We start from the raw sequence: 112223 nt of genomic DNA, 5'->3' as shown, positions 1-112223 counted from the left end.
TCGGACTCGCGGCCGGGTTCGTGGTCTGGATGTATACGCTGCTGCTGCCCGCGATGGACCGCACGGCGCCGTGGCTTGCCAGCGGGCCGCTGGGCTTCAGCTGGCTGCAGCCGCAGGCGCTGTTCCATCTCAGCGGCTGGGACCCGGTGATGCACGGCACCTTCTGGTCCCTGCTGGTGAACGTCGCGTGCCTGATCTTTGTTTCGCTGCGTTTTCGTCCCAGCCTGGAAGAGCGGCTGCATGCGGCGATGTTCATCGATCCGTATGCGATCGACAGCAGCGGCGCCGGCGACTGGCGCGGGCGCGTGGCGATAGGCGACCTGCTGACCATCGCCGAACGCATCGTCGGCGAGCGCAGCAGCCAGCGGGCCTTCGACGATTACGCCGAGCGACGCGGTCGCCCCCTGCATCCGGGCGAGGCAGCCGATCGCGCACTGATCCAGTACACCGAACGATTGCTGGCATCGGCGGTGGGTGCGGCCAGCGCGCGCCGCATCCTGATGGGTGCGTTGTCGGGATCGGGCCTCGACATCGCCGAGGCGATGGCGCTGATGGATGAGGCATCGCAGGAGCTGCGTTTCAACCGCGAGCTGCTTTCCACCACGCTGGAGAATGTCTCGCAGGGCATCAGCGTGGTCGATGCCGGCATGCGACTGGTGGCGTGGAACCGTCGCTATCTCGAGCTGTTCGATTACCCCGACGGCATGGTCTATGTCGGCGTACCGGTGGCCGATCTTATCCGCTGGAACGCCGAACATCGCGAGTGCGGACCCGGTGAGGTGGAAGCCCACGTGGGCAAGCGCATCGGCCACATGCGCGCCGGATCACCCCACCTGTTCCAGCGCATCCGCCCCGACGGCAGCGTGATCGAGATGCGCGGTCGCGCCCTGCCTGGCGGCGGCTATGTCACCACCTACACCGATGTCACCGCGTACAAGCATGCCGAGCAGGCGCTGATGGAGGCGAACGAGACGCTGGAGCAGCGCGTCGAACAGCGCACGGCCGAACTCAGCGAAGCGCTCAGCGCCACCGCGAACGCACGGCGCGATGCCGAAGCGGCGAACGCATCGAAAACGCGCTTTCTTGCTGCCGCCAGCCATGACCTGTTGCAACCGCTGAATGCGGCACGGCTGTTCACGTCGGCGCTGCGACAGCACCCCGGCCTGGATGCCGAGGCCGGCCAGCTGGCCGAGCGTATCGATGCGTCGTTCCGCGCGGCGGAAGACCTGCTCGACGCCCTGCTTGATACCTCGCGCCTGGACGCGGGAAGCTATCGCGCCGACATCAGCAATTTCGCGCTGGCGGATCTGTTCGATTCCCTGCAGGCGCAGTTCGCGGTCATTGCCGAACAGCGCGGCCTGCGCCTGTGCGTGATGCCGACCCGGCTTGCCGTGCGCAGCGATCCGCAACTGCTGCGCCGCATCCTGCAGAACTTCATCTCCAACGCACTGCGCTATACGCGCTCGGGCGCCATCCTGCTCGGAGCCCGCCGCAGCGGGCAGGAAGTGCGCATCGAGGTCTGGGACACCGGGCCAGGCATCGCGCCGGAGCAACGCGCGCGCATCTTCGGCGAATTCCAGCGGCTGGACCGGCCATCGCCCTGGGGTGAGAAGGGCCTGGGGCTCGGCCTGTCGATCTGCGACCGCATCGCGGGCATCCTCGACCATCGCCTCGAGCTCGAATCGCGCGAAGGGCACGGCAGCCGCTTCGCCGTGCGGGTGCCGCGCGTCGAGACGGTGGTGCCGCGGCGTCGCACCGTGACGCATTCCATCTCCAACGAGCAGTTGCCGCTCACCGTGCTGTGCCTGGACAACGATGCAGCGATCCTCGACGGCATGCGGGCGTTGTTGCAGCGCTGGGGCGTCGACTGTCGCACCGCGCAGGACGTCGCCCAGGCCGAGCAGGAATTGCTGCGCGACCGGATCGACCTGATCCTCGCCGACTATCACCTCACCGACCAGCTCGATGGCCTGCAGGCACTGCAGCATCTGCGTTCGGTCGTTGGCGAACTGCCGCCGGTGGCGATGATCACCGCCGATGGCAGCAGCGAACTCAAGCAGCGTGCGCGCGTGCTGGGCTATCCGCTGCTGCACAAGCCGGTGCGGCCCGCGGCGTTGCGGGCCCTGCTGACGGCGCTGGTGCGGCGCCAGGCGCCGGCCTGAGCGGGGTCGTTCCGGTGCTCACCGGAACGCGGCGTCAGCCTTCTTCTTCCTCGGGCATCGGCGGCATCGTCTCCTGGTCAAGCGAGAGATGGCTCGCAGCCAGCGCGACCTGGGTGCGATTGTTCACGCCCAGCTTGCGCATGATCGCGGTCATGTGTGCCTTCACCGTCGCCTCCGACACGCCAAGGTCGTAGGCGATCTGCTTGTTGAGCAGGCCCTCGGCGATCATCGTCAGCACGCGGAATTGCTGCGGCGTCAGCGTCGCCACGCGTTCGGCCACCGCGGCCTCGTCGGGTTTCAGTTCCGCGCGGCCACCGACCAGCTGGTGCGGCAGCCACACGTCGCCGTCGAGTACACGGCGGATCGCCGTGATGATGTCCTCGCCCGGCGTGGACTTGGGAATATAGGCCGATGCACCGTGCGCCAGCGCGCGACGCGCCACTGGCGCATCTTCATGGCCGGAGACGACGATGGTCGGCAGGCCCGGGAACTGGCCGCGGATGTGCACCAGCGCCGAATACCCGCGGGCACCCGGCATGTGCAGGTCGAGCAGCAACAGGTCGGCGTCCGGATACTGCTCGATCAGCCCGAGCAGGCTGTACACGCTGTCGGCGCAATGCACGCTCGCCTCGGGCACGGCCGCGAGCACGGCGCGCTGCAGCGCGTCGCGAAACAGCGGATGGTCGTCGGCTATCAGTACGTCGGGCATGGGCTGGAAAATAGTGAAGAGAAGTGAGGAGCGAGAGGCGAACCGCAGCCCGCTCTCCCCTGCATTCCCGCGCCTCTCCGCGGACTCCTTGTCATTTGATCAGGCGTTCGTCGACCAGGTTCTTCACCACGCCCGGATCGGCCAGGGTGGAGATGTCGCCCAGCTGATCGGGAAGGTTCTCGCCGATCTTGCGCAGGATGCGGCGCATGATCTTGCCCGAGCGGGTCTTGGGCAGGCCCGGCGCCCACTGCAGGTAGTCCGGCGTGGCGATGGGACCGATCTCCTTGCGTACCCATGCGACCAGTTCCTTGCGCAGTTCGTCGGTGCCAACTTCACCGGCGATCAGCGTGACATACGCGTAGATGCCCTGGCCCTTGATCTCGTGCGGGCAGCCGACCACGGCCGCTTCGGCCACCTTGGGGTGCGATACCAGCGCGCTTTCCACTTCAGCGGTGCCGATGCGGTGACCGCTCACGTTGATCACGTCGTCGACGCGCCCGGTAATCCAGTAGTAGCCGTCTTCGTCCCGGCGCACGCCGTCGCCGGTGAAATAATTGCCCGGATAGGCGCTGAAGTAAGTGTCGATGAAACGCTGATGGTCGCCATACACGGTGCGCATCTGGCCCGGCCACGAATCGGCAATCACCAGGTTGCCTTCGGTGGCGCCCTTGAGTACCGCGCCACTGGCGTCCACCACCGCTGGAATGACGCCGAAGAACGGCAGCGTGGCCGAGCCCGGCTTGGTGGCGATGGCACCCGGCAGCGGCGTGATGAGGATGCCGCCGGTTTCGGTCTGCCACCAGGTGTCGACAATCGGGCAGCGCTCGTCGCCGACCACGCGGTAGTACCACTCCCAGGCTTCGGGATTGATCGGCTCGCCCACCGAGCCCAGTACGCGCAGCGATGCACGCGAGGCCTTCTTCACCGGGCCTTCGCCTTCGCGCATCAGCGCGCGGATGGCGGTGGGCGCGGTGTAGAACAGGCTGACCTTGTGCTTGTCCACCACGTTCCAGAAGCGACTGGTGTCGGGATAGTTCGGCACGCCGTCGAACATCAGCGTGGTCGCGCCGTTGGCCAGCGGACCGTACACCACGTAGCTATGACCGGTGACCCAGCCCACGTCGGCGGTGCACCAGTAGACGTCGTCTTCACGCAGGTCGAACACCAGCTCGTGCGTGTAGCTGGCGTACACCAGGTAACCGCCCGAGGTATGCAGCACGCCCTTGGGCTTGCCGGTGGAGCCGGAGGTATAAAGAATGAACAGCGGATGCTCCGCTTCCACCGGCGTCGGCGGGCAGTCGGCCGACTGCCCTTCCATCAGCGTGTGGTAGTAGCGGTCGCGCGGCGACTGCATCGGCACGGCGCTGCCGGTACGGCGCACCACGATCACGGTTTCCACGCTGTTGGTGCCCGGACGTTCCAGGGCAGCGTCCACGTTGGTCTTCAGCGGAATCTTCTTGCCGCCGCGCACGCCTTCGTCGGCGGTGACCACGACCTTGCAGGTCGAGTCGGCGATGCGGCCGGCCAGCGAATCCGGGGAGAAACCGCCGAACACCACCGAGTGGATGGCGCCGATGCGTGCGCAGGCCAGCATGGCCACCGCCGCCTCCGGGATCATCGGCATGTAGATGGCCACGCGATCGCCCTTGGCCACGCCCAGGTGCTTGAGCGTGTTGGCGAACTTGCACACTTCGGCGTGCAGTTCCCGATAGGTGATGCGGCGCGACTCGTTCGGATCATCACCCTCGAAGATGATGGCGGTCTTGTCGCCGCGCTCGGCCAGGTGACGATCCAGGCAATTGGCCGAAATATTCAGCTCGCCGTCCTCGTACCAGCGGATGTGCAGGTTGTTCGGGTCGTAGGAGACGTTCTTGATCCTCGTCGGCGCCTTGGTCCACTGCAGGCGCTGGCCGACCTTGCCCCAGAAACCCCCCGGATCCTTCACGGATTCGGCGTAAAGCCGCTCGTAGTCGTCCTTGCTGACACGGGCCTTGGCGGCGAACTCGGGCTTGACGGGGTAGAGCTTGGTCATCGTGGGGCTCCTGCGGCCGGCGCTCCGGCCGCCTCATCGGTGAAAACCGCTGCAGCACCCTTGCCGCGCGGTAGCGGTCGAGTTTAGCCGTTGGCTGGTGATCGGTACGTTGCCGTCGACTTTCGACTTTGGTCGAGGTTCGACCAATGGGGAATAGGCGTCCGCGATGCAGCATGGACATGCTCGGGTGGTCATCGACCTGGGGAGGCCTGCCATGACATCACCGAGTACCCAAGGACGCCGCGGAATGCTGGCGCTCAGCGTTGCCTGCGCGCTCGCCCTGCCGTTGGGAGCCCATGCGCAAAGCAGCACGAAGGGCAGCACCCGCGAACAGCAGCTCGAGCAGCGGGTCAATCAGCTGGAACAGCAACTGGCCGAACTCAAGGCCATGATCCAGGAACAGAAGGCGGCCACCTCGCAGGCGACCCAGACGGCCCAGGCCGCCCAGGCGACGGCGCAGGCAGCATCGACCAAGGTGGAAGCCGCGCCTGCGGCCAAGCCCGCCTTCAGTTCGGCACCAGGTGTTTCGGTGGCGTTGCACGGCTTCATCAGCGCCAGCGGCTTCGGGCAGGACAAGACCTTCACTTACGGCAATGGCCAGAACGCCGAGATTCCGGCCGTGCCAGCCAAGGCCAATTCCGGCGCGCTCAGTGGCGTGGACGTGCGCAACACGCGCTTCTGGCTCGACTTCACCGGCGCCAAGCTCAATGAGAACTGGAGCGGCAGCGGTCGCATCGAGATGGACTTCTTCGGCGGCTTCAACGGCACCGGTGCCTATGCGCAGCAGCAGCCGACGCCGCGCCTGCGCCAGGCCTATATGGACCTGGTCAACGCCAGCGGCGGCACCACCGTTCGCGTCGGGCAGGAATGGGATCTGTTGTTCCCGCTGGAAAACACGCCCACCTCGCTGTCGCACATCGCCTTCCCGCTCGGCTTCGGGTCCGGCCTCATCGGCTGGCGCTACCCGGGCGTGATCTGGATGCAGGATCTCAACCATGGCGCCGACGGTCCCAAGTGGCGACTGGACGTGGGTGCGTTCGAAGGCAGCTGGAACGGGCCGGGAAGCACGATCAACTACCTGACCGCGGGCAATGCGCACTTCCAGCCGCAGGTGGAAGCGAGGCTGCACGTGGCCGACAAGGACTGGCTCGCCTACTTCGTGGTGCATTACGCCAGCCTCGACATGAAAGGTGTCGGCAACACCGTGGCCAAGCCGATCAAGGACAGCATCAACAGCATCGGCTATGAGCTGAGCGGCCAATGGAAGCCGGGCCCGTGGACCTTCAAGGGCCTGATCTACAGCGGCAACGCGCTGGGCCAGGTGTTCGGCGCCATGTCGCAGTTCGGCGACATCAGCGAAACCGGCGGCTGGGTGCAGGGCAGTTACAACTTCACGCCGAAGTGGAGCGTCAACGCGTTCTACTCCATGGTCTCGCCGAACAAGGACGACGTGGTCCGCTGGGTGGCCACGACGCCAACCTCGAACGCCCTGCTCAAGGACCAGCAGGCTGCCCTGAGCCTGCAGTACGCGTCCGGCGCCTATGAATTCGGCGTCGAGTGGATCTACGACAAGCTGCGTTACCAGACCGGCCCCGAAGGAGAGCGCAAGAACATCAACGGCAACCAGGTCAGCCTCAACGGCCTGTACCGCTTTTGAAAACAAGGGCGACAGCGTCGGGGCGCTGTCGCCCGGGTGGTCGGGGGAAGGCCATGGAGGCCTCGAACCGATGGTGGAAAGAGCCATGGGTCGGTGCATCCGACCAGTAGCGCTGCGCCCTGAAGACCCTTCCCAACACACGACCTGACCGTTCAATTTCGAGGGAAACATCATGTCAACGACGGCAATCGACGCGCGCGGGGCGCTCGACACCAGCCACCGGCGCGTGATCCTGGCTTCCAGCCTGGGCACGGTGTTCGAGTGGTACGACTTCTATCTCTACGGATCGCTCGCCGCCCTGATCGGCAAGCATTTCTTCAGCGGACTCAATGAGACCAGCCAGTTCATCTTCGCGCTGCTGGCCTTTGCCGCGGGTTTCGCGGTGCGCCCGTTCGGGGCGATCGTGTTCGGCCGACTGGGCGACATGATCGGACGCAAGTACACCTTCCTCATCACCATCGTCATCATGGGTCTCTCGACCTTCCTGGTCGGCGTGCTGCCCGGTTATGACAGCATCGGCATGCTGGCACCGGTCGTGCTCATCGCGCTGCGCCTGTTGCAGGGCCTGGCCCTGGGTGGCGAATACGGCGGTGCGGCCACCTACGTGGCCGAGCATGCGCCGCAAGGCAAGCGCGGCCTGTACACCAGCTTCATCCAGATCACCGCGACGTTCGGCCTGTTCCTGTCGCTGCTGGTGATCCTGGGCACGCGCCTTGGCCTGGGCACCGAGACCTTCGACGCGTGGGGCTGGCGCATTCCGTTCCTGATCTCGTCGCTGCTGCTCATCGTGTCGGTGTACATCCGCCTGCAGCTGGCCGAGTCGCCGGTGTTCCAGCAGATGAAGGCCGAGGGCAAGCACTCCAAGGCGCCGCTGACCGAAGCGTTTGGCCGCTGGGGCAACCTCAAGCTGGTGATCCTCGCCCTGCTCGGCGCTACCGCCGGCCAGGCGGTCGTGTGGTACACGGGCCAGTTCTACGCGCTGTACTTCCTCACCCAGAGCCTGAAGATCGATGCCACCACGGCCAACCTGCTGATTGCAGCCGGGCTGGCCATCGGCACGCCGTTCTTCGTGTTCTTCGGCTGGCTGTCCGATCGCGTGGGCCGCAAGAGCATCGTGCTTGCCGGTTGCCTGCTGGCGGCACTCACCTACTTCCCGATCTTCAAGGGGCTTACCCACTTCGGCAATCCGGCCATCGAGCAGGCGGCGGCGACCTCGCCGGTGAAGGTAGTGGCCGACCCGAAGGCGTGCAGCTTCCAGTTCGATCCGGTGGGCAAGACCAAGTTCACCAGTTCGTGCGACGTAGCCAAGAGCGCGCTGGCGAAGAAGGGCATTCCCTATGCCAACGTGACGGCCGAGCCGGGCAGCGTGGCCGAGGTGAAGATCGGCGACACCATGATCAGCTCCTTCGAGGGCGGCGGCCTGGACAGCAAGGCCTTCGGCGACCAGAGCAAGGCCTTTGGCACCCAGCTGGGTGCGGCGCTCAAGACCGCCGGCTATCCGGAGAAGGCTGACCCCGCGCAGTCGAACTACGTGATGCTGGTGGTGCTGCTGGCGATTCTCGTGTTCTACGTGACCATGGTGTACGGGCCGATCGCGGCGTGGCTGGTGGAGATGTTCCCCACGCGCATCCGCTACACGTCGATGAGCCTGCCGTACCACATCGGCAACGGCTGGTTCGGCGGCTTCGTGCCGACCATCGGCTTCATGCTGGTCGCCTGGAAGGGCGATATCTACTACGGCCTCTGGTATCCGATCATCGTGGCGATCGGCACCTTCTTCATCGGCCTGCTGTTCCTGCGCGAAACCAAGGATGTCGATATCCGCGGCTGACCGCTCGGCTGGAGCATGGAAAGGCGCGGCGGGACATCGCCGCGCCTTTTTTTTTACCCGCGTCAGGCGCGTTTCACCACGCCAATGATCGCCAGCAGGATGATCGCGCCGATCAGTGCATACACGATGCTGGTGACCAGCGGACTGACCATGGTGAAGCTCAGGCCAAGCATGGGCAGCAGCCAACCGGCGAGGAACGCGCCGATGATGCCGACCACGATGTTGCCGATCAGTCCGAAGCCGAAGCCACGTACGATCAACCCGGCCAGCCATCCGGCGATGGCGCCCACCAGCAGGAATACCAACAAACCTGTTGCGGTCATCTTGCCCTCCTTCGGTTGATGAAACGGAAGCGGGACTGCCCCCGCAGCGGTGCGAGGCGGCGCCAGTATGGCGGCATCACGTGGCCGTGACGCAAGGGCGAGCGAAGCTGGCGCCGGCCATGCCGGCGGCGACGGCGGGCATCCATGGGAACCGCATCGCGGATCGAACGGCTTAAACGGCCCTACGATGGACGCGACCCGTCAGCCCGGCGCCAGAGGGAGATTGCCTGCATGCCCAGCATCGAACGGGGAAAGGCGCCACCCGGTCCACGCTTGCGGCGCCGCTGGCGGCACATGCTCGGCTGGACGGCCCTGCTGCTGGATCATCTCAAGCCGGTGCGCGTATCCCTGCTGGTGCTTGGCGTCGCGGTGGGCGTGGCGATGGGTGTCGACCAGGCCGCCGAACTTTTCCTGATAGCCCTGTGGACCGACCCCAGCGGCGGCCGCTATGTCGCACTGCTGGCGACCTGCGCACTCGCTGGCCTCTCGATCTGGTATGCCGCGCGCAACGCCTATCGCCTGCGCTACCCGCGCTGGCCCGCGCTGCAGGACGAACGCGCCGCGCCGTTGCGGGACTGGCTGCCGCGCCTGCTCGGTGCGGCCGTGCCGCTGCTGGTCTGCCTCGGTTATGTGCTGGCGCTGGCGGAGCTTCCGCACGGGCCGTGCGGCGTGACCGCGCACTGCGAGCAACGCAACTGGCGCGCGACGGGCCTGCTGCTGGAATCGGCAGCCTTGATCGTGTTCTTCATGACGCGTCGTCGCATGTGGTCCGCGCTGTCGCGCCGCGTCCCGGCGCTGGCGCCGCCCGCACCGCGGCCGTCGGACGAAAAGCGCGTGTGGCGCGTACGCGACCTGGGCCTGGTGCCATGCAGCTTCTATGGAGTGGTGGTGGCGCTCAACATCTTCGCCACCGGGCTGATTGCATGGAAGCCGGAGGCGCTCGATGGCATCGGTCCGCTCGCCATCCTGCTGATCGCCGCCGCCTTCCTCAGCTTCAGCGGCAGCCTGCTGTGCATGGCCGGCGACCGGCGTGGCGTGCCGCTGCTCAGCACGATGCTGTTGCTCAGCGCCACGCTGCACTGGCTGCACCTCAACGACAACCACAAGGTGCGCCAGTACCCGGTGATGAGCACGCACGAGCAACCCATGCCGCCGCTGGCCGATACCCGACCTGCTTTCGACGCGTATGCGGACGCATGGCTGGCGGATCGTTGCGCCAGTCGCGCGCCGTGTCCGGTGGTTTTGGTATCGGCCGAAGGCGGTGGCATACGCGGTGCGGCGTGGACGGCGCTGGTGCTTGCCCGCCTGACCGCGCTGGTCGATGCCGGCCAGTCCGTGCAGGGCGAGCCGCTGCTTGCACGCTATCTGTTCGCCGCCAGCGGCGTGTCGGGCGGCAGCCTCGGCCTGGCGACGTACGCGAGCCTGCTCGGCCAGCCTGCCGCGACGCTGGAACCTGGCGCGCAGGCCATGCTTGGCCATGATTTCCTGGCCCCCACGCTGGCCAACACCTTCTTCGTCGATTTCACCCAACGCTGGTTGCCGGGGGCATGGTTGAACGACCGCGCGCGTGCACTCACCCGCGCATGGGAGTCGGCCGCGCGCAGACAGGGCGTGACTGCCTTCGCGCAACCGTTCGCGGCACCCTACCGTTCGCCCGACGGCAAGGTGCTCACGACGACGCCGGCGTTGTTCCTCAACAGCACCACGGTCACCGAGGGACGCCGCTTCGTGCAGCATCCGTTCCAGCCCATCGCCACGCCGCAGCGCCAGCCGTGGACGGCCGGATTCGATGGTTCGGGCTGGCTCGATCCGCGCGTGCCGCTCAGCGAGGTCGTGCTCAACAGCGCGCGCTTCACCTATGTCAGCCCCGCCGGCACGCTGGAAAGCCGTGCGGCCAATCCACCGCTGCCCAACCGGCTCCAGCTGGTCGACGGCGGCTACTTCGAGAACTCCGGCACGACCACCTTGCTCGAGGTGATGCAGCTGCTGCGCGTTCGCGCGGCCCAGCGCGGCATCGCCCTGCGCTTCATCGTCATCCACATCAGCAACGATCCGCAGATGAGTGATTTCATCGACCGCCACGATGCATCGCACCCGTTGCCGCTGTATGCCGCGGCGTGTCCGGCCGCGCCAGGCCGCGTGCGCGACAGCGTGCGCGGCGAGGCAAGCGCGCCGCTGGCGGCGCTGCTCGACACGCGCGCGGCGCGCGGTGAGTACGCGCGCGTGCAACTGCTGCGGGCCCTGGCCACCGATGACGTCGATCCGGCACACGGCGATGTGCTCTGGCACTTTCGCCTGTGCCCGGGCGATTACCCGATTCCGTTGGGCTGGACCATTTCCGCGCCCGTCTTCACCGAGCTGGGCCGGCAGCTCGAACAGCACTACCCGCTCGCGCGCATGGCAGCGGAGCTTCGCCGGGAATTCGCGCCCCAGCCTCCCTAGCCAGGATGTCGCGGCAACTGAGACCTGGCCGGAGCACACTCGCGGCATGGCCGATGCCCCCTTTCCACCCAAGGCCCTGAAGGGCCGCGGCGCCGCTTCCAATCCGGAGGGGCGCTTCGAATCGATCCGTCACCACGCGGAGGACGACGGCTGGCAGAGCCTGCTGCTGGACGAGCAGGCACCGCGCCCGCGCACCGAAGTGACCGAGGAACACGCGCGCAGTGTCATCACCCGCAACGACTCGCCGGATATCCATTTCAGCCAGGCGCTCAATCCCTACCGGGGCTGCGAACACGGCTGCATCTACTGCTTCGCCAGGCCGTCGCACAGTTATCTCAACCTGTCGCCCGGGCTGGACTTCGAAACCAGGCTGCGCGCCAAGAGCAACCTCGCCGAAGTGCTGCGGCACGAACTGTCGCAGCCCGGTTACACCGTCAGCCCGATCAACATCGGCAGCAACACCGATCCCTATCAGCCGATCGAGCGGCGCTGGCGGCTGACGCGCGCCGCGCTGGAGCTGCTCGCCGAATGCCATCACCCGTGCACCATCGTCACCAAGAACGCGATGGTGGAACGCGACCTCGACATCCTCGTGCCGATGGCGCGCGAGAAGCTGGTGCAGGTGTTCGTGTCGGTCAGCACGCTCGACAACCATCTCGCCGCCAAGCTGGAACCGCGCGCCAGCGCGCCGCACCGGCGCATCAAGGCGCTGCGCACGCTGGCCGAGGCCGGCGTACCGGTAGGCGTGCTGGTGGCGCCGATCATTCCCGCGCTCAACGACGGCGACCTGGAGGCGGTGCTGGAACAGGCCGCCGATGCCGGCGCCAGCTGCGCGGGGTACACCACCTTGCGGCTGCCGTACGAGTTGAAGGCGCTGTTCCGCGAATGGCTGGCGCTGCACGTGCCGCAGCGCGCCGCGCACGTGATGAGCCTGGTGCAGCAGATGCACGGCGGCCGCGACTACGACAGCGATTTCGCCACGCGCATGCGCGGAAAGGGCGTGTTCGCCGACCTGATCCAGCGCCGCTTCGACCTGGCCTGCCGCAGGCATGGCTTTGGCCGGGCGCGCGAACTCTGGCTGGACACGACCCGCTTCGTACCACCGCGCAAGCCGTCGCCGCAAGGCGAATTGTTCTGACCCGATCTCGGCACCGACTGTGTAAAGCTTGGTGCAGCAGGCTTTACACATGGATATATTGCGCGATACTGGGTCCAGCCCAGACTGTCCGGAGTCGCCCGTTGCGACCTACCGGAGATATCCCATGAAGACCCGAAGCTTGTTGTTTACCGTCGCTGGCGCGTGCTTCGCCGCGACCGGCCTCGCCTACGCCGGACCGGCCATGCCTGAGATGGCTGGCATGGCCCAGGACGCACCGGCAGCGGCGCCGGTGGCCGCGCCCAAGTTGCAGGCTGCCATGCGATCGCTCTGGCACGGCCATGTGGTGGCCACGCGCGACTACGCGATGGCCGTGCACGCGCACGATGAGGCCAAGGCCAAGGCCGCCGCGGATGCCGTCGTCGCCAATGCCAAGCAGATCGCCAATGCCGTGGGCGGCTTCTATGGCAAGCCCGCCGGCGAGCAGACACTGCAATTGCTCGCCGGGCACTGGGGCGGTGTCAAGGCGCTGACCGACGCCAGCGCCGCCCACGACACGGCGGCGGCGCAGAAGGCCATGGCCGACCTCAACACCAATGTCACCGCCATCGCCAAGTTCTTCTCCGGCGCCAATCCCAATCTTCCCGAGAGCGCCGTGCAGGGCCTGTTTGCCGGCCATGTGGCGCATCACGCCAGCCAGATCCAGCAGATCATGAGCGGCGACAGCAAGGGTGAGCAGGAAACCTGGACCGCCATGCAGGCGCATATGAACACGATCGCCGACGCGCTGGCCGGTGGCATCGCCAAGCAGTTCCCGGACAAGGCGAGCTGACCGATGGGAGCGCTCGGCCAGCTCGGCAGCACGCAGCAGCGCCTTTTGCGCCAGCTGCTGATGGCCAGCGAAGGCGGCACGGTGGAGTCGTTGTGCGAGCAGTTGCACATCAGCCACAACGCCGTGCGCCAGCACCTGAGCGCCTTGATAGCACGCGACTACGTGGAACGCGCGCAGTCACGCCCCAGCGGCGGTCGGCCGGTGGCCTGCTACCGGCTGACCGAAGCTGGGCATGCCCTGTTCCCGCGCAACTACGGCACCATCGCGACGGCATTGCTGGCCCAGTTGGGTGAACGCCTTGGCGTCGCCGCGGTCGAGCAGCTCCTGCGCGACCTCGGTCACGGGCTGGGCAGCCGGGAAGTGGCGCCCGCGCCGGCCACGCCTCCGGAAGAGCTGGCGAGCGGCCTGGCCCGCAAGCTCGATGCGATGGGATATGAAGCCATCGCCGCGCGGCATGGCGACGAGTGGCAGGTCGAGGCCTTCAACTGCGTCTTCCACGCACTGGCCCGGCAGCACCCCCAGGTGTGCAAGTTCGACCTCGCCTACCTGGAAGCGGCCAGTGGGCGCCGCATCCACCACATGGAATGCATCGTGCGCGGCGGCCATGTGTGCCGCTTCCGCCTCGGCGCCTTGTTGTCGTCGCCGGAGCCGCCGGACGATCCGGCGGCCTGAACCAGCGCGAAAAAAAAGCCGCCGATGGATGCATCGGCGGCTTGGGTTGCGTACGCTGCCCCGGCGCTCAGTTCGTGGCCGGCAGGTACTTCTCGAACCACATCAGCGCACGCTGCAGCACATCGCGCTGGTGCGCCGGGTCGACGAAGTGGTGTCCCTCGTTCGGATACACCACCAGCGAGGTCGGCACGCCCTGCGCGCGCAGCGCATGCCAGTACTCGAACGACTGCGGCGCCGGGCATTCCGCGTCGCGGTCGCCCACCACGACCAGCGTGGGCGTCTTCACCTGCTTGATGAAGTTGATCGCCGAGCTCTTGGCGTAGACCTCGGGGTCGTCGTACACCGAGGCACCGAAGAACGGCAGCATCCACTGGTCGATCAGGTTCTGGCCGTAGTAGCTCTGCCAGTTGCTGATGCCTGCGCCGGCCACCACGGCGCGGAAGCGCTGTGTCTGCGTGGGCACGAACATGCTCATGAAGCCGCCGTAGCTCCAGCCGGTGAGGCCCAGGCGCTGGTCGTCGACGGGCAGCTTCTTCTCGATGGCGTCGATGCCGGCGAGGATGTCACGCAGGTCGCCGTGGCCGAAGTCCTTGCGGTTGGCCTGCACGTAGGCCTCGCCCTGGCCGAAGCTGCCGCGCGGGTTGGGCATGAACACGAAATAGCCCAGCGCCGAGAACGGCGAACCACCGAAGCCGACGCCCGGCCAGCGCGGAATCACCGCGCTCGACGGACCGCCGTGCACGGTCACGATCATCGGATAGCGCTTGTTCGGGTCGTAGTTGGCCGGATAGAGCAGCCAGCCCTGCACGTGGTGGCCTTCGTTGTCCCACTCGACCGACTCGGCCTTGCCCCAGCCGGGCTTGAGGCCGGCATTGAGCGAGGTCACTGCGGAAGGCGGGGTGTCGCCCAGCACGCCCGCATGCACTTCCGGCGCGGCGGTGTAGGAGCTCTGCACGAAGGCCACGCGCGTGTGGTCGGCGGACAAGGACAGCGCCATCTCCAGCGTGCCGTCGTCGATGGTGGCAGGCAGGGTGAACAGGGTCTTCTGCGGCGTGGCCCGCGTGTCGTCGACGGCATACTCCGCCACCTGGCTCTGGCCATTGCTGACCTGGGAGACCAGCAGCTGCCGGGGGCCGGTCCAGGCCAGCCAGCCGGGCGTGACCTTGGTCGCGGGCGTGAGATTCACCGGCTCGCCGCCGCTGGCGGCCACGGCGTAGATATCGCCACCGGTGGAACCCTGGTCACTCATCAGGCCGCCGATGAAGGCGAGGCGCTTGCCATCGGGTGACCAGCGCGGCACGGCGATCTGCAGGCCATGCAGCGAGCCCTTCACCGTCGACGGATCGAGCAGCGTCGTGCCGGTGGCGCCCGCGCGGGCGTCCTGCACGTAGAGCTTCGCCAGCCACCAGTTGTTGTCGCCCGGGGGCACGGCGCCGACGTAGGCGATGCGCGTGCTGTCGGGCGACCAGGTGAACTCATAGGCGTAGGTCTCGGCCGGCGTCAGCAGTTGCACGGCGCCGCCGGTGAGCTTGACCGCGGCCACGCGCTGTACCTCCAGGCCATCCACGCCAACCTCGCCGGCGGCAGGCTTGGCGGCGAACACCGCACTGGCGCGGCGCGTGCCGTTGGGCACGTAGAGGAAGCCGAGCGTATTGCCGTCCGGCGACCAGCCCAGGCTCTGCGCCACGCCGGTCAGCGCGGCGAGCCGCTTTGGCGCCGCCTTGGCCGACAGGTCGGCGAGCATCAGTTCCTTCTGCTTGCCGCCGGTGGCGCAATCGGAAAGGAAGGCCAGCTGGCGCGAATCCGGTGCCCAGGCCAGGTCGCTTTCGCTGCAGCTGCCGGGCTTGCTGCTGTCGATCGCATGCGCGTTGCTGCCATCGGCATTGGCCACTTCGATGTGGCCCTTGCCCTGCGTGCGCACCACCCACGCCAGCCGGCTGCCGTCGGGAGACAGCTGCACCATCTCGATCTGCCTCACCTTGCCCAGTTCGCCGAGCAGGCTTTCGATGCGCGGATCGACATGGGTCGGTTCGGCAAACACGGCGGGAGCAAACGCCGCTGCCATCAGGGGCAGCAGCAAGCGGGCGGGTCGGGCCATGGCGGGCGCCTTGTCACGGAGAAAACCAGCACGCTAGCAGGCCACTTACGGGCCTGCCAGCCAACTTCCGGCATTGGAGGGGCGTCGCTTAGTGCGCGACGACAGCCGGGGCGGCCTGTCGCGCCGCCTGGATGGCGGCGATCTTCGCCTTGATCGCGGGCATCGCCGCCAGCGCCGCGCGCTCGCCTTCCAGAATGGCCTGGTTCTTCTGCTCGAAGTCGGCCGCACCGATCTGGCCGACCTTGGGACGGATCACGATATCGGCGCGGGCCAGCTCCTGCTCGCCGAGCTTCTGGCCCATGATGCTGATCGACTGCCCGACGATGTTGACCATGCCGACCGGGTTGCTGCCGCTGGCCTTGGTCGAGATGTCCACCGCGATCACCACGTCCGCGCCCAGTTCGCGCGCAGCGTCCACCGGTACCGGGCTGACCACGCCACCATCGACGTAGTGCTTGCCGTTGATCTCGGCCGGCTCGAATACGCCCGGGATGCTGCTGGACGCACGCACCGCCTGGCCGGTATTGCCACGCACGAACACGGTGCGCTGGCCCGTCTCCAGCTGGGTGGAGACGACCGCGAACGGCAGCTCGAGCTTGTCCAGCGGGCGGTTCTTCACCAGCTGGTTGACGTAATCCTGCAGCTTCTGGCCCTGCACCACGCCGCCGGAGAACAGGCGCACGTCGCGGATGCGGCTTTCGTCCAGCGCGAACGCCTGTTCCTGCATCTGGAACGGATCCATGCCGCTGGCATACAGCGCGCCCACCACGCTGCCCGCGCTGGTGCCGGACACCACATCGGGGCGGATGCCATTGGCTTCCAGCATCTTGATCACGCCGATGTGGGCGAAGCCCTTGGCGGCCCCGCCGCCCAGGGCCAGCCCGATGCGCAGCTTCACCACCGGTGGCGGCAGCAGTGGCGCTGGCGGTGGCGTGGGCTTGGTGCTGCCGTGGCAGGCACACAGGGCCAGGCTGGCAAGCAGCGGGAGGAGGGAACGAAGGCGGCGGATGGACGTCATGTCGTTGGCGCAGGCGAAAGGGTGGGATGGCCGGCTGGCTGTTCCGTCAGCATGCCGGTAACTGGCGGGCGAGTGTACGGCGGCCAGCGGGCGGCGCGATGACTGTTCGCGGCGCCTGGTTGGGCGGCGCTCAGCTGCCGTAGAGCGTTTCGGCCCGCTGGAACATCACCCAGCTGGTGGCGATGTACTTGTCGCCACCGTGCGGGCGGTTGCCGCGGTGGGTATGGGTAAAGGCGGCCGGGGCGATCAGCAGGCTGCCGGTGCGCGGCGTGATCTTGCGCTGCTGGTAAAGGAATTCCGTCTCCCCTTCGGCGAAGCCGTCGTTGAGGTAGACGGTCCAGAGCAGGTGCCGGTGCAGCGTTTCGGCGCTCGCGTCGCGCGGGAACAGCTCGCAATGCCAGTACGGATAGCCGCCCGTGCCGGCGCGGTAGCGCTGCAGGTTGATCGCGCCCGGCTTGAACACCTGCCGGGCCAGCGTGCCCAGCGCGGCGTCGTCCATGGCCGCCACGTCCGCCTCGGCGAGCCGGCGCGGCTGGCCGCCCGGGTCGGGCAGCTTGAGCATCAGCGGCGCGATCAGCGTGTACGGGTAACGCCGCAGATAGGCGGTGAGCCCGGCCAGCATGGCCAGGTTCAGCGCCGTCTCGGCGTCACGCCAGGCCGGCTTGCCGCTGATGGTGATGTCGCCGCTGTCCTTCAGTTCGGGATAGACGCCTCCGCCCACCTGCCCGGGCGTGGCGTTGCCGCTGCTTTCGAAGCGCGCGATCAGCGCCGCGCATTGCGCAGCGTCGAGGGCGCGGTCGTAAACCTCGATGAAGTCCGCTGCCATGGAGACCCTGCGCCTGCGCTGTCGTCGGGGAACCGGGGCCACGGCGGCGCGCATGCGCGCCGGCGCGGCCGGTCCGGCGGGCTCACACGGCGGCGTCAGCCTCCACGTGGTAATGCGTCGCCACTTCCACTTCCTTCTTCGAACCGAGGAACACCGGCACGCGCTGGTGCAGGCCGGTCGGCTGCAGTCCCATGATGCGTTCGCGACCCGTGGTGGCCGCGCCGCCGGCCTGCTCGACGATGAAGGCCATCGGGTTGGCCTCGTACATCAGGCGCAGCTTGCCGCCCTTGGAGCGGATCTTGGCGTCGAGCGGATAGAAGAACACGCCGCCGCGGGTGATGATGCGATGCACGTCGGCCACCATCGAGGCGACCCAGCGCATGTTGAAGTCCTTGGCGCGCGGGCCATCCTTGCCGGCCAGCAGTTCGCCGATGTAGCGCTGCATGGGCGCTTCCCAGTGGCGCTGGTTGGACATGTTGATGGCGAACTCGGCCGTCTCTTCCGGAATGCGGATGTCGCGCCGGCTGAGGATGAAGCTGCCCACTTCGCGGTCCAGCGTGAACTCGTGCGTGCCGTGGCCGAAGGTCAGCACCATCACGGTCGCCGGGCCGTACACCACGTAACCGGCGGCCAGCTGGGTGGTGCCCGGCTGCAGAAAGTGCTCGGCCCTGGGCTCGGTGACGCCGTCGGGACAGCGCAGGATCGAGAAGATCGTGCCGACCGAGATGTTCACGTCGATGTTGGAGCTGCCATCCAGGGGATCGAACAGCAGCAGGTGATGGCCCTTCGGGTACATGTCGGGAATCGGCTGCGGATCTTCCATCTCCTCGGACGCGCAGGCGGCGAGCTGGCCGCCCCAGGCATTCGCTTCCAGCAGGATCTCGTTGGAGATCACGTCCAGCTTCTTCTGCGCCTCGCCCTGGATGTTGCCGGTGCCGGCCTCGCCCAGCACGCCACCCAGGGCGCCCTTGTTGGTGGCCACGGCGATGCGCTTGCAGGCGCGGGCGACCACCTCGATCAACAGGGAAAGCTCGGCATTCACATAGCCGGCGCGGCGTTCCTCGATCAGGAACTGGATCAGCGAGATGGACTTCATGGCAAACCCGCAAGCAAAGGGGTGCCTATTGTCCCGGCTGGCGGCAAACCGCGCCAGCGGGCCCTGAGCGGTGATTCAGCGCCGGGCTACTGACAACACGTTGGCAGCAGAGGGTGGCCACACTGGCCACCATCACAAGGAGGGATGCTCATGCGCGATACGGTGTATTTCCTGGCGTTCGATGGCTTTGCGGACTGGCATGCGGCGCAGGCCCTGTGCGAGATCCGCCGCCCGGGCGAATGGCGGTTGCAGACAGTGGGGTTCTCGCGGCAGCCGGTGCTGTCCATGGGCGGCCTGCGGGTGCTGCCGGAACTGACCCTGGCCGAGCTGGAGCTGAAGCGTGCCGCCCTGCTGATCGTGCCCGGCGGCTACCTGTGGGAGCGCGGGCAGGGTGACGAGGCGGTGGATGCGGCGCGCCGCGTGCACGCGGCCGGTGCGCCGGTCGCGGCCGTCGACAGCGGTGTGCTGGTGCTGGCCCGGGCCGGCCTGCTGGATGCCTGCCGTCATACCGGCAGCTGGCCCGGCCACATCGGCGCCCACGTGCCCGGCTATGCCGGCGCCGAGCAGTTCGACGCCACCGTGCTGGCGGTCAGCGACGGTGGCGTGATTACCGCCAGCCAGCTGGGCGGCGTGGAGTTTGCGCGCGAGGTGATTCGCACGCTTGACCTCTACAGCCCCAGCGATCGCGAGCACTGGTACCGCATGTTCAAGCACGCGCTGCCGCCGCCGTGGTGCGCGGGCGAAGTCTCGGCCGCCGCCGCGGCTGCATGAGGAGGACGTCATGGCACTGTCGATCGGAAAGATCCTGATGGCCTACCGGCCGCTGTACCTGCGCGGCCTGCTGATGGATGGCCAGTACAAGTTGCCGGCGCAGCCGACGCCGCCGGTGGCCGCGAAGCCGGCGCAAGCCAGCACCGAAGTGGTCGCCGAGCGCATGCCGGCGGCTGCTCACAAACCCCTGCAGGGCGCGGCGACATGAGCACCGAACGCGTCATCTTCTACCACGCGCCCAACAGCCGCTCCGGCGGCACGCGCGCCCTGCTCGAGGAGCTGGGGGTCCGTTACGACCTCCGCGTGCTCGACTTCAGGCGCAACGAACAGCGCCAGGCGGGCTACACGGAAGTGAATTCGATGGGCAAGGTACCGGCCATCTGGCACAACGGCGGCCTGGTCACCGAGCAGCCGGCAGTGTTCCTGTACCTGGCCGACCTGTACCCGGAGAAGGGGCTGGCGCCACCCGTCGGCGATGCGCTGCGCGGACCGTACTTGCGCTGGATGGTGTTCTACGGTTCGTGTTTCGAGCCTGCGCTGGTGGATCGCTCGATGAAACGCGACCCCGTGCAGCCTTCGACCTGTCCTTATGGCGACTGGGACACCATGTTCACCACGCTGGTGGCCCAGCTCGAACGCGGCCCGTACATGCTGGGCGAACGCTTCAGTGCGCTCGATGTGTTGTGGGGCTGCGCCTTGCGCTGGACCACGATGTTCAAGCTGGTGCCGGAGCTGCCGGTGATCACCGCCTATGTCGAGCGCATCGCCGCGCGGCCGGCGATGCAGCGTGCCGCGGCGCTGGATGCCGAACTCGCCGCCACGCAGGCGGCATGACGCCGATGACCGCGACGGACTTGCCCGCCGGTGATCGCCGCCCTGACGGTGTTCACCGGGGTGGCGGGCAGCGGGGTACCGCCCACCATGTCATTCCCCAAACGTGACTCCCGGCGCTGGCTGTCGCCCCGCCGCTCGGCCATCATGCGCCGATGCGTCGCGCCGATCGGCTGTTCCTCATCATCCACGCCCTGCGGGGGCGTCGTACCGCACTGCAGGCCCGGCAGCTGGCGGGCACGCTGGGTGTCTCGCTGCGCACCGTCTACCGTGACGTGGCCGACCTGCAGCTCTCCGGCGTGCCGATCGAAGGCGAGGCCGGCGTGGGTTACCTGTTGCGCAAGGGTTCGGACATCCCACCGCTGATGTTTACCGCCGACGAGCTCGAATCGCTGGTGGTCGGCACGCGCTTCGTGCGTGCCTTCGCCGGGCAGAAGCTGGCGGAAAGCGCACAAGCCGCCTTGCTGAAGATCGAAGCGGTGCTGCCGCCGGAGTTGCGCGAACGTGCGGGCCGCACGCGCATCTACGCGCCGATCTGGCGCGACCAGAGCAAGAGCGACCTGGCGGCGCAGATCGATCGGCTCAATGCCGCCATCACCGACCACCAGGTGCTGCGCCTGGACTACAGCGACGAGGCTGGCCGCGCCAGCACGCGCGAGGTCGAACCGCTGTGCCTGGCGTTCTGGGGCGGCGCGTGGACGCTGGGGACCTGGTGCCGGCTGCGCGTGGGTTTCCGCAACTTCCGTCCCGACCGCATCGCCAGCTGCACCATTACCGGCGAGCGCTTCGGCGAAGTGGAGGGGCGCAACCTCGACGCCTACCTGCAGGCCATGCGCGGTTACTACGAAGGCATGGAAGGCTGAGTGCCTTGCTCCTTCTCCCCGCCGGGGAGAGGGAGCAAGAGCGGCGAATCGGCTACGCTCAGCCCCGCCACCCGTGCCGGAGTGATCGATGTCGCCGACTGGTGTCCCCTCCGAATCCGCCGCCTCGCCCGCGTGGCACCTGGACCTCGTGGCAGGCCTTGCCATTGCCGGCCTGCTGCTGCCCGAGGCGGTCGCCTATTCGGGCATTGCGGGATTGCCGCCGCAGGCCGGCGTGATCGCGCTGTTCGTCGGGCTGGCCACCTATGGGCTGCTGGGCCGCAGCCGTTACGCCATCGTCTCGGCGACATCCTCGTCTGCCGCCGTGCTGGCGGCCGGCACCCTGGCGCTCGCGGGTGGCGACAACGCAATGCGGGCCGCGGTCGGTGCCATGCTGGTGCTGCTGGCCGGCCTGTGTTTCCTGATCGCCGGTCTCGCGCGGCTGGGTGGCCTGTCGCACCTGATCGCGCGGCCGGTGCTGCGCGGCTACACGTTCGGGCTGGCCTGCGTGATCGCACTCAAGCAGCTGCCGCACCTGCTGGGCGTGCCGGAGGTGCACGGCGATTTCGTGCCGGCCCTGCTGGTGCAACTGGTCGCCGTGTTCGCGCAGGTGAAGCCGGCGGCCCTGGCTACCGGCGTGCTGGCGCTGGTGCTGCTGTTTGCCTGCGAACGCGTGCGCCGCTTGCCGGGCAGCCTGCTGGCCATCGCGCTCGGAGTGGCCGCGTCGGCCTGGCTGGCGGCGCGAGGCGTGGTGTTGACCGGGCCCATCCAGCTGGCGCTTTCACTCGGCTGGCCCCGCTGGCCGGAGCCCGGGCAATGGCTGCCCAGCATCGAACTGGCCGCTGCCTTGCTGCTCATCCTCTATGCCGAGTCGTACAGCTCGATCCGGGGCTTCGCGCTCAAGCATGGCGATGCGGTCGCGCCCAACCGCGACCTGCTCGTGCTCGGCGTGGCCAATGTGCTCGCCGGTGCCTTGCAGGGCATGCCGGTGGGCGCCGGCTATTCGGGGACCTCGGCCAACGAGGCTGCCGGAGCCCGCTCGCGCCTTGCGGGCCTGATCGCGGCCGCCAGCGTGTTGCTGCTGGTGGTGCTGGCCTTGCGCTGGATCGAACGCATTCCCCAGCCCGTGCTGGCGGCCATCGTGATCCACGCGGTGAGCAAGTCGCTGCGCCTGTCGACCTTCGCGCCCTACCTGCGCTGGCACCGGGACCGGCTGGTGGCCCTGGCCGCCGTGCTGGGCGTGCTGTCGCTGGGCATTCTCAATGGCTTGCTGGTCGCCATCGCCTTCAGCCTGATCATGCTGTTGCGCCAGCTCGCGACGCCGCGGCTGAGCGTGCTCGGTCGCCTGGCCGACGGCCACGACTTTGTCGATGTGGCGCGGCACCCGGGCGCGGTGCCCGTGACGGGCATGCTGATCGTGCGCCCGGAGGAACCGCTGTTCTTCGCCAACGCCGAAGCCGTGCTGGCGCAGGCACGCCAGCGCATCGACGCGGATCACGCGCTGCGCCGCGTGGTCCTCAGCCTGGAAGAGTCGCCCGACCTCGATGGCACCGCACTCGAGTCCCTGGGCGATTTCGCGGCCTGGCTCGGTGCTCGTGGGATCGAGTTGCGCGTGGCACGATTAAAGGACGCCGCGCGCGACGCCCTGTCGCGCATGGCGCTGCCCCAGCTTCCGCCACAGGCGCTGGAAGACTGGAGCGTGGAGGATGCCGTGTTGGCGCCATCGCTCCGCTCTTCTTCTTCGGTCAAGGGAACCCCGCAGTGAACAAACCTCTACGCATGACCTGGCTGGCCGCGGCCGCCCTCGCAGTGACCGCGCCGGCCTGGGCAGAGCAGAACGCCGATGCCCGCTTCCGGCAGATCTACGAGCAGGAGTGGGCGTGGCGTAACGGGCAGTCGGGCATCAGCACCTCCGGCGAAGCGCAGCCCAACGGCGCGCGGCTGGACAACGTCGACGCCGCCACCCAGCAGCATCGCCTCGACTACTGGCAGAAGGTGCTGGCCAGCCTCGACACGCTTGATCCGAAGCAGCTGGCGCCGGAAGAGCAGGTCAACTACGCGATCTACCGGGCGCAGATCCGCAACCTGCTCGCCGTGCAGCAGTTCAAGCAGTGGCAGATGCCGTTCAACAGCGACTCGGCGTTCTGGAGCGACCTGGGCTATGTGCTCGAAGCCGATAACCTGCGCACGCCGGAGGACTACCACCGCTATCTCGATCGCCTCGGCCAGGTGCCGTCCTACTTCCAGCAGCAGATCGCCAACATGCGCGATGGCCTGGCGCGAGGCTTCACGGTGCCGCGCGAGGTGCTCAAGGGCCGCGATGTCTCCATCGCTGCCGTGGCCGGGCTGAAGGACCCTACGCAGAGCAGCTTCTACAAGCCGTTCGAGAAAATGCCGTCGTCGATCGCGCCCGCGGAGGCGGCGAAGATGCGCAGCGAAGCGAAGCAGGTCATCGCCGGCAAGGTGATTCCGGCCTACGGCAACCTGCTTGCGTTCTTCCACAACGAATACGTGCCCAGGTCCCGCACCACGCTGGCGGCCGAAGCCATGCCCGACGGCAAGGCGTGGTATCGCCAGCAGATCATCGAATACACCACGCTGGACCTCAGCCCGGATGCGATCCATCAGGTCGGCCTGGACCAGGTGGCGAAGATCCACGCCGAGATGGTCAAGACCATGCAGGAAACCGGGTTCAAGGGTGACTTCGCCCAGTTCCTGCACTTCCTGCGCACCGACCCGCAGTTCTACGCCAAGACGCCCGACGAGCTGCTGATGCGCAGCGCCTGGGTAGCCAAGCAGGTCGACGGCCAGCTCGCCAAGGAATTCGGCCGCCTGCCGCGCCAGCGCTTTGCCATCGTGCCGGTGCCGGCCGATATCGCGCCTTACTACACCTCCGGTCGCGGCGGCGCGTCGAGCTACCTGGTCAACACCTATGACTTGCCCTCGCGCCCGCTGTACAACGTCGCCGCGCTGACCCTGCACGAGTCCGCACCCGGTCATTCGCTGCAGCTGGCGCTGGCGGGGGAACAGAAGGGCCAGCCGGCGTTCCGCCGCGAGGGCTACATCTCCGCGTTCGGCGAAGGCTGGGGCCTGTATTCGGAATATCTCGGCAACGAGATGGGCATCTACAAGACCCCGTACGACCGCTTCGGCTATCTCACCTACCAGATGTGGCGCGCCTGCCGCCTGGTGGTGGACACCGGCATCCATCACCTGGGCTGGACGCGTCAGCAGGCCATCGACTACATGACGCAGAACACCGCGCTGTCCGATCGCGAGATCGCCAACGAAGTGGACCGTTACATCAGCTGGCCGGGCCAGGCGCTGTCCTACGAACTGGGTTACCTGAAGATGCTGGAGCTGCGCCAGAAGGCGGAGCAGGCACTGGGCCCGAAGTTCGACATCCGCCACTTCCACGACACCATCCTGCAACTGGGATCGGTACCGCTGCCGGTGCTGGAACAGCGCATCGACCGCTTCATTGCCGACGGTGGCCCGGCGCCCGATTTCGGCTGCGATTGCGCCAGGGACAGCAGGAAGGTGCCGTAAGGGTGTGGTTTCCCGTTCTCTCCGGAGAGAGAGGGGCTAACCCAGGATCCATCGAAGGAGCCCTTCTCCCGAGGGGAGAGGGGCTAAAGCAAGGCTCATCGAAGGATCCCTTCTCCCATCGGGAGAAGGTGCCTGCCCCACAGGGACTCCCTTTGGTCGCAGGCGGATGAGGGTTCGGGCGGAGCGCGGAATACAAACCCCGCGCAAGCCCCGCACCCTCACCCCAACCCCTCTCCCGAGGGGAGAGGGGCTAACCCTGGATCCATCGAAGGATCCCTTCTCCCATCGGGAGAAGGTGCCGGCCCCACAGGGACTCCCTTTGGTCGCAGGCGGATGAGGGTTCGGGCGGAGCGCGAGATACAAACCCCGCGCAAGCCCCGCACCCTCACCCCAACCCCTCTCCCGAGGGGAGAGGGGCTAACCCTGGATCCATCGAAGGATCCCTTCTCCCATCGGGAGAAGGTGCCGGCCCCACAGGGACTCCCTTTGGTCGCAGGCGGATGAGGGTTCGGGCAGAGCGCGGAATACAAACCCCGCGCAAACCCCGCACCCTCACCCCAACCCCTCTCCCGAGGGGAGAGGGGCTAAGGCGCCTCTGCCTTCCCCGTCTCCGCAAACCGCTGCAAACGCTGCAGCTGCTGCATCAGCACTTCATTGACGCCGGGCGCGACCTTGTCCAGTCCGCTGCTGCTGGCGCCGTTGACCAGATAGTCGAGTTGCAATGTGGCGCCGCCCGCGGCGGGCTTGATGGTGAAAGTCAGCACGCCCTGCACAGCCATGGCCTGTAGCGGGCCGAGCGCCGTATCCAGGCGCAGCCGATGGCCTGGCGCCGCCATCAGTACGCGTCCATGCGCCACGCTCTGGTTGGCCCAGCGTTCGCAGAAGCAACCGCCGGCCTCGGCCTGGATGCTCAGGTGCGTGGCGTCGCCCGAATAGGTGTGGTCGCTGCTCCACCAGTGCCCGATGTCGACGATCGCGGCATACAGCCGGTCCGGCGCCACCCGCACCGTGCGGCTGTCCTGCAGCAGCAGGTGGTCGGCGGCGGCTTCCTTCACTTCTGCCCTGGCAGCGGTGCAGGGTAATGCCATCAGGCAGAACAACACGATGACGCTGGCGCGCATGGCGAATCTCCCCGGGAGTCCCGTCGAGTATGCGACGCGGCGCGGGGCCGGGACATCGGCCGGGCGGTGGATGGGCTGCAGCCGCACCGGTCAGCCGGGGTGGCGAAACATTCACCAGTAAAGTAGAATCACAAACGACTTCACTGGGAGAGTTTCGCCATGGCCGCTCATCTCCAGCCTGAAAGCATTCCCGCCGCCGACCTCGGCGGCCCCGCGCTGCGGGCGTTCTTCAGCCTCGCCGAACGCTGGAACCTGCGCATTGCCGACCAGCGCCGCCTGCTGGGCGACCCGCCGGAATCGACCTTCTACAAGTGGAAGCGCCTGCAGGCCGGCACCCTGGGCCGCGACACCCTCGAGCGCATCAGTTACCTGCTGGGCATCTTCAAGGATCTGCAGATCCTGTTTCCCGATCCGCAGCAGGCCGACGGCTGGATCCACCGCGCCAACCAGTCGCCGCTGTTCGGCGGCCAGTCCGCGCTGCAGCGCATGCTGTCGGGCAACGTGGCCGACCTCTACGTGGTGCGCCAGTACCTGGATGCGCAGCGCGGCTGACCCGGGCCTCGCCCGCGGGCGGTGATCGCCGACTGAGGGACGCGTCGCAGCCGGCGACACGTCGACTTTGCATACTCACTGCTCCGGCAGATTGCCTGAGAACCGCCCTGTCATGGCCGACAACCCTCCGCTCAAACGCATCCGCTGGAGCCAGGCGTTTCGTATCGTTCCCAGCCGCTTTCCACCCGTCGGCGTGTTCGATCGCATCGCCGAACCGCAGGACCTGGAGGCGCTGTACGCCATCGAGGCCATGACCAACCCGCGCCTGCGCGACGAAGTGGGCGAACTGCGCCTGGTACCGCCGGCGCGGCGCATCAGTGGCCCCGGCAGCACGCCCGTGATGGCGGCCTTTACCCATCTCAACCCGGAAGGAAGCCGGTTCTCCGATGGCAGCTGGGGCGTGTTCTACGCGGCGCACAGCGTGGCCACCGCAGTCGAGGAAACGGTGTACCACCGCGAGCGCTTCCTTGCCGCCACTGCCGAACCCGCCTGCGACATCGAGATGCGCTGCTACCGCACCAGCATCCAGGCACGGCTGCACGACCTGCGCGGCGGCTGGAAAGCCGTGCACGACCCGAACAGCTATGCCGCTGGCATCGCCCTGGCGCGACGGCTGCGCGCCGAAGGATCGGACGGCATCGTGTACGACAGCGTGCGCCACCAGGGTGGCGAATGTGCCGCCGTGTTCTATCCCGACCGCGTGGCGCCCTGCGTCCAGGCGCAGCACCTGATGTATCGCTGGGACGGCAAACGCATCGCGCAGGTGCTGACCGTCGACGAGTGGAAACGCGCGTAGCAGGCAAAACAAAGGCCCTTCTTTCGAAGGGCCTTGCGGCTTCCATGCCGGCCGGGCTCCCCCTTTCAGAACCGATAGCCGACGCTGGCGCCGAACACCACCGGATCGATCTTGGCCTTGCCGATCCTGTCACCGTTGACCTTCACATCGCTCTCGATGTCGGCCCAGCGCACATCGACGGTGGCCAGCCAGTTGTCGCTGATCTTCATGTCGAAGCCCGCACGTACGGCGCCGCCCCAGCTGTTGGCGATGCTCACGCGCTGGCCGTAAAGCGCACCGGTGCCATGGGTGTCGAAGAAGTTGGTGTAGTTCACGCCCACGCCCAGGAACGGCGACAAGGCGGCGTCGGGCATGAAGTGGTAGTTGACGCCCAACGTCGGCGGCAATTGCCGGGTGCGCGCCACCGTGCCCAGCCCGGCGAGACTGACGTCATGCTGGAACGGCCACGCACCCAGCACGTCGACGCCCCAGTTCGGGGTGAACATGTACTCGAGGTCGATCGTCGGTCGCGTGCTGCTGCTCACGTCCGCGCCTGCGCCGGCGAGAGTGCCGTTGTTGTCCTTGGGGGCAACCACGGCGCCACCAATGCGCACGACCCACGAGTCGTTGCCTTCGGCATGGACGGTGGAAACGGCAAACGCGCCAAGGGTGGCGGCAAAGGCGAAAGGGAGCAGGCTTTTCATGAGGTCGTTCCGTTCGTTTCGGTGGGAATGACGTCATGGTCGTTAGGAAGTCGTTGCCTGCGCCTGACCTAGATCAGATCGTCGTACGGCATTCGGACGCAGGCGGCGAGGTCCAGAAACGGAACGGCCCGCCAAGGGGCGGGCCGCGCTGCCAGGGGAATGGCCTTATCGACGCTCAGGTATCGGCGTTGGTCGCCCAGCCCTCGCGATTGCCGCGGGTGAATACGCGGTCGCTGTCCAGCACGTCGCCCGCCGCATGGGCCGGCTGCTCGCGCAGCTTCGCGTAGATCGGCGTGAAGTCGGGGCGGGTGGCTTCGAACAGCTTCTCGAAGCTGTCGATGACGAAGTAGGTCTGCTGGTAGGTGTCGATGCGGTAGCGCGTGCTCATGACGCGCTCGAGGCCGAAACCGATCCGGTTGGGCGAGGGCGAATCGAGCGAATAGATCGACTCGCCCTTGGAGCTGACGATGCCGGCGCCATAGATGCGCAGGCCGTCCGCCGTGTTGATCAGGCCGAATTCCACCGTGTACCAGTACAGGCGCGTGAGGTTCATCAGGGCTTCGGGGCCGATGGCGAACGCCTTCATGCCGCCGCGGCCGTAGGCCTGCATGTAGTCGGCGAAGACCGGATTGAGCAGCAGGGGCACATGGCCGAACAGGTCATGGAACAGGTCGGGCTCGCTGAGATAGTCGAGCTGGTCCGGCTTGCGGATCCACCAGCTCACCGGGAAACGGCGATGGGCCAGGTGGTCGAAGAACACCTCGTCTGGCAGCAGGCCTTCCACGGCGACCAGCTCCCAGCCGGTGGTGGCGCCCAGCACCTTGTTCAGGTCGGCGAACCTGGGGATGCCTCCGTCGCCCAGGCCGAAGCGCTCCACACCCTCGAGGAATTCCCGGCAGGCGCGGCCAGGCAGCAGCTCGCGCTGGCGCTTGTACAGCGTGTCCCAGACCTCATGGTCGGTGCGGGTGTAGTTGGCCCAGGGCTGCTCCACCACGCCGGTGGCATACACGGGCACGTAGCCCCGGTCGGTCTGCTGGTGTTCGACGCGGCGTGGCGTGGTGTTCATGGAGGGCTCCGGACGGCGCAGGCCATCATTGAGGGACTGACGGCACAGCATATGGCCGATGCGGCGCACGATGATTGTTTAGTTGCTCACCAAAGCGATGTTTGCGCAATAATCAGCCCGTCACTGGAACAAAAGTGGAGTTTTATTGCCGTGGCCACCCTGGATCGCACCGACCTGCGCATTCTCGCCGTGTTGCAGGGCGAGGGGCGCATCACCAATGCCGAGCTGGCCGAGCGCGTGAGCCTGTCGCCCTCCGCCTGCCTGCGTCGCCTGCAGCGGCTGGAGTCCGAGGGCATTCTCACCGGCTACACCGCCCAGGTGGACCCGCAGGCCGTCGGCCTGGGCCTGCAGGCCTTCGTCCGCGTGCAGCTGAGCAAGCACGAAAGCGCCGCGGTGGAGCGGTTCGTGGAGCTGGTGAACGGCTGGGACGAAGTGGTGGCGTGCTACGCGCTCACCGGCGACATGGACTATCTGATGCACGTCTATGTCGCTGACCTGCAGGACTTTTCGCGCTTTCTCCTCGACCGGTTGCTGAACGCCACCGGCGTGGCCGACGTCAATTCCAGCTTCGTCCTCCGTACAGTCAAGCGCTCGGCTGCTTTGCCCCTGACCCAGCTGGAACGCTGAGAGTCTCCATACCGGGGCGCAGGGCGCACGACTAACGCTAAACTAACCCGACTGATGAACACCCACACCGTTTCCGCCCCGGACCGCCGCGACCTGTTGCGTCCCCTACGATATGCCTGGCGAGTGCCATTGCTGCTGCTGCACGTGGTGCTGGGTGTGCTGCTGTGCTCGCTGATCCTGACCTGGAACCGGCATGCGGTCATGCAGGACGGCCGCGAGCCCTTTGCGCACCGCACCATCCGCTGGTGGTCGACGGCGCTGCTGCGCATCTTCGGCCTGCGTTCGGTGCGGGTGGGCAAGCCGCTCGCCGATCCGGTGCTGTTCGTCGCCAATCACACCTCCTGGCTCGACATCGAACTGCTGCACAGCCAGCGCGCCGCCTGTTTCGTGGCCAAGGCCGAAATCGCCAACTGGCCCCTGGTCGGCTGGCTGGCGGCCAGCGGCGGCACCATCTTCCATCGTCGCGGCAGCAACCATTCGCTGGCCGCGGTGATGCAGGTGATGGTGGAGCGGATGCGTGCCGGCCGCTCCGTGGCGGTATTCCCGGAAGGCGGCACCGGCCACAACGGCGTGCTGCGCGTGTTCCATGCGCGCATCTTCCAGGCCGGCCTGGACGCCGAAGTGCCGGTACAGCCCGTGGCGCTGCGCTTTGCGCGCGATGGCCGTCGCGTCATCGACGCCGGTTTCCGCGAGCACGAGAATTTCATGCAGAACTTCCTGCGCCTGCTCGGCGATGCGCCGCTCGATGCCGAGGTCCATTTCCTCGAGCCCGTGCCGGCTACGCCCGAGGCGCGCCGCCGCATGGCCGAACTGGCGCGCGAGCGCATCGCGCTGGCGCTCGAAGACAAGCCCATCCACGACAGCCGCGCATGATGCTACCGAAGGGAAAGGATTTCCTGCCGCCGTGGCCGCTTCGCAGTGGCCACATCCAGACCATGCTTTCGTCGAGCGGCGTGCGCCGTCTCCTGCTGCCCAAGGCCGCGCAGACCGTGATGCACGGCGCCGAGCCGGTCACGGTCGAATGCGGTGACGGCGTGCGCCTTACCGGCGCCTACACCGCGCAGCGGACACAGCCGGCGCCGCGCGGCCTGGCTGTGTTGTTCCACGGCTGGGAAGGCAGTGTCGACTCCACCTATGTGTTGCAGACCGGCAGCCGCCTGCTCGCCGATGGCTGGGATGTGTTCCGCCTCAATTTCCGCGACCACGGCGACAGCCATCACCTCAACGAGGCGCTGTTCCATTCCTGCCGCATCGATGAAGTGGTCAACGCCTTGTGCGACATCGCGCAGCGATACCCCGCACGGCCGATGGCGGTCGCGGGCTTCTCGCTGGGCGGCAATTTCGCCTTGCGCGCGGCGTTGCGCGCGCCGGCGGCGGGATTGCCGCTGAGTTACGCGCTGGCGGTGTGCCCGATCATCGATCCCAGCGAAGGCCTGTTCTCGCTGGAAGAAGCGGCGCCCTGGTTCTACCAGGCGTACTTCATGCACAAATGGCGCCGTTCGCTGCAGGCGAAGCAGGCGGCGTTCCCGCACCGCGAATACTTCGAACTGTCCGAACTCAAGCAGAACCTGCGCGGGCTGACCGCATCGCTGGTGTCGCGCCACACCGACTTCGGTTCGCTCGAGGCGTATCTGGACGGCTATTCGGTGGCCGGCCGCGCGCTCGAGGACCTGCACGTGCCGGCCACGATCCTCACCGCGCGCGACGATCCCGTGATTCCCGTGGACGCGTTCGAGAAGCTCGAGCTGCCGTCCAACGTCGAGCTCGATATCTCGGAATTCGGCGGCCACTGCGGCTTCATCCGCGGCTGGGACATGACCAGTTTCACCGACGACTACATCGCCGCGCGCTTCAATGCGGTGGCGGCGGACTGAGCGGGACGCGCGCCCTCACGTCCTGCTCACGGAGTGTCGTTGACAGCCAGCCGGGCGACGCTGACGATGCACGCGTTGCGATGCGCACCCGGGCATCGCTCGCCAGGCGCATTCCGCGCACGCGCATGAGGAACGGTCATGACCAGCCTTGCCAGGGGAACCTTCGAAGTAACGATGGCGCCGCAGCCCGCGCAGGAAGGCGTGGGCGACCCCAGCGTGGGGCGCATGGCGATCGACAAGCAGTTTCGCGGTGACCTGGAGGGCACCGGCAGGGGCCAGATGCTGGCGGTGGGTACCGCCATCGACGGCTCGGCCGGCTATGTCGCCATGGAGCGGGTCACCGGCAGCCTGCACGGTCGCCGGGGCAGCTTCGCGCTGCAGCACTCCGGCAGCATGCATCGCGGCACGCCCCAGCTCTCGATCACGGTCGTGCCCGATTCGGGCACCGACGAGCTGGCCGGCATCGCCGGCAAGCTGCAGATCATCATCGCCCACGGCACGCATTCGTACGACTTCAGTTACACCTTGCCCGACGTGCCCTGAGTGTTCGCCACGAGGCCTGCGCCCGATATACGCTGTTGCTTCCCCATCACGGAGTGCCGCCCATGCGCCGCCTGATGATCGCCCTGCTTGGTTTGCTGTTGACGTCGGCGGTGAACGCCGCGCCGCAGCTGGACAAGCTCGCCCTGCCCAGGGGATTCCACGTGGCGGTCTATGCGGATGACGTGCCGAATGCGCGCGAAATCACCCTTGGCGCGAAGGGAACCGTGTTCGTCGGCTCCAACAGCGCCGGCAAGGTCTACGCGCTGAGCGACAGCAAGGGCGATGGGCACGCCGACAAGGTGCGCGTGATCGCCAGCGGGCTGCAATTGCCGGTCGGCGTCGCGTTCAAGAACGGCGACCTGTACATCTCCGCGGTCAGCAAGATCCTCGTGCTGCGCGATATCGAGAACCACCTCGATGACCCGCCCGCGCCGCAGGTGGTCTACGACAAGTTTCCCACCGAGACGCACCACGGCTGGAAGTTCATCGCCTTTGGCCCCGATGGCAAGCTCTACGTGCCGATCGGCGCGCCGTGCAACATCTGTGACAAGGGCAGGGACTACGCCAAGATCACGCGCATGAACGCCGACGGCAGCGGGCTCGAGGATGTCGCCTACGGCATCCGCAACACGGTCGGTTTCGACTGGCAGCCCGGCACGCGCCAGCTGTGGTTTACCGATAACGGCCGCGACCTGCTCGGCGACGACATGCCGAGCGATGAGCTCAACAAAGTGACACGCACGGGCGAGCACTTCGGTTTTCCCTACTGCCACCAGGGCGACACGCCCGACCCGGAGTTCGGCAAGGGCAAGAGCTGCAAGGACTACACCCCGCCCGTGCTGAAGCTGGGCGCCCATGTGGCGTCGCTGGGCATGCGCTTTTACGAGGGGAAGCAGTTTCCGTCCAGCTACAAGGGCGCCATCGTGATCGCCGAGCACGGCTCGTGGAATCGCACGAAGAAGTCCGGCTACCGGGTGATGACGGTGCGCCTGGATGGCAACAAGGTCGTGTCCTATGAACCCTTGCTCGACGGCTTCGAGCAGGACGAGAAGGCCTGGGGCCGACCGGCCGACGTGCAGCCCTTGCCCGATGGCAGCCTGCTGGTGAGCGATGATCTTGCCGGCGCGGTCTATCGTGTCACCTACCGCAATCCATGATATCGCGCGGCCGCGGTGCCGCCGCCTGACCCATTCAAGCCAACGTTCCAGGAGAACCGCCTTGCAGCTGCGCAGTGACAATTTCAAACACGGCGATCCGATTCCGTCACCGCTTGCGTTTGGCAAACCGGGGGCGCCGCTCGCGCTGTCGGACAACCTGAGCCCGCACCTGGCGTGGAAGGATGCGCCGCTGGCCACGCGTTCGTTCGTGCTTACCTGCATGGATTCCGATGTGCCGAGCAAGCCCGATGACGTCAACCAGGCAGGACGCACCGTGCCGGCCGACCTGCCGCGCGTCGAGTTCGTGCACTGGCTGATGGCGAACATTCCGGTGGAGTGCGGCGAACTGGCCGAGGGCTCGTGCAGCGAAGGCATCGTGCCGCACGGCAAGCGGGCTCCGTATGGCCCGCCGGGCAGCGTGCAGGGCATCAACGACTACACCGGCTGGTTCGCCGGCGACCCGGACATGCGCGGCGAATACCTCGGCTACGACGGCCCGTGCCCGCCGTGGAACGACTCGCTGGTGCACCACTACCATTTCCGCATCTGCGCGCTGGACGTGGAGAATCTCCGGCTCGCCGACGGCTTTACCGTTGCCGAGCTGCGCGCGGCGATGGACGGCCATGTGCTGGCCGAGGCCGAACTGATGGGCACCTATAACCTCAACCCGGCGTTGGCCTGAACGATCCGCAAGGAAGGGTGAACGGAAACCAACGTGGGGGAGGCGTCAGCCAATCTTCACGCGCGCAAGGCGCGGGCTATGGGTGAATGGTGGCGGGGTGACGAGCTGCCCCGTCACGAGGAACACACCATGCTCCACTACGCCCTGGTATTTCTGGTCATCGCCATCATTGCGGCCCTGTTCGGGTTCACTGGCATTGCCGGGACGGCTGCAGGCATCGCGAAGATCCTGTTCATCATCTTCCTGATCCTCGCCGTGATCGCCTTTTTCCGACGCGCCAGCTGAGTTGCGGCGCGCCGGGAACGCAACACCCCGGCGCGCGCCAGGTTCGCTGCATTCGGTACATTGATCCCTCGTCCCAACGGAGAACGTCATGAACAAGCAGGTCCCGGCGCATGAGGAAAATAGTGCTGCCGATCGCATCGAGGAGCGCGCCGAGCGCGTCAAGCAGGCCGCCTCCAGCGCCGTGGCAAGCACCAAGGAAGCCGTCGAGCGCGCCGCCGACCATGTCGAGGAAGGCCTCCACCGCGCCACCGACAAGGCGGCCGAAGCGGCTACGCGGGCCAATGCCAAGGCCTCCGAGTACCGCGAGCGCGGACGCGAGGCCTACGACGACGCCGTCGATCGCGCCGACGAATGGCTGGAACGCGCACGCGAATACGTGCGTGAGAAGCCCGTGCAGTCCGTCGCGATTGCCCTTGGCGCCGGCTGGCTGTTAGGCCGCATACTTCGTCGCTGACAGACCAAGGCGACGAGGACAGCGGATGGACCAGACCGGACGCGACGACGCGCCCGCTTCGCCCGAACCGACACCGGCATCGCCTCCGCCGCCCGGGCTGCTGGACGATTTCGGTCGCCTCGGCCGCGCCTTCCAGAAACTGTTTGGCGCCCAGCTCAGCCTGCTGGCGGCGGAACTCGGGCTCGCGCGCAGCGCGGTCCACTGGCTGCTGGCTGCGGGACTGGTCGCCACCATCGCGGGCGTGGGCCTGGGCCTGACCCTGCTGGGCCTGACCGGCTGGCTGCTGGCGCAATGGTTCAATTCGTGGACCTGGGCACTGGTGGTGCTGGCACTGCTGGAGCTGGGTGTCCTGGGCGGGGCGATCCTGCTGTTCCGTCGCTGCATGCACTGGATGAGCCTGCCGGCGACGCGGGGCGAGTGGAATGCGATGATGCGTGACGTACTGCGTCGTCCCGAGCCGCGGGACGAAACCCGCCCGGAGGACGTGCCGTGAGCATCTTCAAGCAGCTTCATGCCGTTCGCGTGGCGCAGGCCCGTTCGCGTGATGCGCGCCACGAGCTGGCGGTGCCGGCCCAGGCCCTGTTGTCGCGCGGCGTGCGCCATCCGCTGACCACGGTGGGCGTGGCAGGCGGCGCGGGCTTCATCCTCGGACAACTCAATGTGCATCCGCTGCGCGTGCCCGGCCTCGGCGCATTGCTGGGCGGCACGGCCGCCGAAGTCGTGGGCCAGGCCATGCGGCTGGTGGCCGACTTTGCGCAAGGCGGCGTCGATCCGTCATGAACCAGCCCGTGACGCCCGAAACGCCCGCCACTTCGGGTGACGCGGCGGGCACGCCGATACCTGCGGTACCCATGCTGTCGTACCGCGAACCGCGCCTGGTCGCACACCGCCTGCAGCGTGCACGCAGCGCGCGTCGCCACCTGCGCGGCATCCGCATTGCCTTGAACCTGATGCTGGCGCTGGCGCTGCTCTACACGGTGACCCTGACCAAGGCGCTGCTGATTCCGCTGGTGCTGGCCGCGTTCCTGGGCCTGGCGCTCAATCCCATCGTCGCCAGTGGTGCGCGTCTCGGCCTGCCGCGCTGGCTCTGCGCCAGCGTGCTGATGATCGCCCTGATCGTCGGCATCGGCGCCGGCATCGGCATGCTTACGCAGCCGGCGCTGGGCTGGTTCCACGAAGCGCCGGCGGTGATCCGCAGTTTCGTGCCCAAGCTCAAGATGATCACGCAACCACTGGAGGCGGCCAGCCGTGCCACGCAGAGCCTGGTGGCCGGGCAGGGCGCACGCGCGCCGGCCCCGACGCAGTCCGCGCTGGCCTTCAATGCCTGGGACGTGGTGGCGACGACGCCCAAGGTATTGGCGGCGATCCTCACCGTCGTGCTGCTCGTGTTCTTCTTCCTGGTCTATGGCGACCACTTGTTGCGACGGCTGGTGGAGGCGGCGCCCAGCTTCAGTTACAAGCGACACGCCGTTGCGGTGGTGCGCAGCATCCAGACCGAGGTGTCGCGCTACATCCTCACCACCACGCTGATCAATTTTTCGCTGGGTGCGGTGACGGCCGGCATGCTGTGGCTCTACCACATGCCCGATCCGCTGCTGTGGGGTGCGGTCGCCATGCTGGCCAACTTCATTCCCTATGTGGGCGCGATCACCACCACCACCGTGCTCGCCCTGGTCGGGCTGATGAACTTCAACGATGCCGGTCCCGCCCTGCTGCCCGCGCTGACGTTCGCAGGCATCACCGCGTTCGAGGGCAACCTGGTGACGCCGATGATCCAGGGCCGGCGCATGCGCCTGAGTCCGATCGCCATCCTGCTGTGGCTGCTGATCTGGGGCTGGCTGTGGGGCATTCCCGGCGCGCTGCTGGCCGTGCCCATGCTCACCAGCGTCAAGCTGGTATGCGAGCGCGTGCGCGGCTGGCGCTGGTTTGCGCTGATGGTGCAGCGCTGATCGCCGCCCGGTGACCGTATAAGCGGAAGCCGCGCCGGGACTCATGGCGAGCGGGTTCCGGTCGCGCGCGCCTTGCGACGATGCCTGGCTCGCCTTACGCTTTTGCCCCGGTGGACACGCCGTCCATCGACAGGGGGCTACATGGCAATACGGCATTACCTGCTCGCCGCACTCGCGGCGCTGGCACTGAGTGGCTGTGGCATCAAGCGCACCAATATCCCGGATACCGCGTCGATGCCGCAGGGTTCCGGCGTCATGGTGGCGCGTGTCGTCTTTGTCCAACGCAACGCAGCCGGTGACGAACCCGCCCCTGCGCTCACTGCGATCAAGACGACCAACCTCACCGTTGCATCGCTGATCCTGGATCTGCATCCGGGGGAAAACTTCACGGTGATGAGCTTGCCCGCCGGCAACTACACCTGGCGCGGCCTCTACGTGGGCCGGCGAAATTCCGAATTCAGGAATCGCCTGCCCTTCGAGATCCAGGCCGGCAAGATCAACTATGTGGGTGACATCGTGGTGACGCTCGACTGGAACGACCTGACACGCTACGGCATGCGCGTACGCAGCAACCTGGCGGCCTCGGAAACGTATGTGCACGAGGTCTACCCGCAACTGTCCGGGCACTACCCGATGGTGGCGAGCCTCACCGAGGACGACCGCTGACGCGGGATGCCCGTGCCCCGCAGTCGCACCACGTCACCAGTCGATGCGTTGCCGGTCGCGGAAAAAGCCGCCGGTGATCGCGGGTCGTGTGGGCAAGGTGGCCGCCCACACGATGCCGGCCGCGCCATCGGCCACGGGCCGGCCGCCATGGCCGCCCATGTCGGTGGCGACCCAGCCGGGACATACCGCGTTGACCAGGATGCCGCTGCCACTCAGTTCGGACGCCAACATGCGGGTATGGCTGTTGAGCGCGGCCTTGGAGACGCGATAGGCGGGGCAGCTGGCGCCTTCGCTGTCCATGGCACCGCAACCACTGGAAACATTGACGATGCGGCCGTAGCCGTGGAGCTGCATCAGCGGCAGCATCGTCTCGCTCAGTTGCCAGGCACCGAGCAGGTTGGTTTCCAGCGCCTGCCGGACGAGGTCCATGTCCACTGACGAGGCCTGGTTGTCCACGTCGAAATACGCGCCGGCGTTGTTGACCAAAACATCCAGCCGCCCGAATTCGCCTTCGATGCGCGCCGCCAGCTCGCGCACGTCGTTGGTCGAGGTCACGTCCAGCGCCACCGGCACCACAGCGCCACCTTCGCGACGCAGGCTGCGCGCCGCCTTCTCGCCGGCCAGGGCGTTGCGCGCGCCCAGCAGCACCGTCATGCCGAGGGCGGCAAGCTGCCGCGCGACTTCGAAGCCCAGGCCGCGATTGGCGCCGCTGACCAGGGCGATCCGCTGGGCCAGCGCCGGCTCGGCGGCGGTGGCCCGACGCCGGCCTGGCCTGAGCGGAAAGGCCACAGCGTTCATGGAGCGGCGGCCAGCTGGTCGCAACGTTCGCTGGCGCAGGCCTGCCAGCCACCACCCAGCGCCTTGTACACCGACACGGCGCGCAGGTTGATCGACGCCCGCGCATCGGCCAGCGAGTCTTCCGCTTCAAGCTGCGTGCGTTCGGCATCCAGCAACTGCAGGAAGTCGGCGGCACCTTCGTTGTAGCGGATACGGGCAAGATCGGCGGCCCGGCGGCTGTTGGTCACCTGGTCCTGCAGCTTGAGCACGCGCTCGCGCTGCAGGTTGTAACCCACGATGGCGTTGTCCACGTCTTCCACGGCCTGCAGCACCGAACGCTGGTAGCTGGCCAGCGCCGCGTCGGCACGAGCCTCGCTTGCCTTCACGTTGGATCGCACCCGCTGCACGTTGAGACCCGACCAGGTGATGCTCGGCGCGATGGACCACGCGCGCGATTGGGCACCGCCGAAATCGTTGCTGCGACCGGACAGGAAACCCAGGAAACCGCCGAGCTGGATGTGCGGGTAGTAGTCCGCCTTCGCCACCCCGATGCGCGCATTGGCGGCAGCGAGTTCGCGTTCGGCCACGCGCACGTCCGGGCGTCGCTTGAGCACGTCACCGGCATTGCCGATGTCCAGCGCCACGTCGATTGGCTTGAAGCCCTTCGGCGAGAGGTCGATGTCCAGCTCACCCGGACGTTCGCCCAGCAGCACGGCAAGGCGCGAGGTGTCGTTCTGCGCCAGCGTCTGCAGGGTCGGCAGCTGGGCTTCCACGAACTTCAGCCGCGCGGTGGCGCTCGCCACGTCCTGCTCGGAGCCGGTGCCGATGTCCGAGCGCGCGTGGATGAGCCGCAGCGATTCGCGCTGGTTCTCGATATCGCGATTGGCCACGTCGATGCGCAGCTGCACGCCACGCAGGTCGAAGTAGTTGCGCGCCACCTCGGCGAACAGGGTCACCTGCGCATCCTGCAGTGACGCCTCGCTGGCGCCGGCTTCCGCACCGGCCGCTTCGACCGAGCGGCGTACACCGCCGAACAGGTCGATCTCCCAGCTGGCGTCGAAGCCCGCCTGGTAGCTGGTGACGGTGGTGCGCTGGTCGGTGAAGCCCGGTTGCTGCCCACGGCTGCGCGAATAGTTCGCCACGGTCTCCACGTCCGGTATCTGCTGCGATTTCGCCACGCCGAGCAGCGCACGCGATTCGCGCAGGCGGGCATAGGCGATCTTCAGGTCGGGGCTGTTGGCGGCGGCGCGCTGGATCAGTGCTTCCAGCGTGGGATCGTTGAACTGCTTCCACCACTGCGCCTGGAAGGTTTGCGTCGATTCCTGCGCAGTGACGCCCTGCACGACCACCGGCTTTTCCTGCGGCGCGTGATAGTCGGGACCCACGCTCACGCAACCGGACAGCATGATGGCGGCGGCCATGGCGGCGACTTTCCTGGCTGCATGGCGGCGGGATACGGGCTCGCAGGCACAGCCATCAGCGATGGCGAAATCCATGTGGCCCACGCCCGATGCGAGGGTGTCGCTGGAGCGGCCCCTCACCCCGGCCCTCTCCCCGGCGGGGAGAGGGAGAAGTGTGGTCTTGAGGTTCTTCAAGAACGACATATCAATGCTCCTCGATAACGTTGCCGGCCTGCGCCAGGCGCGCGGCCTTGCGGGCGCGGCGGCGTTCGCCCATGCGCTCGCCCCAGCCGCGCACCAGCACATAGAACAGCGGTGTGAAGATCAGGCCGAAGAAGGTGACGCCCAGCATGCCGGCGAACACCGCCACGCCCATCGCGTGGCGCATCTCCGCGCCGGCGCCGTGCGAGGTCACCAGCGGCACCACGCCCATGATGAAAGCGAACGAGGTCATCAGGATCGGGCGCAGTCGCAGTCGCGCGGCTTCCAGCACGGCCTGCACGCGGTCCATGCCTTCGAGGATCTGCGCCTCGCGGGCGAACTCCACGATCAGGATTGCGTTCTTGCACGCCAGGCCCACCAGCACGATCAAACCGATCTGGGTGAAGATGTTGTTGTCGCCACCGGACGCCCACACGCCCGAGATGGCGGACAGCAGCACCATCGGCACGATCAGGATCACCGCCAGCGGCAGCAACAGGCTTTCGTACAGCGAGGCCAGCACCAGGAACACCAGCAGCACGCACAACGGGAACACCAGCACCGCGGTATTGCCGGCGAGGATCTGCTGGTAGGTCAGCTCGGTCCACTCGAAGGTCATGCCATTGGGCAGGTTGTCCTTCGCCAGCTTCTCGATCGCGGCCTGTGCCTGGCCACTGCTGAAGCCCGGTGCCGGGCCGCCGTTGATCTCGGCGGTCGGATAGCCGTTGTAGTGCTGCACGCGATCCGGGCCCACGGTCTGCTTGACCGTAAGGAACGAACCCAGCGGCACCATCTCGCCGGTCGAACTGCGCGTCTTGAGCCCGAGGATGTCCTGCGGCTCATGGCGGAAGCCCGGCTCGGCGGACACGTTCACCTGGTAGGTGCGGCCGAAGCGGTTGAAGTCATTGACGTAGAGCGAGCCAAGGTAGGCCTGCATGGTCTGGTAGACGTCGGCCAGGTCCACGCCTTCGGCCTTGGCCTTCTCGCGGTCCACGTCGGCATCGATCTGCGGCACGCTCACCTGGTAACTGGAGAACAGGCCGGCCAGCGTCGGCACCTTGGTACTGGCCTGAACCAGGTTCTGCGTCTGCTTGTACAACTCCTCGAAGCCGGCGTCGGAACGGTCTTCCACTTGCAGGCGGAAGCCACCGATCGTGCCCAGGCCATTCACCGGCGGCGGCGGGAAGATCGCGATATAGGCGTCCTGGATGCCGGCGTACTTCTGTTGCAGGGCGGCGGTGATCGCACCGGCCGACAGCGACGAATCGCGACGCTGGTCGAACGGCTTCAGCGTCACGAACACGATGCCTGAGTTGGTGCTGTTGGTGAAGCCGTTGATCGACAGGCCCGGGAACGCCACCGCACTTTCCACGCCCGGCTGCTTGAGCGCGATGTCGCTCATGCGGCGGATCACGTCTTCCGAACGATCCAGCGAAGCGGCATCCGGCAGCTGCGCGAACGACACCAGGTACTGCTTGTCCTGCGGCGGCACGAAACCGGTCGGCACGTGGGCGAAGCCGAACAGGCCCAGCAACACGAGGCCACCATAGACGACGAGCGCAATGGAGCCCGAACGCAGGATGCGCTTCACCCCACCCACGTAACGGTTCGCACTGCTGACAAACAGGCGGTTGAACGGGCGGAACAGCCAGCCGAACGTACGGTCGATGAGCAGGCTCAGCTTGTCCTTCGGTGCATCGCGGTCCTTGAGCAGCAGCGCGGCAAGCGCCGGGCTCAGGGTCAGCGAATTGAAGGCCGAGATCACCGTGGAGATGGCGATGGTCAGCGCGAACTGGCGATAGAACTGGCCAGTGAGGCCGCTGATGAAGGCCGCCGGCACGAACACCGCGCACAGCACCAGCGCCGTGGCCACGATGGGCCCGGTCACTTCGTTCATCGCCTTGCGCGTCGCTTCCTTGGGCGACAAGCCATGCTCGATATGTCGCTCGACGTTCTCCACCACCACGATGGCGTCGTCCACCACGATGCCGATGGCCAGCACCAGGCCGAACAGCGACAGCGCGTTGAGCGAGAAGCCGGCGAGCAACATCACCGCGAAGGTGCCGATCAGCGACACCGGCACGGCCACCAGCGGGATGATCGACGCGCGCCAGGTCTGCAGGAACAGGATCACCACCAGCACCACCAGGGCAATGGCTTCGAACAAGGTATGCACCACCGCTTCGATCGAGCCACGCACGAAGACCGTGGGGTCGTACACGATCTGGTAGTCCACGCCCTGCGGGAAGTCCTTCTTCAGGTCCACCATCAGCGCGCGGACTTCATCGGAAATCTGGATGGCGTTGGAACCCGGGCGCTGGAAGATCGGAAGCGCCACGGCCGGCTGGTTGTTGAGCAGGCTGCGCAGCGCGTAGTTGTTGGAACCCAGTTCGACGCGTGCCACATCACGCAGGTGCGTGAACGAACCATCGGCGTCCTTGCGCACGATGATGTTGAGGAAGTCTTCCTCGGTGATCAGTCGGCCCTGCGTGTTGATATTGAGCTGGAAGGCGGAGTTGGTCGGGCCCGGCGGCGCATTCAGCGCACCGGCCGCCACCGTGATGTTCTGCTCCTGGATCGCATGCACCACGTCGCCCGTGGTGAGCTGGCGCGAGGCCAGTCGCTGCGGATCTAGCCACACGCGCATGCTGTATTCGCCGGCGCCGAAGATCTGCACGTCGCCGACGCCATCGAGACGGGCGAGCTGGTCCTTGATGTGCAGGCGCGCATAGTTCGACAGGTACAGCATGTCGTAGCGCTGGTCGGGCGAGATCAGGTGCACCACCATGGTGAGGTCGGGCGAGCTCTTCTGCGTGGTCACGCCCAGTCGCTGCACTTCCTCCGGCAGGCGCGGCTGCGCTTGCGCGACGCGGTTCTGCACCTGCACCTGGGCGTTGTCCAGATCCGTGCCCAGCGCAAAGGTGACGGTCAACGTCATCGCGCCGTCGCTGGTGGACTGCGAGCTGGTGTAGAGCATGCCTTCCACGCCGTTGATCTGCTCTTCCAGCGGCGTGGCGACGGTTTCGGCGATCACCTTGGGGTTGGCGCCGGGATAGGAGGCACGCACCACCACGGTGGGCGGCACGACCTCGGGGTATTCGCTGATCGGCAGCTTGAACAGCGCGATGCTGCCCGCGATGAGGATCAGCACGGAGAGGACGCCAGCCAGGATCGGCCTGTCCACGAAGTATTGGGCGAGTTTCATTGCATTCGTCCTGGTTGCTCGTAGGCACCATTCCCGCCCGGGGCGGGGACTTTCGGCGCTCTGTTCGCGATGTGCGGAAACAAGGCGACCCTGGCCCCCGGCTCAACGCAGAGAGGGCGCTCACACTTGCGACTTGATTTCCTGAGTCGTCATCCCTGCGTTCGCAGGAATGACGAGCCAAAGAGTTACGGCTTCTGCGCCGCCTTGTTCCCGCTGGCGCCACCCGCCATCGCCAGCTGCTTGTTCGGATCCAGACTGCGCGTTTCCATCGCCACCTTGCTCGGGTTCACTTCCACGCCCGGGCGCACGTGCTGGATGCCGTTGACAATCACGGTGTCCCTGGCGTCGAGACCTTCGGTAACCACGCGCAGGCCGTCCAGTAGCGGGCCGGTGACCACGCGGCGGTATTCCACTTTGCGGTCCTTGTCGACCACGTAGACGTACTTGTTGCCCAGGTCGGCGCCCACGGCACGGTCATCGACCAGTGCGCGCGGCTGGCGGCTGTCGCTGCGGAGCTGGATGCGTACATAAAGCCCCGGCGTGTAGCTGGCGTCGGCATTGTCGAACACCGCGCGCAGGCGGATCGTGCCGCTGCCGGCGCGAAGCTGGTTGTCGACGAAGTCGACGCGGCCGGCATGCGGAAACCCTTTTTCGTCGGCCAGCGCCATCGAAATCTGCGGCGAAGCGCCGTGTTCGCGACGCTGGCGGTCGAATTTCAGGTAGCTGTGTTCATCCACGTCGAAATAGGCATAGATCGGGTCGACGCTGACCACACTGGTGAGCACGTCATTGCTGGTGACCAGGTTGCCGGGCGTCACCAGCGCATTGCTGACGCGGCCGTCGATCGGGGCACGCACTTCGGTAAAGCCGAGATTGAGCCGGGCGGCGTCGAGCGCCGCGGTGGTCGAGGCGACCTGCGCCTTGGCACTCTGCGCGGCGGTGGCCTGACGATCGGCCTCCTCCTTGGCGACGGCGTGTTGCTCCAGCAGCCGCTGTGCGCGTTCCGTATTGGCCTGGGCCAGCACCTGCTCAGCCCTGGCCTGGCTCAGGTTCGCATTCAGACGATCCACTTCGGCCTGGTACGGGCGCGGGTCGATGCGAAACAGCAGGTCGCCCTTGCGGACGATGGCACCTTCGCGGAAATGCACCGAGTCCACATAGCCGCCGACGCGGGGCCGCAGCTGGATGGTGTCGACGGCCTGCAGGCGGCCGGTGAACTCGTCGGCGTCGTCCACGGGGCGCACCAGCACCTGCGCCACCGTGACGGCCGGAGGCGCTCCGCCCGGCGCCGCCTGCGCATGGGTGTCGCCGCCATGGCCCAACAGGGCCCAGCTGCCGCTCACCACGGCCAGGGCAAGAATGGCGAGAATCCATCGTTTGTTCATATCGCGCTCCCAGAATGATCTCGTCGACGGCGGGGGAGGTCGACGAGCAGGGGCGAGAGATTAGGTATACCATCTGGTTCAATAAATACCTTCTTGTGCAATGCAATAGTGACTGCCAGTCACGAATGGGGTGATAATCGAAGCTATGGAAGACTTTGCCGCAATCTCCGCGTTTGTCCGCGTGGTCGAGGCCAAGAGCTTCGCCGCCGCCGCCGCCCAGCTGGGCATGACCCCGTCCGGCGTCAGTCGCGCCGTGTCGCGCCTGGAGGAACAGCTGGGTGCCCGGCTGCTCTTTCGCTCCACGCGTTCGCTACGTTTGACCGACGATGGGGCCGCGTTCCATGCGCGTTGCAAGGAGATCCTTGCCGACCTGGCCGAGGCGACCGAGGCGCTCGGCTACGCCAGCCGCAAGCCAAGCGGCAAGTTGCGCATCGGCGTCCCGGCGGCCGTCGGTCGTACTGTGATCATTCCCAGGCTGGCCGAATTCGAGCAGCGCTATCCGGACATCCGTCTGGAACTGTCGATGTGCGACTACCCGTATGACCTCAACGAGGAAGGCATCGACTGCGCGGTGCGCGTCGGCCCGCTGGAGGATTCCAGCCTGATCGCCCGCAAGATCGGCTACCTGCGCAACGTGATGATCGCCTCGCCGGAGTACCTGGCCAGGCACGGCGCGCCGCAGAGCATCGAGGATCTCAAGGATCACCGCTGCATCAACTACATCCTGCCCAATGGCCGTCCGCGCCAGTGGCAGTTCGAGACGCCCAGCGGGCAGGTGGCCGTCGACATCGATGCGCATCTGCTGATCAACGACGCCGAGTCGGTGATCCAGGCCGTGGTGGCGGGCCTGGGCATCACCCAGGCGCCGCATGTGATCGCCGCCTGCATGCTGGATTTCGGCAAGCTCGAGCTGGTGATGACCGACACCACCTCCACCGGCAAGCCGGTGTGGATCGTCTATCCGCAGAAGAAGCACCTGTCCGCCCGCGTGCAGGCCTTCATCGAGTGGGTGCGCGAGGTGTTCGAGCAGACCAGCGAGCCGGGCAAGCACAGGAAGCCGGTCGTGGCGGCGGTGCCGGAGCGCCTGAGCGCCTGATTGTTGCCAGACGACAGGAGCGCCATGCGTGCGCTCCTGTCGAACAGCGAGGGCTCAGGCGCCCGCCGGCATCAGCAACAGCAGGGCAATGCCCAGGGCGATGCGATAGATCGCGAACGGCGTGAAGCGGTGGCTGCGGATATAGCCGAGCAGCCACTTCACCGCCACGAAGGCGACGATGGCCGAGACCACGAATCCGACGCCGAAGGCGGTCCAGTCCTCGTGGTGCACGCCGCCTTCCTTCAGTACCTTCAGCAGCTCATAGCCGGTGGCGGCATACATGGTGGGAATGCCCACCAGGAAGGCGAATTCCGTCGCCGCCGCACGATTGCTGGTGCCAGCCAGCATCGCCGTGAAAATGGTCGCCGCCGAGCGCGAAGTGCCGGGGAAGATGCCCGCGATCATCTGCGCAATGCCCACCAGGATGGCCACGCGCCAGCTCACCTGCGTGCGATCGGGCTGGCGGGCGGCAAGGCGTTCGGCGGCGATCATCCACAGTCCGCCGATGACCAGCGCCCACGCCACCGGCGTCACCGCCTCGGGCAGCTTGAAGCCCAGCTTCACTGCGATGAAGCCGAGCACGGCCGTGATCAGGAATGCCACCAGCAGCTTGGCGAGGTAATCGCGGTTGGCCGGATCGCGCCATTGCGTGAACAACTGCCAGATGCGGCCCCAGTAGATGAAGGTGACCGCGAGGATCGCACCCGCCTGGATGCCGACGTTGAACAGGTCCGAGCGCTCGCCCAGGCCGAACTTTTCGGCGATCAGCAGGTGTCCCGTGCTGGAAATGGGCAGAAACTCGGTGATGCCTTCGATGATGCCAAGCAGGATGACGTTGATCAGGTCGCTCACGAAAACTCCGACGGTTGGCCGGCACCGGTTCCATGCCGGCGCAAAGCGGCATAGCTTACGGGACTGGCATGGCGTTTTCGGGGCGATCGGTCCGGGACGTGTCCTGTCGGCTCCGCGTGGCCGTCCCCGTCATGGCGGGACGGACGGCGCGGCAGTCTGTATGCACTCAAAAGGTGCATTCCAGTGTTTCATCGTAGTGCAACATGGCCGCGCCACGATGCCTTTTCTGCCATTAACTTATTGATAGTGAAAGAGGCTTTCGCTTGGCACAGGCCTTGCTCTGAAGCGTATCGTTTCCTCACCTTTAACCCGCCGAGGTTGTCCATGTCGTCCGCCGCCCAGAAAGTGCTCGATCTGATCCAGGAACACGAAGTCGAATTCGTCGACTTCCGCTTTGCCGACATGCTCGGCAAGCATCATCACGTCACGTTCCCGGCCCATGCCATCGACGAGGGCACCTTCGAGGACGGCAAGATGTTCGACGGCTCGTCGATCACCGGCTGGAAGGGCATCAACGAGTCCGACATGATCCTGCTGCCGGATCCGGATACCGCCTATATCGATCCGTTCAGCGCGCACACCCAGATGGTGCTGCATTGCGACGTGCTGGAACCGTCGACCATGCAGGCCTATGGCCGCGACCCGCGCTCCATCGCCAAGCGCGGCGAGGCGTACCTGAAGTCCACCGGCATCGCCGACACCGCCTTCTTTGGTCCGGAGCCGGAATTCTTCATCTTCGATTCGGTGCGCTGGCAGAACGACATGGGCCGCGTGTTCTACGAGATCGGCTCCGAGGAAGCCGCGTGGAGCTCGCGCTACAAGTACGAAGACAACAACACCGGCCACCGTCCGGGCGTGAAGGGCGGCTACTTCCCGGTCAGCCCGGTGGACTCGCTGGGCGACCTGCGCGCCGACATGTGCAAGGTGCTGGAGTCGCTCGGCCAGGTGGTCGAAGTGCACCACCACGAAGTGGCCAATGCCGGCCAGTGCGAGATCGGCGTGAAGTTCAACACGCTGGTGCAGAAGGCCGATGAACTGATGACGATGAAGTACGTCATCAAGAACGTCGCCCACCAGAACGGCAAGACCGTCACCTTCATGCCCAAGCCGATCGTCGGCGACAACGGCAGCGGCATGCACGTGCACCAGTCGCTTTCCAAGGACGGCACCAACCTGTTCGCCGGCGACCTGTACGGCGGCCTGTCGCAGACCGCGCTGTGGTACATCGGCGGCATCTTCAAGCACGCCAAGGCCATCAACGCGTTCGCCAACTCCACCACCAACAGCTACAAGCGCCTGGTGCCGGGCTTCGAAGCGCCGGTGATGCTGGCCTACTCGGCCCGCAACCGCTCGGCCAGCTGCCGCATCCCGTACGTGTCGAGCCCGAAGGGTCGCCGCATCGAAGTGCGCTTCCCCGATCCGATGAACTCCGGCTACCTGGTGTTCACCGCGCTGATGATGGCGGGCCTCGACGGCATCATCAACAAGATCGACCCGGGTGCGCCGGCCGACAAGGATCTGTACGACCTGCCGCCGGAAGAAGAGAAGAACATTCCGCAGGTGTGCTCGAGCCTGGACGAAGCGCTCAATGCGCTGGACAAGGACCGCGAGTTCCTCAAGGCCGGTGGCGTGTTCACCGACGACTTCATCGACGCCTATATCGCGGTGAAGATGCAGGAAGTGACGCGCTACCGCGCCAGCACGCACCCGCTGGAATTCCAGATGTACTACGCGCTCTGATCGCGCAGGCAAGTTGGGTGGGAGGGACAACGGGCGCTGCGGCGCCCGTTGTTTTTGCCGGCCCCGCCATCATTCAGCGCAGGGGATGCGGCTCGCTCGAGCCGCTCAGCGCAGCTCGACCACCACCAGGCCTTGCGGCGGAATGTCGATGCTCAGCCGACCGTTCTGCACGACCACCTGCTCGGCTGCCGACAATTTGCCGGCTTCACGCAACTGCACGATCTGTTCGCGGCTGGGCCCTGCCGGGCGGCCCATCCGGTCGAACGCGGCGACTGCATTGCCGTGGGCCTGGTCCAGGCGCCACAGCGTGGCCTGCGCGCCGGCCTTGAGCTTCTTCACCTCGACGTCGAAGTGCCTGCTGCTGCCCTTCGGTTCGCCCGGGGTGTATTCGGCGCTGTCGCCCACCGGCGGGGCGTAGTTCCACAACGCCAGCACCACGGTGCCGTCGGCGCGCCGGGTGGCCAGCGCGCTGTCGGACTTCAGCGGCAACTGCACGTCACCGAGCTTGTGCAGCATGGCGAACGCATTGAACGCCGGCTTCTCGATGCGATCGGCGGCGATCAGGCCGAAGCCGCCATAGAACGGAGTCTTCACCACGCCCTGTTCCTCGAACACGTCGGAGAACGACCAGTAGCTCATGATGTCAACCTTGCCCGCGCATTCGCGGATGGTGTTGGCCATCCACGGACCCATGTAGATGGTGTCGGTGACATTGGGCAGGTTGGCGTACGAGGCGTTGTACTCGCTGAAGATCAGCGGCAACCTGGGCATCGACGAGGCGGCGATTTCCTTGTGCACCTTGTCCACCGAACGGCAGACCATGTCGGCACGCGCGATGTTCTCGCCGGTCTTGAACACGTTCTGCGCAGTGTCGTCGCCGTACACGTGCGTGCTCACGAAATCGACCGGCGTGCCGCTCTGCTTCACATGCCTGAGGAACTCCGGCACCCACGCGGCCTGCGCCGTGCTGGGGCCGCCCACGCGCAAGCGCTTGTCCACCGCCTTGAGCGTGCGGGCCGTGCGGTCATACAGCTCGAAATAGGTGGGCTGTTCGGGCTTGCCGCCCCAGAAGGCCAGGTTGGGCTCGTTCCACACCTCGAAGTACCAGCTGGATACTTCCTCGATGCCGTAGCGCTCGATCAGGTGCCGGCTGAAGGCGCGGATCATCGCCTCCCACTCGGACCAGTCCTTCGGCGGCATCACGTTGGGGTGGTACCAGAAGTCGTGCACCTTCGACGGGTCGGCGCTCAGCTCTTCCGGCATGAAGCCCAGCTCCACGAACGGCTTCACGCCGCGCTCCAGCAGGCCGTCATAGATCTGGTCGACGTAGCTGAAGTTGTAGGCGACCTTGCCCTGGGCATCGCGATACACCACGCCCACATCGCGATCGAAGATGCCGTGGAAGCGGATGTAGCCCATGCCGGTGGCCGCGCGCACGGCTTCAAGATCCTTGCGGTAGTCGTCGCGCAGCGCGAGCGAGGCGCGACCCGAACCGAACATCTGCTCCCAGAAGTGCGGCAGGGGCGTGCCCTTGCTGCCGGCATCGACCTGCAGTTGCACATCAGCCGCACTGCCCGCCTGGGCATGCACGCTGCCCAACAAGGCGAGGCAAGCGGCTGCGCATGCGCCTGCAGCGAAGCGACGGAGCGGTGACTGGGCTGGCATGGCAGGTCCTTGAGTGCAGGGGAGGGGCGGCTGGCGGCGCGAGGCGCCCGCGTAAACGTTTACATCGCGGGCCTAGTCTCTTACATGGCGGCTTGCCCGATCAATGCGTGCTCCTGGCCCGGGCCCCGATGCAGGTGCCGCTGGCTGACCGCCGGGAAGTGCCGTCCGGGCTCGACCAACGGGGGGCGGGCGTAGCGCGGCGGGGACGGCGGAGTGAAGCGAATCGGAAATTAATCAGCAGCTTAGCTACGCCCTGGGCGCGGCCGGACGGACGCAGGGCGCTCCGCGACCAGGGCGGGCCATGGCCGCGCTCGGCGCCATTGGCGGAGGTCCCCCGCCGGCGACGGACCGCCGGTTGCCCGGGCCTTGATGCCGGTCCCCCTCGCCGCGCCTTGTTCGTTCTTTCACAGAGGGCCGGGGAAGATCATCGCCACGGACGGCCATTTTGTTCAGGAGCCGACATCACGTCGGCACAACTTCTCGGCGAGAGGGGAACACCCATGACGAAATTTCCGATGTACTGCGCATTAGGTGCAGCGGTGCTGCTGGCAGGTTGCGTGTCGCAGCAGAAATACGACGAGTCACAGCAAAAGAATGCCGAACTCGAGGCCCAGTACCAGCAACTCAACCAGACGATGGGCACCGAGATCGCATCCCGCGACATGCACATCACGCGGATGCAGGACGCCATCAAGGTGTCGCTCAACGACCAGTTGCTGTTCCCTTCGGGCGGCTGGGAAATGTCGGCTGACGCCAAGAAGAGCATTGCCAAGGTCGCTGCGGTCCTTGCCCCTCATCAGAAGAACAAGGTCAGCGTGAACGGCTATACGGACAGCACGCCGATCGGTCCTGAGCTGATGAAGCAGGGCGTCTCGAGCAATCTCATCCTGTCGCAAAAGCGGGCTGACAACGTGATGCAGTACATGATCTCGCAGGGCGTCAAACCGGATCTTGTTTCGGCCCACGGCTACGGCGAGGAAAATCCGATCGCTTCCAACGATACGCCGGACGGCAAGGCGCAGAACCGCCGCGTGGAACTCACCATCGCGAGCCCGGGCAAGTAAGCCTGTAAAACCCGACCAGGGGCCGGAGCGCGCTTGCAGCCAGGCGCTGCTCCGGCCCCTTTGTTGTCCGAAGCGAGCCATGCCTTGCCATGGCTTGCGGTCGACCCCGCAACGACCTCGCCAGCCAGCGTCCCGAAGCCTGTCGCCGTAGCGCGTCATGGCAGCGCCATGACATGCCTGGCATGAGCGTTGTTGGCCTGCACCCGGGCCATGTCGAGCGGGAGAACATCCGCCGCGTACTGACGGTCGAGCCGATCGACAAGAGCGTGCATGGGCTTGAAGGCCGGGCGTCACCATCGCGATGTGCAATTGATGACTGATGCATGTTCGACAACACCGTGGTTACTCGCGGATGACTACCGCCAACCATCGCCCGAACCTACGCTGTCAGTCACGCCAAGAGCAGTTATAGCGAGGCCCGTGACTCTACGGCCTCCTCCAGGCGCATCCCCGTGCCCTTGAGAGGATCTCCATCATGTCGAGCGAATCTCATCCCGTTCTGCTGCACTCCCTCTGAGAACTTGACCATGGCCTACTTCAACACAGCCCGCAAATGGCTCTACTGCGCCGTAGTGCTGACCACCGCGCTGGCGGCATCCAACGCGGCGTTCGCCGCCAGCGACCCCTACGCCGATCCCGTCAAGCCTGCGCTACCGGCGTCGACCTTCCGATGGGATGCGAGTCGAACCGCGCTCGTCGTCATCGATCCACAGATCGACTTCATGAGCCCCAAGGGTGCGGGCTGGCCGATCTTCGGCCAGAGCGTGACCGAGCAGCACCTGGTTCCAAACCTTGGCAAGTTGTTCGCTGCCTTCAAGCAGTCGGGAACCACCGTGGCCATCTCGCCGCACTACTACTACCCACACGATCATCGGTGGCAGTTCGAAGCGCCGGTGGAAACCGTGCAGCACAAGCTCGGCCTGTTCGACCGCAAGGGTGCGTTGACACTGGACGGTTTCCGCAACTCCGGTGCGGATTTCATGCCGGAGTTCAAGGCCTACATCGAAGACGGCAAGACCATCATCGCCTCGCCACACAAGCTGTATGGACCGCAAAGCAACGACCTGATGCTGCAGTTGCGCAAGCAGCGGGTCGACAAGATCGTCCTGGCCGGCATGGCCTCCAACCTGTGTGTCGAGTCGCACCTGCGTGAATTCATCGAACGAGGTTTCGAGGTCGTGGTCGTGCGCGATGCAGTGGCCGGTCCGAAGCTGCCGGACGGTGATGGCTACGGCAGCGCACTGACCAATTTCCGCTACATCGCAAACGGCGTGATGACGACCGACGAGGTCGTCGCCAGGCTCCATGGCCATTGATCGTCGAATGACGTGTGCATCGAGCTACTCCGACGAACCGCGGGCATTTCGCCTGGGTAGTTCAGGCGCAACCCTCGTCGCCCGACAGGCAATCGGTCCCTGACTCGCGAAACCAACTGGAAACGTTTCTATGTCCTTCTTCAAAACTGCGTTCTTCGTAAAAAACGTCCCCGGCTGGGAGAGGGCGACGCGAATCCTCCTCGCGACAGCTGCTGTCATTCTCAGTGGTGCCTTGCTGCCCTCGCCCTGGAACTGGATCGGCGCCCTGACCTGCATCGGTTTCGGCCTGACCGGCGTCGTCGGATTCTGCCCGGCATGCGCACTGGCGGGTCGCCGCCTTGCCCGGAACGATCAAGCCAGGCAATGGTGACCCGGGGCTCGCCAGCGACGGTCCATGACGATCACGGACGGCGTTCCGCAATGGCGTAGTCATTCAAACGTAGCGGCATGCCCGCCTTGAAGTATGCGCAGTCGCAGGGTCGCCAAGTTGAAAGCCACCAACGATTTCGGCGGCTCCCGCTTCCCCGCGCAATCACCCTCGAGAGCGGAGGGTTCCAAGGGCACAGGCAGCCATAGCCAAACAAGGTGAGCGAACGCAAACCCTGGCGTCAATTCCTCCAACGTAATCACGGTGTAAATCATGAATCAGTTCAGCAAAACCATGTTGAGCGCGGCGCTGCTGGCAGCGTCGTTCGGGTCTGCCATGGCCTCCGATGCCATCCTCGAGCCGGCCACGCAGAAATTCATTGACGGCCTGACATCCGCGGGCGGACCGCCGCTGTATACGCTCACTCCGGAAGCGGCCCGCAACGTGCTTGTGAGCGTGCAGTCGTCAGGTCCCGTCAGCATGCCTGCCGCCGATGTGGTCCATCGCACCATTGCCGTAGGCCCCCATGGTCACACCAACATCGTGGTGGTTCGCCCGCAGGGTGCCAAGGGCACGCTGCCTGGCGTGGTGTATTTCCATGGCGGCGGCTGGATCCTTGGCGACTTCCATACCCACGAGCGTCTGGTTCGTGAACTGGCCGTCGGCACGGGCGCAACCTTCGTCTTCGTGGAGTATGACCGCTCACCGGAGGTGCACTATCCCGTGGCGATCGAAGAAGACTATGCCGCGCTCAAGTACGTCGCCGAACATGCGGGCGAGTTCGATGTCGATCCGTCACGCCTTGCCATTGCGGGCGAAAGTGTCGGTGGCAACGCTGTCGCAGCGGTGGCGCTGCTCGCGAAGGAAAGAAAGGGTCCCGCCCTGCGTGCGCAGGCCATGTTCTATCCGGTGACCGATGCGAGCATGACGACCGCGTCGTATAGCAAGTTTGCCGAAGGTCCGTGGCTCACCGCCAAGGCCATGAAGTGGTTCTGGGATGCGTATCTGCCGGACGTCGCACTGAGGAAGGATATTCACGCCTCGCCCATCAATGCCACCAAGGAGCAGTTGCGCGGATTGCCGACCGCGCTGGTCATGACCGACGAAAACGATGTGCTTCGTGATGAGGGTGAGGCCTATGCGCAGCACCTGTCCGACGCCGGCGTACGCGTGACCAGCGTTCGCTACAACGGCACCATTCACGACTTCATGCTGCTCAACCCGATTGCGAACACGCCGGCGCCACAGGCCGCAATCCAGCAAGGCGTGGACTTCCTCAAGTACAACCTGCACAAGTAGGACGGAGCGGGCCACGCAGGCGCTCTACCCTGCGTGGGTGCTTCATGGCCGAGCGAGCGGCGGTTCGCTGCTCGTCTCGCCTGACTCGGGAAGAAGCAGCTGACCGCGTTTCGAAACGGGTACGGCTCCTGGCACCGACGCTCAATGGGTCCGATGCTTTCTGGTCTCTTGAGCCAACCCGGGTCTCACCGGACCAGCGGTCAATACTCCCAGAGGGCAGGTACCCAACGAAAGATGTCGCCGTCGACGGCCACCCGGCAGTACGGGAACGACACGTGCGAGGCCACCGTGGGCTCACGGCTCTCCGCCAGTTCCCGCAAGAGACGAACGCGGACGCGGACCGCCTCGTCGGGATCGTGGTCGAAAGCGTTGTACCAGCCAGGGCGGTCGAAATGATCCTGGAACACGGCATCGCCGAGAAAGGTCAGCCGGTCGCCACCGGACGCCATGCGAACCACGCTGTGCCCGGGCGTGTGGCCGCCGGTGCGACGAACGACCACCCCCGGCGCCACCTCGTACTCCGATTCGAACAGTCGCAGCTGGCCGCGGTAAACCTCCATGAAGCGCTCTTCGGCCGACCGAAGCACGTCGGACATGCCGCCGAACGTATTGCGGGAGAAGTCAGGTGACTTCCAGAACTCGACCTCGGCGGCCGCCAGGTGGATTGGCACGTCGGGACGCAGCCGCCGCCTCAGCCCGTCGGCGAGCAGTCCACCCACGTGGTCCACGTGCAGGTGCGTGATCACGACGTCGGTCACGGATGCGGGATCGATGCCGGCGGACGCGAGGCGCCCGAGCAACAGGCCTGCCGGCGTGAACTCCGACCCTATGCCAGAGTCGATCAGCACGGTCCGGTCGCCGCTACGCGCAACGACCACGTTCACCGGCCACTTGAACACGTCCTGGGGCAGGAGCATGGCATCCAGCCAGGCCGCCAGCTCGGCCGGGTCGGCATTGGTAGCCAGTGTCACGGGGGGCAGCGGCAGCACGCCATCGCTGATCACCAGTACGTCAATCTCGCCTACCTGCAACGCATAACGAGACGGGACCAGCTCGCCGGGCCCCGGTTTGCCGGGATGAGAGGTGATGTCAACGCTCATGCTTGTCTCCTCGAGTGCGGGCACGGCCCTACAACGACGAGTCCGGGCCAACCTTGAAAGCAATGGCAGTATCAGTCGGGGTTGGTTGCGGGGACCCCATGGGCGTTTCAAAGTGTCCACCGAGCCGATTGCCGGATGGGTCTTCCAGCGTGCCGCGCATGACCAGCCGATATTTGCCCGGCCGCCATGCCGTGTCCGGCATGAACGTCCACATCGATTCTCCCTCGCGCAGTCGGGCCGTCCCGTCGACACGACGATCGTGAGCATCAACCACGGCCAGGTAGTCGACGTCACGACCGTCGATCGGGCCGTCGAGGGTGACCACGAGTGGCTGTCGCGAACCGGGGCTTACGGGGGACAACTTCCACGCGGATGCGACCGGGCCACTCGTGTCCACGGGACCTATATGCCATCGCTTGATGGGGTGCCCATCGAACGTGAGGACCATGTCATCTCCCTCCATGGCGACAGGACCCCATTGCTCGCGCGCGACCAGACCGGTCTTGACCCGCCCGGGGTGCAATAGAAGCGTCAGCACCTTTGCATCGGGCGACCACAATTCCTGCGGCAGGAACGGATCTGGTACCGGACGCCCGTCCGCGTGGGCGAGGGCAATCCTCGGCAGCACGGCACCTTCGATCGGTGCGGCAAATACCACCGACAGGCGAAGGATGTTGGCCGGCACCTCCGCGCCGGAGGGCTGGACGAGCACGACCTGCGGCGCCGGCTCTCCGCCCCAAGCAACCTGCAGCATGGCCGCGAGGGCCACGCCGATGAGGAGCGGCCGCCAGCGCACGGCATTACTCCGAAGGTTTGATGAGGTCAGGGAACCCTTCGTCGGTCAGCAGCATGTTGATGTACTGATGCGCCTGCGGGGACGCGTGGCCCTTGAAGCTGAAATCGGGAAAGGCGTACTCGGAGATATGATCCGACAGGCGGAAGCTCAGGTTCTTTCCCATCGAGACCAGTTGCAACTCGTCATTCTGGAGGTCGCGCCGAACGGCGACGAACGCCTTGTCGTCGAGGTTGTCCAGCCGCATCACGCCGGCCAGGGGCGCCTCCGACACTTCCAGACCGGTGATCTTGCCGTACGGCACCTGCTTTTCGATGCCCGGGCGCGCACGCGCCGCTTCAAGCTCCGATACCGGGATGATGTTCGACACGCGGTTGTAGTTCACCAGCATGAGGAAGTCCTGGGTCTTGCCGTCCCCGGTTTGCGTGTAAGCAACCATCTCGGCTGGCGTATTGCCGTAGCCGAGTTCGGCGACGGTCTTGCCGTGCACATGCGCACCATCCTTCAGCTCATCGAGCGGAATGATCACCAGCGGTGTACACGTATAGGCAGCGACGAGATAAGGTTTGCCGCCGAGTTTCGCGAAACTCATGGCGCGGATCGGCGCGCGCGTTTCGACCATGTTGTGGCCGGTATGGAAGATCTCGACCGACGTGATCGATTGCCTGGCGTCGAAGGGATAGCGGATGCGACGCAGAGTCGAGGCGAACTCCTGGTTCGACAGCCCGGCCACGAAGAGCTCCCCGTCGTGCCACTTCATGTCGGTGACAGTGAAGCTGCGCTCAGGCATCTCCCTCCAGAACTTTTCGTTCATCGTGGGCGGATCGCGAAGCGCAACCGAGGTCGAGTGCGCGGCCGCCAGGTCCACGCGACGGGCCTTCTTGTCGCTGGTCACGACGAACAGTGCCGGGGTCTTGTTTGCACCATAGCTGACCGCCACATAGACCTCTCCCGTGCCGGTACGCGCCGCCATGTCCTCGACGGTGACCCTGGCACCGCCTACCTGGTCAGACAGCAGTTTCTCCAGGTCAAGGACGTTGAACGCTGTGCCTGCTGGCTGGCGGGGCGCGGGTGCAAGCTGGATCGCGTGAACCTCGGCGGCCTTCCAGTCGGCCACAAACAAGGTGTCGCCCGGCCCGGCAGCGAGTCGTGAGATCGACTTGACTTCAGCGGCGAATGCATTGAAAGACAGGCCAAGCATGCAGGCAATGGCAATAGTTGAGGCGCGCATAAATTACCCCTTGATCAGCGTAATTCCGCTCGATTCCCGATAAACGGGGAGGAACGTCGCGAACCGCCGGTCCACTCCATCGTCAAGTAGTGAACGCGGCGTGCCAGCCAATCCCGGCACGAGCGCGGTGTGGTCCACGCGGTCAGTCGTGCCGAACAAATGGCCGTCATTGACCATCACCGCAGATCGGTCGATGGAAAGGCTCGCGCACTCGTTGCCGCGGCAATCCCGGCTCGGGTTCGATGCAACACGGCTGGTAGACGGGTTGACGAGCTCGCGGTGAAGCCCTTTGACTGGCGACCCGCGGGATGTTGTCACATCCGACGTCATCGGAGCGTCTATTTGGAAGACGACGGGCGGACCCCTGGAATTTGCAAGCCTGGCCTGGCGGTGAGGAAAGCGCACCACATGGCAGCTCGTCCGAGTATCGCTATCGACCTATTGCCTGGCGACCGCATTAGGGGCTTCAGTAGGGATCGGGTGGAAGGCCTTATCGCTCCAATCCCCGATCGGCGCGCTACATACGCCATGTACGGACGGCCTCGTCTCCCAACTGCGAGCACCAAACGGAGGTTCCCATGAAGATCGTCGTCATTGGTGGTACTGGACTCATCGGCAGCAAAGTCGTCGAACGCTTGCGCAAAAACCGACACGAGGCGGTTCCCGCGGCGCCTTCGTCGGGCGTCAACGCCCTCACTGGCGAAGGCCTCGGCGATGCCATGAACGGAACGGACGTGGTCGTGGATTTGTCGAACTCGCCCTCGTTCGAAGACAAGGCTGTGATGGAGTTCTTCGAGACGTCAGGGCGCAACCTGGCCGCTGCGGAGAAGAAGGCAGGCGTGAAGCACCATGTAGCGTTGTCCGTCGTGGGGACCGGGCGTCCGGCATTTGCGGCAAGTGGCTATATCCGCGCCAAGATGGCCCAGGAACAACTGATACGCGCTTCCGGCATTCCGTACACCATCATCCACTCCACCCAGTTCTTCGAGTTTCTCAATGGCATTGCAGGCGCCGGCGGAGCGGGCCAGGAAATTCACATTTCCACTGGACTGATGCAGCCGATTGCCTCCGACGACGTCGCCGATGCCGTCGCCGATGTCGCGGTCGGCGAGCCAGTCCATGGCATCGTGGAAATTGCCGGCCCCGAGAAGGCTCCCATGGCGGAGTGGGTTCAGCGCTTTCTTGCCGCCACGGGGGATTCGCGCAAGGTCATCGCGGACCCCAAGGCGGCTTATTTTGGCGCTGTGCTGGAGCCGGACACCCTCATTCCGGAAGCAGGCGCACGCCTGGGCAAGCAAGACTTCAAGACCTGGTTCGCGCGCTCTTCATTCGCCTCGCGGTGAACGACGGGGTGATGCTCGACAACGAATATTGGGAGTACATCTTTCGTCTGTACGACCTGGGGCGCGACCACCGCTAACCCGTTGGCATCGTGCATCGTCGCTTGCGACCCATCGGTGCTCGAAAGCTCCGCTCATTGTTGCCTTCCGATCAACTTGATGATCCATCGGCAGTCTCTATCGGGGCTGACAGCGACCGCATAGCATGGCCTTCCTTATCGAGGCACCGACCTCGCCAACGCGATGGCTTGCTCACTCATGGAAACAAGTCCCAGGGATCACGTGACGGACCTGTCGGCGCCACCAGCAGCGCCAGGAGAATGGGCCGACCAGGCCACGCCATGGGGCATCGCTGCCGCTTCCACGCGCTCCGTGGCGATCATCATCATCGACCACGACGGCATGATCATGGCGTGGAACGATGGGGCACAGGACATGTTCGGCTATCACGCACGCGACGTGATAGGTCGGCCGATACTGAACTTCGCCGAGGCTTCCTCGCAATCTCAAGCCATGGAGACCTTATTGGACCCGTTTGCCGACGACGGGTACTCGAGGTGGTATCGCCACTGTACCGGTCGACTGGTCTTCTGCATGGCAAGGATGTCGCTCCTGGGCACGCGAGGCGATGGATCGGCACAGCAAGCGTTGTTCCTATGCGATGCGACCGACATCCGGGAGCGATTCGAAGCCCTCGGGAGGCGACTCATCGAGCAGGAGGAACGCTGTGACGAGGCATTGAACGCCGACGCATGCAAGGATCGATGCCTGGCATTGATCTCCCACGAACTCAAGCAACCCTTGACCACGATCCTGCTGGTGACCGAACGGCTCCTTGGACTTCCCGCCGACACGCAGGTGCAGCGGATTACCGAAGATCTGCAAGACTTCCGTAGTGCTACGCGGCGAATGGCCAGAATCGTCGATGACCTCCTCGACATCTCCCGGGTCAGAGCCGGAAAGATCCGCCTGGAACCTATGCTGGTCCATGTCGATGAGCTGGTGCGTCATGTATCGGCCACCATCGCCGCAACCGCACCCGACAGTCGCATCGTGGTTGATGTCGAGGCGTCCGACTGCAGGTGCATGGGCGATCCGGTGCGACTCGAACAGATCATCTCGAATCTCCTTCACAATGCCATCAAGTTCAGTGGATCGGGTGGCCGCATCAACGTTCGCGTCGAATGCGATGATGGGTTCGCAAAAATTGAAGTGGCCGATGATGGCATCGGCATCTCCCGGGAATTCCTCCCGCATGTCTTCAGCATGTTCGGCCAGGAGCCAGGAGCGCGTTCTTCTTCCAGGGAGGGGCTGGGCATTGGCCTGGCGTTAGTCAACGACCTGGTCAAGGCCCACGCCGGGCGCATAAGCGCTCGATCGGACGGGATCGGGAAGGGCGCGAGATTTACCGTGTGGTTCCCGCTTGCGATCAAATCGATGCCGGCACAACCGATGCCATCGAGGGTGGCATCGTTCGATCGAGTCTTGTGAGGCGACCGCGATCTCGACGGTCGGCGCTGCGAACTTCGTCAAATGCATCCAGTGGAATGACCCGGGACTCGCTTCCGGCCGAGCCATCGCCGGCGGCATCGCACGCACAAGTACAGCCTCGGCCACACAACGGGTGACAGGTCGACCCATCAAGCGCGCCCCATCGCCGCCACCGGTGGTGGAATGACCCGTCATGATCACTTCGTTGAGATGTGGCGCTTCGACGCGAGCGGCCTGATCGCCGGCGCAAGCGCTCATGCCACGCCGAGCCTGGCCTGGCTGCAGCATCCGTGCCCGCGACGGTCATGCGCGATGACGCCAGAAGCGTGCCGTGCAAAAAGTGCGTCTGACCCTACGGTGCCTCTGCGGACAGGCGCCAGCGGGGCCGGGGCCAGCATCCTTGCAACATCAGTAGATCCTGGCCACCGCATCAATCATGAAGTTGACCTTGTTCTCATGACACCACGCTTCGAGTTCGCGTCTGATGACTGACCACTTGTCTCGGGCCCAATCAGGCGCTTCGCTCTTCCACGCTTCCTCCGTGGGCAGATACGCCGTGAGAATGACCATCGGGAGTTCAAGCTCAAGGCAGCCTCCCGGACCCGTGCAGTAGAGCCCGCCATTCCATTTCGGGTGAAACCTGAAAGTAGTCATGGGTCGTTTCCAAAGACCATCATCGTCTGCTCCTGTGTGCTGCTCGAGCTGCGCTGCCAATGCCCGGCGCCGAGTGGGTCGGGAAGCCAGCTCGCAGTCGTGGGCGACCTAGGACTGCAACCGCAACGCACGATGGAAACCTGGGCCGTCAGGAGGCGCCATGGCACGTCTACTCCTCGAACGGAGAGTTGAACAGTGAGTCTACGAGCGACGGTGGACGATAGCCGGGTACAAAGCGCTCGCCAAAATCCCGCGCAAAATTGTCGTATGTCGTCTCGGGGCGGGACTCGACGATCCCGCAAATGGTCCGCGTAAATCGTTCCTTCATCTTCAAGCGGGGGAAGGCTTCGACGATCGACTTCATCCTATGGTCTTCGATGGAGTCGTAGCACCATCCGCCGCCCCAATCGACGCCGATGCCCATCGTGCAAAGTGCCACCTCTGCTTCCTTGTGCAGTCCGATGGATGGCGTGGAGTTGAGTGCGACGCTGTCCCAGATCAGCTGAGTGCGTCGCTCGTCCAGACCTTCCTCGTGGGCAAATGCCCGCGCGGCATTGGCGCCCTCCACTTCGAATCGGAGGGGCCCACTGAAGGCTTCCACCAGGCCAAGGTCATGCAGGAGCGTCGACACGGCGAGAACTTCTGCGTCGTATGGCGCTCCCCGCAATTCGGCGAGCGAGGCGGCGAAGAGCCACGAGCGCATGACGTGGTTGAAAAGGTAGGGTTCGGAAAGATCGCGGGCATACTCGATGGCGCGAGACACCAAGGTCGTATCCGGGACGGCAACCTCAGCGATCAGGCGCCTGGGAACCGTTGAACGGATGGAAGGAGGCCGAGACCGCGCGTGGCCAGGAGTTGAGAGCGATTTCATGAGCCTCTTCCGGCTGACGTCGAGCAAATTCATCCAAGACTTCGCCCAATTCGTAAGGGTCCGCGTCGCTTCCTTCGGCACGGCGTATCAATGGGATCGCGCTACGCGGCGCTCCAGCGCACCCGGTCTTCGACCATGCACCATGGCTGTGGAGCCGTCGGGACCGACAACCGTGTCCCTCACCTGGTGGCTGGTGGGTCATTGAGCCTCAACTCAGGCCGCCGGCAAACGTCCCGCATCTTGCCGACGAAACTTCGCGATCCAGTCTCGAGGAAGTCCGCTTGTCGCGGAAAGCGCGGTTGACATCTTGAACCAGGGCATCATTGAACTGTAGGCGCTCGCGAGCCCTTACTGTGTTTCCATTAGAGAACCAATGTGGACACCCCGGGCGCGCCGCGCCAGGTCACCTGGAAAGCCGGCACGTGCGCTATCGACAAGCGGCCATGCCAGGCTCCGGGCGGGCCGTGCCGAGACGTGGATGAGCCGCCGGGCCACGATGGACGAGGGTCACGCCAACACACACTTTGGCGCGCCGACGGCATCGGTGGTGCTCCAAGCTTGCATTGCCACATCGGCCCCATCGCCGTGTTGCTCGCATGACGAGCGTCCACCTGGAAAGGCTCTACAGTCGCCACAGGAAGAGACGGGTGCATGGGCGTGCCACTGCAACAGCCTGGCATCGAATCGATGTGTCCTCAGTGATTGGTGCGCGCTGAGCAACACTGCGAACACATGGGAATGGCTACCGTCAGCTAGTGGCCATGACTACGCTTTTATCCGACGCCAGTAGCCACGTTCGTTGGCATCAATTCCGTCAAGACTTCGACCCTGCGATTCTCGTAGCTTCAGGCATGATCACGATGTTGGCGAGTGAGGGCCCCATCACTTTTCTCCATGCAATGCCGACGCAGGCATCGGTGCGCCGAATTCTTGTACTTGAGCTTCAAGCCATCGTTTCACCGGGGGCACGGCAGAGCCTTGGCGACGATGGCGAGTTGGTGAGCTTGATTGGTTGTCAGGGCGACCGTCCTGGCTGATCCGATGAAGTCGCCAGCCAGATTGCCGTCGGACAACAACTCCGTCGGGTGGGCGACCCGTCAAGCGGCCACCTCGCGGATCGTTGCAGGAAGCGTAAGCGTGCATGAGCAGACGATGTAGTGCGTGTGGCCGCAACTGCGCTTTTGGCCAGGTTTCGGATCACGTTGTTGAGCCTTGCAAGCCCCGGCGTCTGGCCGACGTCCATCAACTTCTGGATATCGGCCCGATACCGATGATGCATTGAACCCATCCAAACGCCCCTGTCGGCGGGAGCTTGTTGCCATGAATGGAATGCCTCTGAAGATGCCGATCGCCAAGTCATCGCTGCGATCGCTGGTCGTGGCGGCTTACACGGCCGATCCGTCGGACCAACTGATCTCGCCGGTGGGCGAGCACAGCTACAGCACATTGTTCACGCTGATTCCCGTGGCCCTGGCGGTACTGCGCGTGGCTGCCGAGATCGAGCCTAGGCCGGCCGCCGTCATGGAGTGGTACCGGGCGACACCCATAGCGGAACTGGGGCAACTCACTGCAGAGCAACTGGTGGCACTGGGCCGCGCAGAAGTGGTGATTGCGTTCCTGCGGTCCATTCGCGACGGCACGCGCACATGATCGTGCCACCAGCCGCTTGCCTGCTGGTCATTTGAAGCCACCATGGAGCATCACGATGGGCATAGCTGCTCGCAAGTTTGAGGAAATCGCCAGCGACATCGCGCGTGTCGCGACCTGGCGCGAGGAATTGCTCTCCAGCGCGCTCGATGCGCTCGAAAGTCGGCATCCGAAACTGGCGCAGGCGCTGCTGGAGAATGTCGGCAACCGAAGGCGCGCGGGTCATTGGATATGTGCACCCCACCGTGCCTATGGCGGCAAGTCGCCGTGCGAGCTGCTGGCCGATGGTGATGAAGACAGCGTGTGGGACCTGTTGGATGGCGCCACGCCAGTGGAAGCATCATGCGACAAGACGCGCACGAACCTGGCGTACTGACGAATGCCGCGAGACATGCTGGCAGAGGGCGGTCAAACACCTGGTGGACGCCGTCAACAGGCCGCTTCGCCATCGAGAAGCGGGAGCAGCATGCGCACCGCTTGCCCGGGTGGGAGATAGTCTCCGGCCCGGCCAGGGCCGGCTTCCCGCCAATGGCGGCATCCGCGCTCGAGACGCCCCACCCACCAACAGGTCGAAGCTACGCGCCGCACGGAAGGCTTTGTCTCTGCAGTTCCATGCCCGGTCGCGTCACATGCGGTGCAAAACCTTCGCTGGCCCGCCGCCGCCGATGCATGGGCGCACGTTCTCCGGGTTCCGGCGGGCCGGCGAAGGTTCGGTGAGTCGCTCAGGGCACCACGCGCAACACCGGTTCATTCTGGTTCTTCAACAGAAGCACCACGAACTTGGCCGGCTTGGTAAGGCTTGCGTTGCGCCCGACCGTGTGCACGTCGTCGGGTCCTTCGTAGAACGTCTGACCCGGCGTCAGTGTCACTTCCTTGCCCCCGTTGAGGCTCATCACGATGGAGCCTTCGAGCACGTAGACGAACGCATGGGCGTTGTGGCGATGAACGGGATCCACGGAACCCGGCGGATACACGACGGTGATCATCAAGGCTTCCTTGCCAGGATAGTCCTTGAGGGCCTTGGTCATCAGTTCCGTCACCTGGGCCTGCGGAGGGGCCGCTCCAGTGGATGCCGGCGCCGTGGTCTGGGCAACAGCGGTTCCGCCCGCAAGCAGGCAGAGCAATCCAATCGTCTTGAACGTACGCATGGGAATCTCCTTGTGAGTGGCACGCATGGCAGCCGCAGTGTCGAACAGGCAGCCAACGCGGCGTCGCCGCGTCAAGGCCATGTCAGGTCAATCCGGCCTTGTCGAGTCCGTAGGCCTTGTCGAGCACACCGGGGACGGCCCTGAAGGCGACGTTGATACGATTCCACGCATTGATGGACATGACTGCGTAGGTGAGATCGGTGAGCTCCTTCTCGGAGAACTGCGCGCGTACGAGCTCGTATATGTCGTCCGGTACGCCGTGCGGCGGCAGCTGGGTCAGCGCCTCGGTCCAGGCCATCGCGGCGCGTTCGCGGTCGCTGAACAAGGTGGACTCGCGCCATGCCGGCAGGTTGAGCAGGCGCAACGGTCGCTCGCCATCAATCACCGCCTGCTTGACGTGCATGTCCAGGCAAAAGGCACAGCCGTTGATCTGCGATGCGCGAATTTCGACGAGGTGGCAGGTGGACTTTTCGACACTGGACTGGGTCGCCAACGTGCTGAGGGCGACCAGTTTCTTGAAGAGCTCGGGGGATTGCTGCAGATAGTCGATCCGCTGGGTCATGGATGGAATCCTTGTCAGGCGCGTGATCATGCCTCGGCCGTGCCGAGGTGCCCGCTACACGCTGAAGAGCATGGCGAACCCAGCCTAGATTCTTCGCGGTGCTCCCAGTAGCTCCGTTGAAGGGCTCGCCGTGTTGCCGTGCGAGCACCAATGCCTTGATGTTGTCACAGGCGGTGTAACTGAAACGTCTAGCGGACACAGGCCACCCGAAGGCGGTATCCCGCGCGCTCAGGATGGCTGAGACGAAGCTGACATTTATTCGAAAGACGACCCATGAACCTTGAAGCCCTTGATCAACCCCACTACGCAATGAGCGACGCCCTCGCGTCAAGTTTCTCCGCGAGTTACGCCGGCGTGGTTGCGTTTATCGCCGTAGCGACCGAAGGCAGTTTCGCCCGCGCCGCTGATCGACTTGGCATCGGTCGCTCGGCGGTCAGCCGCAGCGTGCAGAAGCTCGAGGCCCAATTGGGAGCGCGGCTGTTCCTGCGGACAACCCGAAGCACCTCGCTGACTCGCGAGGGTGAGCTGTTCTTCCAGAACTGCCAACCGGGCGTGGAGCGGATCGTGCAGGCGATCGAGGACATGCGTGACCTGCGCGAGGGCCCGCCGCGCGGGCACCTTCGAATAAGCGCCTCGGTAGGCTTCGGCCGTTACGTCGTGGCGCCGCTGCTCAAGGACTTTCGCACCCGCTATCCGGGCATTTCCATCGATCTGCTGCTGGAAGACCGCGCGATGGACTTCTTCGCGGACCGGGTAGACGTGGCTTTTCGCAATGGCATCCTGGAGGACAGCCAGGTGATCGCCAAGCAGCTCATTCCCATGCCGATGGTGGTTTGCGCTTCGCCTGCGTACCTGAGCACCCATGGCATGCCCCGTCAGGTGGAGGACCTGGCCGGGCACACGTGCATCAATTTTCGCATGGCCTCGGGAAGGATCTTCGAATGGGAATTCAAGGTCGGCGGCCGGATCCAGAAGTTCCTGCCGCCGTCCACTTGCACGTTCAATGACGGCGAGTTGGTTCTGCAAGCCGTGCTCGATGGCCAGGGTATCGCGCAGATGTGCGGCTGCCACATACGCCAGCACCTGCGCGCCGGCCGGCTGGTCACGTGCCTGGCGCAATACGCTCCCGACGATCGGGCACACCACCTTTGTTACCTGAGCCGGCAGCATCTGCCAACACGAATCCGCGTCTTCGTCGACTACATGACCACCGCGATACGCGCGCCCGACCTGCGCTGCGCGACCCCGCTGGCGCCGGCCTCACTAGAGGTTGCGGGCGCGAAGAGCGGAGCGTTCCTGGCGGACGTCGCCTGACATCGCCGCGCTTCCAGCGTCGTCAGGCGAGGCACACGTCGATGCCGTCGGATCGCGGCGGTCCCTTCGCGATGGCATCAGCCACGACCCAACGTAGTGATCCGGTGGTAGAAACGCGGCGAAATGGCCGGCCTAAGTGGCTGTTTATCTGCGCGGAAATCTCACGAGGTCTTTCAACAGGGTCTTTGTCGCCCGACGGTGCTTCTGGCCATAGACACCGCTAACACCCGCGTGGGTGAGAATATGTCTCGCCCACGCGTTGGATGGGCATGCCAAAGCAAGGGCGAAGGCGCGGGCTTGACTCTCCGGATCCTGGCTGCCATGAATCCCACTGACCGCGGAATGTTGTTTGGCCTCGGAGTCCTGCTTCTGGACTTCCTGGCATGGCGCTTCTTGAAGCTCAGCCAGGAATGGGCGCGCTTCGGGATTCGACTGACGCTGTTCCTGCTTCTGAGCTATGTGTTGTGGACCGCACAGATCAGCCCGTTTCATGTCGCGCCATGGGCAGACCAGCCCATCCGGCATCTGCTGGCGCAAGGACTCGAAATCCTGTGGTGGCTGCAGGCTGCACAGATCTCGGCCACGATTCTTGGACGAATTGTTCTGCCTTCAGAGTTGCACCGCGAGCGCCTGTTCCAGGACATATTGCGGGCCATCGTTTTCGTGACCGCGGCAGTCGCCGCCGTCGGCTATGTCCTGGAGCTTCCCCTTGGCGGGTTGCTCGCCACGTCGGGCGCCATGGCGATCATCGTTGGCCTTGCCGTCCAGAGCACGCTCAGTGACGTATTTTCCGGCGTGGTGCTCAACGCGACCCAGCCGTTTCAAGTGGGCGACACCGTGACGATAGCCGACATCCAGGGCAGGGTCATCGACAGAACCTGGCGGGCGACGACCTTGCTCAACAATCGGGGCAACTTCGTCCAGGTGCCGAATAGCGCCGCCGCCAAAGCCAACATAGTCAACTTGAGTCGGCCTCCGCAGATTCACGGGGTAACGGTGCTGATTCACATATCGCCAACCATTCGGCCGTCGGTGGTGATCTCCGCCCTCGAAGATGCCGTCAGAAGTACCACTGAAGTATTGGTCAACCCCAAGCCAGTCATCACTGCAACGGGGATACACAGGAAGTTCATCGAGTACGAAATCCTGGCCTATGTGGCGTCGGCCGATAAGAAGGTGGCCACCCAGAATGAGATCATCGACCAGGCGCATCGCCATTTGAATGCCCATGGCATTTGTCTGGGGCAAGAGCAACAGGGCGGCGAGTTCGCAGGCGAGCCGGAACGACTGCTCCGCCATATCGACATGTTCAAGTCCTTGAGTGCGGAACAAATCGCCCAGTTGGCTGGCGCCGCGATAAGGCGGACATTTTCCGCAGGGGAAATGATCTACGACGTCAGCCCCGATTGCCCGGATGACCAGAGGGCCCTGTTCATAGTGGCCTCGGGGGTTGCCGTCCTGTTGGCCCCGCGCGATGGAAGAGACATCGAGCTGCGGAGACTGGCGCCCGGTGATGCCGTCGGCCGGTCGAGCATTCTTACGGGTGTCAGTGCAGGAATCCGGCTGCGAGCTTTGAGCAGCGCTTCGATTGTTCGGCTCAACAAAAATGCGATCACCCCGCTGCTTCAGGAGTTTCCGGAGCTCGCAAAAACCATGCTCAACGATCTACTGGAGTTTCAATCGCGAGAGGCTGAGATCCTGAGGGAAATCACCGACCACGAGACCGCGAAGGAAGGCGTCTTCCAGAAATTGCTGGAGGGTTTGCGGCGACTCCATGGGGTCGCGCACAAATAGCGGTCCATGCGTGTCGTGGGGGGACTCTCCGCATGACCCACAAGATATCAATCGAGCGGATCGAGAAGGCATGGCTGCAGGACGCGCCCTTGGCCGGGCCCGGGAGTGTGCAGCGATTCGTTCCCTGCCAGTGCAGGCGCCGGCATATCCGCGGCATAGCCAAGGTCAAGGGCGCGTACCGCCTCGGTGACATAGTCGATGAAGACACGGATGCGGGCCGGTAAATGCCGCCTGCTCTGGTAGCACAGGTAGTGCCCACGATCATCGGGTGCATAGGACTCAAGGCACGTCACCAGCTGGCCATCGCGCAAGTCGCTGGCTACCAGGTAGCCTGCGAGCTGCGCGATGCCGAAGCCGTCCCGCACGCTCTGGTGCACCAGACCCACATCATTGAACGTGCATATCGACGGCGGTAGCACCTTGCGTCGCTGGCCATCGACCTTGAATTCCCAATCGGCAACCCGCCCGGACGCATTGCGAAAGTTGATGCAGATGTGACTTGCAAGGTCGTCCACGCTTTGGGGCGCACCGTATCGACGGATGTATGACGGGGATGCACAGACAAGCATCTGCATGGGGACCAGGCGCTTGGCGACAATCTGGCTGTCCTCGAGCTGGCCGTCCCTGATGGCCACATCGACGCGGTCCATGGTGAAGTCTGTCGCCCGGTCTTCCAGCCGCAAATCCAGCGATATCTCGGGATAGCGGGCGCAGAAATCGGCCAGCAACGGCGCCACGACCTGGCGGCCAAAGCCCATGGAAGCGCTGATGCTCAGATGCCCGCGCGGTGGTCCGGCACGCAGTTCGCGCATGTCTTCAAGCGCCTGCACGATGCGCTGGACCCCCGGGTTGCAGTTCTCATAGAAGAGCTCGCCCTCCCTGGTCAGCGAAGTACTTCGTGTCGTGCGCAGAAAGAGTCTCGCGTTGAGCTGGTCTTCAAGCTTCTGGACATTTCGGCTGACCGCGGAGCGGCAAATTCCCAGGCGGTCGGCTGCACGCGCGAAGCTCCCTTCGGCGACCACCGCAATGAATGCGACGACACCGGTATAACTGGCCGCAAAACTGGATGCCAGCGAGTCCGCGGCGTCGCCCTGTGCCTTGTCATGAACATCGAGAGTCATATGGGACATACTTGCTGGATTCCTGCCTGATATGCGGGCGGCGGCGCGCAGAAGGCCTGAAGCGGGCCACCCCGTGCGACCTAGTCGTTTCAGCCGAAGCATTTGTGACATGCATCCGGGGCGTCGCTTCGCAAGCCGGCGGCGCACCACCGTGCGATGGCCATCCAGGCGCTAGTCCTGCGTAGCTGTCGGCTCTATCGGGCGGTCGGGTACGAACCAGATTCCAGCCATGGCGGCGTACAGGCCGCAAGACACGCCTGGCCAGCGAAAGGCCAGCACGATCGCCGCGACGTGGGCGTAAACAGAAAGCTTCGCTTTGCGATCGGATCCACGAGCCTGCTGGAGTTCTGACGTCGATCCGCCATTGGCGCTGACCAGGGTGCGGGAGAGGCACTGCCAGGAAAGCATCGTCAACAACAAGGTGATTCCGTAGAAAACCGTCGGCACGCACGCGGGCCTCGGCGTGGCCTTGTTCAGCCACGCGATGGAGAAAGGAAACAGCGACAGGCAGCACAGGAACAGCAGGTTGGACCACATCACCATGCCGTTGATGCGCCTGGTCAACGTGAGCATATGGTGATGGTGGTTCCAATAGATCCCCACATAGAGGAAGTTGATGACATAACTGAGGAATACGCTGCCCTGTTCAAGCAGCGATCCCCAGGTCGGTGCCGAGGGTACTTTCAGCTCGAGCACCATGACCGTGATGACCACCGCGAAGACTCCGTCGGTGAAAGTCTCAAGTCTTTCCTTTTCGATGACGGCACCTCACGGACGACTGCGCACCGTTGCGCCAACCTGAGCGAAGCGCGCGATGCATGGCTTGAAAGGCAAGACGATGACGCCGCGGCAGGCTGCACACGTTAAGCGAGTTGCGACGGAAAATGAATGTCATATTGGTGCGTCACCGGCAATGCGAGATGTACATCGCCGCATCTACTGGCGTCAGGTTGCGTCATCTATCATCGGCGCACAGTTGGCCGCGATATGGACTTCTGCCTTGTCGCATACCACAAGGTTCTCGCACCGACGTCTTGCGTGGCCAGGCACTCCTTGGCGCGCGCATCGGACGACGTCCTTTGCCCCTTCTGGCCAAGGGTCCAGGCGCACCTCATGTCATGACAACGGCGCACCAGGAAGCGGTCAACGCATGCCTGCCCGCGCTTCCTGAATCGGAGTGCCGCGATAGCCACGTCAGCGGCAGGTCCTGTGCGGCCGTGCCGGTGGCTACGGTCAAAGTGGCGCGAATAGCGGGACGCCAAGTTCAGACGCAACGCGTGCCAGCTTTTCCGGGTTGCGCTGCACGAGGAGGCGAACGATATGATCACCATCGGTTTCGAGTGTCTGCACCGACTCAAGCGCATCGTGGATATAGCGCAGCACGCTGAGCTCGCCGTTGATGGATGCCAGCTCGATCCGGATCGTGCTTTTGTTGCGGAGGCTGGATGCGTACAAGAGCTGCGCTATGCGCTGCCCGCCGTGCATGGGTTCGGGGAAGCTTGACTGCCTGCCACCGCCGTCGCCGATCAATTCCGCATTCTCGGCCAGGATGGACGCCAGAAGTTTGAATTGACCGAGGGACAGTGCTTTGGCGAATCGCTCCACGATGCGACCGTGTGTCTCCGGCGAAACGGCATAGCGCGGCTGCCCATCCCGCAGCTGGGACTTTGCCCGATGCACGATCTGGCGAACGCTCGCCTCGCTCTTGCCGATGCCGTCGGCGATCTCGGCGTAGCTCACGTCAAAGATTTCGCGCAAGAGAAAGGCTGCACGGGCTTCGGCGGAAAGGCGCTCGAGCATCGAGAGCAGTGCCACGGAAACTTCGCCGTGACGCTCCTGGATCTGTTCAGGGGTTGCCGGGCCTTCCGTCAATACAGGCTCGGGCAGCCATTGGCCGACATAGTGCTCACGGCGAACTTTCAATGCGCGAAGGCGGTCGATCGCCACTCGCGTGGTGGCGGTCACCAGCCACGCTTCAACGTTGTTGACGATGGACTGGTCGGCGTCATGCCATCGAAGCCAGACATCCTGTACGACGTCTTCGGCATCCGCCATCGAGCCGAGCATGCTATAGGCAATAGCCTGCAGGCGGGCCCGGAGTCGATGGAAGGTGACGTTGGCATCGTTCACAGCAATCAGACGCAGGCTGACCTGGCCCCGTTGACGTGATGAACCTACTGTCGTTGCGCGGTGAAGAAGGCCGAGAAATCACCATTCCGCGAATCCGGCAACCCACGATATGCCGCGAATTATGCATCATCTGGCAGAGTCGAGACATCGGACGTCGGTCATAGTGCCTGGATCGGGCCGCGTCGGCGTCGATGAGTCCCGCCGCCAACGGTTCCTGCTTGCGGACCGCCTTCTGGCCATGTGGCCAGGGGCTGCCGGCAACGCTTGGCCATACGAAGGTCGCTTGCAGGAGGCAGGCAGGACACGACCATGTCGTCCATTGGCACTGAGCGTCCGTCAGGCGCCCGGTCCTTCGCATCGCTCAACACATGCGTTGCGGGATCGTCGATGGCTTCCAGCCAATCACCGAAAGCGTCCACAGCCAGGAACCTCGCGGGAAGAGCACCGGAACCCGGGATCACTCCCGGGCATCCGGCATTGCCCGGGCTTCGTTGACGTGGAATGGGCGGTGGTGAGGTCGGTCCACTTCCGCCGTGGGTTGCATCAGTTCAAGCGCCACGGCGCGATGCCCTTCATCCCGGCGAAGAAGGGCCCGCGCTTCTTCATCGAGGACGCGGCACTGACAAGCTGCGATGGCTCATCAGCATGTTGCCCACGTAGGGGTGACTTGCCCGGCGACGGATCGAATGCCCGTCGCGGCGACCGTACGACCGTGGATCAGCATCTCGTAGCGCAGGCCACGTTCGGCCCGTCACCGTGGCAAGCGGTCAGTACTCCCAGGCGCCCGGTATGCAACGAAACGCGTCGCCGGCCATCACCACGCGGCCGACGGACGGGAACGGCAGGTGAGTGGCCACCAGCGGCTCGCCGGTCGCCGCCAGTTCCCGCAAGAGACGGACGCGGACGCGGACCGCCTCCTCGGGGTCGTGATCGAAAGCGTTGTACCAGTCGGGTCGGTCGAAATGGTCCGGGAACACCGCATCGCCGAGAATCGCCAGCCGCGCGCCGCCGGACGCCAGGCGGACCACGCTGTGCCCGGGCGTGTGGCCTCCGGTGCGACGGACGACCACTCCCGGCGCCACTTCGTACTCCGACTCGAACAGCCGCAGCCGGTGACGGTACTTGTCCACGAACCGCTCGGCGGCCGAGCGAAGCACGTCCGGCATCCCCGGTGGAAAAGCGTTATGCGAGAAGTCGGGCGACGTCCAGAAGGCGATCTCGGCGGCCGCCAGGTGGATCGGCACGTCCGGACGCAGGCCGCTCATCAACCCGCCCGCGAGCAGGCCGCCAACGTGGTCCACGTGCAGATGGGTGATCACCACATCGGTCACGGATGCGGGATCGATGCCGGCGGCGTCCAGTCGCATGGCCAGGCGCCCGACCTGCGGGGCGTCCGGGAATTCTTCCCCAACCCCGGAGTCGATGAGAATGGTCCGTTCGCCTCTGCGCACCACGACCACGTTCAGCGGCCACTTGTACACGTCGTGCGGCTGGAGCCTGTCGTCCAGCCAGGCCTCAAGCTCGGCCGGGTCGGCATTGGTGGCCAGGGTCGTGGCTGGCAGCGGAAACACCCCATCGCTGATCACCAGCACGTCAATCTCGCCGATCCGCAGCGCGTAACGGGACGGAACCAGGTCGTCGGGCTTGTGGCTACCCGGGCGCAACGTGTGATCTGTGGAAAGGATCATGACTTCTCCAAAAAAAGACGGCCCGAACAAGCAGGCCAAGCCAGTCGGACGACCAGCAGCAATTCACCGTGCAGCGCCCTGGGTGCCGGGCATGGATCACGGCGAAGGCCCAGCGTAGACATGAAGGGAACGACCCAGAAGGCCTGCAGCGAGATCACTCTGGTGTCTGATACGCACCACCTCGCCGCTCGCTTCCCCGCCCTGAACAGCCTGCGCATTGCACCATGACGACGCATTGTCCATGATGGTGCAATGAGCGATAGCGCTGACCGCAGTTGGGCAGAACCGCTGGCGACCGGGGTGGCGCTGGCGGATGCGCAGCTGCGCTTGCGCTGGGTGAATCCCGCGCTGGCGGAATTGCTGGCGATCGGGCCCCGCAGCGCGGTGGGGCAGTCGCTGGCCGTGTTGCTGCACAGGCCGGAATGGATGGCGTTGGCGCAGCGCGCCTTGCACGAGCCGGCGCCGCTGCAGTTGCGCGGCATCGACGTGCCTTCCGCGCGCGGTGACGCCGCTCGCATGGATGTGTCGATGCAGCCGCTGCCCGGCGGCGAGCTGTTGCTGGAAGTGCATGCGCTGGCACCGCCGGCCCCTTCCGAAACGCCGCTGTCGGCCACGCTGCGCGGCTTCGCCCATGAGGTGAAGAATCCACTGGCTGGCCTGCGCGGCGCGGCGCAGTTGCTGCAGCGGCGTATCGACGACGAACAGTTGCGTTCGCTCGCCGGCCTGGTGATTGCCGAGGCCGACCGCCTCGCCGCGCTGGCCAACCGCCTGCTGCGTCACGAGGGCGGAGCCGCGCGCATGGGCCCGGTGAACATCCACGAGCAACTGGAACGACTGGGCTACCTGTTGCTGGCCGAATCCGCGCCGCCGGCGTTGCGGCACGACTACGACCCCAGCCTGCCGGACATCCATGGCGATGCCGACCGCCTGCTGCAGCTGCTGCTCAATCTTGCACGCAATGCGCTGGAGGCGGGCGCCCGCACGCTGACCTTGCGTACCCGCGCCGAACCGGTCGTGCGGCTGGGCGAGCGCGCGGCGCGCATGGCGCTGCGCGTGGATGTGCTGGACGACGGCCCGGGCGTGCCCCTGGCCTTGCGCGATACCTTGTTTGAACCCTTGGTGTCCGGCCGTGCCGACGGCACCGGGCTGGGCCTGGCGCTGGCGCGCGAGATTGCGCGCGAGCATGGCGGCGAACTGCGCTACACCAGCCGCCCGGGAGAAACCGTGTTCTCACTTTACCTGCCGATGGGGCATGCCCATGACTGAGCCACGTCGCGAGATCTGGATTGCCGATGACGACCGCGGCGTGCGATTCGTGCTGGCCGAGGCGCTGCGCGATGCGGGCCTGCTGGTGCGCGAGTTCGGCGACGGCGAGGAAGTGCGCGCCGCCTTGCGCACGGCGCGCCCGGCCATGCTGCTGACGGACGTGCGCATGCCGGGCGAGGGCGGCCTCGCGTTGCTGGCGGCGCTGAAGGCGCAGGGCGTGGGGCCGGTCATCGTGATGAGCGCCTATACCGATGTGGCGACCACGGCGGCCGCCTACCGCGCCGGCGCCGTGGATTACCTGGCCAAACCGTTCGACCTGGACCAGGCGGTGGCCGCGGTGCAGCGCGCGCTGTCCGATGTGCCGATCGCCGCATCCGTGCCTGTCGCGCCGGCGGCACCGACGCATGCCTTGCTGGGCGAAAGTCCGGCCATGCGCGAGGTGTTCCGCCTGATCGGTCGCGTCGCCGCCAGCGATCTCAACGTCCTGATCACCGGCGAGACCGGCACGGGCAAGGAACTGGTCGCGCGGGCGCTGCACGAGGAGAGCACGCGTCGCGGCAAGCCTTTCGTGGCCTTGAACACGGCAGCCATCCCCAGCGAGCTGCTCGAAAGCGAACTGTTTGGCCACGAGGCAGGCGCCTTCACCGGCGCCACGCGGCGCCATGCCGGACGCTTCGAGCAGGCCGAAGGGGGCACGCTGTTCCTCGACGAGATCGGCGACATGCCGCTGGCGTTGCAGACGCGCCTGCTGCGCGTGCTGGCGGGCGGCGAGTTCTATCGCGTCGGCGGCCGCGAGCTGATGCGCGGCAACGTGCGCATCATTGCCGCCACCCACCAGGAACTGGATGCGCGCGTCGCCACCGGTCACTTCCGGGCCGACCTCAAGCATCGCCTGGATGTCGTGCGCATCGAACTGCCCTCGCTCAGCCAGCGTCGCAGTGATATTCCGCTGCTGGCCCAGCACTTCCTCGCCAGCGCCGCGCTGGAACTGAAACTGCCGCCGAAACGCTTCTCGCGCGCCGCGCTGAAGGCCATCGCGCAACGCGACTTCCCCGGCAACGTGCGCGAGCTGGAAAACCTGTGTCGGCGCCTGGCGGTGATCGCGCCGGGCGCCGAAATACTGCCGGCCGATCTCGGCCAGGCACCCGCCGCCGCCAGTGCCGGCGGATGGACCGACGCGCTGCGCGAGTGGGCCGCACAGGCCATCGCCGACGGCGAACTCGACATCCACACGCGTGCACGCGAAGCGCTGGACCAGACCCTGCTGCAGGCCGCGCTGGACGCGCACGAAGGCCACCGCCAGCATGCCGCGGCCGCGCTTGGCGTGGGCCGCAACACGCTCACCCGCAAGCTCGGTGCCTCGCGCACCCGGCGCCCTTCCAGACCCTGAGCCGATCCGCCATGACCGTGACCACCCGTATCGCCATGCGTTCCGATATCACCCACATTGCGCAGTGGAACGTCGCGATGGCCTGGGAAACCGAGCACAAGGCACTCGATCCGGCCGTGCTCGACCGCGGCGTCACCGCCGTGTTCGACGAACCGCGCCGCGGTTTCTACCTGGTGGCCGAGCGCGCTGGCGCACCTGTCGGCTGCCTGCTGGTGACCTATGAGTGGAGCGACTGGCGCGCCGGCGATTTCTGGTGGATCCAGAGCGTCTACGTGGTGGAGTCGGCGCGACGGGACGGCGTGTTCCGCCAGCTCTATCACGACGCGCAGCAGCGCGCGAAGGATGCCGGCGCGGTGGGACTGCGCCTGTACGTGGAAACCGAGAACGAGCGGGCGCAGCGCATCTATGCGGGACTGGGCATGGCGCGCTGCCACTACTACATGTATGAGGCGGAGTTCGCGGGCGGCTCCTGATCGGCGGCACGCCTGCCGAGCCACGCATCGCTCAGGCTGGCGCCAGCCGCAGCTCCAGCTCCTGCGCCGGCAGTGCCGTGCCGAACAGGAAACCCTGCAGCATCGAGCAACCGGCGCGTCGCAGGTGTTCGGCCTGGGCCTGCGTTTCCACGCCCTCGGCCACCACGCTCATCTCCAGGCCGTGCGCCATGGCGATGATGGCATCGGTGATCGCGGCGTTGTCGGCGTCGGTGGCGATGTCGCGCACGAAGGTGCGATCGATCTTCAGCGCATCGATCGGGAAATACTTGAGGTACGACAGGCTGCAATAGCCGGTGCCGAAATCGTCCAGGGCCAGGCTGACGCCCAGTTCCTTGATGCGTTGCATGAGCGCGCGGCTCTGGTCGCCGGCGGACATCACCATGCGTTCGGTCAGTTCCAGCTCGATCAGCGATGGCGGCAGCCGGGCTTCCTGCAGGGCCGCCTGCAGCGCGCCGTGGAAGCCCTCGTGCTGGAACTGCGGCGCCGACACGTTCACCGCCACCACGATGGAACGACCGGCCCGATGCCACTCGCCCGCCTGGCGACAGGCTTCGCGCATCACCCATTCGCCGATCGGCACGATCAGCCCGGTCTGTTCGGCGATCGGGATGAATTCGTCGGGCGTGTAGACGTCGCGCCCATCGACCTGCCAGCGCAGCAGGGCTTCGGCGCCAACCGTGACGCTCGAGATGGCATCCACCTTGGGCTGGTAGTGCAGGCTCAGCTCGCCGCGCACCAGCGCCTTGCGCAAGTCCTGCTCGATGCGCTGGCGCTCGGCGGGACGCTCGCTCATCGACGGGGTGAAGAAGCGGTAGCCGTTGCGGCCCTGCATCTTCACTTCGTACATGGCCACGTCGGCGTTGCGCAGGATGGACTCCGCGTCCCTGGCGTCGTCCGGATAGATGCTGATGCCCACGCTGAAATGGATGTTGAGGTCGCCCAGCCTGCCTGCGCCGGAGTCCTGCCACAGGCGCATCAGCTTCTCGCACAGCTGCCCGGCGCCGGCCCGGCCGTCCACATGCGAAAGCAGCACCACGAACTCGTCGACCCCTACGCGGCTGACCGTGTCCTCGCTGCGCAAGACCTCGCGCAGGTGGGTGGCGAAGGCGCGCAGCAAGCCATCGCCTGCTTCGTGGCCCAGCGTGTCGTTGACCTGCTTGAAGTGATCCAGGTCGATATGCAGCAAGGCGATCTGGTCCTGCCGGCGGTTGGCGGCAGCCAGCACCTGTTCGAGTCGCGATTGCAGCAGGCTGCGATTGGGCAGGCCCGTCAGCGTGTCGTGCTGGGCCAGGTGCGCCATCTTCAATGCCAGCGCGCGTGTTTCGCTGACGTCGTGGAAGACCAGCACGCCGCCGATCACGCTGCCGGCGTGATCGTGGATCGAAGCGGCGGAATCCTCGATCGGCGTTTCGAAGCCATTGCGATGCAGCAACACCGCATTGCCCTTCAGTTCGACGATGGTGTCGCGCGCGATCGCGTCCAGCAACGGATTGTGCATCGGTTCGCGCGTGCGGCTGTCGATCAGCCGGAACACCTCGCTCATCGGGCGACCCATCGCCTCGGCGTGGGTCCAGCCCGTCATGGCCTCGGCAATCGGATTGAGCGAGGTCACGCGGTCGTGCAGGTCGGTGGTGATCACGGCGTCGCCGATCGAACGCAAGGTGACTTCGGCCAGCTCGCGCTCGCGGAACAGCGCCTCCTCGTACGCCTTGCGCTGGCTGATGTCCTGGATTTGCGCCACGGCGTGGTAGGGCTGGCCCGCCGCGTTGCGTACCGGCGACACGCTGAGCATCACGTGCACCGTATGGCCGTCGCGGTGCACGTAGCGCTTCTCGAGCTGGTAGCTTTCGCGCTCGCCTTCCACCATCGAACGGGACAGCTCGCGCGAGGTGACCAGGTCGTCGGAATGCGTGAGCTCGAGCAGGGTCTTGGTCAGCAGCTCCTGCTCGCTGTAACCGAGCATCTGGCACAGCGCGTCGTTGACCCGCAGCATGTGGCTGTCGGGCGTCACCAGCGCCATGCCAATGGGTGCGTGCTGGAAGGCACCGTAGAAGCGCTGCTCGCTCTCGCGCAGCTGCGTCTCCAGCGCGTGGCGGGCGGAGATGTCGATGAACACGGTGAAGACGCCGCGGACCTGTCCCTGCTCGTCGAAGTCGGGCTGGAAATTGCCGTGCACGTAGCTGCGCGCGGGGCCGCTGAACAGCTCGCCTTCGTAGACCGCCGGCTCGCCGGCCAGGGCCTGCTCCAGGCAGGTGCCGGCGCGTCCCAGGCTCCAGGCGTCGATGACATCGTCCACCACTTGCCCGACCATCTGCGCGGGCGCAATGCCCAGCCATGGCTGGTGGGTGGCGTTGGCGAAGCGGAAGCGGCGGTCGCGATCGATGTACGTGACGAGCGCAGGCGCGCCATTGAGCACATGAGCGGGCCACTGGGCGTCGCCACCGGACGGGACGAACTCTCCATCGATCTGCCGCATGTGTGGTGTCGCCACTGGCGCCCCTGCAGCGCCTTCCCCCGCATCATGCGACAACTGTGGCCTGCTTTGCAGATCAGCCGTGACAGCGACCCGGGCCGTTTGTGATGCAGCTCTCGCGCCGGTTCAGTGCAGCGGCTGGGCCGGCGCCCCGAGCTGGCCCGTGGCGTCGACGAGGATGCTGCCCAGGGCGTGTACATCGGGGGCGATGCCGTGGCGGTCGGCCAGCTCGGCCACCAGCGGTCCGAGTGCCCGCGGGTGCAGCGGATAGCCATGGGCCAGCACGCGTGCGCGGCCACCCTCGCCGCGCTGGGCCAGCGTCAGCGCCACCACGCCCAGTCCCGGCGCCTCGTGGGCGTACAGCGCCGGGGCGTCGTAGCCGCTTTCCGCGGCAGCCAGCGTTTCCAGCAGATAACCGGCCGCGGCCTCGCCGCCCGGGAGCACCAGCGGCAGGTGGTGGGCATCGAGCAGGGCGGCGTACTGACGCAGCTCGAACACGACGCCGGCGAAATCGTGGGCGCGCTGGGCGACGTCGCCCGACTGGCCGTGCAGCCAGGCCGAGGGGGACTGCACCTCCACCCGGCCGCCGACGTAGCGCAGGGCCAGGCCGCGCGCGCTCATGGTGGATTCCTCGCGATAGGGCGTCAGCAGCGCCGCTTCCAGCAGGGTCCATAGCGGGGCGAGGTTGACGTGTTCGTACTGCACGCAGGTCAGCGCCAGCAGGTCGTTGCGGCTGAGGTAACGCGCGTGCTCCAGCCGTACGCCCAACGTGCGCATGAGCCAGTCGGCGGTGCGCGGGCCGGCTTCGCCGCGCCCGACCAGTTCGACCTCGAGCCGCTCCGACAGGCTTTCGGCGAGCGCCTCCGGGGCCAGCAGGGACATCGGCAGCAGGCGCATCGGGCCGTCGCCAAAGATCGCCTCGGGTTCCAGCGGCTGTGCCGGCATGTGGCCTTCATGGGAACCGAAGGCCACCACGTTTTCCAGATGGCCGCGCGGCACGCGGCGGGCCAGTTCGTCCAGCGTGGCCCAGACCGGGAAGCCCGGCCGCAGCAGCTCCACCGCGTCAAACAGTGCGCCGGCCAGCGCCATGCGCGCTTCGCTCACCTGCGGTACCAGCGCATGGAGGTCGGCGGCCACCAGCGCGGCCAGTTCGGCCGCTTCGTCGCGGCTCAGCGTGCGCCGTGACGGCGTGTCGCCGGCGGACAGTTCCAGCGCCAGCACGACAGGCAGGGCGACGAGTGTTTGCGCTTCCACGGTGACAAACCCAAACGGCAAGGAACCGGATTCTAGCATTCGGGGCTTTTGGGCTTCCGTGGCGTGGCGGGGCGGGTTAGCCTTGAGGACTCGCTTTCCGGACAGCCCAGGCCATGGAAAACACGCTCAAGCGCGTCGGTGTGATTGGCGGTGTACGCATCCCGTTTTGCCGCAATAACACCGCCTACGCCGACGTCGGCAACTTCGGCATGTCGGTCAAGGTGCTGGGGTCGCTGGTCGAGCGCTATGGGCTGCACGGCCAGGAGCTGGGCGAAGTGGCGCTGGGTGCGGTGATCCGGCACTCGTCCGAGTGGAACCTGGCCCGCGAGGCCGTGCTTTCCTCCGGCCTGGCGTCGACCACGCCGGCCATCACCACGGCGCGGGCTTGCGGCACCTCGCTGGACAACGCCATCATCATCGCCGGCAAGATCGCCACCGGGCAGATCGAGGCCGGCATCGCCGGTGGCTCGGACACCACCAGCGACGTGCCGATCGTGCTGGGCGAGCGCCTGCGCAAGCGCCTGCTGGCGCTCAATCGAGCCAAGAGCTGGCAGGACAAGCTGCGCGCGGCCACCCAGGGTTTCTCGTTCAAGGAATTCAAGCCGGCGTTCCCGGGCGTGGCCGAGCCGCGTACCGGCATGTCGATGGGCGACCACTGCGAAAAGATGGCCAGGGAGTGGCACATCACCCGCCAGTCGCAGGACCAGCTGGCGCTCGACAGCCACCGCAAGCTGGCCGCCGCCTACGAGGCCGGCTTCTTCGACGACCTGGTGGTGCCGTTCCGCGGCCTGAAGCGCGATGGCTTCCTGCGTGCGGATTCCACGCTGGAGAAGCTTTCCCAGCTCAAGCCCGCGTTCGACAAGACCTCGGGGCACGGCACGCTCACGGCCGGCAATTCCACCGGCCTGTCCGATGGCGCGGCCGCGGTGCTGCTGGGCACCGAGCAGTGGGCGACCAGGCGCGGCCTGACCGTGCAGGCGTGGTTCCGCGATGCCGAAGTGGCGGCGGTCGACTTCGTGCACGGCGAGGGCCTGCTGATGGCGCCGACGGTGGCCGTGCCGCGCATGCTGGCGCGCCATGGCCTGAGCCTGCAGGACTTTGATTTCTACGAGATCCACGAGGCCTTCGCGGCGCAGGTGCTGTGCACGCTGCGCGCCTGGGAAAGTGCCGACTACTGCAAGCGCCGCCTCGGCCTGGACCAGCCGCTGGGTTCGATCGACCCGGCCAGGCTCAACGTGCATGGCTCCAGCCTCGCGGCAGGCCATCCGTTTGCCGCCACCGGCGCGCGCGTCATCGCCACGCTGGCCAAGCTGCTGGAGCAGAAGGGTTCGGGCCGTGGCCTGATTTCCATCTGCACGGCCGGTGGCATGGGCGTCACCGCGATCCTTGAGCGCTGAGCGCCTGCGCGCCAGCCCCCTCGCATGTGGAGATTGCGCACCACCACCGGCCTCAGCCTGCTTGCGCTGGTGGTGGGTATTGCCGGCACGGCCTGGCTGAGCACGCTGACCGACGACTGGAAAGGTCCGGCATCGACGGCGGTTTCGCACGTCGACAAGGTGCGCTCGGTGCTGCGCCGGCATGCGCGACCGCTGCGGCCGCCGCCGCCGCGGGAGCCGGTGAGTCCGCTCGCCAGCGTGCCGCGCGCCGAGGCCGCGCCTGCCTTGCCCTCACTGACCCCCGTCGACATGCCGTCGCTGCCAAGTCCGCTGATCGGCCGCCTGGTGCTGGCCAACGGACGCGTGGTGCTGCGCCTGTCGGTGGATGGCGAAGGACGCGTGCAGGCGGCGTCGGTGGCCCAATCGAGCGGCAATGCCGCGCTGGATGATCGCGCCGTGCGCACGGTGCAGCGCTGGCGCTTCGCCGTGCCGTCGGATCGACCCGACGGACTGACCGGCCAGCTGGTGATGCGCTTCGAGGACAACAGCGCTTCGCTGTAGCAGCGCACCGGATGCGCCCCGACCAAGGCAACGCCCCCGCACAATCAAAGAATCCCCTTCGCCCCCGAGCCAAACGCAGTGATCAGCCGCGTATAGATGAGCTTGGACGAGATGTTCACGTCAGGAAAATCGCCCACCGGCGTATAGCAACTGAAGAAGCCCGGATCCGTGGGGCGCATCGGCGTGCAGCCGGCCTTGAGGTCGTAGCTGGTGGCATAGCGATACGGCCACAGGTCGAACACCGGCAGGCTCGCCGATACGTCGCCGATGGCCTCGCTCATGCCGCTCCGCTGGCGCGGGCCGACCACCCATGCGTTTTCGGGCTGGGTGTCGCGCAGGATGCTGGCGCGCAGTTCGCTGGCGAAGCGCGCGTCATAGACGATGACGCCCGCCTCGGTGTTGTAGTGGTCCGACCGCGGATCGAAGTTGTGCGAGCCGACCATGGCGAAGTCGTCGTCCACCACGATGGACTTGGCATGCAGGCCGAACCGACGGCCCGGCGTGGTCAGCGGTGCGGGCCGGTTGCGTCGGGCGTCGCCGTGACTGCCGAGCAGGCCACGCTCCGTACCCATGCGTCGCCGCGCCTTGCTGCCCGGGCTGGTCGACGATGACGGTCCCTCGTCGTCGGCGGCCTCGGCGTTGTCTTCGACCGGGCCTGCCGCACGCGGCTTCATCTCGTAGATTTCGAAACCGTCTTCCTCCAGGTAGCGCTTGCGATGCTTGTACGAGATCGCATACACCGCGAACGCATCGGTCGAGGCCAGCGAGTTGGTGGACACCACGATGCGGGGCGGCGCAGGCGCCTGGCGCAGGCGCGCGAAGATCGCCTGGGCCTGGTCGCTCAGCACGAGATAGGGCGTCTGCAGGATCACCTCATGCTGCGCGCTGCTGATCATGTGCATGACATGCGCGGTGAATTCCTGCGCGCTGCGCTTGTCCGGCTGCTTCGTCTTGGCCGGCAGGTCGCTGAAGTAGTCGACGCGTCCGGTGCGCAGCGTTTCGCTGACCAGCGCGTCGTCCAGCCAGTCGCCGTCCTCGGCCTCTTCCAGCACGCGTGCCACGCGCTGCGGATGCGCATAGTGCGGCGCGGGCCACGGCGTGGGCGGATGGTTGCCGAGCAGGTCCCGGTTGATGTCGCGCAAGTGCGTCAGCGGCGCGGCGCGCTTGTGCTTCCAGAATGTCTCGAAGCTGGCCGCCATGGCACGCGCCGCCGGGCCCCCCACCATCACGTCGCGATCGACGTAGTCGAAGTCGTCGTCCCAGTCGAAGTAGCGGTCCTGGTAATTGCGTCCACCGGTGATGCCGATGGTGTCGTCCACCAGCAGCAGCTTGTTGTGCATGCGCTGGTTGAACTTCATGAAGCAGCAGACGACGCCCACGCTGAATTCCACCGCCGAGGTCTGCGACTCGTGGAAGGTCGGGTTGTACAGGCGCACTTCGAGGTTGGCGTGCGCCGTGGCGAGGCGATCGAGCAGGCCGGGATTGCCGAAGGAGAACAGCTGGTCGGCGAGGATGCGCACCTTCACGCCACGCCGTGCGGCCTGCAGCAGTTCGTTGAGCACCAGCTGGCCGGCGTCGTCCTGGTCCCAGATGTAGGTTTGCACGTCGATGGAATGCTGCGCGGCGCGGATCAGGTTGAGCCGCGCCACCATCGCCGCCTCGCTGTCGTTGAGCAGGGTGACCACGTGGACCGGCTGCGCATCGGTGGAGTCGGCCATCGCCGCATGCGCCGCGTCGAGCAGGGGAGAACTGATCGCGCAGCGATCGGCCTGGTCGCAAACGACCTGGTGCTGGGTGCTTCCGGCAACCGCGGCGTCAGCGCGCTGGATGCGGGTGGGCGACACGCTGCATCCCGTCAGGATCAGGATCGCAGCGAGCAGGGAGGCTAGGGCGATCCGGCGCTGGTGCATCCCGCGATGATAAGGGGTCGCCTTAGCGGCTGCCGTAATCGAGGCTGATCAGCATGCCGAGTTCGACGCTGTCGGAAAGCACGGTGCGATGGCTGCTCATGCCGAAGTCGCTGCGCTGGATGGTGCCGCGCACGGCAATCACGCACTCCTGCGGCGCTTCGAGCGTGCAGTGCGACGGCAGCAGTTCGAAATGCGCAGGCCGGGTGATGCCGCGCACGGTCAGCGTGCCGTCCAGGTCGCCACCCTTCTCCAGCATGGCCAGCGAGACGGGGTCGGAAACGAAATGGATCGAAGGAAAGTGCGAGACGTCGAAGAACTCCGACGCGAGCACCCAGCGGCGGATGCGGTCCGAGCCCATCTGGATACTGTCCACATCGATGCTTGCATCCACCACCGCGCTGTCGTGCAGGCTGCTCAGCGTCACGTCGCCGTCGATCTTGTCGAAGCGGCCATTGACCTGGCTGAGCCAGAACAGCCGCACGCCGAACACGGCATGCGATCGCGTAGCATCAATGCGGTAGTCGGCGGCATGCGCCGGCCAGATAGCGAGCAAAAGGGCTGCCAGGCAGCCAACGACCTGCCAGTTCACGGTGACCAGAATGCATCCAGGCGGGCATTGCCCGGTTCCAGCGCGCCGCCGAGGTGCAGTACGGCAAGACCACCGGGCGGCATGCCGCGGAATTCGTCCGAGCGCCCTTCGACCAGCAGTGCCACCAGCCGTTCGATGCCAGGGTTGTGGCCGACCAGCATCACCGTTTCGGCGTCGCCGTGCTGGTCGAGCAGCGCCAGCAGTTCGCCCGGCGTGGCCTCGTAGATATCGTCGGCCAGCTCCAGCGTTGGCGCATGCTTCAGTGCGGCCAGGGCCAGCGCCGCGGTGCTGCGGGTGCGTTCGGAGGGCGAACAGAGCACGCGGTCCGGCTTGACGCCGTGCGAGGCGAGCCACTTGCCGGCGGCTCGTGCCTCCTGTTCGCCGCGCCCGCTCAGGCGCCGGCTATGGTCGTCCCCGCCGGACGGGGCCGGCTGGGCTTCGGCGTGGCGCAACAGGATCAGTTCGTGCATGGCTATGCTCCAAGGTCGTGCCCCACCGTCGCGCTTTGCGATTCAGTGCGGGCGCTTGATCCATCGAAGGAGGTGTTTCCAGTCCTCCTGATGGCTCCGGACGTTTTCCGAAGCGTAATCAAAGATACCCTTGCCGAGTGCGGCAAGCAGCACATAGGCCTGACTGTCACGCAACTGCGCCACGACCGGGAACGGCGAGCGCTCGGCCAGCCGTTCCATGGCGTCCTGGCTGGCATGCGTCCAGGGCTTGAGGCGGTTGCCCACAAGGCCCACCGGCAGCTTGCCGCGCCTGATCCGGCCGATCTGCTTCAGGTGCTCCAGGAAGTCGAACGTGGCATCGAGGTCAAAGGTTGACGGCAGCACCGGCACGAGCAGCACATCGGCCTGCTCCAGGTAGGGTTCGAGGTCGCGTTCCTGCGAACCGGCCGGCGTGTCGATGAGCACCCGCTGGGTGTCGGTCGGCAGTTTCTCGAGGGAGCGGCGACCGCCTTCCAGCGCCAGTACGCCCGGCACGTTGTCCGGCCGCTGCGCGGCCCAGCGGAAGCCGGACCGCTGGCGGTCGGCATCGACGATGGCGGTGTGCTTGCCATCCTGCGCCCAGTGGGAGGCCAGCTGGGTCACCAGCGTGCTCTTGCCACAACCGCCTTTGCTGCTTGCTACCAGTACCGTCAGCATGATGCTGCCCCTGAATCCAAGCTGGGCCCAAGCCTACACGAAGGCCGGGGCAGCGAGGCAAGCGCGGGTCAGCCCGCCTTGCCTGGCTGCCAGTCGGCCGGGGCTTCGACGGCGATGTTGTAATCGCGCAACGCGGTGAGCAGCAGGCTCATTTCCGTGCCGCCGGTGCGGGCAAGCGCTAGCAGATGCTGGGCCAGCGCCGTTTCGCTCTGGGCGCGCGCCGACAACTGGGCGAAGTTCTGCACCTGCCAGACGAGGTTGCGGCGGGCCCGGCGGGCGTCGTCCTGCTGGGACGGATCGTCGGCCAGCACTTCGCGCAGATGCAGGCCCAGCGAGCGGGCCAGCGGGCTGGAACTCCATTCGAGCACCTTGCCGAGCTTCAGGCAGTCGGCCTTCAGTGCGGCGTCGCTGCTGCCGTCCTCGCACAGCCGGGCCGTGGCCTGCAGGCCGGGTTGTGGCTGGGCATCGGCCAGCCCGAACACCATGGTGACCTGCACGCCGACGGCGCCCGTGGGCGACAGCGGGTTGATCACCGCCGCCGGCGGCGGCAACAGGGTCACCGTGGTGGCCAGGGCCTTGAGGCTGGCGCCGGTGTAATCGTCGTAAAGCTTGGCGGCGGCGGCCTTGGTCAGGTCCTGGCGAGCGGCGTCGGCCTGGTTGTTGCGAACGTCCTGGCCCAGCCTGAGCAGCCACACGGCCGCGTTGTCCGGCGCCTGCCCGGTCAGCTTGTCCATCGCGTCCACGTTGGGGCAACTGTCGGCCTTGGCGTCACAGTCGCTGAGGCGGGCCCAGTTGATTTCCGGGCCGGCGCCCGGTGCCTGCTCGGCACGTTCGATCAGGCTGTGGAAGCTGTTGAAATCGGGCAGGTCCGCCAGCGGGCGCGCCAGCAGGGCGGCTCCCAGCAGGGGAATGGGCTCGGCCTGCGGCGCGATCACGCTGACCAGGTCACGCTGGAAGGCCCGCAATGCCTGTCGACGCGCGACCAGCTGCTTGTCGGCGGGCCCGGCGGAGGCCTTGGCAGGTGCCTTGGCGGCAAGGGTCGGGCCCGTCAGCGCGGCAAAAACCAGCCCGGCCATGAGGAGACGCCGTCCAAGCATCGGGTATTCCTTGCGAAAACGAAGCGGCCAGCATACCGCTCCCGCATTAAGCTCGCCTGATCCACGGCGGGAGGGCAGGCGTAAGAAAGGCCCAAGGCTTGCTAGCATGGCCGCTTCGCTAGGCCCCGGGATGGCTCATCATCCGGCGCAGCACAGGAGACAAGTAGTGAACGATTTTTCCATGTTGGCCGATGGCCGAGCTGCGCCGTGGTTCGTTGGCTGGGGCACGCTGGCCCTGATCAACGCCGGACTGGCCCAGGGCAAGAACCGCAGCGGCCTGCTCTGGTTCCTGCTTTCCCTGGTGGGCGGGCCGATTGCCACGCTGGTGCTGGTGTTGATGCCCAAGGCCCGCCAGACCTTGTTCTGATACGAAAAGGCCCGCCGCCGTCGCCGGCAGCGGGCCTGATCCGGCACGCGGGGCTTATTCGCCCAGCGCTTCGCGCATGAACTCCGGCTGCGCCAGCGCAGCCTTGTGCATGTCGGCGTTGTAGTAGCGGGTGGGGAAGTTCTTGCTCAGTGCGCCGCGCTCGCGGAAGCCGGCCAGGTCGCCACCCTTGCGCACCATGGTGCAGCTCCACCAGCCGGTGGGGTAGCACGGCTGCGGGAACGGCAGCGTCTTCACCGCGCTGAAGCCGGCGGTGCGCATGGCCGAACGCATGGATTTGATCAGCTCCAGGTGCGCGATCGGCGACTCCGACTGCTGCACCAGGATGCCGCCGTGGCGCAGGGCCTTGTAGCAGCTGGCGTAGAAGGCCGCGTTGAACAGGCCTTCGGCCGGGCCGACCGGGTCGGTCGAGTCGACGATGATCAGGTCCAGCGATTCGGGTTCGGCCTCGGCCATGTACTTGATGCCGTCGATGAACAGCAGTTCGGCGCGCGGGTCGTGGTTGGACTCGCACAGCTCGGGGAAATACTGCTCGGCCAGGCGGGTCACGCGCTCGTCGATCTCCACCTGCACGGCGTGCTCGACCTCCTCGTGCTTGAGCACTTCGCGCAGCGTGCCGCAGTCGCCGCCGCCGATGATCACCACGCGCTTGGCGCGCGCATGGGTGAACAGCGCCGGGTGGGTCATCATCTCGTGATAGAGGAAGTTGTCGCGGCTGGTCAGCATCACGCAGCCGTCGATCACCATCAGGTTGCCCCAGTCGGTGGTCTGGTAGATCTCGATGGTCTGGAACGGCGTTTTCTCGGCATGCAGCAGCTTCTCCACGCGGTAACCGATGGAGGAGCCGGAGGCCTGGTGGGCTTCGGTGAACCAGCTGGGGTGCTGCGACATGGGGGTGATCCTGACAAACGAAGGGGTCAAAGGTCGGCAATTGTAGCCGAACTGCCGCCTACGTCCTGTGGAGGGGCAGAAAATACGGCGCCGGCACATTGTCACAAGAGGCCGTTACAATAGCGGCCCGGTCCGCCGCGCGAATCCGCCCGCGGGCCGCCAAGTCATCCCGGCCCCGCGGCGTGCGAGGCTTCCGGCCGGCTGACTTCGTGCTCTTACCGAGCAAGCGCGTCAAGGCTCGCCGCTGCGACGACATGTTCAGGGTGTTACGCGCCCGTTGTACAAGGAGCCCTCCATGTCGAAGCACTGGAATATTGATGCTGCCCGTCATACCTACGCCGTCCCGCACTGGGGCGACGGCTACGTGGACGTCAACGCCGCCGGCCATATCGTCATGCGTCCGCGCGGCGCCCAGGGTCCGGCGCTGTCGCTGCCGGCCATTGTCGACCGCGCCCGTTCGGAAGGCCTGCGCCTGCCGCTGCTGGTGCGCTTTCCGGACATCCTCGCCGACCGCCTGAAACGCCTGCAGGACGCCTTCGCCAAGGCGATCGGCGAGTGGAGCTACGCCGGCGGCTATACGGCGGTCTATCCGATCAAGGTGAACCAGCAGCGCGGCGTGGCCGGCGAGCTGGTTGCTGCCGGCGAGCACGGCTTTGGCCTCGAGGCCGGCTCCAAGCCCGAGCTGATGGCCGTGCTGGCCATGGCCCGCCCCGGCAGCATCGTCATCTGCAACGGCTACAAGGACCGCGAATATGTCCGCCTCGCGCTGATCGGGCTCAAGCTCGGCCTGCGCGTGCATATCGTGATCGAGAAGCTGTCGGAGCTGGACCATGTGTTCAGCGAGGCCGCCGCGCTAGGCGTCGAGCCCCTGCTCGGCGTGCGCGTGCGCCTGGCCTCGATCGGCGCCGGCAAGTGGCAGAACACCGGCGGCGACAAGGGCAAGTTCGGCCTCTCGCCGAGCCAGGTGCTCACCCTGGTCGAGCGCCTGGAACAGGCCGGCCTCAAGCACACGCTGAGGCTGCAGCACTTCCACATGGGCTCGCAGATCTCCAACGTGCGCGACATCGCCAACGGCATGCGCGAAGCCACGCGCTATTTCGTGGAACTCAAGCGCCTGGGCGTGCCGCTGGACATCGTCGACGTGGGCGGTGGCCTGGGCGTGGACTACGAAGGCTCGCGCTCGCGCAGCCACAACTCCATCAACTACTCGATCGAGCAGTACGCGGCGACCATCGTGCAGTCGCTGGCCGAGGCCGTGGCCGAGGAAAACCTGCCCGCGCCGCACATCATCACTGAAGCCGGCCGCGCGATGACCGCGCACCACGCGGTGATGGTGGTGAACGTGACCGAGGTGGAGCCGGTACCGGCCGGCAACATCCCCGCGGCGCACGAGCACGAGCCGGCGGTGCTGCGCCGCCTGCGCGAAACCTGGCATGAGCTCGACGCGCGTCCGGCGCTGGAGCTGTTCCACGAGGCCCAGCATCACCTGGCCGAGGGCCAGACGCTGTATGCGCTGGGCCAGCTCACGCTGGACGATCGCGCACGCCTCGACGATATGTACTACGCCATCGCCAACGAAGTGCGCAAGCGCCTGCTGCCGGCCGAGCGCTCGCATCGCCAGGCGCTGGACGAGCTGGACGAGAAGCTGGTCGACAAGTATTTCGTCAACTTCTCGGTGTTCGAGTCGGTGCCAGACATCTGGGCGATCGACCAGATCTTCCCGATCGCACCGATCGCGCGCCTCGACGAGGAGCCCACGCGCCGCGGCGTGATCGTCGACCTCACCTGCGATTCCGATGGCCGCATCGACGACTACGTCGACGCCGAGGGCGTCGACGTGAGCCTGCCCCTGCATGCGCTCAGGGACGATGAGAGCTACCGCCTCGGCATCTTCATGGTGGGCGCGTACCAGGAGACGCTGGGCGACATCCACAACCTGTTCGGCGACACCGACGCGGTGAACGTGCGCGTCGACGGCGATTCGTATGTCTTTGCGCACAAGCGCCGCGGCGACACCACCGACCTGATGCTCGACTACGTCGGCTACGACCTCGAAGCGCTGCGCCAGAGCTACCGCGAGCGCATCGCGGCCGCGGGCGTGCAGGGCACCGTGGCCGAACAGTTGTTCGTCACGTTGAACGAAGGGTTGACTGGCTATACCTATCTGTCCGAGGGCGTGCGCTGAGCGACGCGATGCGCTTCTGCCCTTGATCGTCATCCCCGCGGAAGCAGGGATGACAAGTAGGAGGGGCACCGCGCAACGTTGTCCATTCGTCGCATGGTCGCCCACCGCAAGCTGTGACAGCCTGTGTCGTTCACAACGGCACAGGCTTCCAGCCTGAAAACCGTTTCAGCTTTCCCCGTTCCCCATCGACAGGAGTGGTTATGGCAAGTCTCGACGGCAAGGTGGCACTCATCACAGGCGCAGCCAGTGGCCTGGGCAAGGCGATTGCCGAGCTATACGCGAAGAACGGTGCGGCGGTGGCCATCGCCGACATCAACCAGCAGGCGGCCGATGCGGCGGCCAACGAGATCAATGCGGCCGGCGGCAAGGCCATCGGCATCGCGATGGACGTCACCGACGAGGCGGCAGTCAACGCGGGCACCGACAAGGTGGTCGCGCAGTTCGGTCATCTGGATATCCTGATTTCCAATGCGGGCGTGCAGATCATCAATCCGATCGACCAGTTCGCCTTTGCCGACTGGAAGAAGATGCTCGCCATCCATCTCGACGGCGGCTTCCTCACCACCAAGGCCGCGCTCAAGCACATGTACAAGGACGACCGCGGCGGCATCGTGATCTACATGGGCTCGGTGCATTCGCACGAAGCATCGAAGCTCAAGTCGGCCTACGTCACCGCCAAGCACGGCCTGCTCGGACTGGCGCGCACGCTGGCGAAGGAAGGCGCCGCGCACAACGTGCGTTCGCATGTGATCTGCCCGGGCTTCGTGCGCACGCCGCTGGTGGAAAAGCAGATTCCCGAGCAGGCGAAGGAACTCAAGATCAGCGAAGCCGAAGTGATCAAGAACGTGATGCTCAAGGACACCGTCGACGGCGTGTTCACCACGGTGGAAGACATCGCGCAGACCGCGCTGTACCTGGCCGCGTTCCCCTCGGCCGCGCTGACCGGGCAGTCGATCGTGGTCAGCCACGGCTGGTACATGCAGTAAGGCCATGGTCGCAGCTACCCACAATCCGCCCGCCACCTCGCTGGCAGCGGCGGTCAAGCGTGACTACCGCACCGTCGCCCTGGTCCTGCAGGGCGGTGGCGCGCTGGGCGCCTACCAGGCCGGCGTCTACGAAGGGCTGGAGCAGGCGGGCATTCGACCCGACTGGGTTGCCGGCATCTCCATCGGTGCACTCAACGCGGCGATCATCGCCGGCAATCCACCGGAAAAGCGCGTCGAACGCCTGCGCGAGTTCTGGCAAAGCATCTGCCACCCGCCGCTGTTGCCGCTGTGGCCCACCGTGCCGCTCGATCCCGGCGCATGGGAACTGCCGTGGCAAAACGGCCTGAGCGGCTGGGCGGCGCTGCGTGCATTGACCCAGGGTCAACCCGGCTTCTTCACGCCGCGCCCGTTCCCGCTGTTGCCGCTGCGCGCCTCGCCCGCCACGGCGAGCTGGTACGACACGACCCCGCTGAAAGGCACGCTGGAACGGCTGGTCGATTTCGACCGCATCAACGACCCGCGCTCGATGCGGGTGTCGGTGGGCGCCGTGAATATCCGCACCGGCAACTTCGCCTATTTCGACAATACCGAGGGTCCGCTGCGGGTGGAGCACTTCATCGCCTCGGGCTCGTTGCCGCCGGGTTTTCCGGCCACCGAGATCGACGGCGAGTTCTACTGGGATGGCGGCATGGTTTCCAACACGCCGTTGTACAAGGTGCTGTCGGACGCCTCATGCCGCGACTCGCTGATCTTCCAGGTGGACTTGTGGAGCGCACGCGGCGAACTGCCGCGCGACCTGGCGGAAGTGACGTCGCGCGCGAAGGACATCCAGTACTCCAGCCGCACGCGCCTGATCACCGAGTACATGAGCCTGCGGCAGCGCCAGCAACGCACGCTGCACGACCTGATGTCGCTGGTGCCGTCGGACCAGCGCGATCACCCGGCCTACCGCCACGCCGAGATCTACGCCAGTGGCGCGCTGGTGAACCTGTTCCACCTGATCTACCGCAACAAGCCATACGAAGGGCATTACAAGGACTACGACTTCAGCGCGGGCAGCATGCTGCAGCACTGGAGCAGCGGCCTGGACGACCTGCAGTGCACGCTGTCCGAGCCGGCATGGTTCGAGCGGCCCAGTGCGGAGCATCCCTTCGTCACCCACGACGTCCATTGTGAAGATTGAACCCGCAGGTAACCTCATGAGTCTCAAAGCAGCATTCATCGGACTTGGCGCCATGGGCACGCCGATGGCCGGTCACCTCAAGGCCCACGGTCTGCTCCACGCCGTATCCAGCCGCACGCCGGCCAATGCCGAGGCGGTCGCGAAGTCACTCGGCGTCACCGCCGCTACGCCGGCGCAGATTGCCGCGCAGTGCGACGTGATCGCGCTGTGCGTGACTGCCGATGCGGACGTGCTGGGCACCATCGACGCGCTTTCCCCGCACCTGAAGAAGGGCGCCATCGTGGTCGATCATTCGACCGTCGCCCCCGATACCGCCAAACAGGCGGCCGCGCGCCTGGCGGCGGTCGGCGCCCACTTCCTCGATGCGCCGGTGTCCGGCGGCGTGGAAGGCGCGAAGAACGGCAAGCTGTCGGTGATGGTGGGCGGCGATGCCGACGTGCTCGAGCGTGCGCGCCCGGTGCTGGAAGCCTATGCGCTGCGCGTGACGCACCTGGGCGGCGTCGGCGCCGGGCAGGCCACCAAGGCCGTGAACCAGGTGCTGGTGGCCGGCATTGCGCAAGGCGTGTGCGAGGGCCTGGCCCTGGCCGAAGCGCTCGGGCTCGATCCGGAGCGCCTGCTGCCGACGCTCGGCGCGGGCGCGGCGGGCAACTGGTTCCTCGAAAAGCGCGGCGCGACCATGCTGCGCAACGAGTTCAGCGTGGGCTTCAAGCTGGGCCTGCTGCACAAGGATCTTGGCATCGTGCGCCGCATTGCCGAGAGCGCGGGAACCAGCCGCAGCGTGATCGAGCGTTCGCTCGCCGACTACGCCGAGCTGATGAGCCAGGGTTACGGCGACGACGACATTTCCGGCCTGATCCGGCTCAAGCGCAAGGGCTGAGCCTGGCCCGAGGCGAAAAAAAGGCCGCGCAGTGCGCGGCCTCTTCGTTCAAGGGTCGCCGCGGCGGGCTTACTTGCCTTCCTTCAGCGCGATCGCGTTGATGCCGGCCGAAGCGAGCCGCTGCTTGGTCGACTCCAGTTCGGTCGCCGAGTGGAACGGACCGAGGCGGACGCGGTTGTAGGTCTGGCCGTTGACGCTGACCGAGGCCACGTTGGCGATGAAACCCTGCATGGCCAGCTTGGCCTTCAGGGTCTCCGCATCGGACGGGCTCGGGAACGCGCCGACCTGCAGCAGGTAGCCGCTGCCGGCGGTGGTCGTCGGTGCCTTCACGGCGGCCTCGGGCGCGGCGGTGATGTTCTCGCTCACCGCAGCCGGCACGTTCGGCGCCGGCTTCTGCGCCGCGGCCTGCTGCTGGGCGGCGGCCTGCGCTGCCTGCTGGGCCTGCTGCTTCTGCTGCTGCTCGGCCTTGGCCTGGGCGCTGATCACCGCATCGGGAATGCGTACTTCCTTCTCCGAAAGCACGGAGTAGAAGTCGTACTGCGGCTTCTTGGGCGCCGGCGCGGTGTCGTTGGCCGAGGTGGTTTCCGTGGCGGCGGCACCGGCATCGCTGCCGCGCTGCGCGGTCGCCTGCGCGTTGGGTTGCGGACCGTCGGTGGCGCGCGGCGCCATCGGCAGATGGCCGCGTGCCACGAACATGAGCACCGCGCCGATGGCGATGCCGATGACGGCCCAACCCCACCCGGGCATGCCGCCGCTGTGATTGCGGACGGCCTGCCGGCCCTTGCCCTTGCGTGCTGCCATTTACATCTTCTCCGGGGCACTAAGTCCCAGCAAATCCAAACCGTTACGAATGACCTGGCGCGTGGCAACGGCAAGCGTAATGCGCGCATTGCGCAATTGTGCGTCGTCCACGAGCCATTTGTGCTCGTGATAGTAACTGTGCAGGGCGCCGGCGAGCTCGCGCAGGTATTGCGCAATCAGGTGGGGTTCCAGATTGGCGGCGGCGGCCTCCACGACCTCCGGGTAGCGGGACAGCTCGGTCAGCAGGATCTGCTCGTGCTCGGTGTCCAGGCGTGTCATCTGGTCGATGCCCGTGGCCGAGTCGAGCGGCGGCAGGCCGCGCTCGGCCAGCTCCTCCAGCACGCGGCACACGCGGGCGTGGGCATACTGGATGTAGTAGACCGGGTTGTCGTTGCTCTGCGAGCGGGCCAGGTCGATGTCGAACACCAGCTGCGAGTCGGACTTGCGCGAGATCAGGAAGAAGCGCGTGGCGTCGCGGCCCACTTCGTCGATCAGGTCGCGCAGGGTGACGTAACTGCCGGCTCGCTTGGAGATTTTCACCTCCTCGCCGCCGCGCATCACGGTCACCATCTGGTGCAGCACGTACTCGGGCCAGCCCTTGGGGATGCCGCAGTCGAGCGCCTGCAGGCCCGCCTTCACGCGCGCCAGGCTGCCGTGGTGGTCCGAGCCCAGCTCGGTGATGGCGCGCACATAGCCGCGCTGCCACTTGCTGCGGTGGTAGGCCACGTCCGGCAGGAAATAGGTGTAAGTGCCGTCGGACTTGCGCATCACGCGGTCCTTGTCGTCACCGAAATCGGTCGAGCGCAGCCAGAGGGCGCCGCCTTCCTCGTAGGTGTGGCCATGGGCCACCAGCTCGCGCACGGTTTCTTCCACCTTGCCGTCGGTGTACAGCGAGGATTCCAGGAAGTAGGTGTCGAAGCCGACGCCGAATGCCGCCAGGTCGAGGTTCTGCTCGCGGCGCAGGCTGGCCACGGCGAAATGGCGGATGGCCTCGAGGTCTTCGGCCTGGCGAGCGCCGGTGACCACTTCGCCGTCGGCTTCCACCGATTCGCCCGCCATGTAGGCCCGGGCCACGTCGGCGATGTAGTCGCCGCGATAGCCGTCCTCGGGCCAGCCGGCGTCGCCCGGCGCCAGGCCGCGTGCGCGCGCCTGCACCGAAATGGTCAGGTTCTGGATCTGCACGCCGGCATCGTTGTAATAGAACTCGCGCCTGACGTTCCAGCCGGTCGCTTCGAGCAGGCGGCTCAGGCAGTCGCCGATCGCCGCGGCGCGGCCATGGCCCACATGCAGCGGGCCGGTCGGGTTGGCGGAGACAAACTCCACGCCCGCGGTGATGCCGTTGCCGGTCGTGCTGCGGCCATAGGCGCTGCCTTCGGCCATGATGCGGCGCACTTCGTCGCGGTACGCGCCATCGGCGAGGAAGAAGTTGATGAAGCCCGGTCCGGCGATTTCCACCTTGCCCACCAGGGAATTGGGCGGCAGGGCGGCAACCAGCTTCTCGGCCAGCTCGCGCGGCCTGGCGCGCGCGGGCTTGGCCAGCAGCATGGCGGCGTTGGCGGCGAAATCGCCGTGTTCACGGCTGCGCGTGCGCTCGATCACGAAGTTCGGCACTTCGAGGTCGGCCGGCAGGGTGGCGTCATGTTGCAGGGTACGGATGGCCTGCAGCAGCAGTTCGCGCAGCTGTTCTTTCACGGCATTGGTCTGGAGACGATGGAACCGCCAATCCTATCAGACCGCCGGCGGCGCGGCCCGCCGGGGCGAGCCGGCTGGCCATGCTGCGTTGCGGGGCAGGAATCTGTGGATAACTCTGTGGGGAATCGCGCGCGGCACCTTGGCGACCCCTCGAAATTTCCCACGAAAATCGCACGCCTTGAAAAAATATCGTTGTGAATCAGCGCGCTAAATGGCACATCTCAGGACATGGACAGCAATGGTCTGGAAATTGCCGCCCGGGGCGGAATGTGCATAAGTAATGGCGCCTGGCGCGGGGTTCCCGGCCGCTCGTGTGCGTCACGTCCCTGTCATGCGGCGCTGCCACACTTCTTCGGGTCCCCAGGCACCTCCCCGCCGACGGGGACGGGGGGATTGCCGTCACTCCCCTCTCTCTCCCCACAAAACGGCTACACGGCGCGGCTCCCACCGCGCCGTTGTTCTTTTTGCCGTCAGAGCAGGCCCAGCGCCGCCAGCGAGACGGGCTCGCCGCTACCGATGACCAGGTGATCGAGCACCCGTACGTCCACCAGCTGCAGGGCGTCGCGCAGTTCGCGCGTGATGGCCCGGTCGGCTGCGCTGGGATCGGCCACGCCCGAGGGATGGTTGTGGGCAAGGATCACTGCTGAGGCGTTGTGCCGGAGGCAGGCGCGGACCACTTCGCGAGGGTGCACGCTGGCGCCGTCGATGGTGCCGCGGAACAGCTCCTCGAACGCCAGCACGCGGTGGCGATGGTCCAGGAAGAGGCAGCCGAAGACCTCGTAGGGCAGGTGGCGCAGCCGGGCGCTCAGGTAGTCGCCGCTATCGCGTGGATTGCTGAGACTCGGGCGTTCGGCCAGTTGCTCGCCCAGCGAGCGGCGGGCCAGCTCGAGCGCGGCGACCAGGCGTGCCCGTTTGGCGGGACCCATGCCGCGAAGGTGCATAGTCTCCCCCGGGCTACCCAGCAGGGCCGATACGCCGCCATGGGCGAGCAGCAGCTCGCGAGCGAGGGCAAGCGCATCCTTGCCGGGAACTCCGCTGCCGAGCAGCACGGCGATCAGTTCGGCGTCGGACAGTGCGGCGCAGCCGCGCGCCAGCAGCTTCTCGCGGGGACGTTCCTGGCTGGGCCAGTGACGAATGCTCATCCATGCAGCCTGCCGGCGAGCCCATCTGCCTGGCATCGGCGCAGGGCCGAAGCGCTTGTCGGTCAGGCGTGATGCAACGCGTGGGTCACGGGCCGGGCGTTGCGCTGTTGCTCAGCGCCCGTCCGTGGCCAGGCGCGTGCTGAACTCGGTGCTCAGCCAGTCGATGAAGACCCGCACGCGCGGCGACAGCTGGCGGTTTTGCGGATACAGCACATAGACCGGCGATGGGGCGGGCGGGGTGGCGGGCAGCACCTCGACCAGGGCGCCGCTGGCCAGCTCGTCTTGCACGCGATAGCGCGGCACCTGGACCAGGCCCAGGCCCAGGCCGGCCATGGCGACATACATGTCCGCGCCAGCCACGCTGACCGTGACCGGCAGGGTCAGCTGGCGGATCGCATCGCCGGTCTGGAATTCCAGCGGAATCACCGCGCCCGTGGCCGAGGACACGAAGCCAACCATGCGATGCGTGGCCAGATCGTCCAGTCGCTCCGGCATGCCGTGCCGTTCAAGGTAGCCGGGGCTGGCCAGGGTCACCTCGTCGAGCAGGGCGATGCGGCGGCCGATCATGCTGCTGTCGGTGGGCGTGCCGACGCGCAGCACACAGTCCACCCCTTCGCGCACCAGGTCGACATAGCGGTCGCCTTCGCCGATGCGCAGCTGGATATCCGGATAACGCGCCAGGAAGTCGGGCAGGCCGGGCAGCATGAAGTGCCGCGCCAGGGTGCCGTGGACGTCCACCCGCAGGAGGCCGCTGGGCCGGGCGCCGGTGAAGGCCGATTCCGCCTCCTCGATCTCCGCCAGGATGGCCAGGCAGCGCTGGTAGTACGCCTCGCCATCCAGGGTCGGACGGACCTGGCGCGTGGTGCGTTCCAGCAGCCGCACGCCCAGGCGCGCTTCCAGTCGCTTCACCACATCGGTGACGGTGGAGCGGGGCAGTTCCAGGTCCTGCGCGGCCATGGTGAAGCTGCGCCGCTCCACGATGCGCGCGAACAAGCGCATGGCATCGAGCTTGTCCATGTCGTTGTTCCACCACTCCGGATAGTGATGACGGATTTCAGCAGATTATCCGGCTGAAGGAAAAGACCATCCTCTCGCCACCGACATCTGGTCGGCCCCTTCAGAGGATGTATCCCATGTCTGCAAGCACTTCCAAGGTTGCCATCGTGACGGGTGGTTCGCGCGGCATCGGCGCGGCCATTGCCGAACGGCTGGCCCGCGACGGTTTCGTGGTGGTCATCAATTACGCCGGCGATGCGGCTCCGGCCGAAGCATTGGCCGGCAAGATCGAAGCAGCGGGCGGCCGCGCGCTGACCGCCCAGGGCGACGTCGCCGACCCCGCCGCCGTGCGACGCCTGTTCGACGCCGCCGAAGCCGCGTTCGGCCACGTCGACGTGCTGGTGAACAATGCCGGCATCATGCAGCTGGCGCCGCTGTCCGACTCGGACGACGCTCTGTTCGACCGCACCGTCGCGGTCAACCTCAAGGGCACCTTCAACACGCTGCGTGAAGCGAGCACGCGCCTCCGACAGGGCGGCCGCATCATCAATTTCTCTACCAGCGTGGTGGGCACCCTGTTCCCCACCTATGGCGTCTACGTGGCGACCAAGGCGGCGGTGGAGGCCATGACCCACGTACTGTCGAAGGAGCTGCGCGGGCGCGACATCACGGTCAATGCCGTGGCGCCGGGCCCGACCGCCACCGACCTGTTCCTCAAGGGCAAATCGCCGGAGCAGATCCAGCAGCTGGCGAAGCTGGCCCCGCTCGAGCGCCTGGGCCAGCCGGAAGACATCGCCAACGTGGTGGCCTTCCTGGCAGGTCCGGACGGCGGCTGGGTCAATGGCCAGGTGCTGCGCGCCAACGGCGGCCTCGTCTGAATTTCCCGTCATGCATGCGCCGCCGGCGGGCGGCGCGACGCTTCCAAGGAGATCGCAACATGAACAACGTCATCGTGGTGACCGGCGCGTCGAGCGGCTTCGGCCTGATGAGCGCGCGCGCACTGGCCCATGCCGGGCATACGGTTTACGCCGGCATGCGCGAAACCCAGGGCCGCAATGCGGCGAGGGTGGCCGAGGTGCAGCAGTACGCGGGTGCGCATGGCATCGACCTGCGGACCATCGAGATGGACGTGGCCGCGCAGGAATCGGTGGATGCAGCCATCGCGCAGATCATCGCCGCGCACGCTCGCCTGGACGTGGTGGTGCACAACGCCGGGCACATGTCGTACGGGCCGGCCGAAGCCTTCACGCCCGAACAGTTCGCACAGCTCTACGACATCAATGTGCTGAGCACCCAGCGGGTGAACCGGGCCGCGCTGCCGCAGCTGCGCAAGCAAGGCCGCGGACTGGTGGTGTGGGTGTCGTCCAGCAGCGTGCGTGGCGGCACGCCGCCGTACCTGGCCCCGTACTTCGCCGCCAAGGCCGGCATGGATTCGCTGGCGGTGAGCTATGCCGGCGAGCTGGCGCGCTGGGGCATCGAGACCTCGATCGTGGTGCCCGGCGCCTTCACCCGGGGCACCAACCACTTCGCCCATGCCGGCGCGCCGGCCGATGACGCGGTGGCGAAAGCCTATGCGGCTGGACCGACCGCCGACTTCGGCGACGTGGCGTTCAAGGGATTGGCCGCGCTCGAGCCGGCGGATGCCGATCCGCAGGCCGTCGCCGCGGCGATCGTCAACGTAGTCGATACACCGTTCGGCAAGCGGCCGTTCCGCGTGCATATCGATCCGTCGCAGGACGGCGCCGAGATCGTCAACGGCGTGGCCGATCGCGTGCGCGCGGAACTGCTGCGGCGGATCGGGCTGGAGGACATTCTGCGGCCGCGCCTGGTGGCTTGACGACGACGTAGCCCCTCTCCCCCGGCGACCGAAGGAAGTCCCTGTGGGAGAGAGGGGTTGGAGAGAGGGTGCGGGGCTTGCATAACCTTCAACCGTGCGCTCCGCCCGAACCCTCATCCGCCTGCGACCAAAGGGAGTCCCTGTGGGGACGGCACCTTCTCCTCACTCCTCAAAGCCGGCGCCATCCATGGCGCCGCCCCGCGTACCCGAGGGGAGAAGGGATCACCATTCGAGACGACCGCAAGACCGGTAGCACCGCCGAGCAAACCCGGCGATTCCGGTAAGCTAGGTCCCTAACCGGTTGTCAGGTCCCTCACCATGAGTCTTGCCCAACGCCGCATCCTGCTGGGCGTGTCCGGCGGTATTGCTGCTTACAAGTCTTGCGAGCTGGTCCGCCGCTTGCGCGATCTCGATTGCGAGGTCCGCGTGGTGATGACGGAAGGCGCGACGCACTTCGTCAGCGCCACGACTTTCCAGGCACTGTCCGGCCAACCGGTGCGGGTGAGCCTGTGGGACGCGGAGGCCGAAGCGGCCATGGGGCATATCGAGCTGGCGCGCTGGGCCGAGCGCATCCTGATCGCGCCGGCCAGTGCCGACCTGATCGCCCGCCTCGCCCATGGCATGGCCGACGACCTGCTGACCACCGTCTGTCTGGCCAGTGCGGCACCGGTCTACCTGGCGCCGGCGATGAACCAGCAGATGTGGGCCCATCCCGCGGTGCAGGCGAACATCGACACGTTGCGCCAGCGTGGCGTGCATCTGCTCGGCCCCGCGTCGGGCGACCAGGCCTGCGGCGACATTGGTTCCGGTCGCATGCTCGAGCCGATGGAATTGCGCGCCGCCATGGTGGCTTCGTTCGGCAGCGCCGCGTTGCGTGGGCTGAAGGTGGTCGTCAGCGCCGGCCCGACCTACGAGGACATCGATCCGGTCCGCTTCATCGGCAACCGCAGCTCCGGCCAGATGGGTTTTGCCGTGGCTGACGCGGCCGCGCAGGCCGGTGCACAGGTGACCCTGGTGGCCGGACCGGTCAGCTTGCCGACGCCGGCAGGCGTTGCCCGCCGGGTCGACGTGCGCAGTGCCGCACAGATGCGCGACGCGGTGGTGGCTGCCAGCAACGGGGCCGACATCTATATTGGTGCAGCGGCCGTGGGCGACTACCGTCCGGCGGCCGTGGCCGAACACAAGATCAAAAAGCACGACGGCGCGGCGCTGGTGCTGGATCTGGCCGAAAATCCGGACATCCTGGGCACGCTTGCCGCGCAAACCGTGCGCCCCTTCTTGGTCGGATTTGCGGCGGAGACGCATGATGTGGAGCGTTACGCGCGCGACAAACTGCAGCGCAAGGGACTGGACATGATTGCCGCCAACCAGGTGGGAGGTGGCCTCGGCTTCGAGGCTGCCGACAATGCGCTCACGCTTTACTGGCCCGACGGCAGCGCCGAACTGGCGCGCGCCTCCAAGACGGAACTGGCGCACCAGCTGATGGCCCGCGTGGCCGAGCGCTACCGGGCGGTGCGTTCGTGACGGCGGGGCACGGGATCGAGGTCGAACTGAAAATCCTCGATGCGCGCCTGGGCAATGACATCCCCTTGCCGGAGCCCGCGACCAGCGGCAGCGCCGGCATGGACCTGCGCGCCGCGATCGACGCGCCACTGACCCTGCAGCCGGGCGAAAGCGCGCTGGTACCCAGTGGCATGGCCATCCATATCGGCGATGCGGGCTGGTGTGCGCTGATCGTGCCGCGGTCGGGGCTGGGTCATAAGCACGGCCTGGTCATGGGCAACCTGGTCGGTGTCATCGACGCCGACTACCAGGGCCCGTTGATGATTTCGTGTTGGAACCGCGGCACGCAGCCGTACACCATTGCCGTGGGCGATCGCATCGCCCAACTGCTGCTGGTGCCGGTGGCGCAGGCGCGACTGAAAGTGGTGCAGGAGTTCGCGCCGTCGCAGAGGGGCGAGGGCGGGTTCGGTTCGACCGGGGTCAACTAGGTTGTCGTCCGGGCATTTTGGGTGCCGGCGCGGCGCGCGGCCTGACAACCTGTGTAGGGACAGGGCATGGTGAAGATCAGCATCGGCGGGCGAATACATGCGGGCACCATCGAGTGGCAGCGCCTGCTGCCGCTGGCGCTGGGCACTCTGTTGGTACTGCTGGGGCTGTCCTGCCTGTGGCAGACCTGGCTGATCGCCGACGAAGGCCATGCCGGCGAGCGTGTGCATGCCGCGCGTGACAAGGCCGTCCAGCGCCTGTCCGAAGAGATCGCCAGCGAACGGGTGAGGGTGCAGGCGGTGATCGACACCGCCGATGCGGCGGCCATCGTCGCCAATCCGGCCGAGGCGTCGGCGAATCTGCGCCGGCAAATACCCTCGGCGCTCGCATTGGAGGTCTACAGCGGTGGCCTGGACGAGGTGCTGCACGCCAACTACCGCAGTTTCGGCTATGGCAAGGCCGCCCAGTTGATGGCGGCACAAACAGCCGACGGCAGTCCGCTGGCGCAGACCATTCCCGGTCCCGCCGGGCGTGTGATCGGTCTGGTCCTGCCCGTCGGCAGCCCCAAACACCCGCAGGCCTGGGTCTGGGTGGCGCTGCCGTTCGCGCCCCTGCAATCCGCTTTCGAGGACATCTCGCCCGACGGCGGCCGGCTCGAGCTCCGCCAGGGCGACGACCGCGGCGATCTGCGCTTGCTGGCCAGCGGCAGTCCGTCGGCCGAACGCGAGTCCAACGGCGTCGCGGTCGGCGGCAGCACGCTGAGCGTGGTCGCGGCATTGCCGCGCGCCTATATCGTGTTGCCTCGGGTGTGGCCGCTCACCGCGGTGCTGGGCCTGCTCTGCCTGGGCGGCGGGCTTTACCTGATCTGGCTGCGTAGTCGACCGCGTCGCCAGGGTGCGGCCGATCTCGAGGAACCGGTGCTGTCCGACCTGCTGGAAGCCGCGCCCGAGCCGGCCAGGCCCGCGCGCCGTCTTGCCAGTCCGGCCGCCGCGTCGGCTCCGGGCGTGCCGGTGACCGTCGATCCGAGCATTTTCCGCGCCTATGACGTGCGCGGCGTGGTCGGCCAGTCGCTCAACAAGGACGTGGCACGCCTGCTCGGCCAGGCCATTGGCAGCGTGATGCGTGAGAAAGGACTGGCGGAGACCGTGGTCGGCCGCGACGGTCGCCTGTCCGGCCCGGAGCTGGCCAGCGCGCTGGCGGACGGCCTGCGCGAGGCCGGCATCGACGTGATCGATATCGGCGCCGTGCCCACGCCGGTGGTCTATTACGCCGCCTATCGCTTCAACACCGGCTGTGGCGTCGCCGTCACCGGCAGCCACAATCCGCCGGAGTACAACGGCTTCAAGATCGTGGTCGGCGGCGAAACGCTGGCCGAAAGCGCCATCAAGGACCTGTACCGCCGCATTGCCTCCAACGAGTTGTCGCGTGGCGGCAAGGGCAACCTGCGGCACATGGACGTGGTGCCCGACTACGTGGACCGCATCACGTCCGACGTACAGGCCGAGCGCCGCCTCAAGGTCGTGGTCGATTGCGGCAACGGCATTCCGGGCGCGGTCGCGCCGCAGGTGCTCGAGGGCATCGGCTGCGAGGTGATTCCCCTGTATTGCGACGTGGATGGCACGTTCCCCAACCATCACCCCGATCCGTCCGATCCGCACAACCTCGAAGATCTCATCTTCGCGGTGAAGCAGACCGGCGCCGACCTTGGCGTGGCCTTCGACGGCGACGGCGACCGCCTGGGCGTGGTGACCCGGGAAGGCGAGATCATCTTCCCCGACCGCACCCTGATGCTGTTCGCGCGCGACGTGCTGTCGCGCCAGCCGGGCGCCACCATCATCTACGACGTGAAGTGCACCGGGCACCTCAAGGGCCAGATCCTCGACGCGGGCGGCAGCCCGATGATGTGGCGCACCGGTCATTCGCTGATCAAGGCCAGGATGCGCGAGACGGGCGCGGAACTGGCCGGCGAGATGAGCGGCCACTTCTTCTTCAAGGAACGCTGGTACGGCTTCGACGACGGCATCTATGCCTGCGCCCGCCTGATGGAAATCCTCGCCGGCGACCTGGATGAGCGCACGCCGGAGGCCATCTTCGCCACCTGCCCCAAGGGCGTCTCCACGCCGGAACTCAAGGTCGAGATGGCCGAGGGCGAGCACTACCGCTTCATCGAGAAGTTCCGCCAGCGGGCGACCTTTGGCGACGCCACGCTCACCACCATCGACGGCGTACGCGCCGACTGGCAGGACGGTTGGGGACTGGTGCGTCCGTCCAACACCACGCCGGTGCTCGTGTTGCGTTTCGACGCCGACAACGAGGCGGCCCTGGCCCGCATCAAGAAGGTGTTCCGCGATCAGCTGCTGGCGGTCGATCCCGCATTGAAGCTGCCGTTCTGAGAGCGGCAGCCATGGCGGGGCGAGTGGCGAGGGCGCCGTAGGTCAGCGGATTGCGCCCTCGCCCCTCACGCCGAGTCCCTGGCGTTATTGGCCCTGCTGGCTCTTGTCCTGCGCCGCTTTCAGATCGCGGTAATGCTGCAGGTCCTGGGTGTTCTTCTGTTCGGCCGTCTCGCGCAGGCCTTGCTGGTGTTCGAGCAATTCGCGCTGCTTGGTCACCACGTCGCGCTGCTTGGCGATGCTGTCGTTGAGTGTTTTCGGCACCGGCTGCTTGGCGCGTTCCAGGTCGCCTGCGCGGGTCAGCAGGTCAGTCAGCGCCTTTTCCTGGCTGCGCAGGTTGATGCGCGTGGTGTTGATCTGCTGTTCGATGTTGTCGAGGTTCTGGCGCTGCGCGGACTTGTAGCCGTCTTCGGTGGGATAGGCCGCCAGCAGCTGTGCGTCGGCGCGCGCCCGTTCCGCCGCGGCGCGCTGCTGTGCCGCCTGTTGCTCGGCCAGCTTCTGGGCGGCCGCGCGTTCTTCCGGATTGAGCTGGCGATCGACGTGCTGCACCACGATGCCGCGGTCATTGACCAGGTCGTAGCCGAACTTGAGCGCGTCGGACGTGAGGCTGTCGCTGTAGTGCGGCAGGCCGGTGTTGTCCCGCCAACGATAGCGATAGCTGCCTGACTGGCTCTTCTGCGCCTGCGCGTGCAGGCCGGCTGTCAGCGCGAGCGTCGCGATGACAATTAGTGCTTTACGCATGAATTCCCCCTTGTGGGCGGAAGTATAGCCGGCATCACCATGACGCCCGTGACGTTGCCATGACGTCACGGTTTTCGATGTGACGGCGGTCGCCAAGTCGCCGTGCCGATCAGACGCTTACGCCGTAACGTTCGCGATACGACACCAGGCGGGCGTGCTCGGCTGCCAGGTCGGGACGCTCGCCGGCATAGGCCAGCACGTCGCCGAGGCTGGTGATGGCAATGACCGGAATGCCGAATTCGGCGGTGACTTCCTGTGCGGCAGAGCGCGCACCCTGGCCGCGTTCCTGGCGATCGAGGGCGATCAGCACGCCGGCCGGCGTGGCGCCGTGCGCCCGGATCAGTGCCAGCGATTCGCGCACGGCGGTGCCTGCGGTCATCACATCGTCCACGATCAACACGCGGCCCTTGAGCGGCGCGCCGACCAGCACGCCGCCTTCGCCGTGGTCCTTGGCTTCCTTGCGGTTATACGCCCACGGCAGGTCGCGGCCGTGCTGGTCGGCCAGCGCAATCGCAGTGGCGGCAGCCAGCGCGATGCCCTTGTAGGCAGGCCCGAACAGCATGTCGATCCCGATCCCCGAATTCACCACCGCGGCGGCGTACGAGCGCCCCAGCTGGGCCAGCGCGGCACCGGAATCGATGCGCCCCATATTGAAGAAATACGGGCTCTGGCGGCCGGATTTGAGCGTGAATTCGCCAAAACGCAGCACGTCGCGCTGCAGGGTCAGTTCGATGAAGGCGCGCTGGTAGTCGTGCACGGCGGGGTCTCTCGATGGAAGGTCAGGCGGGCAGGGCGCGCAGCATCAGGTGTTGCGGCCCGGAACGGCCGCCATGGTACAACTCGCCGGTGTCTTCGAAGCCGGCGCGCCGGTAAAGCGCACGCCCCGCGGCGTTGCCTTCGTTGACGGTGAGCGCCAGCGCGCCCGCGGCCGGATGGCGCGCGGCGAGATCGGCAAACACGGCTTCGAGCGCGCGCAGGCCCAGCCCGCGGCCCTGCCAGCGGCGGTCGATGAAGAACGCGCGCAGGCCCAGCGTGGACTGTTCGAAATCGCGCCCGGCGACTACGCGTGCCTGGGCTTCGAGGCGGTAGTAACCCACCGGCACGTCGCCGCGCAGGATCGCCATCGGCTCGCTGCCCGGACAGCTTTCGGCATCGGCCAGCAGGTCGGCGATATCGCCGACGAAATCGCGTTGCGCGTCATGCACGCCCAGGCGCAACAGCGCCGGCCGCAGCGCTGCGTCCACCGGGGCGACGCGGATGTCGGGCTGGTCGGGCATGGTTGCTATGATGGACCATCATCCGGGAGCCCGCATGCGCATCATCAGTCTCAACGCCAATGGCATTCGATCGGCCGCCAACAAGGGCGTGTTCGAATGGCTCCGCCAACAGCAGGCCGACGTGGTCTGCCTGCAGGAAACCAAGGCGCAGGAAGATCAGCTCAGCGATCCGATGTTCCGCCCCGACGGGCACCACTGCTTCTACCGCGACGCCAGCAGCAAGAAGGGCTACAGCGGCGTGGCGATTTACGCCCGGCGCGAGCCGGACGAGGTGCGCACCGAGCTGGGCTGGGACGAGTTCGACAACGAGGGTCGCTATATCGAGGCGCGCTTCGGCAAGTTCAGCGTGGTGTCGCTGTACGTACCGTCCGGGTCATCGGGCGACGAGCGGCAGCAGTTCAAGTTCAAGGTGATGGACTGGCTCACGCCGATCTTCGACCAGTGGCTCGCGAGCGGTCGCGACTACGTGATCTGCGGCGACTGGAACATCGTGCACACCAGGAACGACATCAAGAACTGGACCTCCAACCAGAAGAACTCCGGCTGCCTGCCGCAGGAACGCGCCTGGCTGGACCTGCTGTTCCAGCAGCGCGGCTGGGTGGACAGTTTCCGCGCGGTCAAGCCCGACGCGGTGGAATACACCTGGTGGTCCAACCGCGGCCAGGCCCGCGCGAACAACGTGGGTTGGCGCATCGACTACCAGGTGGTGACGCCCTCGCTGCGCGATCGCCTGAAGCACTGTTCGATCTATCGCGATGAGCGCTTCTCGGACCACGCGCCGTACACGGTTGACTATGCCGACTGAAGCGGCGCCGGCAGGCAAGCCGGCCAAGACGGGCATCTGGCAGGCATTTTCGCAGCCGGCGGCATGGACCATGTTCCTGTTCGGCTTTTCCTCGGGACTGCCGTTCCTGCTGGTGTCGTATACCGTGGCCGTGTGGCTGCGGAAGCACGGCATCGAGCTGAAAGACATCACCATGATCGCCAGCGCAGGCATGACCTACGCGCTCAAGTTCCTGTGGGCGCCGTTGCTGGACCATGCGCGATTGCCCGGCGCACTGGGCCGCCTCGGCCAGCGGCGCAGCTGGCTGCTGCTGGCGCAACTGGGTGTGACGGGCGGGCTGCTCGCGATGGCGAGCGTGACGCCGGCCCAATTGCCGCTGTTTGTCGCCGCCACGCTGCTGGTGGCCTTCTTCGGCGCGACGCAGGACATCGCCGTCGATGCATACCGCATCGAAATCGCGCCCGTGGCGGCGCAGGGTGCGCTGGTTGCGACCTATTCGCTGGGCTATCGGATCGCGCTGATCGTCGCGGGCGCCGGTGCGCTGATCCTTGCCGATCATCTGGCATGGCCGCTGATCTACATGCTGTTTGCCGCGATCATGCTGATACCGATGATGGCGGTGCTGGCCGCCGCCGAGCCGCAGGTCGTGCGCTCCACGCCGCGGGGCTGGAGCGAAGCCATGCGGCTCGGCGTGGTCGAGCCGTTCGGTGATTTCTTCCGGCGCTACGGCCTGCCGCTGGCGAGCGTCACGCTGCTGTTCATCCTGCTGTTCAAGATCCCGGAGCAGGCGACCATCGGCGGCGTGATGGGGCCGTTCTACCTGGACATGGGTTTTTCGCAGACCCAGATCGGCACCATCACCAAGTTGTGGGGCGTGTGGATCGGCATCGTCGGCGTGTTCGTCGGCGGGGCGGCGGTGGCGCGCTGGGGCGCCTGGCGCAGCCTCGGCGTGACCATGGTGCTGGCCGGCGCCAGCAACCTGGGTTATCTGTGGCTGATCGCGCACCCGGGCAATCTGCTGGTGCTGACGGCCGTGATTTCTTTCGAGAACTTCACGCTCGGTGTCCTGGGTCCGCCGATCGTGGCGTTCCTTTCCTCGCTGGTCAGTCGCGAACACACGGCGACGCAGTACGCGCTGCTCAGTTCGATGGTCAATCTGCCGGGCAAGGTGCTCGGATTTTTTGCCGGCGGCATCGCCATGGCCACGGGCTACGGCAGCTATTTCGTGCTTACCGTGGTGTCGATTCTCCCGGCGAGCCTGCTGTTCATCTATCTGTGGCCGCGCTTCGGCCGCCAGGAGCCGCTGGCCCCGGGCTGAGCAGCGCCCGGGTCAGGCATCACGCGTTCAGCCAAGCGGTCGATATTCCCGAGGATCCTTCTGTGCCAAGATCGGGCGCACAGGGGGCCTATGACCGGGAGACAAGTCCATGCCGGACCTAGTCATACGCCATATCGACAATCTCATGGCCGAACGCATCAAGGCGCTGGCCAAGGATCGACAGTGGTCCATCAATGACGTGGTGCTCTATGCACTGCGCCATGGCCTTGGCATGACCTCGTCCAATGTGTTCGCCGAGACCATGCTCGATCCGGGCGACCTCACGACGCTGAGCGGCCAGTGGGATGCGAAGGAGAAGGCGGCTTTCCAGGAAGCCATGCAGGCACTTTCGCGCACCGCGCCAACGCAACTGGCGCCCGCCAACCAGACGCTCGGCGACGGCAACTAGCGCGGAGCGGGATAGATCGCACCGAGCACGCGCGGTCCGCGCGCGCCGGTGACGGCCGGCAGGTTGCCCGGCAAGCCAAGCAGGCGCTGGCGCGCCAGCCACGCAAACGCGGTGGCTTCCAGATAGTCCGGATCGACGCCATGGATTGCCGTGCTCGCCAGCAGGCGCGGCGCCAACAGTTCACCCAGCCGCCCCATCAGCACGTCGTTATGCACGCCGCCGCCGCAGGCGAGCACGTCCACCGCATCCGGGGCGTGGCGCGCGATGGCGTCTGCCACGCTGCGTGCCGACAGCTCCAGCAGCGTGGCCTGCACGTCGGCAGGATCCAGTGCTGCGAGGCGCGCATGCTGTTCCAGCCACATCAGGTGAAAATGCTCGCGTCCGGTGCTCTTGGGCGGGGCCATGGTGAAATACGGATCGGCCAGCAAGGCGTCCAGCAGTACCTGGTCCAGGCGACCTGACGCCGCGAAGGCGCCGTTCGCATCAAATGCCTCGCCACGATGGCGCAGGCACCACGCGTCCATCAGGCCGTTGGCCGGGCCGGTGTCGAAGCCGAACACTTCGCCGCGTGCGCCAAGTACGGTGATGTTGGCGATGCCGCCAAGGTTGAGCACGACGCGCGTGCGCCCCGGACGGGCCAGCAACATGGCATGCACCGCCGGCAGCAGCGGTGCGCCCTGGCCGCCGGCGGCCACGTCGGCGCGGCGGAAGTCGGCCACCACGTCGATGCCGCAGCGCTCGGCGATCACCGAGGCGTCGCCCACCTGCAGCGTAAACGGATGTTCGCCCGACGGCCGGTGGCGCAGGGTCTGCCCATGCGAACCGATCGCGCGCACGGACTCGCGCACGCCCGGGTTGCGCCCCAGCAATTGCAGTGCGGCTTCGGCGAAGCACTGCCCGATGGCAACGTCCAGATGCCCGTAGGCATCAAGGTCGAGGCGGGTCTCGTCCTGCGCCACGGCAAGGATGCGTGCGCGCAAGGGCGCAGGCCACGGGTGCGCCAGCGCATCGACGAGTTGCGGAGCGTCGTTCTCGAAACGCACCAGCGCGGCATCGATGCCGTCGGCGCTGGTGCCAGAGATCAGGCCGAGATAGAGCGCCGATGACTCGTCCACGCGTGCTCGGAGCTCAGTCGTCGTTGCGCGTGCCGCCGCTGGCGCGGGCGAGCTTGATGTTTGCGTCCAGCGTCTTCAGGCGCGCGAGCTGCGGCTGCACGACCTGCGCGCGAAACTTCGCCAGCTGGGCACCCGGCAACGGCTCGGGCTTGGGCAGCGTCACCGTCTGCGGATCGCGCTGCACGTTATTGACGCGGAATTCGTAATGCAGGTGCGGCCCGGTGGCGAGGCCGGTCATGCCGACATAGCCGATCACCGCACCCTGGCCCACGTGCTGGCCCACTTTCTCATTGCCGAACTTCGACATGTGGCCGTAGGCGGTGCTGATGCTGCCGTTGTGCTGCACGATCACGAAGTTGCCGTAACCGTTCATCCAGCCCTTGAACTTGATCACGCCATCTCCCGCGGCATGGATCGGCGTGCCGCTTGCGGCGGCGTAGTCCACACCCTTGTGCGCGCGCATGAGGCCAAGGACCGGATGCATGCGCGCCGCACTGAACTGCGAGGAGATGCGGGTGAAGTCCACCGGGATGCGCAGGAACGATTTCTGGATGGGGCGGCCGTCTTCGCTGAACCAGCCGAAGCTGCCATCGTCCTTGCGGAAGCGGTACGCCGTGTAGCGCTCGCCCTGGTTCACGAACTCGGCAGCCACGATTTCGCCTTCATGCAGGTAGGCGCCATCGCGATACACGTCGTCGTAGATCACGGTAAAACTGTCGCCTTCGCGCAGGTCCTGCACGAAGTCGATGTCGTATTTGAAGAGCTCGGCAAGCTTGAGCACCATCGCGTTGCTCATGCCCGCCTTGGAGCCCGCGGCGAACAGCGAGCTGTCGATGGTGCCGTGCGCGACGTGTTCGCGGCGATCCACCTCGCGCGTCTGCGCGGTCACGGTGGCCTTGTCGCCCTCGAAGCGCATGATGCTGCGGTTGGCTTCGTCCTTGTCGAAACGGATGCCCTTGAGGCTGCCGTCGCTGCCGAGCAGGAAGTCGAACTCCTGGCCCGGGCGGATGTTGTGCAGTGCGCGGCTGTCGCCCGACTGGTCCACGACGTGCTGCACATCGGTGAGGCTGAGCCCCTGCCCCTGGAACAGATCGGACAGCGTCTGGCCCGGCTGCACCTGCACGATGTGCCAGTCCTCGACGGTGGGCGTATGCGTGGCCACGGGTGCGGCCTTGGGCAACGCCAGCGGAAGCATGGCGTGCGCCGTCGAGATGGTGTCGGGGCGCATGGCGCTGGCCCAGGCGGGGATAATGAAGCCCGACAGCGCCGTGATCAGCAGGGCGGTGCCGGCGAGCATCCAGCGCTCGCGATGCCAATGAATCGGCTCCGCTTCACCGTGGCAACCGAACGACCAGTGCGAACAGCGTTCGTAAAAGTGAGAGTGGCGTCGCTGCGCCTTTCGACGCATAGCCTGTTTGCGCGCTGCGCGCGCGATTCCTGTTCTCTCACCCATGCCCGGTGTTCCCCCGAGGTACCAAATTTCTAATTGCCGCGTACCATAACGGCCATGTGTAAAGGGCGTCAACGCCTTTTCCATCAATGGGTTGCGATAACTTTTTGGTTAACACACAATTAACGGGAGGGTCTCGGAAGCTATGATTCCCGGTGACGCCCGGACAACGAAAATTTGAGGTTTACATGAACGAGCTTGAGCAGGCGCTGGCCACCATCGCGCGCGGCGCCGACGAAATCATCAAGCAGGAGGAGCTGGCGGCACGCCTCAAGCTGGGCCGCCCGCTGCGTATCAAGGCGGGTTTCGACCCCACCGCGCCCGACCTGCACCTGGGCCACACCGTGCTGCTCAACAAGATGCGCCAGTTCCAGGACCTGGGGCACCAGGTCATCTTCCTGATCGGCGACTTCACCGGCATGATCGGCGATCCCACCGGCAAGAACGTCACGCGCAAACCGCTCACGCGCGAAGACGTGCTGGCGAATGCCGAGACCTATGCCGAGCAGGTCTTCAAGGTGCTGGACCGTGAGCGCACCGAACTGCGCTTCAATTCCGAGTGGTTCGGCCAGATGACGGCGGCCGACATGATCAGGCTGGCCGCCCAGCACACCGTGGCGCGCATGCTCGAGCGCGACGACTTCGCCAAGCGCTATGCCTCGCAGCAGCCCATTGCCATCCACGAATTCCTTTATCCGCTGGTACAGGGCTACGACTCCGTCGCGCTCAAGTGCGACGTCGAGCTGGGCGGCACCGACCAGAAGTTCAACCTCCTGATGGGACGCGCACTGCAGGAACACCACGGCCAGCCGGCGCAGATCGTGCTCACCATGCCGCTGCTGGAGGGCCTGGACGGCGTCAACAAGATGTCCAAGTCGCTGGGCAACTACATAGGCATCAATGAGCCCGCCATCGATATCGTCACCAAGACGCTGAAGATCGGCGACGACCTGATGTGGCGCTGGTTCGAACTGCTCAGCTTCGAGGCGTCGATGGACGATATCGCGCGCATGAAGCAGGAAGTGGCCAGTGGCGCGCTCAATCCACGCGACGCCAAGCTCAGGCTTGCGCGCGAACTGGCCACGCGATTCCACGATGCCGCCGCAGCGGAACAGGCCATTGCCGGATGGCATGCAGTGGTGCGCGGCGAAGGCGATACGAGTCTGTTGCCGCTCACCGAAGTGGTGGTGCCTGCCGAAGGTTTGCGGCTGCCGGCGCTGCTCACAGCGGCAGGTCTCACGCCGAGCAATGCCGAAGCCAATCGCAAGCTCAAGGAGCGCGCCGTGCGCATCGACGCAGAAGTGGTCGAAGATGCGCAGCGCGTGTTTTCCGCGGGTTTTGAAGGGGTTTTGCAGATCGGCAAGCGCAACTTCGCGCGCGTGTTGTTGAAGCTCGCATGACTTGAACGCGACGACGCAACGTCGTCGCGTTGCGCGTGTGCATTGCAACTTCGCGTGAGAACAGCGTCTTACGCGAAGCACGAAAAATAATTTCAGAAATTGCTTGTCAAAGGTGGGGTGCCTGCCTATCATTCGCCTCCCCGCCGCTGGCAGCGTCTTCCACGGCAACAACGACAGCAAAAATTCTTCGCTGAAGGTGTTGACGGATACGGAAAACGATGTAAGATGAGCGGCTCACTCGGAACGAAATGTTCCGGCGCGAAAACGGCAACGGTTCGCAAGTGATTGAGATCTTTGACAGTGTGCGCA

At 66.1% G+C, this 112223-nt stretch carries 104 protein-coding genes (1 of these 104 running past the window's edge); 59 read left to right on the top strand and 45 right to left on the bottom strand.

Annotation, left to right across the window (positions count from 1 at the left end):
- Positions 1-2162, top strand: partial view of a PAS domain-containing hybrid sensor histidine kinase/response regulator gene (locus ACXU4B_RS14815; RefSeq protein WP_131411136.1) — the 3' portion only. The gene continues 1306 nt to the left of window position 1, outside the view; only the last 2162 of its 3468 coding nucleotides appear in the window; its start codon lies off the left edge, out of view; it ends in the stop codon at positions 2160-2162.
- 34 nt (positions 2163-2196) lie between these two features.
- Here the strand turns inward: ACXU4B_RS14815 and ACXU4B_RS14810 are convergent, their stop codons facing one another.
- Entirely contained in the window at positions 2197-2871 is a 675-nt protein-coding gene (locus ACXU4B_RS14810) for a response regulator transcription factor (protein ID WP_131411138.1), read from the bottom strand.
- 91 nt (positions 2872-2962) lie between these two features.
- Positions 2963-4903, bottom strand: coding sequence for an acetate--CoA ligase (gene acs / locus ACXU4B_RS14805; protein WP_131411140.1), 1941 nt, complete (start codon positions 4901-4903; stop codon positions 2963-2965).
- Positions 4904-5150: 247 nt separating this feature from the next.
- On the opposite strand from acs, the gene ACXU4B_RS14800 reads away from it, so the two are divergent.
- Positions 5151-6560, top strand: a complete 1410-nt coding sequence (locus tag ACXU4B_RS14800; RefSeq protein ID WP_240734113.1) for a hypothetical protein — start codon at positions 5151-5153, stop codon at positions 6558-6560.
- Positions 6561-6732: 172 nt separating this feature from the next.
- Complete coding sequence (locus ACXU4B_RS14795) at positions 6733-8391, top strand: MFS transporter (RefSeq protein ID WP_131411144.1); 1659 nt, start codon at positions 6733-6735, stop codon at positions 8389-8391.
- A gap of 62 nt (positions 8392-8453) precedes the next feature.
- On the opposite strand, the gene ACXU4B_RS14790 is transcribed toward ACXU4B_RS14795, so the two are convergent.
- A complete protein-coding gene (locus ACXU4B_RS14790) occupies positions 8454-8714 on the bottom strand; it encodes a GlsB/YeaQ/YmgE family stress response membrane protein (protein ID WP_131411146.1) in 261 nt (86 codons plus the stop codon).
- A 231-nt stretch (positions 8715-8945) separates the two neighbouring features.
- Here ACXU4B_RS14790 and ACXU4B_RS14785 point away from each other — a divergent pair, with 231 nt between their 5' ends.
- The 4 genes from ACXU4B_RS14785 (at position 8946) to ACXU4B_RS14770 (ending at position 13756) form a co-directional block, all read left to right on the top strand.
- Positions 8946-11156 (top strand): patatin-like phospholipase family protein, encoded by a 2211-nt coding sequence (locus tag ACXU4B_RS14785; protein WP_131411148.1) that lies wholly within the window; start codon positions 8946-8948, stop codon positions 11154-11156.
- Positions 11157-11202: 46 nt separating this feature from the next.
- Entirely contained in the window at positions 11203-12294 is a 1092-nt protein-coding gene (locus ACXU4B_RS14780; protein WP_131411150.1) for a PA0069 family radical SAM protein, read from the top strand.
- Between the two features lie 124 nt (positions 12295-12418).
- Entirely contained in the window at positions 12419-13084 is a 666-nt protein-coding gene (locus tag ACXU4B_RS14775; protein ID WP_131411152.1) for a hypothetical protein, read from the top strand.
- Positions 13085-13087: 3 nt separating this feature from the next.
- Positions 13088-13756: a helix-turn-helix transcriptional regulator gene (locus ACXU4B_RS14770; RefSeq protein WP_131411154.1), complete on the top strand. Its 669-nt coding sequence runs from the start codon at positions 13088-13090 to the stop codon at positions 13754-13756.
- Between the two features lie 67 nt (positions 13757-13823).
- Here the strand turns inward: ACXU4B_RS14770 and ACXU4B_RS14765 are convergent, their stop codons facing one another.
- From ACXU4B_RS14765 to ACXU4B_RS14750, 4 genes are all read right to left on the bottom strand, one after another.
- Positions 13824-15854: a S9 family peptidase gene (locus tag ACXU4B_RS14765; RefSeq protein ID WP_131411156.1), complete on the bottom strand. Its 2031-nt coding sequence runs from the start codon at positions 15852-15854 to the stop codon at positions 13824-13826.
- Positions 15855-15942: 88 nt separating this feature from the next.
- Positions 15943-16872 (bottom strand): patatin-like phospholipase family protein, encoded by a 930-nt coding sequence (locus ACXU4B_RS14760; protein ID WP_131411158.1) that lies wholly within the window; start codon positions 16870-16872, stop codon positions 15943-15945.
- A 130-nt stretch (positions 16873-17002) separates the two neighbouring features.
- Entirely contained in the window at positions 17003-17698 is a 696-nt protein-coding gene (locus ACXU4B_RS14755; protein ID WP_131411160.1) for a 2OG-Fe(II) oxygenase, read from the bottom strand.
- Between the two features lie 82 nt (positions 17699-17780).
- On the bottom strand, positions 17781-18794 hold the full coding sequence (locus ACXU4B_RS14750) for a class 1 fructose-bisphosphatase (protein ID WP_131411162.1): 1014 nt from the start codon (positions 18792-18794) through the stop codon (positions 17781-17783).
- Between the two features lie 150 nt (positions 18795-18944).
- Between ACXU4B_RS14750 and ACXU4B_RS14745 the strand changes: the two genes are divergently transcribed.
- The 6 genes from ACXU4B_RS14745 to ACXU4B_RS14720 all read left to right on the top strand — a co-directional run bounded on the left by ACXU4B_RS14745 (position 18945) and on the right by ACXU4B_RS14720 (position 24805).
- Entirely contained in the window at positions 18945-19565 is a 621-nt protein-coding gene (locus tag ACXU4B_RS14745) for a DJ-1/PfpI family protein (protein ID WP_131411164.1), read from the top strand.
- A 10-nt stretch (positions 19566-19575) separates the two neighbouring features.
- On the top strand, positions 19576-19773 hold the full coding sequence (locus tag ACXU4B_RS14740; RefSeq protein ID WP_131411166.1) for a hypothetical protein: 198 nt from the start codon (positions 19576-19578) through the stop codon (positions 19771-19773).
- Positions 19770-20399 (top strand): glutathione S-transferase family protein, encoded by a 630-nt coding sequence (locus tag ACXU4B_RS14735; RefSeq protein WP_131411168.1) that lies wholly within the window; start codon positions 19770-19772, stop codon positions 20397-20399. The genes ACXU4B_RS14740 and ACXU4B_RS14735 overlap by 4 nt, the downstream gene beginning before the upstream one ends.
- A 152-nt stretch (positions 20400-20551) precedes the next feature.
- Positions 20552-21259, top strand: coding sequence for a helix-turn-helix transcriptional regulator (locus ACXU4B_RS14730; protein ID WP_131411170.1), 708 nt, complete (start codon positions 20552-20554; stop codon positions 21257-21259).
- An 88-nt stretch (positions 21260-21347) separates the two neighbouring features.
- Positions 21348-23021, top strand: a complete 1674-nt coding sequence (locus ACXU4B_RS14725) for a SulP family inorganic anion transporter (RefSeq protein WP_131411172.1) — start codon at positions 21348-21350, stop codon at positions 23019-23021.
- A 14-nt stretch (positions 23022-23035) separates the two neighbouring features.
- Positions 23036-24805 carry a DUF885 domain-containing protein gene (locus ACXU4B_RS14720; protein ID WP_131411363.1) on the top strand — a complete coding sequence of 590 codons (1770 nt, stop codon included), beginning with the start codon at positions 23036-23038 and terminating at the stop codon, positions 24803-24805.
- Positions 24806-25389: 584 nt separating this feature from the next.
- Here the strand turns inward: ACXU4B_RS14720 and ACXU4B_RS14715 are convergent.
- On the bottom strand, positions 25390-25926 hold the full coding sequence (locus ACXU4B_RS14715) for an SRPBCC family protein (RefSeq protein ID WP_131411174.1): 537 nt from the start codon (positions 25924-25926) through the stop codon (positions 25390-25392).
- A 159-nt stretch (positions 25927-26085) separates the two neighbouring features.
- On the opposite strand from ACXU4B_RS14715, the gene ACXU4B_RS14710 reads away from it, so the two are divergent.
- On the top strand, positions 26086-26478 hold the full coding sequence (locus tag ACXU4B_RS14710) for an MbcA/ParS/Xre antitoxin family protein (RefSeq protein WP_131411176.1): 393 nt from the start codon (positions 26086-26088) through the stop codon (positions 26476-26478).
- A gap of 112 nt (positions 26479-26590) precedes the next feature.
- Positions 26591-27274 (top strand): RES family NAD+ phosphorylase, encoded by a 684-nt coding sequence (locus ACXU4B_RS14705; RefSeq protein WP_131411178.1) that lies wholly within the window; start codon positions 26591-26593, stop codon positions 27272-27274.
- Between the two features lie 65 nt (positions 27275-27339).
- On the opposite strand, the gene ACXU4B_RS14700 is transcribed toward ACXU4B_RS14705, so the two are convergent.
- Positions 27340-27957, bottom strand: a complete 618-nt coding sequence (locus tag ACXU4B_RS14700) for an OmpW/AlkL family protein (RefSeq protein WP_131411180.1) — start codon at positions 27955-27957, stop codon at positions 27340-27342.
- 175 nt (positions 27958-28132) lie between these two features.
- The gene (gene phhA, locus ACXU4B_RS14695; RefSeq protein ID WP_131411182.1) at positions 28133-29023 is read right to left on the bottom strand and encodes a phenylalanine 4-monooxygenase; all 891 of its coding nucleotides are present in this window, start codon (positions 29021-29023) and stop codon (positions 28133-28135) included.
- Between the two features lie 150 nt (positions 29024-29173).
- Here phhA and ACXU4B_RS14690 point away from each other — a divergent pair, with 150 nt between their 5' ends.
- The 12 genes from ACXU4B_RS14690 to ACXU4B_RS14635 all read left to right on the top strand — a co-directional run bounded on the left by ACXU4B_RS14690 (position 29174) and on the right by ACXU4B_RS14635 (position 37260).
- Positions 29174-29650, top strand: coding sequence for an Lrp/AsnC family transcriptional regulator (locus ACXU4B_RS14690; protein WP_131411184.1), 477 nt, complete (start codon positions 29174-29176; stop codon positions 29648-29650).
- 54 nt (positions 29651-29704) lie between these two features.
- Positions 29705-30523: a lysophospholipid acyltransferase family protein gene (locus ACXU4B_RS14685; RefSeq protein WP_131411186.1), complete on the top strand. Its 819-nt coding sequence runs from the start codon at positions 29705-29707 to the stop codon at positions 30521-30523.
- The gene (locus ACXU4B_RS14680) at positions 30520-31524 is read left to right on the top strand and encodes a YheT family hydrolase (protein ID WP_131411188.1); all 1005 of its coding nucleotides are present in this window, start codon (positions 30520-30522) and stop codon (positions 31522-31524) included. The genes ACXU4B_RS14685 and ACXU4B_RS14680 overlap by 4 nt, the downstream gene beginning before the upstream one ends.
- A gap of 138 nt (positions 31525-31662) precedes the next feature.
- Positions 31663-32067, top strand: coding sequence for a DUF3224 domain-containing protein (locus ACXU4B_RS14675; protein ID WP_131411190.1), 405 nt, complete (start codon positions 31663-31665; stop codon positions 32065-32067).
- A gap of 62 nt (positions 32068-32129) precedes the next feature.
- On the top strand, positions 32130-33224 hold the full coding sequence (locus ACXU4B_RS14670) for a PQQ-dependent sugar dehydrogenase (protein ID WP_131411192.1): 1095 nt from the start codon (positions 32130-32132) through the stop codon (positions 33222-33224).
- 61 nt (positions 33225-33285) lie between these two features.
- Positions 33286-33906, top strand: coding sequence for a YbhB/YbcL family Raf kinase inhibitor-like protein (locus ACXU4B_RS14665; protein WP_131411194.1), 621 nt, complete (start codon positions 33286-33288; stop codon positions 33904-33906).
- 129 nt (positions 33907-34035) lie between these two features.
- On the top strand, positions 34036-34191 hold the full coding sequence (locus tag ACXU4B_RS14660) for a DUF1328 domain-containing protein (RefSeq protein ID WP_114240942.1): 156 nt from the start codon (positions 34036-34038) through the stop codon (positions 34189-34191).
- A gap of 88 nt (positions 34192-34279) precedes the next feature.
- Positions 34280-34645, top strand: a complete 366-nt coding sequence (locus ACXU4B_RS14655) for an ElaB/YgaM/YqjD family protein (RefSeq protein WP_131411196.1) — start codon at positions 34280-34282, stop codon at positions 34643-34645.
- 25 nt (positions 34646-34670) lie between these two features.
- The gene (locus ACXU4B_RS14650; RefSeq protein ID WP_131411198.1) at positions 34671-35138 is read left to right on the top strand and encodes an ABC transporter ATP-binding protein; all 468 of its coding nucleotides are present in this window, start codon (positions 34671-34673) and stop codon (positions 35136-35138) included.
- The gene (locus ACXU4B_RS14645) at positions 35135-35425 is read left to right on the top strand and encodes a hypothetical protein (protein ID WP_131411200.1); all 291 of its coding nucleotides are present in this window, start codon (positions 35135-35137) and stop codon (positions 35423-35425) included. The genes ACXU4B_RS14650 and ACXU4B_RS14645 overlap by 4 nt, the downstream gene beginning before the upstream one ends.
- Positions 35422-36594, top strand: coding sequence for an AI-2E family transporter (locus ACXU4B_RS14640; RefSeq protein ID WP_131411202.1), 1173 nt, complete (start codon positions 35422-35424; stop codon positions 36592-36594). Before ACXU4B_RS14645 ends, ACXU4B_RS14640 begins: the two co-directional genes overlap by 4 nt.
- A gap of 141 nt (positions 36595-36735) precedes the next feature.
- Positions 36736-37260: a hypothetical protein gene (locus ACXU4B_RS14635; RefSeq protein WP_131411204.1), complete on the top strand. Its 525-nt coding sequence runs from the start codon at positions 36736-36738 to the stop codon at positions 37258-37260.
- 33 nt (positions 37261-37293) lie between these two features.
- Here ACXU4B_RS14635 and ACXU4B_RS14630 read toward each other — a convergent pair whose 3' ends face one another.
- The 4 genes from ACXU4B_RS14630 to ACXU4B_RS14615 all read right to left on the bottom strand — a co-directional run bounded on the left by ACXU4B_RS14630 (position 37294) and on the right by ACXU4B_RS14615 (position 44228).
- Positions 37294-38058 (bottom strand): SDR family oxidoreductase, encoded by a 765-nt coding sequence (locus tag ACXU4B_RS14630; RefSeq protein WP_131411206.1) that lies wholly within the window; start codon positions 38056-38058, stop codon positions 37294-37296.
- A complete protein-coding gene (locus tag ACXU4B_RS14625) occupies positions 38055-39458 on the bottom strand; it encodes an efflux transporter outer membrane subunit (protein WP_131411208.1) in 1404 nt (467 codons plus the stop codon). The genes ACXU4B_RS14630 and ACXU4B_RS14625 overlap by 4 nt, the downstream gene beginning before the upstream one ends.
- A 184-nt stretch (positions 39459-39642) precedes the next feature.
- Complete coding sequence (locus tag ACXU4B_RS14620) at positions 39643-42843, bottom strand: efflux RND transporter permease subunit (RefSeq protein WP_131411210.1); 3201 nt, start codon at positions 42841-42843, stop codon at positions 39643-39645.
- 185 nt (positions 42844-43028) lie between these two features.
- The gene (locus tag ACXU4B_RS14615; protein ID WP_131411212.1) at positions 43029-44228 is read right to left on the bottom strand and encodes an efflux RND transporter periplasmic adaptor subunit; all 1200 of its coding nucleotides are present in this window, start codon (positions 44226-44228) and stop codon (positions 43029-43031) included.
- 145 nt (positions 44229-44373) lie between these two features.
- Here ACXU4B_RS14615 and ACXU4B_RS14610 point away from each other — a divergent pair, with 145 nt between their 5' ends.
- Positions 44374-45324 (top strand): LysR family transcriptional regulator, encoded by a 951-nt coding sequence (locus tag ACXU4B_RS14610; RefSeq protein ID WP_131411214.1) that lies wholly within the window; start codon positions 44374-44376, stop codon positions 45322-45324.
- 54 nt (positions 45325-45378) lie between these two features.
- On the opposite strand, the gene ACXU4B_RS14605 is transcribed toward ACXU4B_RS14610, so the two are convergent.
- Positions 45379-46176, bottom strand: a complete 798-nt coding sequence (locus ACXU4B_RS14605) for an undecaprenyl-diphosphate phosphatase (protein ID WP_131411216.1) — start codon at positions 46174-46176, stop codon at positions 45379-45381.
- Between the two features lie 324 nt (positions 46177-46500).
- On the opposite strand from ACXU4B_RS14605, the gene glnA reads away from it, so the two are divergent.
- Positions 46501-47916, top strand: a complete 1416-nt coding sequence (glnA, locus tag ACXU4B_RS14600; RefSeq protein WP_131411218.1) for a type I glutamate--ammonia ligase — start codon at positions 46501-46503, stop codon at positions 47914-47916.
- A 105-nt stretch (positions 47917-48021) separates the two neighbouring features.
- Here glnA and ACXU4B_RS14595 read toward each other — a convergent pair whose 3' ends face one another.
- Positions 48022-49581, bottom strand: coding sequence for a GH39 family glycosyl hydrolase (locus ACXU4B_RS14595; RefSeq protein ID WP_131411220.1), 1560 nt, complete (start codon positions 49579-49581; stop codon positions 48022-48024).
- A 500-nt stretch (positions 49582-50081) separates the two neighbouring features.
- Between ACXU4B_RS14595 and ACXU4B_RS14590 the strand changes: the two genes are divergently transcribed.
- The 4 genes from ACXU4B_RS14590 to ACXU4B_RS14575 all read left to right on the top strand — a co-directional run bounded on the left by ACXU4B_RS14590 (position 50082) and on the right by ACXU4B_RS14575 (position 53627).
- Positions 50082-50645, top strand: coding sequence for an OmpA/MotB family protein (locus ACXU4B_RS14590; RefSeq protein WP_165583208.1), 564 nt, complete (start codon positions 50082-50084; stop codon positions 50643-50645).
- A gap of 527 nt (positions 50646-51172) precedes the next feature.
- Entirely contained in the window at positions 51173-51961 is a 789-nt protein-coding gene (locus ACXU4B_RS14585; protein ID WP_131411224.1) for a cysteine hydrolase family protein, read from the top strand.
- Between the two features lie 130 nt (positions 51962-52091).
- Positions 52092-52331: a YgaP family membrane protein gene (locus tag ACXU4B_RS14580; protein WP_131411226.1), complete on the top strand. Its 240-nt coding sequence runs from the start codon at positions 52092-52094 to the stop codon at positions 52329-52331.
- Between the two features lie 270 nt (positions 52332-52601).
- Positions 52602-53627, top strand: a complete 1026-nt coding sequence (locus tag ACXU4B_RS14575) for an alpha/beta hydrolase (protein ID WP_131411228.1) — start codon at positions 52602-52604, stop codon at positions 53625-53627.
- Positions 53628-53827: 200 nt separating this feature from the next.
- Here the strand turns inward: ACXU4B_RS14575 and ACXU4B_RS14570 are convergent, their stop codons facing one another.
- Genes ACXU4B_RS14570 through ACXU4B_RS14555 form a run of 4 tightly spaced genes read right to left on the bottom strand, consistent with a single transcriptional unit; the run spans position 53828 to position 57081 of the window.
- Positions 53828-54727, bottom strand: coding sequence for an MBL fold metallo-hydrolase (locus ACXU4B_RS14570; protein WP_131411230.1), 900 nt, complete (start codon positions 54725-54727; stop codon positions 53828-53830).
- Positions 54728-54755: 28 nt separating this feature from the next.
- Positions 54756-55523 (bottom strand): hypothetical protein, encoded by a 768-nt coding sequence (locus tag ACXU4B_RS14565; protein WP_131411232.1) that lies wholly within the window; start codon positions 55521-55523, stop codon positions 54756-54758.
- A 4-nt stretch (positions 55524-55527) separates the two neighbouring features.
- The gene (locus ACXU4B_RS14560) at positions 55528-56751 is read right to left on the bottom strand and encodes a hypothetical protein (RefSeq protein WP_131411234.1); all 1224 of its coding nucleotides are present in this window, start codon (positions 56749-56751) and stop codon (positions 55528-55530) included.
- Between the two features lie 3 nt (positions 56752-56754).
- Positions 56755-57081, bottom strand: coding sequence for a hypothetical protein (locus ACXU4B_RS14555; RefSeq protein WP_131411236.1), 327 nt, complete (start codon positions 57079-57081; stop codon positions 56755-56757).
- Between the two features lie 248 nt (positions 57082-57329).
- Between ACXU4B_RS14555 and ACXU4B_RS14550 the strand changes: the two genes are divergently transcribed.
- Both ACXU4B_RS14550 and ACXU4B_RS14545 read left to right on the top strand, forming a co-directional pair.
- Entirely contained in the window at positions 57330-58094 is a 765-nt protein-coding gene (locus ACXU4B_RS14550) for an SDR family oxidoreductase (protein ID WP_131411238.1), read from the top strand.
- Positions 58095-58373: 279 nt separating this feature from the next.
- Positions 58374-59582 (top strand): sensor histidine kinase, encoded by a 1209-nt coding sequence (locus ACXU4B_RS14545; RefSeq protein ID WP_165583209.1) that lies wholly within the window; start codon positions 58374-58376, stop codon positions 59580-59582.
- A gap of 408 nt (positions 59583-59990) precedes the next feature.
- Here ACXU4B_RS14545 and ACXU4B_RS14540 read toward each other — a convergent pair whose 3' ends face one another.
- Together ACXU4B_RS14540 and ACXU4B_RS14535 are read right to left on the bottom strand one after the other, a co-directional pair.
- Positions 59991-60236 (bottom strand): hypothetical protein, encoded by a 246-nt coding sequence (locus tag ACXU4B_RS14540; protein ID WP_131411242.1) that lies wholly within the window; start codon positions 60234-60236, stop codon positions 59991-59993.
- A 169-nt stretch (positions 60237-60405) separates the two neighbouring features.
- Positions 60406-60999: an HD domain-containing protein gene (locus ACXU4B_RS14535; protein WP_240734114.1), complete on the bottom strand. Its 594-nt coding sequence runs from the start codon at positions 60997-60999 to the stop codon at positions 60406-60408.
- Between the two features lie 869 nt (positions 61000-61868).
- Between ACXU4B_RS14535 and ACXU4B_RS14530 the strand changes: the two genes are divergently transcribed.
- From ACXU4B_RS14530 to ACXU4B_RS14520, 3 genes are all read left to right on the top strand, one after another.
- Entirely contained in the window at positions 61869-62144 is a 276-nt protein-coding gene (locus ACXU4B_RS14530; protein WP_165583210.1) for a hypothetical protein, read from the top strand.
- A gap of 283 nt (positions 62145-62427) precedes the next feature.
- Positions 62428-62757: a hypothetical protein gene (locus tag ACXU4B_RS14525; protein WP_131411244.1), complete on the top strand. Its 330-nt coding sequence runs from the start codon at positions 62428-62430 to the stop codon at positions 62755-62757.
- Positions 62758-62812: 55 nt separating this feature from the next.
- Positions 62813-63130 (top strand): antitoxin Xre/MbcA/ParS toxin-binding domain-containing protein, encoded by a 318-nt coding sequence (locus ACXU4B_RS14520; RefSeq protein WP_240734115.1) that lies wholly within the window; start codon positions 62813-62815, stop codon positions 63128-63130.
- Positions 63131-63476: 346 nt separating this feature from the next.
- Here the strand turns inward: ACXU4B_RS14520 and ACXU4B_RS14515 are convergent, their stop codons facing one another.
- The gene (locus ACXU4B_RS14515; protein WP_131411246.1) at positions 63477-63902 is read right to left on the bottom strand and encodes a cupin domain-containing protein; all 426 of its coding nucleotides are present in this window, start codon (positions 63900-63902) and stop codon (positions 63477-63479) included.
- Positions 63903-63984: 82 nt separating this feature from the next.
- Positions 63985-64464: a carboxymuconolactone decarboxylase family protein gene (locus ACXU4B_RS14510; RefSeq protein WP_131411247.1), complete on the bottom strand. Its 480-nt coding sequence runs from the start codon at positions 64462-64464 to the stop codon at positions 63985-63987.
- 273 nt (positions 64465-64737) lie between these two features.
- Between ACXU4B_RS14510 and ACXU4B_RS14505 the strand changes: the two genes are divergently transcribed.
- Together ACXU4B_RS14505 and ACXU4B_RS14500 are read left to right on the top strand one after the other, a co-directional pair.
- Positions 64738-65778 carry a LysR family transcriptional regulator gene (locus ACXU4B_RS14505; RefSeq protein WP_131411249.1) on the top strand — a complete coding sequence of 347 codons (1041 nt, stop codon included), beginning with the start codon at positions 64738-64740 and terminating at the stop codon, positions 65776-65778.
- Positions 65779-66099: 321 nt separating this feature from the next.
- Positions 66100-67572, top strand: coding sequence for a mechanosensitive ion channel family protein (locus ACXU4B_RS14500; protein WP_165583211.1), 1473 nt, complete (start codon positions 66100-66102; stop codon positions 67570-67572).
- Positions 67573-67619: 47 nt separating this feature from the next.
- Here ACXU4B_RS14500 and ACXU4B_RS14495 read toward each other — a convergent pair whose 3' ends face one another.
- The 4 genes from ACXU4B_RS14495 to ACXU4B_RS14480 all read right to left on the bottom strand — a co-directional run bounded on the left by ACXU4B_RS14495 (position 67620) and on the right by ACXU4B_RS14480 (position 72541).
- On the bottom strand, positions 67620-68702 hold the full coding sequence (locus ACXU4B_RS14495) for a LysR family transcriptional regulator (RefSeq protein WP_131411369.1): 1083 nt from the start codon (positions 68700-68702) through the stop codon (positions 67620-67622).
- 162 nt (positions 68703-68864) lie between these two features.
- Positions 68865-69452, bottom strand: a complete 588-nt coding sequence (locus tag ACXU4B_RS14490; protein WP_131411253.1) for a TMEM175 family protein — start codon at positions 69450-69452, stop codon at positions 68865-68867.
- Positions 69453-69926: 474 nt separating this feature from the next.
- On the bottom strand, positions 69927-70823 hold the full coding sequence (locus tag ACXU4B_RS14485; RefSeq protein ID WP_131411255.1) for an RNA polymerase sigma-70 factor: 897 nt from the start codon (positions 70821-70823) through the stop codon (positions 69927-69929).
- Positions 70824-71590: 767 nt separating this feature from the next.
- A complete protein-coding gene (locus ACXU4B_RS14480; RefSeq protein ID WP_458910895.1) occupies positions 71591-72541 on the bottom strand; it encodes an MBL fold metallo-hydrolase in 951 nt (316 codons plus the stop codon).
- A 222-nt stretch (positions 72542-72763) separates the two neighbouring features.
- Here ACXU4B_RS14480 and ACXU4B_RS14475 point away from each other — a divergent pair, with 222 nt between their 5' ends.
- The 3 genes from ACXU4B_RS14475 to ACXU4B_RS14465 are packed head-to-tail and all read left to right on the top strand — an operon-like array spanning position 72764 to position 75640.
- On the top strand, positions 72764-73777 hold the full coding sequence (locus ACXU4B_RS14475) for a two-component system sensor histidine kinase NtrB (protein ID WP_131411258.1): 1014 nt from the start codon (positions 72764-72766) through the stop codon (positions 73775-73777).
- The gene (ntrC, locus tag ACXU4B_RS14470; RefSeq protein ID WP_131411260.1) at positions 73770-75167 is read left to right on the top strand and encodes a nitrogen regulation protein NR(I); all 1398 of its coding nucleotides are present in this window, start codon (positions 73770-73772) and stop codon (positions 75165-75167) included. The genes ACXU4B_RS14475 and ntrC overlap by 8 nt, the downstream gene beginning before the upstream one ends.
- 11 nt (positions 75168-75178) lie before the next feature.
- On the top strand, positions 75179-75640 hold the full coding sequence (locus tag ACXU4B_RS14465) for a GNAT family N-acetyltransferase (RefSeq protein ID WP_131411262.1): 462 nt from the start codon (positions 75179-75181) through the stop codon (positions 75638-75640).
- Between the two features lie 31 nt (positions 75641-75671).
- Here the strand turns inward: ACXU4B_RS14465 and ACXU4B_RS14460 are convergent, their stop codons facing one another.
- On the bottom strand, positions 75672-78137 hold the full coding sequence (locus ACXU4B_RS14460; protein ID WP_131411264.1) for a sensor domain-containing protein: 2466 nt from the start codon (positions 78135-78137) through the stop codon (positions 75672-75674).
- 123 nt (positions 78138-78260) lie between these two features.
- Positions 78261-79388 (bottom strand): hypothetical protein, encoded by a 1128-nt coding sequence (locus tag ACXU4B_RS14455; protein ID WP_131411371.1) that lies wholly within the window; start codon positions 79386-79388, stop codon positions 78261-78263.
- Between the two features lie 113 nt (positions 79389-79501).
- Between ACXU4B_RS14455 and ACXU4B_RS14450 the strand changes: the two genes are divergently transcribed.
- Together ACXU4B_RS14450 and ACXU4B_RS14445 are read left to right on the top strand one after the other, a co-directional pair.
- On the top strand, positions 79502-80785 hold the full coding sequence (locus tag ACXU4B_RS14450; RefSeq protein ID WP_131411266.1) for an acetyl-CoA C-acetyltransferase: 1284 nt from the start codon (positions 79502-79504) through the stop codon (positions 80783-80785).
- A gap of 24 nt (positions 80786-80809) precedes the next feature.
- The gene (locus ACXU4B_RS14445) at positions 80810-81325 is read left to right on the top strand and encodes an energy transducer TonB family protein (protein WP_131411268.1); all 516 of its coding nucleotides are present in this window, start codon (positions 80810-80812) and stop codon (positions 81323-81325) included.
- A 44-nt stretch (positions 81326-81369) separates the two neighbouring features.
- Here the strand turns inward: ACXU4B_RS14445 and ACXU4B_RS14440 are convergent, their stop codons facing one another.
- The 5 genes from ACXU4B_RS14440 to ACXU4B_RS14420 form a co-directional block, all read right to left on the bottom strand.
- On the bottom strand, positions 81370-83235 hold the full coding sequence (locus ACXU4B_RS14440) for a phospholipase D-like domain-containing protein (RefSeq protein WP_131411270.1): 1866 nt from the start codon (positions 83233-83235) through the stop codon (positions 81370-81372).
- A 22-nt stretch (positions 83236-83257) separates the two neighbouring features.
- Positions 83258-83788 (bottom strand): YceI family protein, encoded by a 531-nt coding sequence (locus tag ACXU4B_RS14435; protein ID WP_458910894.1) that lies wholly within the window; start codon positions 83786-83788, stop codon positions 83258-83260.
- A gap of 32 nt (positions 83789-83820) precedes the next feature.
- A complete protein-coding gene (locus tag ACXU4B_RS14430) occupies positions 83821-84294 on the bottom strand; it encodes a SixA phosphatase family protein (protein WP_131411274.1) in 474 nt (157 codons plus the stop codon).
- Positions 84295-84336: 42 nt separating this feature from the next.
- The gene (locus ACXU4B_RS14425; RefSeq protein WP_131411276.1) at positions 84337-84969 is read right to left on the bottom strand and encodes a ParA family protein; all 633 of its coding nucleotides are present in this window, start codon (positions 84967-84969) and stop codon (positions 84337-84339) included.
- 68 nt (positions 84970-85037) lie between these two features.
- Positions 85038-86045: a hypothetical protein gene (locus ACXU4B_RS14420; protein ID WP_240734117.1), complete on the bottom strand. Its 1008-nt coding sequence runs from the start codon at positions 86043-86045 to the stop codon at positions 85038-85040.
- Between the two features lie 202 nt (positions 86046-86247).
- On the opposite strand from ACXU4B_RS14420, the gene ACXU4B_RS14415 reads away from it, so the two are divergent.
- A complete protein-coding gene (locus tag ACXU4B_RS14415; protein ID WP_131411373.1) occupies positions 86248-86433 on the top strand; it encodes an antitermination protein NusB in 186 nt (61 codons plus the stop codon).
- 54 nt (positions 86434-86487) lie between these two features.
- Here ACXU4B_RS14415 and speE read toward each other — a convergent pair whose 3' ends face one another.
- Complete coding sequence (speE, locus tag ACXU4B_RS14410; protein WP_131411280.1) at positions 86488-87342, bottom strand: polyamine aminopropyltransferase; 855 nt, start codon at positions 87340-87342, stop codon at positions 86488-86490.
- A gap of 295 nt (positions 87343-87637) precedes the next feature.
- Here speE and speA point away from each other — a divergent pair, with 295 nt between their 5' ends.
- The 4 genes from speA to ACXU4B_RS14390 all read left to right on the top strand — a co-directional run bounded on the left by speA (position 87638) and on the right by ACXU4B_RS14390 (position 92573).
- Positions 87638-89527, top strand: a complete 1890-nt coding sequence (gene speA, locus ACXU4B_RS14405) for a biosynthetic arginine decarboxylase (protein ID WP_131411282.1) — start codon at positions 87638-87640, stop codon at positions 89525-89527.
- Between the two features lie 200 nt (positions 89528-89727).
- Entirely contained in the window at positions 89728-90513 is a 786-nt protein-coding gene (locus ACXU4B_RS14400) for a 3-hydroxybutyrate dehydrogenase (RefSeq protein WP_131411284.1), read from the top strand.
- A gap of 4 nt (positions 90514-90517) precedes the next feature.
- A complete protein-coding gene (locus tag ACXU4B_RS14395) occupies positions 90518-91696 on the top strand; it encodes a DUF3734 domain-containing protein (protein WP_131411286.1) in 1179 nt (392 codons plus the stop codon).
- A gap of 16 nt (positions 91697-91712) precedes the next feature.
- Positions 91713-92573, top strand: coding sequence for an NAD(P)-dependent oxidoreductase (locus tag ACXU4B_RS14390; protein ID WP_131411288.1), 861 nt, complete (start codon positions 91713-91715; stop codon positions 92571-92573).
- A gap of 69 nt (positions 92574-92642) precedes the next feature.
- Here ACXU4B_RS14390 and ACXU4B_RS14385 read toward each other — a convergent pair whose 3' ends face one another.
- The 4 genes from ACXU4B_RS14385 to ACXU4B_RS14370 form a co-directional block, all read right to left on the bottom strand.
- Positions 92643-93374 carry an SPOR domain-containing protein gene (locus ACXU4B_RS14385; protein WP_131411291.1) on the bottom strand — a complete coding sequence of 244 codons (732 nt, stop codon included), beginning with the start codon at positions 93372-93374 and terminating at the stop codon, positions 92643-92645.
- A complete protein-coding gene (argS, locus tag ACXU4B_RS14380) occupies positions 93375-95066 on the bottom strand; it encodes an arginine--tRNA ligase (RefSeq protein WP_131411293.1) in 1692 nt (563 codons plus the stop codon). It abuts the gene before it with no gap.
- 470 nt (positions 95067-95536) lie between these two features.
- Complete coding sequence (radC, locus tag ACXU4B_RS14375) at positions 95537-96208, bottom strand: RadC family protein (protein WP_131411295.1); 672 nt, start codon at positions 96206-96208, stop codon at positions 95537-95539.
- Positions 96209-96319: 111 nt separating this feature from the next.
- Positions 96320-97225: a LysR family transcriptional regulator gene (locus ACXU4B_RS14370; RefSeq protein WP_131411297.1), complete on the bottom strand. Its 906-nt coding sequence runs from the start codon at positions 97223-97225 to the stop codon at positions 96320-96322.
- Positions 97226-97341: 116 nt separating this feature from the next.
- Here ACXU4B_RS14370 and ACXU4B_RS14365 point away from each other — a divergent pair, with 116 nt between their 5' ends.
- The 5 genes from ACXU4B_RS14365 (at position 97342) to ACXU4B_RS14345 (ending at position 103423) form a co-directional block, all read left to right on the top strand.
- Entirely contained in the window at positions 97342-98082 is a 741-nt protein-coding gene (locus ACXU4B_RS14365) for an SDR family oxidoreductase (RefSeq protein WP_131411299.1), read from the top strand.
- Positions 98083-98141: 59 nt separating this feature from the next.
- Positions 98142-99041: an SDR family NAD(P)-dependent oxidoreductase gene (locus ACXU4B_RS14360; RefSeq protein WP_131411301.1), complete on the top strand. Its 900-nt coding sequence runs from the start codon at positions 98142-98144 to the stop codon at positions 99039-99041.
- Positions 99042-99359: 318 nt separating this feature from the next.
- Positions 99360-100565 (top strand): bifunctional phosphopantothenoylcysteine decarboxylase/phosphopantothenate--cysteine ligase CoaBC, encoded by a 1206-nt coding sequence (gene coaBC, locus ACXU4B_RS14355; protein ID WP_131411303.1) that lies wholly within the window; start codon positions 99360-99362, stop codon positions 100563-100565.
- Complete coding sequence (gene dut / locus ACXU4B_RS14350; RefSeq protein ID WP_205746582.1) at positions 100562-101032, top strand: dUTP diphosphatase; 471 nt, start codon at positions 100562-100564, stop codon at positions 101030-101032. The genes coaBC and dut overlap by 4 nt, the downstream gene beginning before the upstream one ends.
- 66 nt (positions 101033-101098) lie before the next feature.
- Complete coding sequence (locus ACXU4B_RS14345) at positions 101099-103423, top strand: phosphomannomutase/phosphoglucomutase (RefSeq protein ID WP_131411305.1); 2325 nt, start codon at positions 101099-101101, stop codon at positions 103421-103423.
- Positions 103424-103507: 84 nt separating this feature from the next.
- Here ACXU4B_RS14345 and ACXU4B_RS14340 read toward each other — a convergent pair whose 3' ends face one another.
- From ACXU4B_RS14340 to ACXU4B_RS14330, 3 genes are all read right to left on the bottom strand, one after another.
- Complete coding sequence (locus ACXU4B_RS14340) at positions 103508-104161, bottom strand: DUF4124 domain-containing protein (protein ID WP_131411307.1); 654 nt, start codon at positions 104159-104161, stop codon at positions 103508-103510.
- Between the two features lie 109 nt (positions 104162-104270).
- Positions 104271-104918, bottom strand: a complete 648-nt coding sequence (gene pyrE, locus ACXU4B_RS14335) for an orotate phosphoribosyltransferase (protein ID WP_131411309.1) — start codon at positions 104916-104918, stop codon at positions 104271-104273.
- A gap of 22 nt (positions 104919-104940) precedes the next feature.
- Entirely contained in the window at positions 104941-105438 is a 498-nt protein-coding gene (locus ACXU4B_RS14330) for a GNAT family N-acetyltransferase (protein WP_131411311.1), read from the bottom strand.
- A 34-nt stretch (positions 105439-105472) separates the two neighbouring features.
- Between ACXU4B_RS14330 and ACXU4B_RS14325 the strand changes: the two genes are divergently transcribed.
- The 3 genes from ACXU4B_RS14325 (at position 105473) to ACXU4B_RS14315 (ending at position 107949) form a co-directional block, all read left to right on the top strand.
- Entirely contained in the window at positions 105473-106243 is a 771-nt protein-coding gene (locus ACXU4B_RS14325; protein ID WP_131411313.1) for an exodeoxyribonuclease III, read from the top strand.
- Entirely contained in the window at positions 106233-107540 is a 1308-nt protein-coding gene (locus ACXU4B_RS14320) for an AmpG family muropeptide MFS transporter (protein ID WP_425481414.1), read from the top strand. The genes ACXU4B_RS14325 and ACXU4B_RS14320 overlap by 11 nt, the downstream gene beginning before the upstream one ends.
- Before the next feature lie 109 nt (positions 107541-107649).
- Complete coding sequence (locus tag ACXU4B_RS14315) at positions 107650-107949, top strand: hypothetical protein (protein ID WP_131411315.1); 300 nt, start codon at positions 107650-107652, stop codon at positions 107947-107949.
- Here ACXU4B_RS14315 and ACXU4B_RS14310 read toward each other — a convergent pair.
- Positions 107946-109064 carry an anhydro-N-acetylmuramic acid kinase gene (locus ACXU4B_RS14310; protein ID WP_131411317.1) on the bottom strand — a complete coding sequence of 373 codons (1119 nt, stop codon included), beginning with the start codon at positions 109062-109064 and terminating at the stop codon, positions 107946-107948. The two genes, ACXU4B_RS14315 and ACXU4B_RS14310, sit on opposite strands and share 4 nt — an antisense overlap.
- 13 nt (positions 109065-109077) lie before the next feature.
- Complete coding sequence (locus tag ACXU4B_RS14305) at positions 109078-110517, bottom strand: OapA family protein (RefSeq protein ID WP_131411319.1); 1440 nt, start codon at positions 110515-110517, stop codon at positions 109078-109080.
- Between the two features lie 185 nt (positions 110518-110702).
- Here ACXU4B_RS14305 and tyrS point away from each other — a divergent pair, with 185 nt between their 5' ends.
- Positions 110703-111914, top strand: coding sequence for a tyrosine--tRNA ligase (gene tyrS, locus ACXU4B_RS14300; protein WP_131411321.1), 1212 nt, complete (start codon positions 110703-110705; stop codon positions 111912-111914).
- Positions 111915-112223: the final 309 nt, after the last annotated feature.

This window comes from Dyella soli (assembly GCF_054482295.1).
This window is presented reverse-complemented; position numbering and strand designations above follow the sequence as displayed.

What these genes read in the sequence shown, in the direction of transcription:
- ACXU4B_RS14810 (WP_131411138.1), bottom strand. Translation starts at nt 2,871, where the DNA reads ATGCCCGACGTACTGATAGCCGACGACCATCCGCTGTTTCGCGACGCG.
- acs (WP_131411140.1), bottom strand. Translation starts at nt 4,903, where the DNA reads ATGACCAAGCTCTACCCCGTCAAGCCCGAGTTCGCCGCCAAGGCCCGT.
- ACXU4B_RS14800 (WP_240734113.1), top strand. Translation starts at nt 5,151, where the DNA reads ATGCTGGCGCTCAGCGTTGCCTGCGCGCTCGCCCTGCCGTTGGGAGCC.
- ACXU4B_RS14795 (WP_131411144.1), top strand. Translation starts at nt 6,733, where the DNA reads ATGTCAACGACGGCAATCGACGCGCGCGGGGCGCTCGACACCAGCCAC.
- ACXU4B_RS14790 (WP_131411146.1), bottom strand. Translation starts at nt 8,714, where the DNA reads ATGACCGCAACAGGTTTGTTGGTATTCCTGCTGGTGGGCGCCATCGCC.
- ACXU4B_RS14785 (WP_131411148.1), top strand. Translation starts at nt 8,946, where the DNA reads ATGCCCAGCATCGAACGGGGAAAGGCGCCACCCGGTCCACGCTTGCGG.
- ACXU4B_RS14780 (WP_131411150.1), top strand. Translation starts at nt 11,203, where the DNA reads ATGGCCGATGCCCCCTTTCCACCCAAGGCCCTGAAGGGCCGCGGCGCC.
- ACXU4B_RS14775 (WP_131411152.1), top strand. Translation starts at nt 12,419, where the DNA reads ATGAAGACCCGAAGCTTGTTGTTTACCGTCGCTGGCGCGTGCTTCGCC.
- ACXU4B_RS14770 (WP_131411154.1), top strand. Translation starts at nt 13,088, where the DNA reads ATGGGAGCGCTCGGCCAGCTCGGCAGCACGCAGCAGCGCCTTTTGCGC.
- ACXU4B_RS14765 (WP_131411156.1), bottom strand. Translation starts at nt 15,854, where the DNA reads ATGGCCCGACCCGCCCGCTTGCTGCTGCCCCTGATGGCAGCGGCGTTT.
- ACXU4B_RS14760 (WP_131411158.1), bottom strand. Translation starts at nt 16,872, where the DNA reads ATGACGTCCATCCGCCGCCTTCGTTCCCTCCTCCCGCTGCTTGCCAGC.
- ACXU4B_RS14755 (WP_131411160.1), bottom strand. Translation starts at nt 17,698, where the DNA reads ATGGCAGCGGACTTCATCGAGGTTTACGACCGCGCCCTCGACGCTGCG.
- ACXU4B_RS14750 (WP_131411162.1), bottom strand. Translation starts at nt 18,794, where the DNA reads ATGAAGTCCATCTCGCTGATCCAGTTCCTGATCGAGGAACGCCGCGCC.
- ACXU4B_RS14745 (WP_131411164.1), top strand. Translation starts at nt 18,945, where the DNA reads ATGCGCGATACGGTGTATTTCCTGGCGTTCGATGGCTTTGCGGACTGG.
- ACXU4B_RS14740 (WP_131411166.1), top strand. Translation starts at nt 19,576, where the DNA reads ATGGCACTGTCGATCGGAAAGATCCTGATGGCCTACCGGCCGCTGTAC.
- ACXU4B_RS14735 (WP_131411168.1), top strand. Translation starts at nt 19,770, where the DNA reads ATGAGCACCGAACGCGTCATCTTCTACCACGCGCCCAACAGCCGCTCC.
- ACXU4B_RS14730 (WP_131411170.1), top strand. Translation starts at nt 20,552, where the DNA reads ATGCGTCGCGCCGATCGGCTGTTCCTCATCATCCACGCCCTGCGGGGG.
- ACXU4B_RS14725 (WP_131411172.1), top strand. Translation starts at nt 21,348, where the DNA reads ATGTCGCCGACTGGTGTCCCCTCCGAATCCGCCGCCTCGCCCGCGTGG.
- ACXU4B_RS14720 (WP_131411363.1), top strand. Translation starts at nt 23,036, where the DNA reads ATGACCTGGCTGGCCGCGGCCGCCCTCGCAGTGACCGCGCCGGCCTGG.
- ACXU4B_RS14715 (WP_131411174.1), bottom strand. Translation starts at nt 25,926, where the DNA reads ATGCGCGCCAGCGTCATCGTGTTGTTCTGCCTGATGGCATTACCCTGC.
- ACXU4B_RS14710 (WP_131411176.1), top strand. Translation starts at nt 26,086, where the DNA reads ATGGCCGCTCATCTCCAGCCTGAAAGCATTCCCGCCGCCGACCTCGGC.
- ACXU4B_RS14705 (WP_131411178.1), top strand. Translation starts at nt 26,591, where the DNA reads ATGGCCGACAACCCTCCGCTCAAACGCATCCGCTGGAGCCAGGCGTTT.
- ACXU4B_RS14700 (WP_131411180.1), bottom strand. Translation starts at nt 27,957, where the DNA reads ATGAAAAGCCTGCTCCCTTTCGCCTTTGCCGCCACCCTTGGCGCGTTT.
- phhA (WP_131411182.1), bottom strand. Translation starts at nt 29,023, where the DNA reads ATGAACACCACGCCACGCCGCGTCGAACACCAGCAGACCGACCGGGGC.
- ACXU4B_RS14685 (WP_131411186.1), top strand. Translation starts at nt 29,705, where the DNA reads ATGAACACCCACACCGTTTCCGCCCCGGACCGCCGCGACCTGTTGCGT.
- ACXU4B_RS14680 (WP_131411188.1), top strand. Translation starts at nt 30,520, where the DNA reads ATGATGCTACCGAAGGGAAAGGATTTCCTGCCGCCGTGGCCGCTTCGC.
- ACXU4B_RS14675 (WP_131411190.1), top strand. Translation starts at nt 31,663, where the DNA reads ATGACCAGCCTTGCCAGGGGAACCTTCGAAGTAACGATGGCGCCGCAG.
- ACXU4B_RS14670 (WP_131411192.1), top strand. Translation starts at nt 32,130, where the DNA reads ATGCGCCGCCTGATGATCGCCCTGCTTGGTTTGCTGTTGACGTCGGCG.
- ACXU4B_RS14660 (WP_114240942.1), top strand. Translation starts at nt 34,036, where the DNA reads ATGCTCCACTACGCCCTGGTATTTCTGGTCATCGCCATCATTGCGGCC.
- ACXU4B_RS14655 (WP_131411196.1), top strand. Translation starts at nt 34,280, where the DNA reads ATGAACAAGCAGGTCCCGGCGCATGAGGAAAATAGTGCTGCCGATCGC.
- ACXU4B_RS14650 (WP_131411198.1), top strand. Translation starts at nt 34,671, where the DNA reads ATGGACCAGACCGGACGCGACGACGCGCCCGCTTCGCCCGAACCGACA.
- ACXU4B_RS14640 (WP_131411202.1), top strand. Translation starts at nt 35,422, where the DNA reads ATGAACCAGCCCGTGACGCCCGAAACGCCCGCCACTTCGGGTGACGCG.
- ACXU4B_RS14635 (WP_131411204.1), top strand. Translation starts at nt 36,736, where the DNA reads ATGGCAATACGGCATTACCTGCTCGCCGCACTCGCGGCGCTGGCACTG.
- ACXU4B_RS14630 (WP_131411206.1), bottom strand. Translation starts at nt 38,058, where the DNA reads ATGAACGCTGTGGCCTTTCCGCTCAGGCCAGGCCGGCGTCGGGCCACC.
- ACXU4B_RS14625 (WP_131411208.1), bottom strand. Translation starts at nt 39,458, where the DNA reads ATGGCCGCCGCCATCATGCTGTCCGGTTGCGTGAGCGTGGGTCCCGAC.
- ACXU4B_RS14620 (WP_131411210.1), bottom strand. Translation starts at nt 42,843, where the DNA reads ATGAAACTCGCCCAATACTTCGTGGACAGGCCGATCCTGGCTGGCGTC.
- ACXU4B_RS14615 (WP_131411212.1), bottom strand. Translation starts at nt 44,228, where the DNA reads ATGAACAAACGATGGATTCTCGCCATTCTTGCCCTGGCCGTGGTGAGC.
- ACXU4B_RS14610 (WP_131411214.1), top strand. Translation starts at nt 44,374, where the DNA reads ATGGAAGACTTTGCCGCAATCTCCGCGTTTGTCCGCGTGGTCGAGGCC.
- glnA (WP_131411218.1), top strand. Translation starts at nt 46,501, where the DNA reads ATGTCGTCCGCCGCCCAGAAAGTGCTCGATCTGATCCAGGAACACGAA.
- ACXU4B_RS14595 (WP_131411220.1), bottom strand. Translation starts at nt 49,581, where the DNA reads ATGCCAGCCCAGTCACCGCTCCGTCGCTTCGCTGCAGGCGCATGCGCA.
- ACXU4B_RS14590 (WP_165583208.1), top strand. Translation starts at nt 50,082, where the DNA reads ATGACGAAATTTCCGATGTACTGCGCATTAGGTGCAGCGGTGCTGCTG.
- ACXU4B_RS14585 (WP_131411224.1), top strand. Translation starts at nt 51,173, where the DNA reads ATGGCCTACTTCAACACAGCCCGCAAATGGCTCTACTGCGCCGTAGTG.
- ACXU4B_RS14580 (WP_131411226.1), top strand. Translation starts at nt 52,092, where the DNA reads ATGTCCTTCTTCAAAACTGCGTTCTTCGTAAAAAACGTCCCCGGCTGG.
- ACXU4B_RS14575 (WP_131411228.1), top strand. Translation starts at nt 52,602, where the DNA reads ATGAATCAGTTCAGCAAAACCATGTTGAGCGCGGCGCTGCTGGCAGCG.
- ACXU4B_RS14570 (WP_131411230.1), bottom strand. Translation starts at nt 54,727, where the DNA reads ATGAGCGTTGACATCACCTCTCATCCCGGCAAACCGGGGCCCGGCGAG.
- ACXU4B_RS14560 (WP_131411234.1), bottom strand. Translation starts at nt 56,751, where the DNA reads ATGCGCGCCTCAACTATTGCCATTGCCTGCATGCTTGGCCTGTCTTTC.
- ACXU4B_RS14555 (WP_131411236.1), bottom strand. Translation starts at nt 57,081, where the DNA reads ATGACGTCGGATGTGACAACATCCCGCGGGTCGCCAGTCAAAGGGCTT.
- ACXU4B_RS14550 (WP_131411238.1), top strand. Translation starts at nt 57,330, where the DNA reads ATGAAGATCGTCGTCATTGGTGGTACTGGACTCATCGGCAGCAAAGTC.
- ACXU4B_RS14540 (WP_131411242.1), bottom strand. Translation starts at nt 60,236, where the DNA reads ATGACTACTTTCAGGTTTCACCCGAAATGGAATGGCGGGCTCTACTGC.
- ACXU4B_RS14530 (WP_165583210.1), top strand. Translation starts at nt 61,869, where the DNA reads ATGACTACGCTTTTATCCGACGCCAGTAGCCACGTTCGTTGGCATCAA.
- ACXU4B_RS14525 (WP_131411244.1), top strand. Translation starts at nt 62,428, where the DNA reads ATGAATGGAATGCCTCTGAAGATGCCGATCGCCAAGTCATCGCTGCGA.
- ACXU4B_RS14520 (WP_240734115.1), top strand. Translation starts at nt 62,813, where the DNA reads ATGGGCATAGCTGCTCGCAAGTTTGAGGAAATCGCCAGCGACATCGCG.
- ACXU4B_RS14515 (WP_131411246.1), bottom strand. Translation starts at nt 63,902, where the DNA reads ATGCGTACGTTCAAGACGATTGGATTGCTCTGCCTGCTTGCGGGCGGA.
- ACXU4B_RS14510 (WP_131411247.1), bottom strand. Translation starts at nt 64,464, where the DNA reads ATGACCCAGCGGATCGACTATCTGCAGCAATCCCCCGAGCTCTTCAAG.
- ACXU4B_RS14505 (WP_131411249.1), top strand. Translation starts at nt 64,738, where the DNA reads ATGAACCTTGAAGCCCTTGATCAACCCCACTACGCAATGAGCGACGCC.
- ACXU4B_RS14500 (WP_165583211.1), top strand. Translation starts at nt 66,100, where the DNA reads ATGAATCCCACTGACCGCGGAATGTTGTTTGGCCTCGGAGTCCTGCTT.
- ACXU4B_RS14495 (WP_131411369.1), bottom strand. Translation starts at nt 68,702, where the DNA reads ATGTCCCATATGACTCTCGATGTTCATGACAAGGCACAGGGCGACGCC.
- ACXU4B_RS14475 (WP_131411258.1), top strand. Translation starts at nt 72,764, where the DNA reads ATGAGCGATAGCGCTGACCGCAGTTGGGCAGAACCGCTGGCGACCGGG.
- ntrC (WP_131411260.1), top strand. Translation starts at nt 73,770, where the DNA reads ATGACTGAGCCACGTCGCGAGATCTGGATTGCCGATGACGACCGCGGC.
- ACXU4B_RS14465 (WP_131411262.1), top strand. Translation starts at nt 75,179, where the DNA reads ATGACCGTGACCACCCGTATCGCCATGCGTTCCGATATCACCCACATT.
- ACXU4B_RS14460 (WP_131411264.1), bottom strand. Translation starts at nt 78,137, where the DNA reads ATGCGGCAGATCGATGGAGAGTTCGTCCCGTCCGGTGGCGACGCCCAG.
- ACXU4B_RS14450 (WP_131411266.1), top strand. Translation starts at nt 79,502, where the DNA reads ATGGAAAACACGCTCAAGCGCGTCGGTGTGATTGGCGGTGTACGCATC.
- ACXU4B_RS14445 (WP_131411268.1), top strand. Translation starts at nt 80,810, where the DNA reads ATGTGGAGATTGCGCACCACCACCGGCCTCAGCCTGCTTGCGCTGGTG.
- ACXU4B_RS14440 (WP_131411270.1), bottom strand. Translation starts at nt 83,235, where the DNA reads ATGCACCAGCGCCGGATCGCCCTAGCCTCCCTGCTCGCTGCGATCCTG.
- ACXU4B_RS14430 (WP_131411274.1), bottom strand. Translation starts at nt 84,294, where the DNA reads ATGCACGAACTGATCCTGTTGCGCCACGCCGAAGCCCAGCCGGCCCCG.
- ACXU4B_RS14425 (WP_131411276.1), bottom strand. Translation starts at nt 84,969, where the DNA reads ATGCTGACGGTACTGGTAGCAAGCAGCAAAGGCGGTTGTGGCAAGAGC.
- ACXU4B_RS14420 (WP_240734117.1), bottom strand. Translation starts at nt 86,045, where the DNA reads ATGGCCGGGCTGGTTTTTGCCGCGCTGACGGGCCCGACCCTTGCCGCC.
- ACXU4B_RS14415 (WP_131411373.1), top strand. Translation starts at nt 86,248, where the DNA reads ATGTTGGCCGATGGCCGAGCTGCGCCGTGGTTCGTTGGCTGGGGCACG.
- speE (WP_131411280.1), bottom strand. Translation starts at nt 87,342, where the DNA reads ATGTCGCAGCACCCCAGCTGGTTCACCGAAGCCCACCAGGCCTCCGGC.
- speA (WP_131411282.1), top strand. Translation starts at nt 87,638, where the DNA reads ATGTCGAAGCACTGGAATATTGATGCTGCCCGTCATACCTACGCCGTC.
- ACXU4B_RS14400 (WP_131411284.1), top strand. Translation starts at nt 89,728, where the DNA reads ATGGCAAGTCTCGACGGCAAGGTGGCACTCATCACAGGCGCAGCCAGT.
- ACXU4B_RS14395 (WP_131411286.1), top strand. Translation starts at nt 90,518, where the DNA reads ATGGTCGCAGCTACCCACAATCCGCCCGCCACCTCGCTGGCAGCGGCG.
- ACXU4B_RS14390 (WP_131411288.1), top strand. Translation starts at nt 91,713, where the DNA reads ATGAGTCTCAAAGCAGCATTCATCGGACTTGGCGCCATGGGCACGCCG.
- ACXU4B_RS14385 (WP_131411291.1), bottom strand. Translation starts at nt 93,374, where the DNA reads ATGGCAGCACGCAAGGGCAAGGGCCGGCAGGCCGTCCGCAATCACAGC.
- radC (WP_131411295.1), bottom strand. Translation starts at nt 96,208, where the DNA reads ATGAGCATTCGTCACTGGCCCAGCCAGGAACGTCCCCGCGAGAAGCTG.
- ACXU4B_RS14370 (WP_131411297.1), bottom strand. Translation starts at nt 97,225, where the DNA reads ATGGACAAGCTCGATGCCATGCGCTTGTTCGCGCGCATCGTGGAGCGG.
- ACXU4B_RS14365 (WP_131411299.1), top strand. Translation starts at nt 97,342, where the DNA reads ATGTCTGCAAGCACTTCCAAGGTTGCCATCGTGACGGGTGGTTCGCGC.
- ACXU4B_RS14360 (WP_131411301.1), top strand. Translation starts at nt 98,142, where the DNA reads ATGAACAACGTCATCGTGGTGACCGGCGCGTCGAGCGGCTTCGGCCTG.
- coaBC (WP_131411303.1), top strand. Translation starts at nt 99,360, where the DNA reads ATGAGTCTTGCCCAACGCCGCATCCTGCTGGGCGTGTCCGGCGGTATT.
- ACXU4B_RS14345 (WP_131411305.1), top strand. Translation starts at nt 101,099, where the DNA reads ATGGTGAAGATCAGCATCGGCGGGCGAATACATGCGGGCACCATCGAG.
- ACXU4B_RS14340 (WP_131411307.1), bottom strand. Translation starts at nt 104,161, where the DNA reads ATGCGTAAAGCACTAATTGTCATCGCGACGCTCGCGCTGACAGCCGGC.
- ACXU4B_RS14330 (WP_131411311.1), bottom strand. Translation starts at nt 105,438, where the DNA reads ATGCCCGACCAGCCCGACATCCGCGTCGCCCCGGTGGACGCAGCGCTG.
- ACXU4B_RS14325 (WP_131411313.1), top strand. Translation starts at nt 105,473, where the DNA reads ATGCGCATCATCAGTCTCAACGCCAATGGCATTCGATCGGCCGCCAAC.
- ACXU4B_RS14320 (WP_425481414.1), top strand. Translation starts at nt 106,233, where the DNA reads ATGCCGACTGAAGCGGCGCCGGCAGGCAAGCCGGCCAAGACGGGCATC.
- ACXU4B_RS14315 (WP_131411315.1), top strand. Translation starts at nt 107,650, where the DNA reads ATGCCGGACCTAGTCATACGCCATATCGACAATCTCATGGCCGAACGC.
- ACXU4B_RS14305 (WP_131411319.1), bottom strand. Translation starts at nt 110,517, where the DNA reads ATGGGTGAGAGAACAGGAATCGCGCGCGCAGCGCGCAAACAGGCTATG.
- tyrS (WP_131411321.1), top strand. Translation starts at nt 110,703, where the DNA reads ATGAACGAGCTTGAGCAGGCGCTGGCCACCATCGCGCGCGGCGCCGAC.